Source organism: Pantoea sp. X-Soil-OKNW-713 (genome assembly GCF_059730685.1).
The window spans coordinates 1,324,002-1,439,344 of sequence record NZ_AP035995.1 but is presented as its reverse complement, the minus strand read 5'-3'; the positions used below and the strand labels follow the sequence as shown (position 1 = coordinate 1,439,344).

Sequence of the window (115,343 nt, the reverse complement as noted above, 5' to 3'; positions counted from 1 at the left end):
CGTCGCAGATTTGTTAAGCGGAAATGACGTCCTGTTATTATTTGTGGTTTTAGCCCTCGGTCTCTGTCTGGGTAAATTACGCCTTGGCTCTGTCCAGCTCGGAAATTCCATTGGCGTATTAGTAGTATCGCTTATTTTAGGTGAACAACATTTCGCCATAAATACCGCTGCATTGAGCCTCGGATTTATGCTGTTTATTTTTTGTGTCGGCGTCGAAGCGGGACCCAACTTTTTTTCGATCTTTTTCCGTGACGGTAAAAACTATTTTATTCTCGCCATCGTGATGGTGGGCAGCGCCCTGCTGCTGGCGCTGCTGTTGGGTAAAGTGTTCGGCTGGGATATTGGCCTGACCGCTGGCATGCTGGCAGGAGCCATGACCTCCACACCGGTGCTGGTGGGTGCCGGGGACACGCTCCGGCATAGTATCAGTGATAATCAGCAACTGAACCTGATGCAGGATCATCTCAGCCTCGGCTATGCCATTACCTACCTGGTCGGTCTGGTCAGCCTGATCTTCGGCGCACGCTACCTGCCACGTCTGCAACATCAGGACCTGCCGACCTGCGCCCAGCAAATTGCCCGTGAGCGCGGTCTGGATGCTGACAGTCAGCGTAAAGTTTTCCTTCCGGTGATCCGCGCCTACCGCGTTGGGCCAGAGTTGGTGGCATGGAGTGGCGGCAAAAATCTGCGTGAACTGGGCATTCATCGTCAGACCGGCTGTTATATCGAGCGTCTGCGCCGCAACGGTATCCTTGCCAGCCCGGATGGGGATGCTCAGTTGCAACTTGGCGATGAGATTTCGCTGGTGGGTTATCCCGATGCCCATGCCCGTCTCGATCCCAGCTTCCGTAACGGCAAAGAAGTGTTCGACCGTGACCTGCTGGATATGCGCATCGTGACCGAAGAGATTGTGGTGAAGAACCATAATGCGGTGAATAAACGTCTCAATCATCTGAAGCTGACCGATCATGGCTGTTTCCTCAACCGCGTTATCCGCAGCCAGATTGAAATGCCGATCGATGACAGCATCATGCTGAACAAAGGTGATGTGTTGCAGGTCAGCGGTGAGGCTAAGCGCGTGAAAAGTCTTGCCGATCGTATCGGCTTTATCGCCATCCATAGTCAGATGACCGATCTGCTGGCATTTTGCGCCTTCTTTATTATTGGTTTGATGATCGGCATGATCACTTTCCAGTTCAGCAATTTCAGTTTTGGTATCGGTAACGCGGCCGGGCTCCTGTTTTCCGGAATCATGTTGGGCTTTCTGCGTGCCAACCATCCGACCTTTGGTTACATCCCTCAGGGCGCGTTGACGATGGTAAAAGAGTTCGGCCTGATGGTGTTTATGGCGGGCGTCGGCCTTAGCGCAGGCAGCGGCCTGCAACACGGGCTGGGCAGCGAAGGTGCGCTGATGTTACTGAGTGGCCTGCTGGTCAGTCTGGTGCCGGTGGTGATTTGTTACCTGTTTGGTGCTTATGTACTGCGAATGAACCGCGCACTGCTGTTCGGGGCGATTATGGGGGCACGCACCTGCGCCCCGGCGATGGAGATTATCAGCGACACCGCACGCAGCAATATTCCGGCGCTGGGCTATGCCGGAACCTATGCGATTGCCAACGTGCTGCTGACGCTGGCCGGTACGCTAATCGTCATTATTTGGCCAATTTTGCCCTTATAAAAATTTTTCGACTGAGTCCAGAACTTTTTTTCCGGGGTGCAGTCTGAATTAATGCCACTGCTTTTCTTTGAAATCCCCAAGTTGAGGAGCCCGCCAGTCACTGACTGACGGGTTTTTTTATGCCCGTCGTAAGTGGCTTAAGGTTCTCTTAAGCGCGAATTGCGACCCTGTGCACCTGGTTTCACTATCCGCAAACTTTCATGTCGCTGTCATCAAAACTAAACAATTCAACAACCCGTATCAGGATTCAGAACCCGGCTATTTACCCGCTGTCACGTCGCTTTTACGCTATCAACTTTATTTTGCTGGCATTTTTAGCATCGGTTTTCCTGCTGTGGTCACGCCATGAAAGCCTTGATATCGCCATCAGTCAGTTTTGGTTTGATCCGCTAACCCAGCGTTTCCCGTGGCAACACAACCGCTGGCTGGATCTGATCAACCATCGCTTGCTGAAGGATGCAATCATCATTGGCGGTGTCGTGATGCTGTTGCGTGGCATTCAGATACGTGATGGCAGGCGGGTTCTGGTCGCGTTGCTGCTGGGCTTGGGACCCTTGGTGATCGGCATTCTGAAGGCACACAGCGCGCACTCCTGTCCCTGGGATCTGGCGATGTTCGGTGGTAAAGCCGCGAACTTTACCCTGCTGAGCGCAGTGCCTGAGAACAGCGGTCCCGGTCAATGCTTCCCGGGTGGTCATGCGTCGAGCGGGTTTGCGGTAATGGGATTATTTTTCCTGTGGTGGCCAGAGAAGCCACGCCGTGCCCTGCTGGCATTGCTGACCGGTATTGCCCTCGGATTATTGATGGGATACGGCCAGGTAATGCGTGGCGCGCACTTCTTCTCCCACAATCTGTGGGCGGGATGGTGGGTATGGCTGACCCAGATGCTGATTTTTGCTGGCGTTTCTTTTTGGGTAAACAAGACGAGGAACAGAAGAGCGTAATGGAAGAGATCAACCGCACGCTGTTTTTATGGATTAACGCCACGCCGAATTCACCGGAATGGTTATTGAGCCTGGCCACTTTTATCGCACGCGACTTGATCGCCATTGTCCCGCTGCTGATCGTGATGCTGTGGCTATGGGGACCGCGTGAACAGGTGGCCTCACAGCGCACCCTGGTATTAAAAACCGGTATGGCGCTGATTTATGCCCTGAGTATCTCCTGGTGCATCAGTCAGTTGTTGCCGCATCCGCGCCCGTTTGTGATCGGACTGGGCCATCAGTTCCTGTCGCATGCCGCCGATGACTCCTACCCCAGCGATCACGGCACCACCATTTTCACTTTCGCGCTGGCGTTCATTTGCTGGCACCGTTTATGGTCGGGTGTGATTTTGTTGCTCACCGGCATCGCCATCGCCTGGTCACGCGTTTATCTTGGCGTGCATTGGCCGTTGGATATGCTGGGAGGATTTCTGGTGGGAATGCTTGGCTGCCTGGCCTCAAATCTCGCATGGCAACTCTACGGTTCACGCATGTTAGCGCTGACACATCAGATCTACCGCGCGCTGTTCGCGCTGCCGATTCGTAAGGGATGGGTTCGCGGGTAAAAGGATTCCGTAACGGCGCGATTTGTCGCGCCATTACGGATGACGGTTAGTTAAACCACTTACCAAACAGGCTATCGAATTTCATCACGATGAAATCCCAGATACGGCCGATAAAGCCCCCTTCCTGCACATCTTCCATCACCACCAACGGACGTTGATCAACCGTTTTGCCATCCAGCTGAAAATCGATGGTACCCACCACCTGATTTTTCTTCAGCGGCGCTTCCAGCTGCGGTGACGTCAGGGTGTAACTGGCTTTGAGGTTATTCATCTGCCCTTTCGGCACGGTGATGGAGGCATCTTTCTCCACACCCAGGTTGACCTCCTGGCGATCGCCAAACCAGACACGCTGTTGAGCAAAAGGTTTATCCGCTTTAATCGGGGTCACGGTGTCATAAAAACGGAAACCCCAGGTGAGAAGTTTTTCGCTCTCACGGAAGCGAACGGCATCGGTTTCAGCACCCAACACCACGGAAATCAGACGCATGTCACCGTCAGTCGCCGATGAAACCAGATTGTTGCCCGCGCCCGAAGTATGGCCGGTTTTGATACCGTCAACCTTGAGGTTGCTGCTCCACAGCAGACGGTTACGGTTCATCTGCTTAATGTTATTAAAGGTAAACTCTTTCTCTTTATTCAGCGCATACTCTTCCGGTACATCACGGATCAACCGCTGACCGATAATCGCCATATCGCGCGCAGTGCTGTACTGCCCATCCGCATCAAGGCCGTGCACCGTCATAAAATGGGTGTTTTGCAGGCCGAAGGATTTCGCGTAGTTGTTCATCAGGCCAATAAACGAATCCTGGCTCCCCGCGACATAGTCGGCCATCGCGATACAGGCATCGTTACCAGACTGGATGACAATCCCCTTGTTCAGCTCAGAAACCGGGATGCGGTCACCGGGTTTGAGGAACATCAGCGACGATCCTTTCAGCTTCGGGTTACCCGTAGCCCAGGCATCCTGACCGATTGTCACCATGTCGTCTTCATGAATTTTGCCTGACTTCAGCGCCTGACCGACCACATAACTGGTCATCATTTTGGTCAGGCTGGCGGGGTCCAGACGCTGATCGGCGTTCGACTCGGTAAGCACCTTACCGCTGTTGTAATCCATCAAAATCCAGGCTTTGGCTTCAATTTGTGGCGCGGCAGGGGCCTCTTCAGCCAGGGCGGAAACCGGAAGAAGCACGAACAGAAGGGAGGAGGCAGCAAAAGGCCGCCAGGTAGAAGCATTAAGTAATTTTTTCATGTGTATGACCAGATAATTGTCCTTGTTAAATCGTGGCTCATTCCTGCAAGACGCACGTTGCCTAAAAAACTACCGGTTTGCGCTGCGGAAAAAAACCGTCTGTCGGTAAAGTTTTATAGAAATTATTACAGTAACCCTGGCACCATCACCGTTGCGCTGCCACCTTTGTTCTGTCGCCATCTGTGAAAAATTGCGAGAAATTCCGATTTTTCGCAGATCAGTTAAGCCAGTCACAAATTTCCGCTAACCTGATTTCAGTCAGCCTGAGGAGAATCATGATGGACTTAGCCGTGTTCGATCTCGACGAAACCCTGATTTGTGAAGACAGCACCAGCCTGTGGCTGCGCTGGTTGGTTTCACAGGGTTTTGCCCCCGCCGAACTGATTAGCGCCGAACAGTCGCTAATGACCCAATATCACGCCGGAACGCTCTCAATTGAAGAATATATGAACACCACACTTGCCCCGCTGGCCGGAATGGCAACCATGACGGTATCTGGCTGGGTGCGGCGTTTTATCCACCGCGATATCCTGCCGCGTGTCTTTCCCGCCGCACGCGAACGCATCAACTGGCATCAACAACGTGGCGATACCGTGATGATTATCACCGCCAGCGGTGAGCACCTGGCGGTACCGATTGCCGAGCGCCTTGGCGTGCATGGTGCGCTGGCCATTGGCGTGGAGATTGTCAATAACCGCTACAGCGGCCTGACCTACGGCACCATGACCTACAAAGAGGGCAAAGTGGCACGATTGAGCGACTGGAAAGCGTTGCAGCAGGAGCGACGTTTTGAGCGCACCTGGGCCTACAGCGACTCAATGAACGACCTGCCGTTGCTGGCCCATGCCGATCATGCCTGGGTCATCAACCCGGATCAGCTGCTGCATCAGGAAGCGCAGCAGCGTGGCTGGGAAGTGTGTAACTGGGTACGCTAACTACCCGCGTGGGGCACTGGCGTTCGCGGCCAGCCCCACTTTCAATAATTTACCGTTACGCTCGTCGGTCAGCACATACAGGAAACCGTCCGGCCCCTGACGAACATCGCGAATACGTTCCCCCCGATCAGTCAGCAGGCGCTGCTCCTCTACCACCTTCTCGCCATTGACCATCAGGCGAATCAGACTTTTTTCCTTCAACGCGCCGATAAACAACGAGTTTTTCCACTGCGGGAAACGCGCGCTGTTATAAAACGCCATCCCGCTGATGGCCGGGGAAACCTTCCAGTAAAATACCGGCTGCTCCGTGCCCGCAACTTCGCCGCCCCTGGATTCCGGCACTTTCTGCCCGCTGTAATCAATGCCCCAGGTCGCCAACGGCCAGCCATAATTTTTGCCTTTTTCCGGGATATTGACTTCATCGCCTCCGCGAGGACCGTGCTCACTTTCCCACATCTGCTGCGTCCACGGATTCAACGCCAGCCCCTGTGGATTACGCATGCCATATGACCAGATTTCACCGCGCGCGCCCTGATGATGCACAAAGGGGTTGTCTGCCGGGATCTTACCGTCAGCCGTCAGGCGCACGATCTTGCCAGAGAGCTTGTCCAGATCCTGTGCGCTGCTGCTGGCAAAATTGTCACCGAAGGCAATCCATAAAAATCCTGCCTGGTCGAACGCCAGCCGTGTACCCAGATTAGCCCCGCTGGAGAGTTTTGGCGTTTGCTCCAGCACCACCCGGAAGTCGTTCAACTGACGATTGTCATCACTCAGGCGACCATAGCCGACTACGCCACCCGCACGCCCCGCCGCGTCAGCCGTGGTATAGCTGAGCCATACACGGCGGCTTTGTGCGAAATCCGGTGCCAGCACCACATCCAGCAACCCACCCTGCCGTTGCACCCACACTTTTGGCACGCCGCTAATTGGCGCGGATAAGCCTTTGTCAGGCTGCCAACTGCGTAACTGACCCGAACGTTCAGTGATAAGCAAGGTGTGATTGTCGGGCAGAAATGCCACCGACCAGGGGTGATCCAGATGGTCCTGCAAAACCTGAACCTGAACATCCGCTGCCAGCGCTGGCAGGGAACCACTCAACACGCTGCCAAACAGCAACGCGGCACGCATCAATCGCATGGGTGTCTCCTTTTTAACCGTCTGACGTTAAGGGTAGTCAGCCGGTAAAAAAGGATGTGCAGGATTTACAAAACATTAAGCCCGGTGGCCCGGGCATGGACATTTCAGGGCGCGCTGAAAGAAACCGCGTCACGGACCATTTCATCAATGCCTGGACGCAGATCATTCAGGGTGATGGGCGAGCTATTGTTAGGGAGCGTCTTACCGAAGGCCTTACGCACCACTTTAATCAACGGTTTGCCGGTTTGCGCATCGCTGGCTTCAACTTCGAGGTACAGCGTACTGTTCTGGGTACGATGTCCGGTCGCGGCCATGGTTCCGGCGATCACCGCCGCAACGGGGACCACTTCATAGAATTGCACCCCCTCATTTTCGCTACCCACGGCGGTGATTGCCGCCCTCACCACCATCGTATTGGGTCCCTTCTGGGTCACGAGATTTTTATGCACCGCGATGCCGTCTTTCAGTTTTTGGTCGGCATATTGTCGTATCGCGTCCAGCGTCTGCTGGCTGATACGCTGCGTCGGATGCGCCGCCGGGTAATAAACTATTGGGGTATAAATGACGTTGGGATACTTCGCCGCATGATAATCGGGCGATATCCAGCGCATCGTCGGTTTGCCACTCGCCGATTCCGCCATTTTTAACTGGCTGTAATCACCGAGAAAGCCTGAATATTGTTTGGTATCAGCAACATGGGAGGTACACCCTGCTGTGAGGAAAGCCAGCGTCACCAGGGGAACAACGAGATGTGATCGCATATGAAAGCCCTTATGAGGAGAAATGGCTTTTCAAGCTTAGTTTGAGCAGTAACGAGCAGTAAGAAAAATTGAAGAAATGTGAATAGCAACCGCCTGGGTTACTGGCGCAACACAGGCGGTCTGGGGCTTATTCGAAGCAGGTTTCCGGGTTATCGGACAGGGAAACAAACTCATCGCCGCCTTTAGTCAGCGCCATGATTTTGCCGCTCTCAATATCATAAACCCACCCGTGCAGACGCAGCGAACCTTTACGCAGCGCTACCGCGACAGAAGGATGTGTTTTGATATTGTGGAGCTGGGCGATAACGTTCTCTTTCACCATCTCAGTAAGCTTGGTTTCCGGCGTGTCGTACTTTTTGTTCTCTACGACGGCGCGCGCAGCGTCTGCATAACGCAGCCAGTGTTCCACCGCAGGCATGGTATCCATGCAGGAGCACTCGGCAATGGCTTTCATCGCGCCACAGTTGGAGTGGCCGCAAATGATGATTTCGCTCACGCCCAGCGCCACTACGGCATATTCGATGGTGGCGGATACACCGCCTGGCTCAGGTCCGAATGACGGCACAATGTTGCCCGCATTACGGATAACGAACAGTTGACCCGGCTCCTGCTGTGTCACCAGTTCCGGCACCAGACGGCTGTCTGAGCAGGAGATGAACAGGGCTTTAGGATTTTGGTTGGACGCCAGGCTTTTGAAAAGATCCTTCCTTTCAGGAAACACATTCTGTTGAAAACTCAGAAAACCTTTGATGATCTCTTTCATTTCTCTGCTCTCACATTATCCACTTCTGCCCTGGCAGTGAGCAATTTCACCGTCAGCGCTGCATAATTTTTTTCTTGTATCGATAATAGCTTACAGGCACCAACCGGGCATTTAAGCAAAATCACCCGGTGAAGACAACCCTGAGCATGTTGCGGCTTTAAAACAGACTATACAATTTCCCCGCGGACACCTGTACAATCGCCCCCCTATCCACACTAATGATGATGAATTTTTATTCTTATGAGCCATGTCACCAATCCTCCACGCGTGGGCTTTGTCTCACTCGGCTGCCCAAAAAACCTCGTTGACTCGGAACGTATCCTGACGGAACTGCGTACCGAAGGTTATGACGTGGTACCACGCTATGATGACGCGGAGATCGTCATTGTTAACACCTGTGGATTTATCGACAGCGCCGTGCAGGAATCCCTGGAAGCGATTGGTGAAGCGTTGAACGAGAACGGGAAAGTGATCGTCACCGGCTGCCTTGGTGCCAAAGTGGATCAAATCCGCGAAGTGCACCCGAAGGTGTTGGAAATCACCGGTCCCCACAGCTACGAGCAGGTGCTGTCACACGTTCATCACTACGTGCCGAAGCCAGAGCACAACCCGTTCCTCAGCCTGGTGCCGCAGCAGGGCGTGAAGCTGACGCCGCGCCACTATGCCTACCTGAAGATTTCGGAAGGCTGCAACCATCGCTGTACCTTCTGCATCATCCCGTCAATGCGTGGCGATCTTGATAGCCGCCCGATTGGCGAGGTACTGGACGAAGCCAAACGTCTGGTGGAAGCCGGTGTGAAAGAGCTGCTGGTTATTTCTCAGGACACCTCCGCCTACGGCGTCGATGTGAAGCATCGTACCGGATTCTGGAACGGTTCCCCGGTGAAGACCAGCATGGTCAGCCTGTGTGAACAACTGGCAAAACTTGGCGTCTGGGTGCGCCTGCACTACGTCTACCCTTACCCACATGTGGATGATGTCATTCCGCTGATGGCTGAAGGTAAGATCCTGCCGTACCTCGACATTCCGCTGCAACACGCCAGCCCGCGTATTCTGAAGCTGATGAAGCGTCCGGGTGCGGTAGAACGTACGCTGGAGCGTATTAAGCGCTGGCGTGAAATTTGCCCGGAACTGACGCTGCGTTCCACCTTTATCGTCGGCTTCCCGGGAGAAACCGAGGAAGATTTCCAGATGCTGCTCGACTTCCTGAAAGAAGCGCGTCTGGATCGTGTCGGCTGCTTCCAGTACAGCCCGGTTGAAGGCGCGACCGCCAACCAGCTGCCGGATCAGGTGCCGGAAGAGGTGAAGCAGGAACGTTTCGAACGCTTTATGCAGCTGCAACAGCAGATCTCGGCTGAACGTCTGCAAGAGAAAATTGGCCGCGAAATTCTGGTGATCATCGATGAAGTCGATGAAGAAGGTGCGGTTGGTCGCAGCATGGCCGATGCGCCAGAAATCGATGGTGCGGTCTACCTGAACGGCGATCGTCAGGTGAAAGTCGGTGACGTGGTGCGCGTCAAAGTGGAACACGCCGACGAATACGATCTTTGGGGTTCACGCGTTTAATCCCTCCTCCCCCATGCCAGTCATGGGGGATATCATTTTCCGCCGAAATTATTTTTCCCCGACAGTAAAGCGCCTTTCTTTTACACCGATAACCTCTGTACACGCCCCTTTTGCCCAGAGAGTTCAGGATGCTTAAAAGAATGAAAGTCGTGACCGCCATTATTGTGATTCTGGTGGTCTTTACAGCCATGCAAGTCGTTTCCGGCTCGCTGTTTCTGACCTCGCTCATGGCGGGTCAGCGTAACTTCACCACCAGCGATCAATTATCCCACCAGCAGCGCGAACTGGCCGATGGCTGGCAAACGTTGGTAAAAACCCGCGTCACCATTAACCGCGTCGCCATACGTATCCTGAAAAAGCAGACCGATGCAGCCTCACTGGCGGCGATTGACAAATTGATCACGGCGGCGGGCGTCTCGCTGAATGAAGCGCAGCAGCACTTTGCCCAGTACAAAAGTCTACCACGCATCAAAGGCCAGAGTGACGCTGCTGCGGCCCTGGTCGAAGCCAAGTTCAGCGCAATGGCGGATTTGCTGCAACAATCCGCCACCTTTCTGAAAGCCAATGATTACCCTTCGTATGGCAATCTTGATGCCCAGCAAGCGCAGGATGACCTCGAAGAGGCTTACAAGCAGTGGCGTGCGCAGAACGTCGAGTTGCTGGCACAAGGCAGCGCGGAAAACGAAAGCGCCTGGCAACGTGTGCTGGCTATGGTTGCGGTGATGGCCGTGGTGGTGGTGCTGATGCTGGCAGCAGTCTGGGTGTTGGTACGCCGTATTCTGCTCACCCCGATGAAGCAACTGCAAAAACAGATGGAACGTTTTGCTGAAGGGGATCTTTCCGGCAGTCTGCACGTAGAAGGCCGCAGTGAAATGGCGGCACTGGCTGCCAGCCTGAATCATATGCAACAGGCGCTACTCAGTACCGTCAGCAATGTCCGTGACAGCGCTGATGCGATCTTCAGCAGCGTCAGTGAAATCGCTACCGGGAATAACGATCTCTCCTCACGTACCGAACAACAGGCCGCATCACTGGAGGAGACCGCCGCCAGTATGGAGCAGCTCACCGCCACCGTGAAACAAAACGCCGATAACGCGCGCCAGGCCACGCAGTTGGCAAGAACCGCTTCCGATACCGCCGATAAGGGTGGCAACGTGGTGGCTGGCGTGGTGAAAACCATGCACGATATCGCCGACAGTTCGAAAAAGATCGCGGATATTACCAGCGTGATTGATGGCATTGCCTTCCAGACCAATATCCTCGCCCTTAACGCGGCAGTTGAAGCGGCTCGCGCCGGAGAACAGGGACGCGGTTTTGCGGTGGTGGCAGGTGAAGTACGTAACCTGGCCCAACGCAGTGCCCAGGCAGCGAAAGAGATCAAGCTGTTGATTGAGAACTCGGTTCAGCGTGTCAATCTCGGCTCACAACAGGTTGGCAGCGCGGGCGACACCATGCAGGAAATCGTCAGCGCCGTCACCCGCGTGACCGATATTATGGGTGAGATTGCCTCCGCATCGGATGAGCAGAGCCGTGGTATCGACCAGATCGGCCAGGCGGTGAATGAGATGGATCGCGTTACGCAACAGAACGCCACCCTGGTGCAGGAATCGGCGAATGCGTCGGCATCGCTGGAACAACAGGCCAGCCGTTTGTCTGCGGCGGTAGCGCGTTTTAACACCGGCACACGTCAGGTGGTGGCGGCGCTGGTGCGTCCGTCAGCGCCAGCTGTAGCTCCACGCGCGTTGAAGGCCCCTGCTGCCTCCGGCAATGACAATTGGGAAACGTTTTAAGGTAAAACGGCGCGATAAATCGCGCCGTTGCTCACCTGGTTCAGGTTTTCAATTTCGGATCCAATGCATCACGCAGCCCATCGCCCAGCAAATTAAACGCCAGCACCGTCAGGAAAATGGCGAGGCTGGGGAAAATCGCCACATGGGGGGCAATCACCATATCGGCGCGTGCTTCATTGAGCATCGCGCCCCACTCTGGCGTGGGCGGCTGCGCACCGAGGCCAAGAAACGACAGGCTGGCGGCCGTGATAATCGAGGTGCCGATACGCATGGTGAAGTAGACCACAATCGATGAAACCGTACCCGGCAGGATATGGCGCATAATGATGGTCCAGTCCGATGCGCCAATGCTGCGGGCCGATTCAATATAAGTCTGATGTTTGAGCACCAGGGTGTTACCCCGCACCAAACGCGCAAACGCCGGGATACTGAAAATCGCCACCGCGACAATCACGTTACTCATGCCGCTGCCCATAATCGCCACCACAGCAATCGCCAGCAGAATGCCCGGAAAGGCAAACAACACGTCGCAGACGCGCATGGTGATACGATCCCACCAACCTTCGTAGTAGCCTGCCAGCAAACCCAATAAGGTGCCGATCACCGTCCCTATCGCTACCGAAAAGAAACCGGCAATTAAGGAAATGCGCGTGCCGACCAACACACGGCTAAAAATATCGCGGCCGAGCGAGTCAACCCCAAACCAGTGCATCAGCGACGGGCCTTCATTCAGGCGGTCATAATCAAAATAGTTTTCGGCATCAAAGGGCGCGATCCAGGGGGCGATAAAAGCCACTACGATCAGCAACAACACAAACGCCCCGGCCAGCAGCGCCACATGCTGGCGACGAAAGCGTCGCCAGAACTCGCGCCAGGGGGTGCGCACCCGGTTTTCCGTCATCGTCGGCATGATTTTCAGTGCCGCCTCGCGTCGCCAGTTTTTCATTGCGACTCCTTACCTGTAGCGAATAGCCGGGTTGATCGCCGCGTACAACATATCGACAATCAGGTTAATCAGAATGAACTCCAGCGAGAACAGCAGCACCTCGGCCTGAATCACCGGGTAATCACGCATCTCCACCGAATCCACCAGCAGACGGCCCAGACCGGGCCAGTTAAACACCACTTCCACTACGATCGAACCGCCGAGCAAAAAGCCAAATTGCAGCCCCATCATGGTGACCACTGGAATCATGGCATTGCGTAGCCCGTGTTTGACCACCACCAGCGTTTCCCGCACCCCTTTGGCCCGCGCGGTGCGCATATAATCCTCCTGCATCACCTCCACGAACGATGCACGGGTAAAGCGCGCCATCACCGCCGCAACCGCCGCGCCGAGGGTGATGGAAGGCAGAATGTAATGCTGCCAACTGTCGGCACCCACGGTCGGCAACCAGCCTAAATCCACGGAAAAAATTTGCATCAGCAGCATACCGAGGGCAAACGCCGGAAAAGAGATCCCCGACACCGCCAGCGTCATACCCAGTCGATCCGGCCAGCGATTACGCCATACCGCAGAGACGATGCCAATCACCATGCCAAACAGCACCGCCCAGACCATGCTGCTTAATGTCAGCCACAGTGTCGGAAAAAAACGCGTGGCGATCTCTTCGGAAACCGGACGTTTCGACACCATCGACTGACCAAAATCCCCCTGCACCGCATTCCAGATGAAATGCCAGAACTGCTGGATCAATGGCTGATCCAGGCCCAATTCCTGACGCACCAGCGCGACGACCTGCGCATCGGCATCGGACCCGGCAATCAAGCGTGCCGGATCGCCCGGCAACAGATGTACAAACAGGAACACCAACACCGCCACAATCAGCAGCGTGGGAATCAGTCCCAGTAATCGTTTGAGAAAATAATTCAGCATGCGAAGTCCTGCACGGTGAGGAGCAGCCACGCGGGCTGCCCCTCAGGGTTACTTCAGGTCGGCCTCATCAAAATTAAATGAGGTATCAGGCATGACGTAAAAACCGCTCAGGTTTTTGTTATTGGCAGACAGCAGTTGCTCCACCACCAGCGGGATCCACGGATGGTCGTTCCAGATGCGATCCTGTGCATCTTTATACAGTTTGGCTTTCTGGTCGCGATCGGTGGTTTTCAGCGCATCGGCCAGATCTTTATCAACCTGGGGATTGCTGTAAAACGCGGTATTGAAGATCGCTGGCGGCCATGAGCTGGTGGCAAACAGCGGCGTCAGCGCCCAGTCGGCTTCACCGGTCGAGGCTGACCAGCCGGTATAGAACATGCGCACGCCGCTCTCTTTCTGGCCTTTGCTTTCCACTTCCGCCGCACGCTGGCCGGCATCCATCGCCAACACCTTCACTTTAACTCCAACCTGCGCCAACTGTTGCTGGGTGAACTGCAACACTTTCTGCGCGGTGCTGTGGTTATGTGATGACCACAAGGTGGTTTCAAAACCATTCGGGTAACCCGCCTCTTTCAGCAGTTCACGCGCTTTGGCCGGATTGTAAGCAATGGCGGGATACTTCTGCGCAAAATCGATGGCAGGCGGCACAATGCCCGTAGCAGGCGTGGCATATCCGGCAAACGCCACCTTCGCCAACGCCTGGCGGTTGATGGCATACTCCAGCGCCTCACGCACCTTCGGATTGTCGAACGGCTTTTGTGTCACGTTCAGGCTGATATAGCGCTGCATAATCGACGGGGTCGTGACCACATCGAGCTTGCTGTTTTTCTCCAGCAATTTGGCCTGTTCAAACGGCACCGGGAAAGCAAAAGTGGCTTCGCCGGTCTGCAACATCGCCGCGCGGGTGTTGTTATCCACCACCGGACGCCAGGTAATGCTGTCGAGCTTTGGATAGCCCTTTTTCCAGTAGCCATCCCACTTCTTCACTTTGACGAAGTCAGTCTGGTTCCAGGTGACAAATTCAAACGGCCCGGTTCCCACCGGATGGAAACCAATATCCTTGCCATATTTTTTCAGCGCCGCTGGGGAGATCATCACCGCCGCCGGATGGGCCAGGTTATTGATAAAGGCTGAGAACGGCTGCTTCAGGGTGATTTTGACCGTCAGCGGATCCACCACCTCGGTGCTGGCGACGTATTTAAACAGGTTGTAACGCTTGAGGTGATTATCCGGGTTGCTGGCGCGATCGAGGTTGACCTTCACCGCCTCCGCATTGAAGTCGGTGCCATCCTGAAACTTCACATTGGGACGCAGTTTGATGGTGTAAGTCAGGCCATCGCTGCTGGTTTGATAGCTTTCAGCCAACACGTTAGTCAGCTTCATATCTTTATCGAAGCCGAACAATCCCTGATAGAAGGACTTCGCCACCGCCTGCGACAAGGTGTCGTTAGCATCGTAAGGATCGAGGGTGGTAAATGTTGAAGCCACGGCAATCACCGCATCTTTCGCCGCCCAGGCCGGTAGCGCCAGCGCCGAACTTAACAACCCGGCAGTGATAACCCCTTTACGCATAATATGGTGCATCGTTATCGTTCTCCTGTAGTCCCTGTCTTTGCGCACACCAGCCGGTGACGCGGATGAGTTGCTGCTGTTCAGGTGCCGCTGATGGCATGGCGGGCGACAAAATGCCCTGGTGCCACCTCAATCAATGGCGCGACTTCCGGCTCATCGCCCAACGGACGTATCGGGCTGGGGATTTCATCCACCAGCAACGCCCGTTCACGACGCCGGTGCGCCGGATCGGCCACCGGCACTGCCGCCATCAGTTTTTTGGTATAGGGATGGCGCGGTTGCTCAAACACCGCCTGGCGTGGCCCCATCTCCACGATCTGTCCAAGATACATCACCGCCACACGATGGCTGATGCGTTCCACTACCGCCATATCGTGCGAGATAAACAGAAACGCGATGCCAAATTCGCGCTGCAAATCGAGCATCAGATTGATGATTTGTGCCTGAATCGACACATCCAGCGCCGAGACCGACTCATCCGCAATCACCACTTTGGGGTTCAGCGCCAGCGCGCGCGCAATGCAGATACGCTGACGCTGACCACCGGAAAATTCATGCGGATAACGTTGGGCATGTTCCGGCAACAACCCGACGCGTTCCAGCAGCCAGGCGACACGTTGCTCGGCCTGGCGGCGGTTCATCGTCTGATGCACCAGCAGCGGCTCCATGATGGAGAAGCCCACCGTCAAACGCGGGTCGAGCGAGGCGTAAGGGTCCTGAAAGATAAACTGAATATCACGACGCAAGGCCGCCAGCGCCCGTCCCTCGAGCGCATCAATGCGTTGCCCGTCAAAAGTAATGGTGCCGCCCTGACTGGCGACTAAGCGTAGCAGAGAACGACCGGTGGTCGACTTACCGCAGCCGGACTCCCCGACCAGGGCGAGCGTTTCACCGGCATAAAGATCAAAACTGACCTTCTCCACCGCATGGACGCGACGTTTTACCCGATTGAGCAAACCGCTGCGGATATCGAAACGCGTAACCAGATCGCGTACCTGTAGCACCGGCGGGCGGTCAACACGCACCGTATCCTGCGGCGTCTGGGCTTCTTCGCGACCATCACGGTGGATAAGCGGAAATTTTGCCGGAAGCGGTTGTCCATTCATCGCCCCCAGTTTAGGCACGGCGGAAAGCAGCGCCCGGGTGTAGGGTTGCTGCGGCTGGTTAAACAGTTGCTGCACTGGCGCACGTTCCACCACATCGCCGCGATACATTACCTGCACCCGGTCGGCCATTTCCGCCACCACGCCCATATCGTGGGTGATAAAAATCACCCCCATCTGCATCTCTTTTTGCAGCACGCGGATCAATTGCAGGATTTGTGCCTGAATGGTGACATCCAGCGCGGTCGTGGGTTCGTCGGCGATCAGCAGCGCGGGTTTACAGGAGAGCGCCATAGCGATCATTACGCGCTGACGCATACCACCGGAAAGTTGATGCGGATAGCGCGACAAGACATTTTGCGCTTCGGGGATGCGCACCAGATCGAGCATATGGCGCGCTTCAGCCAACGCCTGTTGATGGCTTTTGCCCTGATGCAGACGGATCGATTCGGCGATTTGCTCACCGACGGTGAACACCGGATTCAGCGAGGTCATCGGTTCCTGGAAGATCATCGCCATATCTGCACCGCGTACGCGTCGCATCTGGCTGGCAGGAGCCCGCATCACATCCAGCAACTCGCCATTACGCCGTCGCAGGGTGATTTCACCGCTGACTTCCCCACCCGCCTGCTGGATCAGCCGCATCAACGCCAGCGAAGTGACCGATTTACCCGAACCGGACTCCCCCACCAGCGCCAGGGTTTCACCACGATGCAGATCAAGCGAGAGCTGGCGCACCGCTTCGGTAATACGTCCTTCATGCTGGAAACGTACGTTCAGATCCCGTACCGCCAGAACCTGGTCTGGCGTTAATTGCCGTTGCCGATCCGTCATGCCTGCTCCTTTAGCTATCGCGGTAAATGGCTACCTCAACTTCGCCGCCCACATAAGCGAATCCGCGGTACATTCCTTCACTGTTAAACGGCAGTGCCACATTGCCATCACGGTCAACGGCAATCAGCCCACCGCTGCCATCCAGTTCCTGGACTTTATCGTGAATCACATTGGCGCTGGCCTGTTGCAGCGTGCGACCGGCATAACGCATTTGTGCCGCCACGTCGTAAGCGGCGAGAGTGCGGATAAACACCTCGCCAGTGCCGGTACAGGAAACCGCGACCGAATCGTTGTTGGCGTAGCACCCGGCACCGACCAACGGTGAATCGCCCACGCGTCCCGCCTGTTTGTTGGTCATACCGCCGGTTGAGGTGGCTGCGGCCAGATTGCCATGTAAATCCAGTGCCACTGCACCGACCGTACCAAATTTACGATCGGGATCGAGTGGGTCATCGCTGTGGCTTTGCGCCGCACCGTCATGATCCAGCACCGCCTGATCGCTGCCGAGCGCGCGTTGCAGCTGCTCCCAGCGTTCAGGGGTGGAGAAAAAGTCTGCCGCAACCATCTCCAGCCCCTGCTGGGTGGCAAAGGCTTCCGCACCGGCACCGATAAACAGCACATGCGGGCTGACCTCCAGCACTGCGCGCGCCGCCAGTACCGGGTTGCGGATATGGTTAACCCCGGCGACCGCGCCCACCTCCAGCGTGCGGCCATCCATAATGCTGGCATCCAGTTCATGCGTACCCTGATGGGTAAACACCGCCCCTTTACCGGCGTTAAACAACGGACACTCCTCCAGCAAGCGCACAGCCTCGGTCACCGCGTCCATCGCGCTGCCGCCATCGGCCAGAATTTGCTGACCAGCGGCGACAATCGCCGCCAGTTGCTGACGATAATATTGCTCTTTTTCGGCGCTCATCGCCGCGCGAGTGATGGCACCCGCGCCGCCGTGAATGGCGATAACTGCTTTAGTCATACCCGTTACCCTGTCAAGGAATCAGAACCAAAAACACTGATTTAGAATGGTTTTCATTATTTTTTGGCAACTTTCGAATATAGAAAGGCCATCCCGCCTTGTAAAGCAGAAACTGTGCTGCCGGGTCATAACCTTTTATTGTGGTTTATGCCTTTAAGTTTGACAAAAGCGTGAGCAGTGCCCGGTTTAGCAGGGGCGAAACACTATACTCACAGCAAAGATCATGCCGGAGCAAGCCATGAACAGTTATAACCATGCCCTGGTGCTGGTTCAGGGAAATCAGGATGGCGCATTGCTGTTGAACCACGCCGTGACGCTGGCTGAAGAACTGGCGATGACAGTCACCCTCGCCCATATCAGCGATGATTACCGGGAAATGAATTATGTGTCGGACAGCCTGATGAACGATGTGGTGTCGGAGGATGTAATTCGGGCGAAGGCGCTGATGAGCAAGCTCTCCGCCAGCGTAAGTCTGCCGGTTAAATGCCATGAGCTGGTTACGTTGCGCCGCTTTAAAGACGTCGAAAAATGCATTGCCGAAAAACATATCGATTTAGTGATTGTCGGACACCATAACCGCTTTATGGGGGTCCTCACCTCCAATTCCATGGAATACATCAACCGGTTAAACATTGATGTGCTGATAAAACATTTGCCGTAATAATGCGGCGGCAGGCATTTGCCTGCCATAATAGGCAGCATCTGACATAACCAGGCTGATATGGACATGGAACCTTTTACTGCGGGCTTAATCTCCCTCGAAGACGCCCAGCAAAAAATGCTGGCGCAACTCACCCCGATTACCGATTCATTGCAGGTATCGTTATTCGAAGCCGCCGGGCGTATCACCGCCCAGCCGGTGTTATCGCCGCTGGATGTCCCCCCCTTCGATAATGCCGCGATGGACGGTTATGCAGTACGCCTCGCCGATGTTGCACCGGATCGCGTGTTGCCTGTCGCGGGCAAAGCCTTTGCCGGTGGACCTTTCAACGGCGAATGGCCGCTAGGAACGGTTATCCGCATCATGACCGGCGCGCCGGTCCCCGCAGGCTGTGAAGCGGTGGTGATGCAGGAAGAAACCGAACAACGTGACGGTGGGATTGTCATCACCGCACCGGTCAACGCCGGGCAGCATATCCGCCGCAGTGGTGAAGATATTCAGGCGGGCAAACAGGTACTGGACGCCGGTGTGCGTCTCGGCGCCGCCGAGCTGCCGCTATTGGCCTCTTTGGGCATCGCCCAGGTCAGCGTGCTGCGTAAATTGCGGGTGGCGATTTTCTCCACTGGCGATGAATTACAGGCGGTGGGACAACCACTGGCAGCAGGACAGATCTACGATACCAATCGCTTCACCGTGTCGTTGATGCTGAACCGCCTTGGTTGCGAAGTGATCGACCTTGGCGTGATTGGCGACGATCCGGTGGCATTGCGCCAGGCATTCAGTGAAGCCGATCGCCAGGCCGATGTGGTGATCAGCACGGGCGGTGTATCGGTCGGTGAAGCCGACTTTACCAAAGCCATGCTGGAGGAGCTGGGGGCCATCACCTTCTGGAAACTGGCGATCAAGCCCGGTAAACCTTTTGCCTTTGGTCGACTCGCCAACAGTTGGTTCTGCGGCCTGCCGGGCAACCCGGTATCGGCGGCAGTGACCTTCTATCAACTGGTTCAGCCGTTGCTCGGTACCCTCACCGGCCAGCAAGCGCCGTTGATACCGGCACGTTTGCGCGCCAGAGCCACCCAGCGTCTGAAAAAATCACCGGGACGCCTCGATTTCCAACGCGGTATCTTCAGCCGTGGCGCAGACGGGATGCTGGAAGTTCGCAGCACCGGATCGCAGGGTTCACATGTGTTCAGTTCCTTTGCGCTGGCGAACTGTTTTATCGTGCTGGAGCGTGAACGCGGTAACGTGGAAGCTGGTGAATGGGTCGACGTTGAACCCTTCAACAGCCTGCTGGAGGGATAAATGCACGCGGAGTTAAGCGATGAAGAGATGCTGCGCTACAACCGGCAAATCGTGTTGCGTGGCTTCGATTTTGACGGGCAGGAAAAACTAAAAGCCGCGCGTGTTCTGGTCGTTGGGCTTGGCGGGCTGGGTTGTGCCGCCGCACCTTATCTGGCCGCAGCGGGCGTGGGGCAACTGACCTTGCTGGATTTCGATACCGTCGCGCTCAGTAACCTGCAACGGCAAATCCTGCATCGTGACAGTACGATTGGTATGGCGAAAGTGGATTCTGCTGCACAGCAGCTGGCAGCGATCAATCCCCATTGCCAGTTAGAAACCCTCAATGCGCAGCTTGAGGATACGGCGCTGGGCACCCTGATTGCCCGTCATGATGCTGTACTGGATTGCACGGATAACGTCCAAACGCGTGAACAGATCAACCGCTGGTGCTGGCAACACAAGGTACCGTTGATTTCTGCTGCCGCGATTCGCATGGAAGGCCAGCTCAGCGTATTTACCTGGCAGCCGGATACGCCCTGCTATCGTTGCATCAGCCGTTTGTTTGGCGAGCAGGCGCTGAGCTGCGTTGAAGCCGGTGTGATGGCTCCGTTAGTTGGGGTTATGGGGGCCATGCAGGCGATGGAAACCCTTAAAGTTTTGACGGCCTTTGGCACCCCAGCCAGCTCACGGTTGCTGATGTACGATGCCTTGAGCGCCGAGTTTCGCACGATGAAAGTGGCGCAGGATGCGCATTGTGAGGTGTGCGGGGGGAAATAAACAACCGTACCAGCTCATTGCGGCGCGATAAATCGCGCCGCTACGCTGTTTTTACACAATCCCCTGGCTACGCAGATAATCTTCGTAGTTGCCGGTGAAGTCCACCACGCGATCACCTTTGATTTCCAGCACACGGGTTGCCAGCGAGCTGACAAACTCACGGTCATGCGAGACGAAAATCAGCGTGCCTTCGTACATCTCCAGCGCCATGTTCAGCGATTCGATGGATTCCATATCGAGGTGGTTGGTCGGTTCGTCCATAATCAGGATGTTCGGTTTCTGCATCATCAGCTTACCAAACAACATACGGCCCTTCTCACCACCGGACAGAACTTTAGCTGGCTTCTTGATATCGTCCTGGCTGAACAGCAGACGACCAAGAATGCTACGCACTGCCTGCTCGTCGTCCCCTTCCTGTTTCCACTGGCTCATCCAGTCGAACACCGTCAGGTCGTCGGCAAAATCTGTCGCGTGATCCTGCGCGTAATAACCAATGCGCGCATTCTCGGACCATTTAACCGTACCATTTTCCGGTGTCAGCTCGCCTACCAGCGTTTTCAGCAAGGTGGTTTTACCAATACCGTTGGCACCCAACACCGCCATTTTTTCTCCGACTTCCAGCAGCAAGTTCAGATTTTTAAATAACGGGCCGTTATCGAAACCTTTGGTGATGGCTTCCACTTCCAGCGCATTGCGGAACAGTTTCTTATCCTGTTCAAAACGAATAAAGGGGTTCTGACGGCTGGAGGCTTTCACTTCATCCAGTTTGATTTTCTCAATCTGTTTAGCACGCGAGGTTGCCTGACGCGATTTTGAGGCGTTAGCGCTAAAACGGCTGACAAAAGATTGCAGGTCGGCAATTTGCGCTTTCTTTTTCGCATTATCTGCTAATAAACGCTCACGCGCCTGGGTGGCTGCGGTCATATATTCGTCATAGTTACCCGGATAAACGCGCAGCTCGCCGTAATCCAAATCCGCCATATGCGTGCAAACCATATTCAGGAAATGACGGTCATGCGAAATGATGATCATGGTGCTGTTACGTTCGTTCAGTACCTGCTCCAGCCAGCGAATGGTGTCAATATCCAGGTTGTTGGTCGGTTCATCGAGTAACAGAATATCCGGGTTGGCAAATAATGCCTGCGCCAGCAACACACGTAATTTCCAGCCGGGCGCAATTTCGCTCATCGGTCCGTAATGTTGTTCTACTGGGATACCTACACCCAGTAATAATTCCCCTGCGCGGGATTCAGCACTGTAACCATCCATTTCACCGTATTGCACTTCGAGGTCAGCAACTTTATAGCCTTCCTCTTCGCTCATTTCCGGCAAGGCATATATGCGGTCACGTTCCTGCTTGACGGCCCATAATTCATGGTGCCCCATAATCACGGTATCGAGCACGCTATATTGCTCAAAAGCAAACTGGTCCTGACGCAACTTACCGATACGTTCATTCGGGTCGAGGGAAACATTTCCCGCGCTCGGCACCAGGTCACCGCCCAGTATTTTCATGAAGGTCGATTTACCGCTGCCGTTTGCACCGATTAAACCGTAACGATTACCGCCGCCAAATTTAACGGAGATATTCTCAAACAGCGGCTTACTGCCGAACTGCATGGTGATATTGCTGGAAACTAACACGGCATTGACCTTTGTTACGCAGTGGAGGAAAAAACAGCGGGCATTATGCCAGAAGCAGGCACCGGGATGCCACCATTGTGCGGGCCAGGTACAACAAGCCGTTGTTTATTAACCCATAAAAAAAGCCGAAGGTGATGTCACCTTCGGCTCCCGCTTACAAGGATTGTGCAGATTATTTGATCAGGAAGCTGTCGAGGCTTTTGCCAGCATCCAGTGCTTTTTTAATCGCAGCAGGAGTACGGCCCTGACCAGTCCATGACTTCTCTTCACCGTTTTCATCAGTGTAAGAATATTTTGCCGGACGCGGCGCACGCTTGGCGCGTTTTTTACCGGTTTCCAGCGCACCCAGTAATTCGTTCGGATCAATACCGTCAGCCAGCAACATTTCGCGGTATTTAGACAGCTTCTCTTCTTTTTCGCGATTCTGCGCTTCTTCCGCTTGTACTTCTTCACGACGCTCGGTGACGACCACGGTTAATTTTTCCAGAATCTCTTCGAGGTCAGTCAGTGGCAGATCGCGTGCCTGTGCACGTAATGTGCGAATGTTGTTCAGAACTTTAAAGAATACGTCACTCATTACAATGTCCTTGCTTAAGGGGGTTTAAATAAACTGTAGTGGCAAGATTACCCAATTCAAATAAAAAAATAAATTAATTTTACATCGCGGATAATTCTTAAGGGATAACGATAATGATCACGCAGTTGATTAAACCAGGCGGGCCGCTTTATTTACCCCAAATTAACACCGACAACTTGTACCCTCAGCGAAATCCTGCATCGATTTTCAGAGGATATTGTCTCTGCGGCAGAAGTGAGCACAAAGGTAAACAAAGATTAATGGACTGATGAAAACATGTTTTTAGCTATGCAATGCTTATTTATAGCATAACCAGGTTAAGTCACATTTTTACGCAAACAAACATAAAAAAGACCGGTATTTCACCGGCCTGTATCACATTTTCATCGGCATGTTCAGCGACTTTTCTTTATGGCTTTCGTCTTGCCGGTTGTTGTTGCTCATCATGACAAACAGCCGGACAAATAATGTTCTGGCCATTGGCGTGTAAAGTCAGAGAGGTCACGGAATTCACGCTCAGGAAAATAAAGAATACGCGGGAGTCAACATCGTGAGCCGCAACTGTACCCGCTGCGGCCCTGACAGATTATTTGACTTCAGTTGCCGGACCAAATACCGCGTAGTCAGGCAGATTGACCGTCTGATACGGTTCCCAGCCACCGCCGAGCGCTTTATACAACGCCACCAGGTCTAAAGCCGTTTGCATCCGCGCCTGAGTGGATTGCGCCTGCGCCTGCGCCAGCTGACGTTGTGCATCCAGCACGTCGAGGAAGGTGGAAATCCCCTGGCGATAGCTGTCAGTCGCGAGATCAAAAGCCCGTTGTAGCGCCCCGGTGGTTTCATCCAGCGCCGTCACCTGCTGTTGGTCAGCGCGATAACTGACCAGCGCGTTTTCCACGTCCTGTAAGGCCGTGAGCACCGTCTGACGATACTCAAGCGCCGCATTGGCCTGCTGCGCGCGCGCCAGTTTCACGCTGGACACCAGTTGCCCGCCCTGAAAGATCGGGATCGAGAGCGACGGGCCGATGCTATAAAAGTGGCTGCTCCAGTTGTCCAGATAGCTGGCGTCGGTGTTACGCACGCCAAGTTGCCCGGTCAGTGACAAGCTGGGGAACAGCTCTGCCACCGACACACCAATATTGGCGGTTTGCGCGTGCAGCGTGGCTTCCGCCTGACGAATGTCCGGTCGACGTCGCGCCAGCGTGGAAGGAATACCCACTGATATCAGTTTCGGTAACGCAGGCAGCGGTTTTACGCTCGCCAGTTCACTGTCCAGCGCGCCAGGGGTTTTCCCCAACAGCACCGCCAGCCCATTCATCGCCTGGCGCTCCTGCGCCTGGTATTGCGGCAACTGCGCGTTAAGGGATGACAACTGCGCACGGGCGTTCTCAACATCAGTCAGCGGTGCCATACCGTTGCGCTGCTGGCTCTGGGTCAGTTCTGAGGTTTGTTGCGCGACGGTAATCTGCTCCTGCAAAGTTTGCAGCACCGCCTGCGCACCGCGCAGTTGCAGATACGCTCGCGCCACTTCAGCTTGCAGCGAAACCAGTGCATCGTTACGCTGCTCAATCGCCGCCTGCTGCTGCGCATTGGCCATCTCGATCTGACGTCGCACTTTGCCCCACAGATCCAGTTCCCAACTGGCATCGAAGCTTCCCTGATACAAATTCACCGAATGCGTCAAACCATTGAGCTGACCCGCCACATCGCTATCGACCTGATTGTATACACCGTTCGATTCCAGCAACCCCTTCAACCCAAGCTGCTGACGGGTCATTTTGGCCGAACCGCTCAGCGTCGGAAACAGCCCGCCACTCGCCTGCGCCAGCTGCTCACGCGCCCCGGCAATGCGCAGCACCGCCTGTTGCAGCGTCAGGTTATCGGCTATCGCACGGGTGATCAGACTGTCGAGTAACGGATCGTTAAAACTTTTCCACCATAGCGGGTTGGTCGCCGCTGACAACGGTTTTGACGCTTCCTGCGAGGGGAGATCACGGTAGCTGGCAGGCGTTTGTGCATGGGGTGGCTGATAATCTGGCCCCACCGCACACCCGGCCAACAATAGCGCGAGCGAGATGACACTGAGTGACGGCGCGCTGCGCACGAACTTGTTCATTTTAATGGGCTCCTGCACTGCCTTCACTCTTAATCGGCGAAAGCAACCAGCAAAAAGGAATCAACAGTACTGCCACAATGCTCAGCCCCATAAAGACATCGATATAGGCAAGGATGCGTGACTGGGCGATCATCTCCTGGTAAAGCTGACCGCTGGCAATTTGCAGCGGATCGCCCACCGCCGTGGTGTAATCACGGATCGCCTGCGCCCAGTGCTGCAACGTGAGGTTAAATGGCTCATTGAGCGGCGTCATGTTGTGCACCATATTGGCCGACTGCGTCTGCATTCGCTCGGTGATCGCCGCCGTTGACAGCGAGATACCGATTGATCCCGCCACGTTACGGAACATGGTAAATAACGCAGCTGCATCAGCGTTTAAGCGCTGCGGTACGGTGATAAACGCAATGGTGGTCAGTGGCACAAACAGGAAGCCAAGGCCAATCGACTGCGCACTGCGCATCAATACCAGGGTGGTGAAATCGACATTCGGCGTCAGGCGGGTGGAATAGCAGAACGCCAGCGCCAGGCAACTGAAACCAAAGGCGATGATGTAACGTGTCTGCACAATGGGCATCAGCTTCAGCACCAGCGGGATGGTCAGCACAATCAGCACCGCGCCGGGCGACAGCACCAGGCCAGACCAGGTGGCGGTATAACCCAGATCCTGCTGCGCTAACTGCGGCAACACCACCGAACTGCCGTACAGAATCATCGCCATACCCGCCATCAGCAACCCGGCGACCCAGAAGTTGCGATCCTTCATCACCGTCAGATCCACCACCGGCTTACGCACGTAGAGCAGCCAGTAAACGGCACCGACAATCCCCACCACCGCCAACCCGGCAAACAGGCGAATAAAGTGGGAGGCGAACCAGTCGGCATCTTCACCACGGTCCAGCATCACCTGCAAACATCCCAGCCCAAGGGTGATCAGCCCGATACCGATGTAATCAATCTTCAGGCGGCCTTTTTCCCATTTGCTTTCCCACGGCGGATCTTCCAGCAACTGGTAAATTGCCAGCACCGTCAGAATCCCGACCGGGATGTTGATAAAGAATACCCAGCGCCAGCTGTAGTTGTCGGTGATCCAACCGCCCAACGTGGGACCAATCACCGGTGCCACAATAATCGCAATCGAGGAGAGGCCAAATGCCTTGCCGCGATCTTCCGGTTTGAAATAGTCGAGCAGCACCGATTGCTGCGTTGGTTGCAGACCACCGCCAAAAAATCCCTGCATCACGCGAAACAGAATGATTTGCCACAGCTCCGTCGCAATGCCGCACAGAAATGAACAGACGGTGAACATCACGATACAGATCAGGAAAAACTGTTTGCGACCAAACAGGCGGGTAAAGAAGGCCGAAATAGGCAGGACGATGCCGTTCGCCACCAGGTATGACGTCAGCACCCAGGTGGATTCGTCATAACTGGAGGAGAGCGATCCGGCGATATGTGGCAGCGCGACGTTCACGATGGTGGTGTCAAGGATCTCCATAAACACCGCCAACGTTACCGTGATCGCCACCAGCCAGGGATTGCTGGCGGGCTTCCAGCTCTGGCTCGCACTCATTCCACAGTCACCTTCGGTTCAACTGACAGTCCCAGCGGCAATGGATGGTTGGCATCAAGACCTTTATCGATGACAATTTTCACCGGCACACGCTGGACGATTTTCACATAGTTACCGGTGGCATTCTCTGCCGGGAAGGTGGAGAAGCGCGAACCGGTCCCCATCTGGATACTGTCTACATGCCCTTCCAGCTTGAGGCTCGGCCAGGCATCAACACTGATTTCCACTTTATCGCCCGGATTCATCCGCTCCAGTTGCGACTCTTTAAAGTTGGCGGTAATCCAGATATCGGGCGAAACCAGCGAGAACAACGCAGTTCCCGCCTGCACCAGTGAACCGATATGGACATTACGTTTGGTGACGAAACCCTCGTATGGCGCACGCACCTGGGTGTAAGACAGATTCAGTTCGGCGGTATTCAGTTGCGCCTGCGCCTGCTCAACCTGCTGTTGACGCGCTTCGACATTGGTTTCCTGGGCACGAAGCTGCAATTGCACCTGCGATGCCACCTCAACCTGCGCCTTCGCGCTAAGCAACTGTGCTTCGGCGGAGCGTAATTGCACCGTCGCGCTGTCAATATTGCGCTGCGAGGTGGCGCGCGGATCAACCGCATGTTGCCGGCGAAAATCGGCCTGGGCATTGAGCAAATTTGCCTGCGCTTTCGCTTGATCGGCTAATGCCTGGTCGCGCTGTGCCGGATATTGTACGCGGGACAACGCCAGTTGCGCCTGCGCCTGATGCAGCTGCGCTTGCGCCAGCCCGAGCTGGGCTTTCGCCTGATCGCGTTGTGCCACGTTATCACGCGGATCAATCTCAACCAGCAAATCGCCTTTCTTCACCCGCTGGTTATCTCGTACCAACAGATTCACCACATAACCTGCGGCTTTCGGTGCGATGGTGACGGCATTGCCTTCGGTAAAGGCATCATCGGTGGTTTCAATGTTGCGATTGCTAAACCAGAACCAGAAAATCACCAGCAGCATGATCACGGCAACAATTACCAGGATAACCAACGGCTTTTTACCTGGTCGTTTACGTTCCGGCTCATTATTATTTGATGAATTGACGTTCGATTCTTCTGGCTGATGTGGGTTTTGTGCCGCGTGTACAGACGGCTGATTTTTGTTATCACTCATAAATTGTCATCTTAATCCTGGCCCCGATCCCCGGGCGTAAGCGGTCAAGTTAACCTTAGATAACAAATTGACAAATTCCAGTGTTTCTTTACAAAACAGTGAAAGCACGCATTTTCAGCTCAAAGGCGCGATAACATACTGAAAAGGCGGTGACTAACCGCCTCAGGTGAAGAGAATTCGCTGGTTTAGCGCAGCCATTGCAACAGCAGCCAGCCACTGAGCATCGACCACGCCAGCATCGGCAGTGAAAAGAGGTGGAAGCGCCACCAGACGCGGCGATCCTGTGCCATTCGCAACGCAATCAGGTTGGCCAGCGACCCCGGCAGCAAGCCAAATCCACCGATATTGACTGCCCAGGCCAGAACATCGGAGGGCGGCACCTTTTGCAACAACAGGATAGTTGAGGGCACATTACTGATGATTTGCGACAGACCAATCGCCAGCAGATACAACCCACCCTCACCTAACTGGCCAATGGCGGCGAAATGCGGCTGTAGCAGCGACAGATGCATCAGTAAAAAGACGTCGATAAACATCGCTACAAATACCAGCAGCAAACTCCAGTCGATGCTGATCAGTACCTGACGGGCCAGCAGTAAAAAAACACCCCGCAACCAACAGCAGCGCCCACCCCGTTAGCTTCAGCTCCAGCGCCACCACAAACAGCAGGTACAACACCACGCTGAGGATAAACAGCGGCTTTTGCCACTGATGTTCCTGCCCGGCGTCATGTTTCTGGATGGCACGCGGCGAAAAACTCCACCAGGTCAACGCCATCAGTGTCAACATCAGCCAGGCCGCAATCGGCAGCATTTGCAGAATAAAGGCGGAGACGCTCAGCGAACCGTGGCTCCATAACAGGATATTTTGTGGGTTCCCCACTGGCGTAAGCAGCGATCCGGCATTGACCGCCAGCGCTTCGAAGATGATCAGGCGCGAAATCGGCAGGCGGGAAAACTTACGCAGCGTCAGGGTCAGCGGCACCAGAATAAACAGCGCAACATCATTGGTGAGAAAAGTAGAAAGCAGCGCAGCGGCACAGACCATAAACAACGCCAGCGCCCGTTCATGCTGAAATCGCTGGATTAGCCGCGCGCCCAGCACATCAAAATAGCCGCTGTTTTCCAGGCCTTTGGTCAACATCAACAACCCGGTGAGCGTCATGATGGTGTGCCAGTCCACGGCTCCCGGCAACTGCTGCCAGCGGAAATCCGCAAATGGCAGCAATATCACACCCAACAGCAACAACAAATGCAAAATGCGATCACGCATGAAAGAACGAAGCACGATGGGCATGATGGCGAAAAGCCTTAACAGTTAGCGACTCTCATAAAACTTCTTAAACACGGCGAGGGTTTCATCACTGACATGATGTTCAATACCTTCCGAATCACGGCGCGCCGTTTCGGGACTGATGCCCAGCGCCAACAGAAAAGTTTCTACAATGTGATGACGCGCACGGCTCTCTTCCGCCAGTTTCTCCCCTTCACGCGTCAGGAAGACCCCGCGATAGGGCACCTGCTCAACCAGTCCGGTGCTGCCGAGGCGCTTCAACATTTTCGCTACGGTCGGTTGGGAAACACCGAGCCGCGCAGCCATATCTACCTGGCGCGCCTCACCAAATTCACGAATCAAATCAGAGATTAACTCAACGTAGTCATCAATTAATTCACGACGATGTGCTTCGCGCACCTGGCGAAATCCTTCGACATGCTCCTCTATATCTTTAAGCGGCCCCTGCGGCGGGGTAATGGCGCTCTTGGCACGACGACTCATTCAGCTTCCTCTTTATTATTTGCCATACCAGAACTGCGGTACGGGCTAGCTGCGCTCATTGTAAACCAGGCACAAATAAGCACAAAATTTTCCTAAATAGCCTTGGCTAAAGGGTATAGCCGGTGCTATATTCGCTGATAATGTAAGCAGCAATGCTCACAAAGGAGGCAAACCATGCATGACCCTTATTTGCTGTTGCTCCTTTTCCTGTTGTTTATCGCAGGTCTGTGCTTACTGTTACGTCGTCAATAATCGGGAGGTGAATATGACCACCATGAAAAGCTGCCTTGACTGTGGCAAATGCTTCCAGGCGGAAAAAAGCGCGCCAGCTTTCGAGCTGAAATCGCTGCTGTGCCTGTTGAGCCGCTCACCGTTCGCGCTGCGTCTGATGTTGATCGAAAAGCTCACCGGCAAAAAACTTGCCGAGCGCCCCTGCCCGAATCTGATCTGGCGCGGCTAAGCGCATCCCCTGACTAATTTTGAATGCGGCGCGATTGATCGCGCTGCTTTTGTTTGTCTGCGAAAAAGACATAAAAAAACGGCCCCATCGGGGCCGTTTCGTTTGCAACTCTGGTCTAAGCAAAAACTTAGAAGCTGTAGCCTACGCCAGCAATCCAGGTGCCTACGTCGACGCTGCGGATGCGGCTCTGCTCGTAGCCCACGTCCAGTGCAACGTTCTGAATCGGGTTGAACTGCAAACCTGCACCGTAAGAGAAACCTACGTCGCTGGTGTCAGATTTCTGACGGTCAGCACCGTTAGACTGGTATTTACCGTAGCCCAGACCTACAACACCGTAGATGCTTGCCCAGTCGTTCAGACGGTAAGCCGGACCACCAGTGATGCCGTAGTACTGGCCTTTGTTGTACACGCCAGCGTCAGTGCGATCTTTCTCGGTGTAGGTGAAAGAACCGATCCAACCCAGCGGGTTAGTACCGTCTTCGTAACGGTATTTCAGGTTGAAACCGTTAGCTTTGTTGGCAACACCCTGGTAATCGCTCTGAGCGTAACCACCGGTAACGGTGCTCTGCGCCATGGCAGAACCTGCTGCGACTGCCAGTACACAAGCCAGTGCTGAAAGACATGCAATTTTTTTCATAACCACCTCAAATGTGATAAAACTTCTCTCCTGACAACGCCTAAAAATATAACAAAAAATAGCGCGAAACTCTGCCGTTAATTTGTTGTCTAACAGATTGTTTGGTGTAACAGAAAGTTAATGAAGTTTCCTATGTCATTCATTTTTCTTATAAAAAGCGTCATCAAACTGCAATGAACTTTCTTCCCGCCATTTACACCTTTAAGTAAATTCCTAATCCTGGCTGACATTTCTTTACGGAAATGGACCTGAAATTGGCTGTTTTTTCAGCTGCCGTTGCGATTATTTTTGCCGAAAGTGCGCCTCCTTATTTGCGCGCAATTCCTTTACACTGCTGGCTGTTACTTCGATGTTAATAACAACAGGGATTGATTCCAGCATGTCTGCACCTCTGACTGCCAAAAAACTGACGCCGGTGGTTTTCCCGATCGCCGTGCTGCTGATTGCCATGCTGTCGCTACAAGGCGGCGCATCGTTGGCGAAATCGTTGTTCCCCACCGTCGGTGCGCCTGGCATCACCGCCCTGCGTCTTGGGTTGGGTACCCTTATCCTCTGCGCCATCTTTAAACCCTGGCGTCTGCGTTTTACCCGTGAACAACGTATGCCACTGCTGATGTATGGCCTGGCGCTCGGTTGCATGAATTATTCCTTCTATCTCTCCATCCGTACCGTGCCGCTGGGTGTCGCGGTTGGACTGGAGTTTACCGGGCCGCTGACGCTGGCGTTGCTGGGTTCCCGACGTCCACTGGACTTTCTCTGGGTGCTGCTGGCAGTAATCGGTTTATGGTTTCTGCTGCCGATCGGTGAAGGAATGAGCCATATCGACCCGCTGGGTGCATTGCTGGCCGTTACGGCTGGTGCCTGCTGGGCGATCTACATTCTGGCGGGTCAGCGCGCGGGGGCTGAACACGGCCCGGCGACGGTAGCGATGGGTTCCTTAATCGCCTCGGTTATTTTTGTCCCTCTCGGTCTGACCTTTGCGCATAGCGGTATCTGGCACTGGGAAATTTTGCCGCTGGCCCTGCTGATTGCCTTACTCTCCAGCGCCATTCCTTATTCGCTGGAGATGATGGCGCTCACCCGCTTACCCGCGCGCATCTTTGGCACGTTGATGAGCCTGGAACCCGCCATGGCCGCGCTCTCCGGCATGTTATTCCTTGGTGAATTACTGACGTTAAAACAAGGGTTTGCCCTACTGGCGATCATTATCGCCTCAGCCGGTTCCACGCTAACGATGAAACCGAAAAGCCCACAAATTAACGAAGTAGATTTAAATCCCCCACAATAAATATCGATATATTCAGCCAGCCCTCTGACTGGCTGAATATATCAACCATTCTCATTATCAATTTTTATTTCCTGCCAGCCTGTTTTGTTATTATTTTGCAACATTCATGAAAGACAATTAACAGATATATTTTATCTGCATGATAAAACTAGTTTTTGTAATTAACTTCCCCTCACAGCATTTAATCTCCCGGCGATGATCAATGGGTGTTTACCTATTCCTGATATTGACTGAATCAATCCTGCAAGCCGGGGAGGTGCTGCTATACTTATTCCCGTGCTTGATTAGGACAACCCATCAACAAGAGGAATTTAATGATGAGTACCGCAAAACTGGTTAAAACAAAATCTTCCGATCTGATTTACACCCGTAACGACGTGGCTGATAGCGAGAAGAAAGCCACCATTGAGGTGCTCAACCGTCTGGTAGTGGAGTTTATTGACCTGTCGCTGATCACCAAACAGGCGCACTGGAACATGCGCGGCGCGAACTTTATTGCGGTGCATGAAATGCTGGACGGCTTCCGTACCGCGATTACCGATCATCAGGACACCATTGCTGAACGTGTGGTACAGCTGGGCGGCGTTGCGCTGGGCACCACTCAGGTGGTCAACGATAAAACGCCACTGAAAAGCTACCCGCTAAATATCCACAGCGTGCAGGATCATCTGAAAGCGCTGGCCGACCGTTATGCCATCGTGGCAAACGATGTCCGTAAAGCCATCAGTGAAGTGAGCGATGAAGATAGCGCGGATATATTCACCGCCGCATCACGCGATCTCGATAAGTTCTTGTGGTTTATCGAATCTAATATCGAATAATCAGTAAATTCTTAATCAGGCGGGTTTAACCCGCCTTTTTTATGCCTGTGTAACATCCTGGTGCTTTTTTTGACACCGTTAACAATTTCTTCATCCCTGCTTTTCCTGCCCTGCGCTCTGGGGCACACTGTGCCCTGCACCACAAAGGCACCGCGCACCATTTTGGTGCTTCATAATGGTGCATTTCGTTTTCTGTAAGCAAAATCGTGTCAGCAACGTTATGCAACCTGCTGATTTCGCGACAAATGAAAAGTTGGCATAGTTTTTTCATATGATCAGCCGCAAATCAGGCCAGCAGGTCTGGAAGGTAATAAGGAAAAATGATGAAGTCACTGATTAAAGTCTCCGTGGCAGCCCTGGCGCTGGCCTTCTCTCTTTCATCCACCGCAGCAGATAAAAAACTGGTTGTCGCCACTGACACCGCTTTCGTTCCGTTCGAATTTAAGCAGGGTGACCAATATGTCGGTTTTGATATCGACCTGTGGGCCGCTATCGCTAAAGAACTGAAACTGGACTACACCCTGAAGCCAATGGATTTCAGCGGCATCATCCCGGCACTGCAAACCCGCAACGTCGATGTGGCGCTGGCAGGTATCACCATTACCGATGAACGTAAAAAAGCCATCGATTTCTCTGACGGCTACTACAAAAGCGGTCTGCTGGTGATGGTGCGTAGCAACGAAAACAACATCAAAAGCATCGATGATCTGAACGGCAAAGTGGTGGCAGTGAAAAGCGGCACCGGTTCTGTTGATTACGCCAAAGCGCACATCAAATCGAAAGATCTGCGTCAGTTCCCGAACATCGACAACGCATACATGGAGTTAGGCACCAACCGTGCTGACGCCGTGCTGCACGATACCCCGAACATCCTGTACTTCATCCACACCGCGGGCAAAGGTCGCTTCAAAGCCGTTGGTGAGTCAATCTCAGCTCAGCAGTACGGTATCGCGTTCCCGAAAGGCAGCGACGACCTGCGTGAAAAAGTGAACGGCGCGCTGAAAACCCTGCGTGACAACGGCACTTACAACACCATCTATAAAAAATGGTTCGGCAGCGAGCCTAAATAATTCGCATCTTGTTCTATTTTTATCTTTGCAGCAGGGCTGATTCAGCCCTGCTTTTTCCATCGCAACAAATTCTGGAGTTCCACCATGGAGTTTGACTGGAGCGTCATTTGGCCTGCCCTGCCGATTTTGCTGGAAGGCGCCAAAATGACCCTGATTATTTCGGTCCTCGGCCTGGTCGGCGGTTTGATTATCGGCCTGGTGGCCGGTTTCGCCCGCGCTTACGGCGGCTGGATCGCTAACAACATCGCACTGGTTTTCATTGAATTGATTCGCGGCACGCCAATTGTGGTGCAGGTGATGTTTATTTACTTCGCCCTGCCGATGGCCTTCCCGGACCTGCGGATTGATCCGTTCACCGCTGCGGTGGTGACCATTATGATCAACTCGGGTGCCTACATCGCGGAAATCACGCGCGGTGCGGTGCTGTCAATCAACAAAGGCTTCCGTGAAGCCGGTCTGGCATTGGGTCTGTCTCGTCGCGAAACGCTGCGTTACGTGATCATGCCGCTGGCGCTGCGTCGTATGCTGCCGCCGCTGGGTAACCAGTGGATTGTCAGCATCAAGGACACCTCGCTGTTTATCGTGATTGGTGTGGCAGAACTGACCCGCCAGGGCCAGGAAATCATCGCCGGTAACTTCCGCGCGCTGGAGATCTGGAGCGCCGTTGCCATCATCTATCTGGTTATTACGCTGGTGTTGAGCTTTGTGCTGCGCCGTATTGAGAAAAGGGTGAAAATCCTGTGATTGAATTTAAAAACGTCTCTAAAAACTTCGGCCAGACCCAGGTTCTGCACGACATCAACCTGAAAATTAATCAGGGTGAAGTGGTGGTGATTATCGGCCCATCCGGTTCCGGTAAATCAACGCTGCTGCGCTGCATTAACAAGCTGGAAGAGATCACCACCGGCGATCTGATTGTCGATGGCATGAAGGTGAACGACCCGAAAGTCGACGAACGCCTGATCCGTCAGGAAGCGGGCATGGTGTTTCAGCAGTTCCACCTGTTTCCGCAGATGAGCGCCCTGGATAACGTGGCCTTCGGTCCGATCCGCGTGCGCGGTGCGAAGAAAGAAGATGCGCAGAAGCTGGCGCGTGAGCTGCTGGGTAAAGTGGGCCTTGCCGAACGCGCGCACCATTTCCCGTCTGAACTTTCCGGTGGTCAGCAACAACGCGTCGCCATTGCGCGCGCACTGGCGGTAAAGCCGAAAATGATGTTGTTCGATGAGCCAACCTCTGCCCTCGACCCTGAACTGCGCCATGAAGTGCTGAAAGTGATGCAGGACCTGGCCGAAGAAGGCATGACGATGGTCATCGTGACGCACGAAGTGGGTTTCGCACAGAAAGTCGCCTCGCGCCTGATCTTTATCGATAAAGGCACCATCGCCGAAGATGGCGACCCGGACGCGTTGATCACCAACCCGCCGAGCGATCGTCTGCGCGAGTTTTTGCAGCACGTATCTTAATCCGCTGTTGTGCCGTAACGGTGCGGTATATCGCGCGCCGTTACGGCATCCCCCTTTCGGACTCATCTCCCTCCCCCACTGTCTATACTTTCCCCTTGTGCGAAGCTGAAGGAGAAAGCCATGTCGTTTGCCCGCCCACAATGGCGTCGTGCCATCTGTTGGAGCCTCAGTCTTATCTGCCTGCTGCTGATCCCGGCCACACAGGCGGCAGTTGCCGCACAGCAATCCTCTCCCCCCGCCAACAGTGACAGCACCCCAACCCTGGAAGAGAAAAAAGCCGCCTATGCCGCACTGGCTAACATACTGGAAAATAACGACTCTCGTCAGGAGTTGATTGATCAGTTACGCCAGGCCGCCAGTACCCCTTCCACCAGCGCAGCACCGGTACTCGAACCGCCAAAAGCGACAGATGAAGATCCTACCGTGCTGGAGAGCGTCACCAGCGTGACCCGAGAATATGGTGGCGAGGTGGCGTCACAATTTGCCCAGTTGCATAACAACATCGCCAATGCCCCGCACAAACCTTTCAACCAGCAAACCTTCTTTAATGCCCTGAAGCATTTTGTGGTGCTGGCAGTGGCGGTGTTTGCCTTTTACTGGCTGGTACGCCGCCTGATGTCACCGTTTTGGCATCGCATGGGACAATGGGGCCGTGATAAAAACCGCGATCACAATAACTGGCTGCATCTGCCCGCGACCATCACGCTGGCGTTTATTATCGATTTGCTGCTGCTGGCGTTAACGCTGTTTATTGGCCAGATCATCAGCGACAACTACCACGGTGATAACCGCACCATTGCTTATCAACAGGGATTGTTTCTCAATGCCTTTGCGTTAATTGAGTTCTTCAAAGCGGTGCTGCGCTTAATCTTTTGCCCCAACTACCCAACGTTACGTTTTTTCCATTTGCCAGACGATCGCGCTCGTTACTGGAATACCCGTCTGAGCTGGTTAAGTGGCATCATCGGCTACGGTTTGCTGGTGGTGGTACCTGTCGTGTCTAATCAGGTGAATATGCAGGTCGCGGCACTGGTTAATGTCCTGGTGATGGGCATTATGACCGTCTGGGCGCTGTGGCTGATTTTTCGCAACAAACGCCGCATCCATGATGCCCTCGCGCGCCTTGCCGATCGCAGCCTGAGTTTTTTTGCGCTGTTTATCCGCGCCTACGCTATGGTGTGGCACTGGCTGGCAAGCGCTTACTTTATCGCCCTGTTTCTGCTTTCCATTTTTAATCCCGGTGACAGCCTGAAGTTTATGATGTCAGCCACGGTGCGCAGCCTGGCGATTATTGGTATCGCCGCGCTGATTTCCGGCATGTTAACGCGCTGGATTGGTAAAACGCTCACGCTCTCCCCTGAGTTGCGCCGTAACTACCCGGAGTTACAAAAACGCGTCAACGACTGGGTAAAAGCGCTGCTCAAACTGGCGCGGGTGATAACCGTGCTGGCGACCCTGTTGTTGTTACTGAATGCGTGGAACCTGTTTGACCTCTGGCACTGGCTGACCTTTGGCACCGGACAGAAGATGGTCGACGTGCTGATCCGCATCGTGATGATTGTGTTGCTGTCGGCGATTGGCTGGACGCTGCTGGCGAGCCTGATTGAGAGCCGTCTGGCATCGGATTCCCACGGTCGTCCAATGCCAAGCGCTCGTACCCGCACGCTGCTGACGCTATTCCGCAACGCGCTGGCAGTGGTGATCAGCACCATCACCATTATGATTTTGTTGTCTGAGGTTGGGGTGAATATCGCCCCATTGCTGGCGGGCGCAGGCGCGCTGGGGCTGGCGGTATCCTTTGGTTCGCAAACGCTGGTGAAAGACATCATCACCGGCGTGTTTATCCAGTTTGAGAACGGGATGAATACCGGCGACCTGGTGACTATCGGCACCATCACCGGCACGGTGGAACGGATGTCGATTCGCTCCGTCGGAGTACGCCAGGATACCGGTGCGTTAAATATTATTCCCTGGTCCTCGATCACCACCTTCGCCAACTTTGTGCGCGGCATCGGCTCGTTCGTCGCCAACTATGATGTTGACCGCAGCGAAGACACGGAAAAAGTGAATGCCACCTTACAAGCGGCGGTGCAAGAATTGCTGGAAAATCCGGAGATTCGCGGCATGGTGATTGGGGAACCCAGCTTTGCCGGACTGGTCGGGCTGACCAACCAATCCTTCACCGTGCGTGTCTCCTTCACCACCCAACCGCTGAAGCAGTGGTCGGTGCGGTTTGCGCTGGATGATAAGGTGAAAAAACACTTCGATGCTGCGGGTATCAAAGCGCCGCATCAGACGGTGGAGGTGATGCAAACCGGCAGCGATGTCGCATCCGCCGCCAGTTTTCAGGCGTTGCCGCCGGGCGCGTGAATTTAGCGCTTCAGTCGCTGAGCGCGCGAGGCTGGTGGCAGGAAGGTCCAGGCGATAAACCGGCTCTGCTTCTGTCCCTGCGCCATCTCGATAATACGTACCTCGTACGCATCAAGATCGCGCAGTTGGTCGCGCAGCGCGGGCAGATTCTCCTTGCGTGACACCAGCGAAGTGAACCACACAATACGGTCAGCAAAAGCAACGCTTTCGGCAATCATCTGACCAACAAACTTGCGCTCGCCGCCGTCGCACCACAACTCGTTATGCTGACCACCAAAGTTGAGCGGCGTGCTTTTCTTCAAGCCGAGGTTACGCACTTTACGTTGACTGCCCGCCGCAGCGTCTTCTGCCGAAGCATGGAACGGCGGATTACACAGGACCGCCTGATAGCGTTCATTTTTGTGCACCACCCCGGCGAAAATCGCTTCGGGTTGCTTCTGACGGCGCAGGCGAATGCCACGCTGTAACCCCGGATTGCTGGCAACAATCTGGTTGGCGGCGGTGATCGCTTCCGCTGTGATATCGGTGCCGGTAAAGCGCCAGCCGTACTCGGCATGACCAATCAACGGATAGATGCAGTTGGCACCGCAACCAATATCCATCACGTCCACATCGCGCGGGATCACCCCGCCGTTGTCCGTCGCCAGCAAATCGGCCAGCGCATGAATATAATCTGCCCGGCCCGGTACCGGCGGTGTCAGATAGCCTTCCGCCAACTGCCAGTTAAGGTTATAAAACAGCTTCAGCAGCGCCTGATTAAGTAACATCACCGCCTGCGGATCGGCAAAATCCACCGACAGCTCGCCGTAGCCGTTCGGGCGCACCTTGTCTGCCAGTGGCGGATGCGCCGCCGTTAAAGCAGCAAAATCATAACGGCCCTGATGGCGGTTACGCGGGTGGAAGGGCGAGGTGGCGGCTGGTTTGTTCATAGGTTCTCCGATCGATAACGCGGCGTAAGATACTCCGTGTTGGGAAAAAAAGAAAATCTCTGCCCATTTGCGTTACGCTGTTAAATTCGGTAGCGGCGCAATTTATTGCGCGTTTTGCCCTATTTCAGCCACGCCAGGAGATGTTATGACGCGTCAGCGCTATACCTACCAACCCCGTGCCGGTCACGGCTTACCGCACGATCCCCTCAACGCCATCATCGGCCCACGTCCCATTGGTTGGATCAGTTCGCAAAGTGCCAACGGGGTGCGCAACCTTGCCCCTTACAGTTTTTTTAACTGCTTCAACTACCATCCGCCCATCATTGGTTTTGCCAGCAGCGGCTGGAAAGACAGCGTGCGTAATATCAGCGAGAGCAACGAATTTGTCTGGAACCTGGCAACGCGTCCACTGGCCGAAGCGATGAACGAAAGCTCCGCATCAATTCCCCCTGAGCAGGATGAGTTTGCGCTGGCTGGCTTAACGCCAATCCCCGCTTCACATGTCAACGTCAGCATGGTGGCGGAAAGCCCGGTTAACTTTGAGTGTCGGCTGACGCAGTGCATCCGTTTACAGGATGTGCAGGGTGCGGAGCTGGACAGTTGGCTGGTACTGGGTGAAGTGGTGGCGATTCATATTGATGAACAACTGCTGGAAAACGGCATCTATCAAACGGCGAAAGCGCAACCCATCCTGCGTGCCGGTGGCCCCTCGGCCTACTACGGCATCAGTGAAGCGTTGCGCTTTGATCTGGTGCGACCGGACGCCCGCCGCGCTTAACCCTGGTGGGTTTTGAGGACCTGCACAGCACGCGCCATTTCCGGTGCCAGCCAGCGATCCTCCTGCCAGTTGGCAACCACCGCACGCAGGCGACGCAACGCCTGCGCCGTGCCGCTTGCCAGTTGGTCTTCACCGTGGAAATCCAGTGCCTGCGCCGCCAGCAGATATTCGATAGCGAGAATCTGCCAGACATTCCCCACCAGCTTCAGCAGCTTCAGCGCCGCGCCGGTGCCAAGACTCAGGTGATCCTCCTGCAAACCGGAAGTCACAAAGTTATCCAGCACCGCCGGTTGCGCCAGTTGACGGTTCTCCGCGCACAGCGCAGCTGCAACATATTGCGCGATCATCATGCCGGAATTCACCCCCGGTTGCGCCACCAGGAACGCCGGTAACCCGCTCACCAGCGGATTCACCAGACGGTCAAGCCGACGCTCCGCAATGCTACCCAGCTCCGCCAGGGCAATTGCCAGCAAATCACAGGCCATCGCCACGGATTCACCGTGTGGATTGGCCTGCGACACCACGCGCCAGTTCTCCGGCGTGCCAAGCACCAGCGGGTTGTCAGTGCAGGCGTTCAGTTCAATATTGACCTGGCGGGCAGCATGATCAAACTGATCGCGACTCGCTCCGTGGACCTGCGGCATGGATCGCAGACTGAGCGCATCCTGAGTGCGTACCCCGACACTGGCCGCCAGCAAGGGGCTGTCGCTCAGTAACTGACGCAGCCGCTCGGCGCTCAGTTGCATGCCCGGACTGGCCTTCAGCGCGATGATTTCCTCGTCGAAAGCCGCCAGTTGCCCACGCAGCGCTTCAAAACTCATTGCCCCGGTGACATCCGCGCAGTCCAGCAGGCGTGCCGCATCGTCCAACGCCAGACACGCCATGCCGGTCATACAGGGCGTGCCGTTCACCAGACTCAGCCCCTCTTTCGCACCCGGACGGAACGGGGTTAAACCGGCCAGCGCCAACGCCTGTTCGGCAGGCATGACTTGTTGCTGATACGTCACCTCCCCCACACCAATCAGCGCCAGACCGATATGCGCCATATGCGTGAGATAACCGACCGACCCCTGTGACGGCACCTGCGGGATAATATGTTGATTCAGTAACGCCAGCAGTTGCTGCACCAGCGCCACCGAGACACCGGATTTACCGTGGCTGTAGTTCGCGATAGCGGCACACATAATCGCCCGCACCTCATCCGCAGGCAGCAGTGGCCCGACACCACAGGCGTGGCTCAGCAGCGTATTGCGCGACAGCTGCCCCAGTTGTTCTTCCGGCAAAGTGATGTTGCACAACGCCCCCAACCCGGTGTTGATGCCATAGGCGATATGGCCGCTGGCGACAATCTCGTCCACGATGGCACGCCCGTCGGCAATGCGCTGCCAGGCGCTGGTGCTCAGGGTTAACTCCGCGCCGTGACGCGCCACTGCGACCACATCCTGCCAGCTTAACGGGCTGTCGCCCCAGGTTACCGTGCCACTCATGCCGGTTGCTCCGTACGTTGATGGCTGGAAATAAATTGTTTAAACCGCTGCGAACCCTGATCACCAAACAGCGCTTCCGGCGCGCCTTCACAATCGATGGTGCCCTGATGCATAAACACCACGCGGTTCGATACGTTGCGCGCAAAGCCCATCTCATGCGTGACCACCAGCATAGTGCGCCCCTCTTCCGCCAGGCTACGCATCACCTTCAGCACTTCGCCGACCAGTTCCGGGTCCAGCGCCGAGGTGGGTTCATCAAACAACATCACTTCCGGGTCCATCGCCAGCGCACGGGCAATCGCCACGCGTTGCTGCTGACCACCCGATAACTGCGCCGGATAAAAATCTTTGCGATTGAGCAGACCAACGCGATCCAGCAGTTGCTCGGCCTGGGCGATGCAGCTTTTTTTGTCGCGCTTCAGCACGTAATGCGGCCCTTCAATCACGTTTTGCAGCACCGTCATGTGTGACCAGAGATTGAAGCTCTGGAACACCATGCCGAGCCGTGAACGCAGACGCTCAATTTGTTTCGGATTGGCCGCCAACTGATGACCACGGGCGTGGCGCTTCATCTCAATGGTTTCGCCACCCACGCTGACCACACCAGCATCCGGCGTCTCCAGCAAGTTGATGCAGCGCAACAAGGTGCTTTTGCCCGATCCGCTGGCACCGAGAATGGAGATCACATCGCCTTTGCGCGCCTGTAAATTAATGCCTTTCAGCACTTCCATCGCGCCGAAGGATTTATGGATGTCGGTGGCCGACAGGGTAATCGGGGGTAAATGGTGCATATCACTCTCCGGCAATCGGTTTAACGGCGGGCAACGGCTTTTTTTCAACGCGATGCACCGGGGTCAGACGGCGCTCAAGCAGCGCGTAAAGCTGGACGATAATAAAATTAAGAATCAAATAGATAGCCGCCGCACACAGGAACACCTCCATAGTGCGGTAGGTACGCTGAATGATCTGCTGTGCCACACCGGTCACGTCCCAGACGGTGACCAGACTGGCCAGGGCGGTGGATTTCACCAGCAAAATCGCCTCGGTGGAGTAAGCCGGTAGCGCGTAACGCAACATAATCGGCGCGATAATGCGCCGCAGCAGCAGGCCACGCGACATGCCGCACGCCAGCCCCGCCTCTACCTGACCTGGTGGCACCGCCAACAGCGCGCCACGCAGGATCTCGGCGGTATAGGCGGCGGTACACAGCGACAACGCCAGCACGGCACAGGTAAAGGGTTCGCGCAGAAACGGCCAGACAAAGCTGTGACGGATCACGCCGAACTGACCAAGACCGTAGTAGATCAAAAACAGTTGAATCAACAGCGGTGAGCCACGAAACACCAGAATATAGCCGCGCGCAAAGCCACTCAGCACCCGCCAGCGGCTCATGCGCAGCGTCAGAATGCCCAACGCCAGCACCCCACCACACAGAAAGGCGCTGATAAACAGGCCGAGCGTGACCGGCAGCGCGGCGCTCAGTTTCAGAAAGGTGTCACTCAGAAAGGCAAAGTCGATCATACTGCTGCTCCTTAATGCTGCGCCGCAGTGCGACTTTGCCAGGCGCGGCCAAGGCGTAATTCCGCCCGGCGAAACGCATGGTTGGAAAGCAGAGTCAGCACCAGATAACAGGCACCGCCCACTAAATAAAAGGTGAAGTAATCACGGGTAGAACCGGCGGCGATCTGACTGGCGCGCATCAATTCAACGATGCCGGTTACCGACACCAGCGCCGAATCTTTCAGGCTCATCTGCCAGACATTTGACATGCCGGGCAACGCATAGCGCACCACTTGGGGCAGCAAAATGCGTTGGGCGATGCGCCATCGCGGCATACCGATGGCGACGGCAGCTTCAATCTCACCTTTCGCCAGCGCCAGCCGCGCTGCCCGGTAGACTTCACCCTGATAAGAACCCGAGATAAGCCCGATCGCCAGAGCACCAATCAGAAACGGCGGCGCTTCGATAAAACCATCCGCACCGAACATCTGACCGATCAGGGTGATCAATCCGGAACCACCGAAGTAGAACAGGTAGATCACCAACAATTCCGGGATACCACGAAACACCGTGGAATAGGCTTCGCCCAGCCAGCGCAGCCAGCGTTGCGTGGAGAGTTTCGCCGCTGCGATGCCGGATCCCACCAGCGCGCCAATCAGCAACGCCGCCAGCGACAGCAGCAAGGTGGTTAGGGCAGCGCTCAGGATCAGACGGCCCCAGCCGTCAGCACCAAAACTCAACAGGCTCATCATGGTTGACCTCACTTACGGGGTTACGTCAGTTTTAAACCACTTCTCACTCAGGGTTTTCACGGTGCCATCGGCCAGCGCCGCATGGATGGCGGCATCCAGTTTGGCTTTCAGATCGCTGTCAGCCATGCGCACGCCCATCGCTTCGCCTTCACCCCAAATCGGGCCACCCAGTTGCGGGCCGCTGAAGGTCAGGTTGCTGTTCTCTTTACGCGCCAGCATCGACTGCGCAAAGGTGACATCGTCGAACACCGCGTCGATACGACCGGCCTGAAGATCAAGGATGGCATCCGCCGAGGTGGTGTATTCGCGTACGTCAGCGACATCTTTGAAGTATTTATCGATAAACGGGGTGTAGACGGTGCCGGAGGCAATGCCGATGGTTTTACCTTTCAGCGCAGCTTTCAGGGGTGCAATCGCCGGCTCGATCTCTTTGGCATCGTCGTGCAGCTTGATGATTTTGCTGTCTGGCGGCAGCAGAGAATCTTTTACGGTGATAAAGGTGGCTGGCGTAGAGGCATACGGCGTGGTGAAGCTGACCACTTTTTTGCGATCCGGGGTGATAACAATCGCATCCATGATCACATCATATTTTCCGGCGTTCAGTCCGGCGATCATCCCGTCCCAGTTCTGCACCACCAGCTTGCACTGAACCCCCATGCGTTTGCACAGATCGGTCATCAGCTCAGGTTCAAAGCCACCCAGTTTGCCGCCCGGCAGGGTCAGGTTCCAGGGTTCATAGCTGCCTTCGGTAGCAATGGTGATCGATTTCCACTCTTTGGCCTGCGCGGCAACACCGCTCAGCAGCAGGCTGGAAAACAGGGTCGTGAGGCAAAAACGGCGAAATGTGGTGCGGTGCGTCATGCGGCTTCTCCTGGTCGATAATCGGTAGGTGCTGTCTTTGCGTTTTTTCGCAAATGACATTTCATGTATATACAAGCTAGCCTGCGCCAGATCATTGTCGGCTTGAGTTTTTTGTGAGCCAGATGCAATAAATCGTGTGAATGGCGATGCGGTCTGTACTTGTACATACAACCTAGCAAACGTTGTGCCAGCTCGTGATGCCAGGTGGAATCAGGGGATATGAAGCAACGGAACGGTGAGTTGCACTATGGAGTGGCAAGACTCGCACCACGCTGGCGCAAGGTTTCACTAACAGACACGTTCCGTAACCGCGCGATAAATCGCGCCGCTACGGTAACGTGCAAACATTTATAGCGGCACGCTTTATCGTGGGGGTTTACGCTTTACCCTGCTGCAAAAACGCCTGCAACAACGGTTTCAACACCTTCTGCAACTGGGCGGCGCGTGCCTGCTGCCACGCGAAAGGCGGGGTTTCATCCATATAATTGATCTGCGCCAGCTCCAGCTGTACCGCCTGCACGCCCTGCTCTGGCTGCCCATAAGCACGGGTGATATAGCCGCCCTTAAAGCGTCCGTTGATCACCCAACTGTAATCCGTTTGCGCGCTGCACACGTCCTGAATCGCTGTCGTCACCGCTGATGAACAACTGGTGCCGTCATTGGTCCCGATATTCAAATCCGGCAGACGACCCTCAAACAGACGGGGGATCACCGAAGCAATTGAGTGCGCATCAAACAGCAACGCGTAGCCGTGCTGCGCCTTGATACGCGCCAGTTCCTGCTGAATCTGCTGATGGTACGGGTGCCAGATATGATCCAGATACCCCTGACGTTGCTCCGCCGTCGGCGTTTTGCCTGGCGCAAAGGTTGGCGTGCCATCAAACAACGTTTCCGGGTACAACCCGGTGGTGGCGGTGCTGTACAACGGTTGATTGTCCGGCGGACGGTTGAGATCGATAACAAAACGCGAGTAGTGGCCAATCAGCACGCTGGCTCCCATATCGCGCACAAAATCATACAGCAGCGGGATATGCCAGTCGGTATCCGGCAAACCACGAGCGGCGTCGCTTAATCCGGCATCGACTTCTGGCGTCAGTTGCGTCCCGGCGTGCGGAATGCTGACCAGCAGCGGCAGCTTCCCTTCAGTAAAATGAAACGGTGTCATTGCGCTTCTCCACGATAGATAACCTGGCACGGCAATTCGCCGCCCAACCAGTAAACCAGCTCCGCCGGACGCGCCAACGGCCAGTGGACGAAGTTCGCCACTTTGCCTGACTCCAGCGAACCATGCGTCTGCTGTAAACCCAGTGCCTGTGCGCCCCACAGGGTCACACCTGCCAACGCCTCTTCCGGCGTCATGCCGAACAGCGTGCAACCCATATTCAGCATCAGACGTAGCGATAATGCCGGTGACGTACCCGGATTGGCATCGCTGGCCAGCGCCATCGGCACCCCATACTGCCGGAACAGCGCTACCGGCGGCTTCTGCGTTTCGCGCAGCAGGTAAAACGCGCCCGGCAGCAGCACCGCGACGGTGCCATGTTGCGCCATCGCCTGCACATCGCTTTCGGTGGCATATTCGAGGTGGTCTGCCGACAGTGCGCCGTAACCTGCGGCCAGCGCCGCACCACCCAGTGAGGAGAGCTGCTCGGCATGCAGTTTCACCGGCATCCCCAGCGCCCTGGCTTTATCGAACACCGCGCTGACCTGCTGTGGCGAGAAGGCCAGATGTTCACAGAACGCGTCCACCGCATCCGCCAACCCTTCCGCCTGCACCTGCGGCAACAGTCGCTCGCAAATAATCTCCACCCAGCCCTGTGGGTTGTCTTTAAACTCGGGCGGGAAGCTATGCGCCGCCAGACAGGTCGCCAGCACATCGGCAGGCACGCTTTGCGCCAGCTCGCGAATGGCACGCAGCATCGTCAGTTCACTGGCTTCATCCAGCCCGTAACCGGACTTGATCTCAACCGTGGTCACCCCTTCCGCCAGCAGGCGATCCAGCCGCCAGCGTGCCGAGGCCACCAGTTCCTGCTGAGTCGCCGCACGCGTCGCACGTACCGTGGAGAGGATGCCGCCGCCCTGCGCGGCGATCTCAGCATAGCTGACACCGTTCAGGCGCTGCTCAAATTCCGCGCTGCGGTCGCCGCCAAATACCAGATGGGTGTGACAATCCACCAAACCCGGCGTGATGATGCCCCCCGCAAACTGGTGCTGCTCACGCGCGTTAAATGCCGGTAGCTCACTGCGCGGGCCTACCCACACCAGTTTTCCCTGATCCACCGCCAGCGCGCCGTCGGCAATCAGGTTGTAGCGGCCCTCGCGCATGGTCACAATATCTGCGCCCAGCCACAGGCTGTCGATCTGCTTCGCTTCTGCCATCCCCCGTGTCCCCTTCGCCTTTGGCGATTTACACTGCTCATCAAAGTATGTATATGTATATACAACCAACCGCCGTGTAGGATCAACCATGACGACTTTTTTTGCCCCCAGGGCATTGCTGGCCGATGGCTGGCATGAGCAAGTGCTGATTTCTGTTAATTCTTCCGGAGTGATTACCGATCTCACCCCCAATAGCGAACCGGGTAACGCCTCGCGCCTCGCGGGATCAGTGATCCCGGCCATTGCCAACCTGCATTCGCATGCGTTTCAACGCGCGATGGCCGGTCTGGCGGAAGTGGCTGGCGATCCGCAGGACAGTTTCTGGACCTGGCGCGATCTGATGTACCGCATGGTGCAGCGCCTCTCGCCAGAACAGGTCGGCGATATCGCCGCGTTGCTGTATATCGAGATGCTGAAAGGCGGCTACAGCCAGGTGGCGGAGTTCCACTACCTGCACCATGACGCTCAGGGCAAAGCCTATCCCGATGATGACATGCTGCAACAACTGATGGCCGCGGCGGCGACCGCCGGGATTGGCCAGACGCTGCTGCCGGTGCTCTACAGCTACAGCGGTTTTGGTTCGCAACCGGCCAGCGACGGGCAGCGCCGCTTTATTCAGCAGACCGACGCGTATCTGCACCAGCAGCAACGGCTGGCAACCTGGGTCGCTGACAAACCGCTGTTTAATCACGGCCTGTGCTTCCATTCGCTGCGCGCGGTGAATGAAGCGCAGATGCGCGACGTCCTGGCCGCCAGCCCGGATCACTTGCCGGTGCATATCCATGTGGCGGAGCAGGAAAAAGAAGTTAACGACAGTCTGGCGTGGAGCGGCGAACGTCCGGTGGCCTGGCTGTTGAATCGCTTTAAGGTCGATCAACGCTGGTGTCTGATTCATGCCACCCATCTCGATGATGACGAAATCGCGCGTCTGGCAGCCAGCGGCGCGGTGGCGGGCTTGTGTCCGACCACGGAGGCTAACCTCGGTGACGGCATCTTCCCGGCGGTGGAGTACATCGCCCGTGGTGGGCGTTGGGGCATTGGCTCCGACAGCCATGTGTCGCTCAGCACGCTCGAAGAATTGCGCTGGCTGGAGTACGGCCAACGGCTACGCGATCGTCGTCGTAACCGCATCACCACCACCGATCAGGCTTCCGTTGGCGATCTGCTGTGGCAACAGGCGGCGCAAGGCGGCGCACAGGCCTGCGGTATCAAGAGCGGTGAGCTGGCGGTCGGTAATCGTGCCGACTGGCTGGTGCTGCATCAGGATGCCTGGCTCGGCAGCGTTGAAAACGCCTCGCTGCTCAATCGTTGGTTGTTTGCCGGACAGCGCGAGCAAATTCGTGATGTGTTTGTCGCGGGCAAGGCGGTGATTGAACAAGGCCAGCACCCGGCGCAGGAAGCCTGTGCGGCACGTTTTGCCGCAGCGATGAGGGCGTTACGATGAGAACCCGTTTCGCTTACGACACCTTACCGGTCAGCCGCTGGCGCAACGGCGGCGGCGAAACTCGTGAGATCATCAGCTATCCGCCCGGTGTGGCGGATTTTGCCTGGCGCGCCAGCATTGCCACTATCGCCGCTGATGGTCCCTTTTCCCCCTTCCCCGGTATCGATCGGGTGATCACCCTGCTGCACGGTGACAGCGTTTTGCTGACCAGCGCGCAGGGCGAGCAACAACTTCAGCCGCATCAACCCTGGCCGTTCCCGGGCGAATGGGCGATCGATGCCCGTATCGGCGCGAGCGCCTGTCAGGATTTCAACATCATGACACGCCGCGACAGTTGGCAGGCACAGGTGACGGTGCAGCAGCAGGCGGTGCGGGCCACGCATGGTGTGGCCTGGGTGCTGTCTGGTCTCTGGCAAAGCGCCGAAGGTGAGGTGCTGGAGGTGAATCAGGGGATGTGGTGGCTGGATGAAGAGACGCAGCTGGCACCATATTCTGCCGATGCCAGCCTGCTGTTTACCGCACTCAGCCGTGTCCTCTGAAACGGCCCAGTAACTTGTAACGCGAGCCGGGGTACAGCAGGCGCGCGTAGGTAACAATTTTGGTGTCGCTCCAGGTCTGACGGCGGATCAGCAAACAGGGTTCGTGCTCATCCAGCGCCAGATGCTTACGCTGGCGCAGATCCGGCAGCACCGCTTCCACGATGTGCTCACCGGCGGTTAACGGCGCGACACGCATCAGATAGGTGTAAGGCGTTAACTGGTGATAATCCTGGCTGAGATAATCCGGTGCCACCAGCGGATTCACCAGACGATCTTCCAGTTGCACCGGCATATCGTTTTCGTAATGCACGATCAACGAGTGGTACAACGTCTGTCCGGTGGATAAACCCAGCACCGCCGCTTGCTCCGGGTCGGCCTTCATCTGCCCAAGCGACAAAATTTTGCAGCTATGGCGATGGCCGCGCTGGGCGATTTCATCGGCGATGTTGTGCACTTCCAGCATCGCGGTGTAGCCCTTCATCTCGGCGACAAAGGTGCCCACGCCCTGCATGCGCACCAGAAAACCTTCGCTGGTCAGTTCGCGCAACGCCCGGTTGATGGTCATACGGCTGACGCCCAGCTCGTTCACCAACTCGCTTTCCGACGGTACACGTTGATTGGCCTTCCAGTGACCTTCACGGATCTGGCTGATGATCGCCTGTTTAACGCGCTGGTAAATCGGCGCAGGCTCATCACCCATGGCCGCGGCCAATTGTGCTATTGCCGTTTGCTCAACCATATCCTGTTCCTTTTCCTGATAGTGCCCAGAGTTTACTGTCTCAGGCGGTAAATGTATATACATCCCGCAGTGCAACCAGCCCACTGCTTGTGCAGCATTTGCCTTATTACAGTGCAAAGCGCCACGCGACCTGGATATCAATCCGCATCACTACGCTATTCACAGAATGTGATCAATCTGGCACAGCGCTTGCTACTTGTATAGACAAGAATAGACACTTATGCTTCACTCGCATTATTCATGGCATCGCCGACAAAACTTCCACAAGCCAATGTTGTCCGTGATTGCCGCTTTACTTGTATAGACAGGAGTAGACTATGTCAGGTTCGGTTCAGAATATTCGCCTCGTTCCCGGTGAAGTGGACCTCGCCACACTGCGCGCGATTTACCAGGGTGGCGTCGCATTAACGCTGGCTGATGAAGCGCGGGCCGCGATCGATCGCGCCAGTGCCACGGTAGATGCCATCGTCGCCTCCGGCAACGTGGTGTACGGCATCAACACCGGCTTTGGCAAACTGGCACAGACGCAAATCCCGGCGGATCGTCTTGCCGAACTACAACGTAACCTGGTGCTGTCGCACAGCGTCGGCCTGGGTGAACTGCTGCCTGATAATGTTACCCGTCTGGTGGTTGCCACCAAGATCATCAGCCTGGCACGCGGCCATTCCGGCGTCCGCATCGCCCTGATCGAAGCGCTGCTGGCGCTGTTTAATGCCGGTGTGATGCCGTGTATCCCGGAAAAAGGTTCAGTGGGTGCCTCTGGTGACCTCGCCCCGCTGGCGCACCTGTCGCTGATGCTGCTGGGTGAAGGTCAGGTGCGTGTTGATGGCGTGCTGATCCCGGCGACCGAAGGTCTGGCGCGTGTCGGCCTGACGCCGTTTGTGCTGGGTCCGAAAGAAGGACTGGCGCTGCTGAACGGTACCCAGGTTTCCACCGCGCTGGCATTGCGTGGCCTGTTTGAAGGGGAAAACCTGTTTGCCGCCGGATTGATGGCCGGTGCGCTGTCGCTGGAAGCCATCAAAGGTTCGATCAAACCTTTCGATGCCCGTATCCACCAGGCTCGCGGTCAACAGGGACAAATCAGTGTCGCCGCCGCCGTAAGCGCGCTGCTGGAAGGCAGTGAAATTCTCAGCTCACACGCCAATTGTGGCCGGGTGCAGGACCCCTACTCCATTCGCTGCGTCCCGCAGGTTATGGGGGCATGCCTGGATAACCTGAGCCACGCTGCGCGCGTCTTGCAGATTGAAGCCAACGCCGCCTCGGATAACCCATTGGTGTTCAGCGACAGCGGCGATGTGATTTCCGGCGGTAACTTCCATGCCGAACCGGTGGCATTTGCCGCTGATATCATCGCGCTGGCAGTGGCCGAAGTAGGTGCGATTTCCGAACGTCGCCTGGCATTGCTGCTGGACACCGGTTTATCCGGCCTGCCGCCGTTCCTGGTGCGTGATGGCGGCGTCAATTCGGGCTTTATGATTGCCCAGGTGACCGCAGCGGCGCTGGCATCGGAAAACAAATCGCTGGCCCATCCGGGTAGCGTTGACAGCCTGCCGACCTCCGCCAATCAGGAAGACCATGTTTCGATGGCGACCTATGCTGCGCGCCGTCTCGGCAGCATGTGCTTCAACACCGCCGCCGTAGTGGGGATTGAAGCGATGGCTGCCGCGCAGGGCATTGATTTCCATCGCCCTCTGCAAAGTTCCACCCTTATCGAGCAAGAGATGAGCCGTATTCGCGCGCAAGTCGCCTTCCTCGATCAGGACCGTTTACTGGCGCCGGATATTGACACCATGCGCCTGTGGGCCAGCAGCAATGCCTGGCCGGAAGCCCTTTCTGCGCTGCTGCCGAGCATGCGCACCACCAATGTTGAATAAAGGAACTGATGATGAGCGAAACTCTGACCCAGGCAGTTGCCCGTGAAATCCGTGCCCCACAGGGGAGTGAACTGCACTGCGCCAACTGGCTGATTGAAGCGGCTTACCGCATGATCCAGAACAACCTTGATCCTGATGTGGCGGAACGCCCGGAAGATCTGGTGGTGTACGGCGGCATCGGTAAAGCAGCGCGCAACTGGGAATGCTTTGAGCAGATTCTGCGTTCGCTGCGCGCGTTACAGCCGGAAGAAACCCTGCTGATCCAGTCGGGTAAACCGGTTGGCGTGTTCCGTACCCATGCTGACGCGCCGCGCGTGTTGCTGGCTAACTCCAACCTGGTACCGCACTGGGCCACCTGGGATCATTTCCATGAGCTGGATAAAGCCGGCCTGATGATGTATGGCCAGATGACCGCCGGTTCGTGGATCTACATCGGTGCTCAGGGCATCGTGCAGGGCACCTACGAAACCTTCGTCGAAGCGGGCCGTCAGCATTACGATAACGACCTGAGCGGCCGCTGGATCCTGACCGCCGGTCTGGGTGGCATGGGCGGCGCACAACCGCTGGCTGGCGTGCTGGCCGGTGCCTGTGTGCTGGCAATTGAATGCCAGGAATCGCGCATCGATTTCCGTCTGCGTACCCGTTATGTCGACCACAAAGCCTATACCCTCGATGAAGCGTTGCAGCTGATCGACGAAGCCACCAAAGCGAAAAAAGCCATTTCGGTTGGCCTGCTGGGCAATGCGGCGGAAATCTTACCAGAGCTGGTAAAACGCGCCAAAGCGGGCGGCATGAAACCGGATATCGTGACCGACCAGACCTCCGCGCACGATCCGGTCAACGGCTACCTGCCGATTGGCTGGGATGTGGATCGCTGGCAGGCTGAGCGTGCCAGCAACCCGAAAGCAGTAGAAAAAGCGGCGCGCGCCTCAATGGCAACCCATGTCCAGGCGATGCTCGACTTCTGCCATATGGGTATCCCGACCGTCGATTACGGCAACAATATCCGTCAGGTTGCGCTGGATGAAGGGGTGAAAAACGCCTTTGATTTTCCTGGCTTTGTTCCGGCCTATATCCGTCCGTTGTTCTGCGAAGGCAAAGGCCCGTTCCGCTGGGTGGCGCTGTCGGGCGATCCGGAAGATATCTATAAAACCGACGCCAAACTGAAAGAACTGTTCCCACACCACAAAACGTTGCACCGCTGGCTGGATATGGCGCAGGAGCGCATCGCGTTCCAGGGTTTACCGGCACGTATCTGCTGGCTGGGACTGGGCGAGCGCCATAAAGCGGCGCTGGCGTTCAACGAGATGGTGCGCAATGGCGAGCTGAAAGCACCGATTGTGATTGGCCGTGACCACCTCGATTGTGGCTCCGTTGCCTCACCGAACCGTGAAACGGAAGCGATGAAAGATGGCTCGGATGCAGTGTCCGACTGGCCACTGCTCAACGCCCTGCTGAACACCGCAGGCGGCGCGACCTGGGTCAGCCTGCATCACGGCGGCGGCGTCGGTATGGGCTTCTCACAACATGCCGGGGTGGTGATTGTCTGCGACGGCAGCGCCGAAGCCGATGTGCGTCTGGCGCGCGTGTTGTGGAACGATCCGGCCACTGGCGTCATGCGTCATGCGGATGCGGGTTACGAGCAGGCACAGGCTTGTGCGAAAGAGCATGGGCTAAATCTGCCGATGCTGAAATAACCTGGATGGCGGGCGTCAGGCCCGCCATTTTTTTGCCTGTCTTTGCGCAATTTATCACTCCACAAGACTCGGCAAAATTTGCGTGGTTCAGGCATTGATCTGCTGTAAGTCTTTCTCGCTCAGACCGGTGAATTTCATGATGGTTTTAATATCTACGTTCTCCCGCAGCATACGCTGCGCCACCTGCAATTTCCCTTCCTGAAGCCCTTGCAGAAGAGACTCCTGCCGCCACTGTTGTTCAATTGTCATAATCTGTTCCTTAAGTTGCGGTTTGGCTTGCATCAGTATCTCAACGACCTTATCCCGGTCATCGGTATCCCCATGTCGCAGCAGATAGAAGATCACGTCGATGGAGAGATTATCATTGTAATCCACCGACAGTAACGTGGCTATCGAGTCGATGTTTTCCATCATATCGCGCAGGCGTATGATCTTGTGCGCCATTTCCATGCGGGCGATACCCCGATGCGCCATGATCTCCTCATCCGGGATCACCGTGACATCGACTAGCGGGAAAGGCTGACAGTAGACCTGCCTTGCCAACGCCGGATCGCGGAATGAATCGAGCCAGTTCATCGGGTAAGGATAGGGACTGATTTTCCCTTGATAAAACAATACAGGCACCACAAGCGGGATTTCGTTATGCCCCTCGTCGAGGTGACGCTGCATGGCGGCAATGGTATAGCGCATCATGCGTAAGGTCATATGCTTATCAGGAGTGCTTTGGTGCTCAATCAGGGTATAGATATACCCTTCACCGCAGTCCGTCCTCATTGAAAACAGCATGTCGGAATAAAACGCGCTGAGATCACGTTCAATAAAGGAGGTCGGCACCACTTGCAGCGTATCCAGATCGCAGTGCTGCCGTATTGCTGACGGCAGATGAATATCCAGAAACTGCCTGGCGAGAGGGGGCTGGCTCATAAATTTTTTGAAAAGGGCATCATGCGGCGTAGCGGTAGCACTCATTAAACTTACCTGCCATGGTGATGTGAGTGCCCGGACGTTATCACAGCAGTTATCTCACTGATATCTAAGGCGTGAAAATATCAGAGAGAGTTAAGAACTTCATAATAAAGTGATAAAACAATCAGATTTAACCCCAGGTTGAGCAAGCACAACAAAGGGGTCCCTGGGGATAAAATTTATCTCGCAGTGGATAAAACCTACTTATTCCATTTGGATATAGTCTATAGCCAAATTATCCCGTTTCGCGATAGACGCTCTCCGCGCTTGCCACTACAGTGGGAACATAATTTCTTGCGGTACCTGCCCACGGACGTACTGCTGATAATGGAGAATCCTGTCCTATGACCCTGCCTGCCACTCTGCTGGAAAACGCCCTGCGCTGGCGTCGCCAGCTCCATCAACATCCTGAACTGGGTTACCAGGAACAACGTACCAGCGAACTGGTGGCGCAGGTGTTGAAGGATGCCGGTTTGCAGGTGTTTCGAGGGCTGGCGGGCACCGGGGTGATTGGTACGCTGGAAAATGGCCCCGGACCGGTGATTGGCCTGCGCGCCGATATGGATGCGCTGCCGATCACCGAAAAAGGCCATCCAGAGTGGAAATCCAGCCAACCGGGCGTAATGCACGCCTGTGGTCATGATGGTCACACCGCCGTGTTACTGGCGGCAGCCTGTCACCTGGCGGCCACGCGTCAGTTCAGCGGCACGGTGCATTTTATCTTTCAGCCCGCCGAGGAGAACCTCGGTGGTGCCCGAAAAATGGTGGAAGAAGGCCTGTTCCAGCGCTTCCCGATGGATGCCGTCTACGCCATGCATAACTGGCCTGGCCTGCCGGTTGGCTCGCTGGCGGTCAATGCCGGTGCCATGATGGCATCGCTCGATTCGTTTGAAATCACTCTGCACGGCAAGAGCTGCCATGCGGCAATGCCGGAAAGCGGTGCCGATCCCATCGTCGTGGCCGCAGAATTGATTCTGGCGCTGCAAACCATTCCGTCACGCCGCCTGTCACCGCTGGCATCGGCGGTGGTCAGCGTGACGCAAATCCACGGCGGCGAAGCGATTAACGTCATTCCCGAGCAAATTGTGTTACGCGGCACGGTACGTTGTCTGCAAACCGATGTGCGTAACCGGGTACGTGGCCTGATTGAGGATTTTGTCAGCACGCTACCGCGCCCGTTTGGCGTCAGCGGCGAGATTCACTGGTATCCAGGTTATCCGGTCACCGCTAACCATGAACAACCGGCTGAACAGGTGCGTCAGGCGGCGGTAAGCTTACTCGGTGAGCAACAGGTGCACTGGCAGGTGAATCCGTCGATGGCGTCGGAAGATTTCGCCTGTATGCTGGAAGCCTGCCCCGGTGCCTACTTCTGGCTGGGTGCCGATGGTGCGACACCCTCTGCACCGCTGCACAACGCCTGTTACGACTTCAATGATGAACTGCTGCCCATCGGCATCACCTTCTGGCAGCAGTTGGTGGAGAGTACGCTGGCGAAAGCCTGATCTTCAGATACCGGCCTGGTTGAGGCGCTGTTCAGCGTCAGCCAGGCTGGCGCTTTCCCCACTGGCGACCAGGCAGCAGGCCAGTTGCAAACGCAGCGCCTGCGGAACCGCACGTTCCCCCGCCAGCACCGCACGGATCCAGGTGGCGGTATCCAGCGCACTTTTTGATTCCGGCAACGCGACCTCCCATTCCGGTTGACGCGCAACCCACTCTTCAGCCTCGGCATTTGCCCCCTGAATATAGCTGATGGCCGGGCAGCGCTGCGGATTGGCATAGACTTCGCCTTCAGTCCCGTTCAGCAGCAACGCGGGCGCATCGATATCCTGAAAGAATTTACCGACACGCGGCACATATTCCGGGTGCGATACGCTGGCAAGACGCAGCGCAGCCTGCTCGGCAAACGGCGTTGCCAGTTTCGCCAGGGTGTGCGCGCTATTGCGCACCCCCATACGCCAGCGCAGCGATAGCTGTTTCGCCATCGGCGGGCACAGATGATCGATGGTGATAAACGCCAGCTCGCCGTTATCCAACCGCGCCTGCGCCTGTTGCGCACTGGTGACCGGGTTGATATCCAGCGCCGCCAGCACCGCTTCACTGGTCACTCGCGTTGGGTCATCACTGACGCCGTGCATCAACACCGGAAAGCCGAGTTTGACCAACAGCAACGCCAGCAACGGCGTCAGGTTGCCCTGACGGCGCGCGCCGTTATAGCTGGGAATGACGATCGGCATCGGACGGCCAACAGGTGCTTGCAGGCGCATCATCTGCTGCTGCATCGCCTGATAAAAGCCGCGCATCTCCGCCTCCCCTTCTCCCTTGATGCGTAACGCGATCAGCACACCGCCCAGTTCAAGATCCGGCACCTCTCCAGCCAGTATCGCGCTATACAACGCCACGGCGGTGTCGAAATCGATATCGCGCGCATGATTTTTCCCGCGCCCAATTTCTTTGATAATTTTATTCAGTTCCATCAGGAGTTTCCGCTTCCAGAGTGCGCCGCATCTCGGCGGCCAAAGAGGTGTTGTGCTGCTGTGCTAAACCGTCGGCCACCTGCTGGCGATCCGTCAGACTGCGGTTTTGATTGAGTTTCCACTTGCCTTCGCGCTGGGTCACGCGAATCTCCACCCCGACAATCGCTTTGATCATACTGTCGATATAAGTGGCCGGGGCATCGCTCACCGCCCACGGCTGCGGCATCCCCTGTTCCTGCTGCGCGGTAAGCCGCTCGACCTGCGCCCGCAGCCAGTCAGCATTATCATGGCGGATCAGTGGACCACGGCAGTGAAGCGTCAGGTAGTTCCAGGTCGGCACCGCTTTGCCGCTGCGCGCTTTTTCTTCATACCACGCCGGGGTGATATAACCCTGTTCCCCCTGGAACACCACCAGCACCGGCATGCCATCCTCCAGCGCTTTCAGATGCGGATTGGCGCGGGACAAATGCCCCTGCAACACCCACTCCCCCTGAGCATCGACCTGCAATAAAAACGGCAACGGCGTTGCCTGCGGGCCATCGTTCCCGTTGGAGATCAACAGCCCCAGCGGATGGCGCAGCACCAGTTGGCGCTGCGCTTCAGCATCCGGCTGGTTAAACGCCCGTGGCGTATACAACATGCTCAACTCCTTCTGCTTGCGCGCCTTCTGCGTGGCGCTGCACTGGATGTGGCCTCGGGCATCGGCGGTTGTTCAATCGGGAACACCGGCAATGCGGCCAGCAGACGACTGCCATACGGCTTGCTGATCAGACGTCGATCGTAAATGACGATCTCGCCAAAGCATTGGTGACTGCGAATCAGACGGCCTACCTGCTGGATCAAGGTAAATGAGGCGCTGGGTAAACTCTGCACTTCAAACGGGTAGCGTCTGAGGCTCTTCAGCCACTCCCCTTCGGTCAAAATTACCGGACTGTCCACCGGGGGAAAAGCAATTTTATGGATATGCACCTGCGACAGCAGATCGCCTTTCAAATCCAGCCCTTCGGCAAAGGATTGCAGGCCAACCAGAATGCTGGTTTTGCCCTGCTCCACGCGCTGGCGATGCAGCTCCACCAGCCGATAACGTGGCTGGTCGCCCTGCACCAGCATCGACAGGCGTAAATCGGTGACGTGGGTGAGAAACTGCTGCATGGCACGACCACTGGCGAATAACACCAGCACCCCTTTATGTTTCTCTTCCGCCATTTGCGCGCGGAAAAAGCGCGCCATCTCGGCGATATGTTCCACCTCACTGCTCATCAGCGGTTCATACTGCATCTGAGGGATTACCAGCTTGCCCTGGTCGATATGCTGAAAAGGCGAGTCAAGCGCCACAAAGCGGTCGCCCGCCTTCTCATTCAGCCCTGACATCTCCTGTAGCCGGTTAAAGCTATTCAGCGAGCGTAGCGTGGCGGAGGTCACCACCACATGGGGGATTTTACGCCACAGCAGTTTCTCCAGCTGATCGCTAACGCGTATCCCGGCACAGTGCAACAGCAGATGCGCCTGGCCGTCGCGCAATTCACGCGTCACCCATTTGGACACCGGTGCATTTGAGGCTTTCTCCATCGCCGCCAGTCGCCACAGCTTGCTGATGGATTCAAACCAGCCAAAGTGGCGATTGAGCTGCAAAATCGCTTTATGCAGCCGCATGATGTCGGCTTTACCGGTTTGATCGCCCAGCTCATTCAATAACCCTTCCGCCAGACCACGCAGCGCATCGCTGAGTTTGAACAAGCGGGCGCACAGCGTCAGCAGTTCTTCCGGCAGTTCCCCCAGCACAAAACGAAACTCACCCGGCTGGTTATGGTCGGGCAGTAGCGGATTCAGGGCGTTGCATAACGTCTGCAACAGCTCGCGCATCTCATCGCAATGGCCTTTCAGCCGCTCCGGATTGGTCAGCGGTGGCGGGGATTTGGGGCGGAACTGCGCCATGATGGTTTCCACCAGGCGCACAAACAGGTCCAGTTGCAGGCTGCTCCAGCCAGGGGTGATCTCTGCGCTCATCTCCAGCGCATCACGCGCGACTTCCGGCAAATGGTGGCCTTCATCCAGCACCAGCATCAGGTGTTTCGCGGGCGGCAGCACCGACTCGTTTTCCATCGCCGCCATCACCAGCGCATGGTTCGCCACCACCACATCCGCCTGCTCGATCTCACGTCGCGCCACAAAGAACGGGCATTCACGATACCAGCGACAATGATGGCCCAGGCAGTTGGCTTTGTCGGTGGAGAGGCGCTGCCACAGGCTGTCATTGATCGCGACATCCGTGTGATCGCGCAGCCCATCCCACTGGTAACGACTGAGCTGCTTTTCCAGTCCGGCGCATAACTTTTTCTCCTCTTTGGAGCCGGTTACCGCCTCTTCATCAAGATACAGCAGCAAATCCCCTTGCTGATCTTCGCTGGCCGCCAGCGCGGCGAGGTTGCGCGGGCAAACGTAGCGCCCACGCCCGAATGCAGCGGTAAAGGTCAGGTCGGGAATGATTTTTTTCAGCAGCGGCAGGTCTTTGCTGAAGATTTGATCCTGCAACGCCACGTTGGCGGTGCTGATCACCAGTCGCTTCTCCTCGGCACGACTGACGGCAATGCCGGGGATCAGATATGACAGGGTTTTACCCACCCCGGTGGGCGCTTCAATCGCCAGGTGACGGCCTTCGTCACCGGCCAGACTTTTCGCCACTTCGGCGATCATCTGGCGCTGTGGCGCACGCGGAATAAAGTCAGGAACCTGCTGTTGCAGCGCCTTATACCATTGCGCAATCTGGCTTTTTATCGCTGCTGTCAGGGCCATTGTCTTAACTGTTTTCGGGAAAATGGCCTGTATTTTTACACAGTATCGCCACAGCGTCAGCTTTCGCTGCTATTTTTTCGCGCTGGATTCAGAATATCTCGCATCGCACGGATCAACGTTTCGCGCGCGCGGCCACGGCGGAACGCAAAGGAGAACGGCGCGCGGAAGTGGAAATCTTGCGGCAGCAGACGACAGAGCGCCCCCTGTTGTTCCCAGCTACGTGCGTAATGCTCCGGCAGATAACCAATAAACCGCCCACTAAGGATCAGCGTCAACTGCGCTTCGATACTCTCCACCGATGCATTCGTCTGACGGAAACCACGTTTGTTCAGTTCCTGCTGGTTCCAGTAGCGTCGCGTCACCATCCCGGTTTGCTGCACGGTGCGCACATCCGGCGTCCCCTGCGCCAGCGCATGCTGCGGGCTGCAATACAACCAATGCTGTTCGTCGTACAGCGGAATCGTCACCAGATTGCTGGCGCGCAGCGGGAAGTGACCAATCGCCAGGTCGAGGCGATCTTCCAGTAGCTGTTGTTGCAGTTCATTGGGATCGCGCACGCTGAGGTTGAAAAATACCGCCGGAAAACGCTGATTAAAGCGGGCGATAGCGGCAGGTAAATCCAGCGTGCTGTCGGTGACGGTGGCATCCACCACCCCGAGGGAAAAGGCACCGCCCTGCGCGCTTTTCAGCGTCTCCACCTGCGCCTGCCAGTCTGCCAGCGTGGTCAGCATCTGTTGGCTGTAACGATAAAACTCTTCCCCTTTGCTGGTCAGGGTAAAGCCACCGCGCCCACGCTGGCACAGAATAAACCCCAGTTGGGTTTCCAGTTCGCTCATATAAGCGCTGATCGCCGGCGTGGTCATGTTCAACGCCTGCTGGGCGCGCGAATAGCCCTGGTTTTCCACCACGCTGGCGAACACCTGGAGCAGTTTAAGATTGGGTAACGGTTGCATAATATCGTGACGTAGCGGCGCGATTTATCGCGCAGGTTTTTCTGACAGAGCGCGAAGGATTGCGCGATAAATCGCGCCGCTACATCAGTGCCTCCCTTTTCCTTCAGTGATTGCTGGTTAAAGTTAAGTAATCTCTGAAGTGATTATCTGCTGTCAAGGATTTTTCCCGCTCGCGCATCGGGTCATGATGTCAGCCTGTTCAGTTAAGGAGCCGGTCATGACCCATTTTCCCCAACCGCAGGGCGGCAATGAAATGCCGCGTTTCGCCGGACGCGGCACCATGATGCGTTTACCGGCCAGTGAGTCCCCCGCCGATCTGGATGTGGCGTTTATCGGTATCCCGCTGGATATCGGCACTTCGCAACGCAGCGGTACCCGTTACGGACCACGCGCCATCCGCGCCGATTCGGTGATGATCCGCCCTTACAATATGGCAACCGGTGCCGCCCCTTTTGACTCGCTGCGCGTGGGCGATCTTGGCGATGTGCCGATCAATACTTACAGCCTGCTGAAGTCGGTCGATATCATTGAAGACTTTTACAGCGCGCTAAACTCGTGGCCGCTGATTCCGCTGACGCTGGGCGGCGACCACACCCTGACGCTGCCGATTCTGCGCGCGCTGGCAAAAAAACACGGTCCGATGGGGCTAATTCACGTTGATGCCCATACCGACACCAATGACGAGATGTTTGGTGAGAAGATTGCCCACGGCACCACCTTCCGTCGCGCGGTGGAAGAGGGTTTGCTGGATTGCCAACGCGTGGTACAGATTGGTCAACGTGCGCAGGGTTATGCAGCGGATGATTTTCAGTGGGGTGTCGATCAGGGTTTCCATCTGATCCCTGCCGAGCAGTGCTGGCATCGTTCGCTGACACCGTTAATGGCGGAGGTGCGTGAACGTATCGGCAGCGGCCCGGTTTATCTTTCTTACGATATCGACAGTTTCGATCCCGCCTGGGCGCCCGGCACCGGTACGCCGGAGGTGGGCGGCCTGACCTCAATGCAGGGGCTGGAGATCGTGCGCGGTTGCCGTGGGTTAAACCTGGTCGGCGGCGATTTGGTTGAGGTTTCGCCTCCCTATGATTTGAGCGGCATGACCTCCCAACTGGCGGCCAATATCCTTTATGAGATGCTGTGCGTGTTGCCTGGCGTCCGTTATACAGAGAAGAAACAATGACACAAATGAATCTGGTGTTCCCGGCCCGCGTGTTACGCGGCGCGGGGGTGATTAATCAATTGGGTGAAATCTGTGCCAGCCTCGGACAACGCGCGCTGCTGATCGGCGGTCATCAGGCGCTGCAAGCGGTGGAAGCGCAGGTACGCGCACAATTGCTGGCGGCGGATGTGACGCTGCTGGCGCAGGAGTGGTTTGGTGGCGAGACGTCGATCAACCAGATCAACCGACTGGCAGCCATCGCCACCGAGTTGCAGGCAGAGGTGATTATCGGTGTTGGCGGCGGCAAATCGCTGGATACCTGTAAAGCCGTGGCGGCGCAGCTTGGCCTGCCGGTGGTGACCATCCCCACCATCGCCGCAACCTGTTCGGCGGTGACGCCGCTGAGTATCCGCTACGACGATAACGGTAACTTCTTTGATATCTTCCCACTGCCACAGGCTCCGGCTGCGGTGGTGATCGACAGCACGCTGCTGGCAAAAGCCCCGCCCCGCTGGCTGGCTGCCGGGCTGGGCGATACGCTGGCGAAATGGTACGAGTTCCGTGCCGTCAGCACCCGCCATCCGGCCAAAGAAGGCAACGCGCTGTCATCCCTGGCGCACAGCAAAATTTGTTATGACGTGATTGCCGAACATGGCCCGGCCGCCTATGCCGCCGTGCTACGCGGTGAGAGCAGCTCCGCACTGGATCAGGTACTGGATGCCATCTTTACCTGGGCGGGTTTAACCTCGCTGATGAGCAACGGAGCACACGCAGCGGCATCTCATGCTATCTACGAAGGCTTTACCTTCTGCGATAAGACGCGCGAGTTTGGTCATGGCCTGCTGGTCGGCTTCGGCAATCTGTGTCTGCTGGCGCTGGAACAGCGCAGCGATGACGAAGTGCTGGCAGAAATGCGTCTGGCACGCGATTGCGGTGTACCGCTGACGTTGACTGAAATTGCCGATCTGGACACAGCCGAGCTGGCGCTGATTGTACGTGAGTCGGTGCATGCGCCGGATATGGCGAATATGGCGGAAACGGTGACGGATGAGCGCTTGCTGGCAGCAATCGCACGCGTTGAGAAGCTGGCAACACAGTAACCGCGCGATAAATCGCGCCGCTACGAGATGTACCAATATGTGTAGCGGCGCGATTCATCGCGCAACGTTAATGTACCAATATGTGTAGCGGCGCGATTCATCGCGCAACGTTAATGTTGTTTGACTGCCAGTAACGCCGCAATCTGACTGACATCGCTAATGTCATCCAGCGTCATGCACATCGCTTCCAACTGCGCCACCTGCTCTTCTGGCAGCACCCGCAACGCAAGGCTACGATACTTCGCCAGCAGTGCCTCCAGGCTCAGCGGATTGGCGGGTGCTCCGGACGGCACCGCCACATGTTGCTGCCACTGCTCACCTTGCACCGTCTCCAGCCGCACCCAGGGTTCAGCGTCGCGGTTCTGCTCAGGATCGATCACCAGCTCCACCCGCGCCATCAAGGCTTCTGCATCAGGATGCTGACGTTTTGCCTCATCATAGCTGGCCAGGTCTGCCGCGCCATACAACGCGCGCGCCGTCAGCGCATAAGGCAAACTCATCTGCGCCGCCGCCAGGCTGGCGACATCACGGGTGCCACACATCTCCAGCAGGAAGGGGTTCAGCCCCACCACAATGCGCGCGATATCTGCGGTCGCCAGCGCTTGTTGCTGCAACAGCATACCCAGCGCATCAATTGCCGAATGGGTGCCACGACAGGCTGCATAGGGTTTGATCGAACAGCGCGCCAGCTTCCACACCACGCCGAGATCGGCCACCAGCGCCTCGGGCTGCTGAGTGTCCAGCGCCAGGGTTTGCAGGAAGCCACCCCAGCGCGGCTCGAAGACCGCCGCAGGACCGCTGATACCACGTTGCGCCAGCAGTGCTGCCTGTACCCCACCTTCCGCCGCACGCGCTGCGTGCAGTTTTTTGGTATGCGAACCGTCGTGAATAAAGCCCCACAATCCCCCACTGAAACTGGCCGCAATACCCAGCGCCGAAGCGCTTTGCGCCGGGGTGAGTTGCAACAGCGAACACACCGCTGCCGCCGCGCCAAACACGCCACAGCTGGCGGTGGAGTGCCAGCCCGCACCGTTATGCGCCGAATAACCGCCGCAAGCCTCCAGCACCCGACGCCCAATGTCATAACCGATCACCATTGCGGTCAGCAGCGCCTGGCCACTCACCGGCTGCGGGGCCAGCGGCAGCACCGCCAGCAACGCCGGGATCACCACCGCACCGGAATGGTCACAGCCACCGGTATCGTCCAGCTCATACATATGCGCCGCCACGCCATTAAGCCATGCTGCCTGACGGGCATTGACCTGTTGCGCGCTGCCCCACACCTGCGCCTGAGCATAACCGCCCTCGGCCTCGACCAGCGTCTGACACTCACGCCAGATCGGGCTATCGCTACCCGCCAGCGAAGCGCCAAGAGTATCGAGGAAGTGACGTTTAGCCTGCTCCACCAGCGCCACAGGCAACTGGTCAAAACGGGTTTCAGCAATAAAACTCGCCAGCTGATTAAGCATTGTTCTCTCCGATGATGCGGGTGAAAACTTCAGCCGGATGATCCGCGCCGTTGTCGGGTTGGGTCTGCCAGTGCGCTGCCACCTGCTGCGCCGTGGCGATCCATACGTTGTGTTGTTGCAGCGTATCGAGCAGCGATCGCAGCAGACCAATGCGTCCGGCCGTGCCGATGATCTCCGGGTGCAAACGCAGCAGATAACACAGGCCAAAACGATGGAAACCGCGGAAATCCTGGGTCAGGTTGTCGAGGGTTTCGCCATAGGGGGCAATACGCGACTGTCCCGGTGGAATCGCCGGACTGAGGTTAAAGGCAAAATAGGGTTCATCTTCCAGCGTGTAGTGCATCGGCAGTTCCACCAGCCGGGTGCCAGGGTGGAAATAGGGCAGATCGTCTCCGCGCCAGCTGGAGGACCAGCGAATTCCCTGCTCAATCAACGCCTGGGCCAGCCCCGGCTTCCACTGCCCTGCCGGAGTGCGGAAACCCTGTATCGGTTGTCCGGTTAATTGCGCCAGTTTGTCGCAACCCCGCGTGATGCTGGCAATTTGTTGTTCCAGGGTCAGCGTGGAGAAATCCTCATGGCGGTCGCCGCTACAGGCGATTTCATGGCCATCAGCGATGATGCGTTGCACCCACTCCGGCTGCTCCTCCGCCACAATCGCTGGCAGACACCAACTGGCTTTGAGCTGTTTTTCCGCCAGCAGACTCAACAGACGATCGACGCCGCGCAGCGTGCCATAGCGCCATACCGACAGGGTTTTGTCGCGCCCTGCCACCGCCGGTGCCTGGGTGAGAATGCCATGAATATCGTTAAAATCGATGGTGATAATCGCCGCCGACTGGAAGCCCAGCGGCCAGCGGGAAGATTCAGTCATGCTGCTGCTCCTGCAAGTACCACTGCGCCACCGCATCGCAACGCGCAAACCACACATCATCGCGCGCCGTCATATGTTCAAACAGCTGCTCCAGCAGCAGCAAGCGCCCTGGCTGACCGGAGATTTTCGGATGGAACAGGGTGGTCAGGCATAAGCCCTCATCCATCGCGCCATCAAATTCGCGCTGCCAGTTGTCGCGGGTGTGGGCATAGCTGGCAATACGATCGCCGCCTTTCGGGAAGTCCGGCTGGCGGGTATAGGCCAGCGAGGCGTAATCATCCATCTCCCATTTGCCGGGGATTTCCACCAGCGGCGTATGTCCGGCTACCGGGATGCTGTAGGGACGATCGTCGCCGCGCATACTGCTGGAGTAGATCACCCCAGCGTCACGCAGGATCTGCGGCGTTTCTGCATGCCAGTCACCTGACGGCGTGCGAAAGCCACAAGCGGTAATGCCGAGATATTGCTTAAAGATCGCCGCCGATTTTGCCATCACCGCCCGTTGTTCTTCCGGCGAAATCGCCCAGAAAGATTCGTGGCGATAGCCGTGATAAGCCACTTCGTGGCCCTGCTCAATAATCGCCTGGCACTGCTGCGGCCACTGCTCCACCACCCACGCGGGAACAAAGAAGGTGGCGGGCAGTTGAAACGCCCGCAGCAGATCGAGCAAACGCCCGAGCGCGCGGTACGGCCCGTAAGCGCCAAAGGTGAAATACTCCGGCGTCGACCACAGGCTGCCATTCAACATGGCATCGCCGGTGGGACCATCAAGGTCAAACGCCAGCGCCATACAGCCGCGCTTGCCCTGTGGCCAGCGCACTGCGCCCGGTTGTTGCATCAGCCGTCTCCTGTTAGCCCTGGTTTACCGTGGCTTTTGCCACACCGTTGTCGCCCAGACCCCATTTGCTGAGGATCTTCTGGTAAGTGCCGTCGGCAATCATCGCATCCAGCGCGCCCTGCACGGCGGTGGTCAGATCCGATGCATCTTTACCGATCGCCATGCCGGTGTACTGGAAGGAGAAGGCTTTATCGAGCGGCTTAAAGGTGCCCTTTTCCAGGTTCATGATGTACGGCAGGGTTTCGCTGCCCTGTACCGCGCCATCCAGACGACGTTGACGCAACTGAGTGCGGGCATCCGCCGTCCCTTCCGCCCCGACCACAATGATGGCGGGCTTACCGGCGGCTTCGCAGTGGGCTTTGCTCCAGTTAGCAATTTCCTGCGGGAAGGTGGTGCGACGGCTGGTGCCTACGCGCTTGCCGCACAAATCCATCGCGCTGTTGATGTCGCTGCGTGCGGATAAGGTGTAGAACTGCGGGCCGGTTTTGAAGTAGTCGATAAAGTTAACCACCTTCTGGCGTTCTTTGGTGTCGGTCATACCGGACATCACCATATCAACGCGTTTGGTCACCACGGCGTTGACCATCTGTTCAAACGCGATCTCCTGCCAGTTGATCTTCACGCCCAGCTTCTGACCAATCGCCATGCCGAGATCGTAATCGACGCCGGTCAACTGGTTGCTGGCCGGATCTTTAAAATCCATCGGCGGATAGTTCGGCATGATCGCCACGGTCAAACCTTTCTCTTTGATCGACGCTGGCACAGCGATATCGGCCCAGGCCGACGATTGCAGCAACAGCGCGGCACTTACGGCGCTCAGTAACAGTTTTTTCATTCAAATCACCCCGGTCAGTTAAAGAAGAATCGCGTTGATAAAGTTTTTCATCCGTGGGTTTTGCGGGTTCAACAGAATGTCTTCCGGTGCGCCCTGCTCGATAATGCGTCCCTCATCCATAAACACCACCTGGTTCGCCACTTCACGGGCAAAGCCCATTTCATGGGTAACGACCAGCATGGTGGTGCCCTCTTTTGCCAGTTGACGCATCACCGCCAGCACTTCGCCGACCATTTCCGGATCGAGTGCCGAGGTAGGTTCATCAAACAGCATTAATTTCGGTTTCATCGCCAGCGCACGGGCAATCGCCACGCGCTGCTGTTGGCCGCCGGACAGCGACTGTGGGTAGTCGTGGGCTTTGTGTGCCAGTCCGACGCGATCCAGCAGCGCCATCGCCTCTTCGCTGGCTTCACGTTTCGGACGCAGCAGCACGCGGCACGGCCCTTCGATGATGTTTTCCAGCGCGGTTTTATGCGGGAACAGATTGAAGCGCTGAAAGACCATGCCGGTTTGCAGGCGCTGGCGGGCGATCTGCTTATCACTCAACGGGTAAAGTTTGTTGCCGTTGATACGGTAGCCCGCCAGTTCGTTATCGACCCAGATCCCCCCCTGGTCGATTTTCTCCAGTTGGTTGATACAGCGCAGAAAGGTGCTTTTACCGGAGCCGGATGGCCCGAGAATGCACATCACCTCGCCGTAATTCACCTCAAGGCTGACATCCTTCAAGGCGTGGAACTGGTCGAAATATTTGTTCACCTTGACGGCGCGCACGATGTTTCTCATCTCTCTCACTCCTTAGTGACGACGGCGATGGCCGCGTGAGAAGTAGCGTTCCAGCTGGCTCTGACCAAACGACAGCACCGTCACCACAATCAGGTACCAGATACCGGCCACAAACAGCAGTTCCATCACGCGCGCGTTGGCGAAGTAGATGTTCTGGGTGTTGTAGAGCAGTTCCGAGTACTGGATCATGCTCGCCAGACTGGTGGTCTTGATCATGCTGATAAATTCGTTGCCTACCGGCGGCAGGATGACGCGCATCGCCTGCGGCAAAATAATGCGCTGCAACGCCTGCAAACGCGGCATACCGATGGCTTTCGCCGCCTCGTACTGACCGGTATCCACCGACAGCAGACCGGCACGTACCACTTCGGAGGTGTACGCCCCCTGGTTGATGCTCAGGCCGAGCAGTGCCGCGAGGAACGGTGTCATGACGGTGACGGTTTGTACGCTGAACACGCCAGGAATGCTGATGGTGGGAAACACCAACGCCAGGTTGAACCACAACAGCAGTTGCAGAATCAGCGGCGTGCCACGGAAGATCCAGGCGTAACCAACCGCGATGTAGTGCAGCACCGGGTTCGGCGACATGTACATGATGGCGGTGATCACCCCGAACAACACGCCGAAGCCCATCGCCAGCACGGACATAATCAGGGTGTTGACCACCCCGTCGAGAATCGCTTTGGCGGTAAAGAACTGGCCGACAAACGACCATTCGATATTGCCGTGCGCAAAGGCGTTAACCAGCAACGCCAGCAGGATTAGGATGACCGCCGAGGCGGTGATACGGCCATAATAACGGCGCGGCACCACCTGATAACGATCGAGATCGTAATGCGGTTGGCTACTGACGTTGTTGGTTGCGGTGGTGGTCGATTGCGACATCAGCGTCTCCTCAGGCGCGCGGGCCAGCGTAGTCGTCAGCCCACTGTTGCTGGGCCTGCATCAGGGTTTGCAGACGCGCCAGTTGCTCGCGTACCCGCACCGGTGCCGTGCCGCCGTAACCGTTACGGACTGCCAGCGCGGATTCGAGCGTCAGTGCGCCACGGACTTCGGCGGTCAGACGGCTATCGACCGCCTGTAACTGCGCATCGCTCAGATCGGACAGGCCACAACCTTGCTGCTCGCACAGCTGTACCAGTTGACCGGTGATTTCGTGTGCTTCACGGAACGGCACGCCGCGCATCGCCAGCCAGTCGGCCACTTCCGTCGCCAGGGTGAAACCATCCGGGGCCTGCTCACGCATCACCTCGGTGTTGAATTTCAGCGTCGCCATCATGCCGGCCATCGCAGGCAGCACCAGCAACAGGGTATCGACCGCGTCAATCACGTTGCGTTTGTCGTCGCTCAGGTCGCGGTTGTAAGACAGCGGCATCGCTTTCATGGTGGTGAGCAGCGCCGTCAGGTTGCCGACCAGGCGGCCCGAACGGCCACGCGTCAACTCGGCGATATCCGGGTTCTTCTTCTGCGGCATGATCGAGCTACCGGTGGCGTAGCTGTCGTGTAGCTCAACCCAGCGGAACTGACGCGAGGCCCACATGCACACCTCTTCACACAGGCGCGACAGGTTGATGCCAATCATGCTGGTGACAAACAGGAATTCGGCAGCGTAGTCACGGCTGGCAACCGCATCAATTGAGTTCTCGCACGGCGCGAGATAGGCCAGGTCGGCGGCGGCTAATTCTGGCTGACGCGCAATGGCGGAACCGGCCATTGCCGCCGCGCCGAGCGGGCAGCGCGCACTACGGCGATCCCAGTCCTGCATACGCTCGATATCACGGGCGAAGGATTGCGCATGCGCCAGCAACTGATGACCAAACACAATCGGCTGCGCCTGTTGCAGATGGGTAAAGCCCGGTGCCACGCTTTCGGTGTGCTGTGCCGCCTGCTCGACCAACGCCTGTTGCAGCCCGAGCAGCGCGGTGACCACCTTACGGCCGTTATCGCGCAGATAGAGGCGCAGGTCGTTGACGGTTTGATCGTTACGTGAACGACCGGCGCGTAATTTGCCGCCCAGCGGCCCTAAGCGTTCAGTCAGTGCGCGCTCAACAAAGGTATGCACATCTTCATCCGCCGCGATGGGATGCAACTGACCGGCGCGGAACTCAGCATCCAACTCATCAATCGCCGCCAGCATGGTGCTCAGTTCCGCGTCGCTCAGCAGTTCGCCACGCGCCAGTTCACGGGCGTGGGCACGGCAGCCAGCAAAATCGTAAGGAGCCAGGGCAAAGTAGTAATCCGGGCTACGCGACAGCGCGGTTAAACTGGCCGCCGGTGCGGCTTTAAAACGCGCACCCCATAACAGTTCTGCTTTCTCAGACATGCAATTTCCCCTTACCAATAATCAATAGCGAGATGAATTAGGCACCAGCGATAATAAAAACTTATTTTATTGCTACGCTGGTAAACGCGGCACATTTCAGGTTCACTACACTTTCACCGCAATAATTCCGGAGTTGAATAGCAAAGATGGAAAGTAAAGTTTCCCAGTCTGGAAACAATGCAATCAATCGCAGCGACAATGCGGTGCTGGCATTAAGTAATATCGATTTAAAATTGCTACGCGTATTTAAATGCGTGGTAGAAGCCGGTGGATTAACTGCCGCTAGCCACGAGCTGAATATTGGTCTGGCAGCAATCAGTAAACAGGTTTCCGATCTGGAAATTCGCCTCGGCATGACGCTGTGCAGCCGTGGGCGCGAAGGCTTTGAACTGACGCAGTACGGTATCAACGTCTATCAGGCGACGCTGGAGTTGTTCGTCTCGCTTAATCTGTTCCGCGAGCGGCTGCACAACAGCCGCAACGAGCTGCTGGGCGACATCGCGATTTGCGTGGTGGATAACACCATCTCCGACCCGCACTCCCCGGTCACCAGCGCGGTGCAACAGCTGCACCAGAATGCACCAAAGGTACAAATCCGTCTGCAAACGGCACAATTAGATGATATTGAACGCGGTATTAGCGAAGGGCGTTTTCATTGCGGTATTGCGCCAGTTTATGAAATGAAAAGTGATTTCGATTACTTCCCGTTATATAAAGAATATTCGAAATTATATTGCTCTGCTGGTCACCCACTTTATTCCGGCAGCGCCGACCATAAAATATCGCTGGCATTATTACGCGAACAAAAAGTCATAAATCATTTATATGTTACGCCGCGCGATGCACGACGACTTATTCCATTACAGGACAGCGGCGTACAGGCTGTTCAGGTTGAATCCGTCGCCATGCTGATTCTGACCGGGCATTTTATTGGCTATTTACCCGAACACTACGCGGCGGCGTTTATTGCACGCGGCCAGTTGTGTGAATTGGGGGATGAATCGATTCGTATGGAGAATCCGTTCTGCCTGATGATGAAGAAGGGCCGCAAAATAAATCCGATTATTAAGCTGTTTATGCAGGCGCTGGCGATCCCGGAGGCGGAAGCAGCGCACTGATTTGGTGCAATGGATGAGGTGCGCGCGGTTGCCCTCACCCCGGCCCTCTCCCGCAAGACGGGAGAGGGAGATGTGCAGTATGCCAATCCGTGCACGATCAGTCCCCTCTCCCGTTGGCGGGAGAGGGTTAGGGTGAGGGAAACACTAAGCTTTTCCCCAGACACTGCGCCGCCGCATTACCCACATAATGTCCAAAGGGTGCAATCGGCCGATACGCCTGGCGGGCATAAAACCTTAACGCGCATTGATTCACCTTGCGCGTCTCCAGCCACATCGCCTGATAGCCTTGCGCCCGCGCCTGCTGCTCCAGATACTGCAAAATCGCTGCGCCAATGCCCTGCCCGGCGTTTAACGCATACATGCGTTTCAGCTCCGCCACCCCCGGTTGCAGCGGGCGAAACGCGCCACAGCCCACCGGCCTGCGTTGCTCATCACGCGCGATCACGAAACAGCTGCCCGGCTGCTGCATTGCGTCGGGATCAAAGCTGGCACGCCCGCTGCTGCCGGTCAACTGTGCCAGGGTAGCTGACAGACGATCCAGCAACCATTCAGCGTCCGGCTGCTGAAGCGACTCCGGCGTCACCACGATCATGCAGGCAGCCGCAAGGTTTTAAACATCACCGTTGTGGCGTCCAGCACCCCGGCGGTGGATTCGGCATAGTGGGGAATGGAGCCGGCAATTTTCCATTCGAGCGACAGGTAGAGATCGGTCGCCACATCGCCGCTGCGCGTGTCCAGCACCAGTAAGGTTTTGCCGTTCTCCACCGCCAACTGTTCCGCCTGCTGCATCAACCGACGTCCAATCCCCATGCGACGCGCGCGCGGGTGCACCAGTAGCTTACTGATCTCAGCGCGGTGGCGACCGTTCGGCATGGCGCTGTACCCCACCATGACCGTCGCCACGATCTCTCCGTGCAGGCGTGCCACCAGCAGTTGATTGTCGCCGCTGGCAAGGCTGAAGATTTTGTCCTGCCAGAAACGTTCCATCACCGCACGATCGTTGGCATCGATAAACCCAACGCTGGCCCCCTCCGCCACACATCCCTGCAACACATCACATAACGCCCCCACCAGAGGCTGCGCCTGGCTGGCGCTAAGCTGTTCGATCTCAATCATGGTTTGCACACCACCAGAATGTAACGTGCGCCACCCTGCGGGTGCGCGGTGAAGGAGGATTTGCCGGTCAGGTGGAAGCGCAGGCAGTCACCCGCCTGCAAGGTCCAGCTTTGCGCGTCCATGCTGATGGTCAACTCGCCGGACTGTAACCAGATATGCTGCTCCAGCCCCTGAATCGGCGGCGCGTCATAATCAATACGCGAACCGGGTTGTAACACCCCTTCCACCATTTCTGCTCTAAAATGAGTGGCAGGCGGCGAAACGTTGCGGCGCTGAAAGCCACTCAGTTCATCGACCCACACCGGCTGCTGTTCGGGTTTAAGTAACAACAGCGCGTCGTCTTCGACCTCACTCAGCAGGCGCGACATGGTGAGGCCATAGGCGACACAAAGTCGATTGAGTAATGCTGCCGTTGGACTGGTCTCGGCGCGCTCAATGCGCGACAATGTGGCCCGACTGATGCCGGTGGCCATCGCCAGTTCATCCAGTGACCAGCCGCGTTGCAGGCGCAATTCAGCCAAACGAGCGGCCAGCCGATCTTCGGTATCCGGTTCAGACATTATCACCTCTCAATTATGGGAAACAATCTCATAATTGAGATAAAACCTGAAAGCACCATCTCCGTCAAGTTGTACACAGAAAAATATGTTGTACAACTTATTCGCCGCGGTTAAGGTGTGGCGATGCAGGTCAGTATATTGAGGAAGATATGGCCTTATACAGTATCGGCGACGTTGCCGAACGCTGTGGAATCAATCCGGTAACACTTCGCGCATGGCAGCGACGTTACGGTCTGTTAAAGCCCCAGCGCACCGAAGGTGGTCACCGTCAGTTTGACGACGAAGATGTTCAGCGCATTGAAGAGATCAAGCGCTGGATAGAAAGCGGCGTGCCCGTTGGCAAGGTCAAGGCCCTGCTGGAAGGGGAAAGCGTCAATGTGCACGACGGCTGGAATACGTTGCAGGAAGAACTGATGAGCGTACTGCGCCATGTCAGACCTTCAAAGTTGCGTGCCAAGATCGCCACGGTCGGACGTGAGCATCCGGTGGATGCGCTGATTGATCATGTGATTGTGCCGGTTCGCCAGCGTCTCGGATTAGATCAAAACACCGCACGCGCCATGTGCAGCCTGCTTGATGGCGCGTTAATAGATTACGTGGCGTTTTGCCTGACCGGATCGCGTAAAAAAGCCGGCAAAGATGCGCTGATGATTGGCTGGGGCGTTGACGATCGCACCCGCATCTGGCTGGAAGCCTGGCGTCTCTCGCAACAGGGATGGCGTATGGATGTGCTGGCGGAACCGCTGGAACTGCCGCGCCCGGAGTTATTCCCCGGTCAGAATCTGTTTGTCTGGACCGGCAAAAAGCTCACCCGTCGTCAGCATGAACAACTGGAGCACTGGCAGGCCCAGGGCTTTAACGTTCACCTCCACGACCCCAACGCGTAAAAACGCACACATCGGCCTTTGCCTCGGCTGATGTGCGCGTTATCATGCCGCCCTCAATGACATTTCTCAGGTTTTGACATGAACTGGCAAAAAATCTTCATCTCTACCCTGTTTGCCGTGATGGCGCTGGGCGGCATGGGCGGCCTGATGCTGGTAGGCTACAGCCTTATTCTGCACGCCAACTAAGCCAGCGCTGCACGCGTTCAAGCAGACGATCGCACACCAACGCCAGCAGCGCCACCAGCAGTGCCCCCTGAATGACATAGGCGGTGTTAAAGCCGCTCAGGCCAATAATCACCGGCGATCCCAGACTCTCCGCGCCGACGGTTGAGGCGATTGCTGCGGTGCCGATATTGATCATCACCGAGGTGCGCACCCCGGCCATAATGACCGGTGCCGCCAGCGCCAGTTCGATCTGCCATAAACGCCGCCACGGCCCCATGCCCAGACCGGTGGCAATCTCGCGATTGCTGGCCGGTACGCTATCAAGACCAGCCAGCGTACCCTGCAAAATCGGCAGCAAACCATACAGAAACAACGCCATCACCGCCGGGGTCGCGCCGAACCCCATTACCGGCACCGCAATCGCCAGCACGGCTACCGGCGGAAAGGTCTGCCCGGCGGCGGCGAGGGTTTCCAGCAGCGGCCGAAACGCCCTCCCCTTACGCCGGGTGGCAAACACCGCACAACTCACCCCAACGACAATCGCCAGCGCGCTGGCGCTGACCACCAGCCACAGATGCGCCAGCGCCAGCCGCCAAAAACTATCCTGTTGATATAAAGGCCGTTCCAGTTGTGGAAACCAGTGGGCAAACAGCGGCGTGCTGTGCGGCAGTCCCCACAGCAGCAGCAGAAACAACGCCAGCAGCCAGTACAGCGGATCTTTCAGCCAGCTCATCAACTCGCCTCGCGCTGACGCAACAAATCGCTGAAGTGCAGCACGCCGAGCGGTTGCTGGTGTTGATCCACCACCGGCAGCTTGTCAGTGCGCCGGGCGATAAACTGCGACAATGCCTCACGCAGGGTTAACCCGGCGGCGATCGGTTCGGCCTCCAGCCACTCACCGCGGCGGACCGCGCTCCCTGCCCGTCCCAGAGCCAGCAAGCGTACGCCAAGTTCGCTGTGACCAAAAAATTCACGCGCAAAATCGCTGGCGGGTTGCGTCAGCAATTCAATCGGTTTGCCCTGCTGGACAATTTCGCCGCCATCCATTAACACCAACTGGTCGGCCAGGGTCAGCGCCTCATCGATATCATGGGTCACCAACACGATGGTGCGCCCGGACAGGCGGTGAATGCGCAGCATCTCCTGTTGCAGCGCCTGACGGTTGACCGGATCGAGCGCGCCAAAGGGTTCGTCCATCAGCAGCAACTCAGGGTCCGCCGCCAGCGCCCGCGCCACGCCCACACGCTGCTGTTGACCGCCGGAAAGCTGATGCGGATAACGTGTCGCCAACTCGCTGTCCAGATTGAGGAGCGTCAATAGCTCCGCCACGCGCTCACGAATACGCGCCGGTGACCAGCCCAGTAGCGATGGTACGGTGGCAATATTTTTCGCGACGTTCCAGTGCGGAAATAGCCCGATGGACTGAATCGCATAACCAATGCGGCGACGCAAGGCACGGGCATCCATCCGTTCAATGGCTTCTCCGGCAAAGCGGATCTCCCCGCTGTCATGCTCCACCAGTCGATTAATCATTTTCAGGGTGGTGGATTTACCGGAACCCGAAGTGCCAATCAGCACCGTGAAACTGCCTTTCTCAATATGCAGCGACAAATTGCGCACCGCTGCTTTGCCGTTGAAAACTTTATTTACCTGATGAAATTCAATCATATTGTCTCTCCAGCAGCGCAGCCAGTAAGCGCAGCAGCGCATCGGCGATCACCGCCAGCGCCACCACCGGGATCACCCCAAGCAGCACCAGATCCAGTGCGCTACTTAATAATCCCTGAAACAAAATGGCCCCGAATCCTCCGGCACCAATCAACGCCGCCACCACCGCCAGCCCCAGCGTCTGAACCACCACCACACGCAAACCGGAGAGCCACACCGGGAGCGCCAGCGGCAGTTCGGCAAAACAGAACTGCTGCCAACGGCTCATCCCCATGCCACGCGCGGTTTCCCGTACCTCCGCAGGCACCTGCTGCAAACCGGCCACCACACTACGCACCAGCGGCAGCAACGCGTACAACACCAGCGCTATCAGCGCCGGAGCCATACCGATACCCGCAATCCCCCAACTCGCCAGCAACGGAAACGTTGCTGCCAGCCCGGCCAGGGGGGCAATTAACAGGCCAAACAACGCTACCGAAGGGACGGTCTGGATCAGGTTTAATACGCTGAACGCGGTTTGCTGCCAGCTCGTACGCCGGGCAATAACAATGCCGAGCGGCAGACCGATCAGTATGGCTGGCAACAAGGTCCCGCCGAGCAGTGTCAGATGCTGGATGAACGCGGCATCAAATACCGTGCTGCGATTGGCGTACTCTTTTAACAGGGAAAGCTGGTTAAGATGGCCGCTCAGTAACAGGGCGAGCGGGAGCAACCACATTTGCAGGTTGAGTAAGATGCGCCACGTTGTCTGGCGATGGCGCTGACGAATCGCCTCTGCCGCCAGCAGCAACGTCAGCGCTGCAGCACTCCAGAAACCGCTGCCAAACGCGGTACGCGCCAGCCGACTGCCGCTTTGCGCCAGCAGTGTCGCCTGATGCCCACTCAGCCAGACCAGCAGCACAAACAGGCATTCGCAGCTGAGCAACAGCAGCAACGCGCTGCGCCGGGTTGGCAAGAAGACCAACAGCCACAACGCCAGCAACGGCAGCAACAGATATCCGCCCAAGGGTATCTGCCACAGCATCAGCGGCTGACCTGAAACCAGCCGGTTCGCCGCATAGGTCAGGATTGGCAGCGCGGCAAGCGCCACGCTGATCAACACCACCAGTACCAGCAAAACCGGCTGCGGTCGCCCGAATAATCGCGCCACCCGTTACAGCAACTTATTCTGCTGTAACCACTGCTGCGCCACCTGGCTGGCATCCTGGCCATCCACCGCGATCTGCGCATTGAGTTGTTGCAGCGTCTTCTCATCAAGTTTGCTGAACACCGGCTGCAACCACTTGCCAATGTCAGGATACTGCTTCAGCACCACGTCGCGGATCACCGGTGTCGGTGCGTAAATCGGTTGTACGCCTTTGGGATCGGTTAAGGTTTGTAGCCCAAGCGCCGCCACCGGGCCGTCGGTGCCGTAAGCCATCGCCGCATTCACCCCGGAAGTCTGCTGGGCGGCGGCTTTGATGGTGACCGCCGTATCACCGCCCGCCAGCGACAGCAGCTGTGATTGATCGAGTTTGAAATCGTAGGCTTTTTCAAACGCCGGTAACGCATCGCTGCGTTCGATAAATTCTGCCGAGGCCGCCAGTTTGAAGGTGCCGCCTTTTTTCAGGTACTGGCTGAGATCCGCCAGCGAGGTGAGTTTGTTTTTCTCGGCGACATCGCTACGTACCGCGATGGTCCAGGTATTGTTGGCTGGCGCTGGGGTGAGCCACACCAGATGGTTTTTCTCCGCGTCCAGGGTTTTCACTTTCTCATAACCCTGCTGTGCATTCTTCCACGCCGGGTCTTTCTCATCATTGAAGAAAAACGCCCCGTTGCCGGTGTATTCAGGATAGATATCCAGCGCGCCGGCGGTGATGGCACCGCGCACCACCTGCGTGGTACCGAGCTGAATTTTATTTACCGTCGGCACTCCATGTTTATTCAGCACTTGCAGGATGATATTGCCGAGCAGCGAACCTTCGGTATCAATCTTCGACCCCACCCGCACCGGGTCGGCGGCCTGTGCTGCGGTGGCGCTCAATGCTAATGCGATCAGTCCCAGTAAACCCTGCTTAATCATGGCGTTCGCCCTCAGTATTGTTATCGTGTGGTGAGTTACAAGCGTAGCCTGGCGAACCGGGATGGGCGCGGTCAAGCAGCGGTTAGGGTTTCACTTCGGTCAATTTCTGCTAGCCATTTCAAATCAGTTATAACCATTTCGTTGCTCATATAACCAAATGGAATTTTTCAGCCGCCAACTGAGGATTATTCTCATAGGCCCAAATTTACAAAAATACAGACAACAACATCATGTCCGACTTAACTTCTCCCGCCCATGTGGCGCTGGCAGGGAATCAACCTCAGGGTGAGACACAATGGATCCGCAGTGCGTCCGATGTATCAAACCTGATTAATAACAGCGAGCAGTCGCGCAGTAACGCACGCATCGTCATCGCTATCGCCCTGGGCGGGGTGTTTCTCGATGCCTATGACTTGGGTGCGCTGGCGTTTGGTATCAAAGATGTGGCCCGCGAGTTCCAGCTGACACCGACCGGCACCGGTATGGTGGCAGCGGCGATCACCTTTGGCGCTATCGTCGGCGCGCTGATTGGCGGCTATCTGACGGATAAAATTGGCCGCTACCGGGTGTTTATGGCCGATATGTTCTTCTTTGTGGTGGCAGCGCTGGCCTGTGCCTTTGCCCCCAACGAATATGTGCTCGGCGGTGCGCGCTTTGTAATGGGGTTGGGCGTCGGGATCGATCTACCGGTGGCGATGGCCTTCCTTGCCGAGTTTTCCAAACTGCGCGGCCAGGGCAATAAAGCCGCCAGCGTGGCGATGTGGTGCCCCACCTGGTACGCGGCCATCAGTATCTCCTACCTGCTGGTGCTGCTGCTGTATGCGGTGTTGCCGGAAAGCCATACCGACTGGTTGTGGCGCTTGATTCTCGGCTTTGGTGCGGTCCCGGCGATCGTGATTATCGCCATCCGCAGCCGTTATATGAGCGAGTCTCCGGTGTGGGCCGCTAACCAGGGCAACCTGCACGGCGCGGCAGAGATTTTGCGCCGTTCGTACAATATCAATGCCCGGGTGGCAGACGATGCCGATCTGAGCCAACAACCCCGCGTACGTAAAGCCAGCTGGCGTAACTATGGCGCGCTGTTGCAGGGGGTTTATCGCCGCCGCACCATTCTGGCGACCGTCACCTCCATCGCCTCTTCCTTTGCGTATAACGCCGTGGCTTTTGGTCTGCCGGTGATTATCTCCAGCTTCTTTGCACAGTCGATGCTGACCACCATTCTGGTGTCGCTGGCGCTCAACCTGCTGTTTGCTTTTGTTGGCGGTTTGCTGGCGGTACGGCTGGTGCCTCGTCTCGGTGCGTGGAAAATGTCGGTGACCGGCTACGCCTGTCAGTGCGTGGCGCTGCTGGGGCTGGCGCTGATTGGTCGTCCTGAAGGGGGCGAACAGGCGGCGGTGGCGATTGCCATGCTGGCGTTGTTCCTGTTCGGCCAGGGCTTCGGTCCCGGTTCACATACCATGACCTTTGCGTCGCTGAGCTATCCGACCTCGCTGCGCGGCGTGGGCGTTGGTTTTAACCAGACGCTGATGCGTGGCAGTTCTACCGTGTCGCTGTTTGTGTTCCCGCTGCTGGTCGCCGCGTTCGGCACCGGAGTGTTCTGGGTGATTTTCCTCGCACCGCTGGCTGGTCTGCTGGCGCTGCTGGCGATTCGCTGGGAGCCATCGGGTTACGATGTGGATGCCGAGGATTTTAACGTCAGATAATAATCATCCGTGGCGGCGCGATTATGCAGTGAGCTGAAACGCATCCAGCGTGGCAGGAATGCGGGCAAAGGTGAACAGAAACCACGGCGTGAACTGTTCCGGGTGCTGCGCAATCTCCTGCTGAATCTGCGCCACCGACCGATAGCACCAGGCATCGGCCTCTTCCGGGTTCAGTTCCGGTTGTACATCGCTGATGGCAAAAAACACATGACCGTATTCATGTTCCGTCAGGCCATTGCTGAGCGGCAGGTTGTAGCTCAGCTCGAATACCGGCGTCAGCGTCAGCGATAGCCCCATCTCTTCACGCAGGCGACGTTCAGCGGCAGCCTGGGTGGATTCCTGCGGATAAGGATGACCACAACAGGTGTTACTCCACAAACCGCCGCAGTGGTATTTACCACTGGCACGACGTTGCAGCAGCAGTTCATGCCGCGAGTTAAACACGTAAACCGTTACCGCACGGTGCAGTAATCCCTTTTCATGAACTTCCAGCTTTTCCATCTTGCCAGTGGGACGATCGAGGTGGTCGACGAGGATAACTTCTATGGCGGACATGACAACTCCTTCAGAAAAATCTCAACCATTGTACACAATCACCGCGCCGGGGGCCGGAAAAATTGCGTACATTCCGTGCGTTTGCGTAACGGAAAATTAATTTTAGCAGCTGGATTATGAAGCAGCATAAAAAACGGGGAATAGTTAATAAGAAAGGAGAAACGGTGGCACACCCGGCACCACCGTGGAAAAGCGCTTAAAGTTTAAAGCTTTGCACCACCAACTCCAGCTGGACGCTCTGCTCCTCCATCGCGCGCGCGGCGGCAGAAACCTGTTCCACCAGAGCGGCATTCTGTTGGGTGCTGCCGTCAAGCTGGGTGATAGCCACGTTCACCTGATCGATGCCGAGGCTTTGCTCACGGCTGGCAGACATAATCTCCCCCATCAGCGTGGTGACGCTGCTGACGCCGTGCATCAATTCATCCATAGTTTGTCCGGCTTGCTCCACCAACTGGCTGCCAGCATCAATATTGGTGACCGACTCCTCAATCAGCTTCTTGATCTCCCGCGCCGAGTTGGCCGAGCGCTGGGCGAGGTTACGCACTTCCGACGCCACCACCGCAAAACCGCGCCCCTGCTCGCCCGCGCGCGCGGCTTCTACCGCCGCGTTCAAGGCCAGGATATTGGTCTGGAAAGCAATGCTGTCGATGACGCTGATGATATCCACCACTTTGCGCGATGAATGATGGATTTCGCCCATAGTGCTGACCACCTGACGCACCACCTCGGTGCCACGCGCCGCCACCTGCGAAGCGCCATCAGCCAGTTGATTGGCATGGGTGGCGTTATCCGCGTTCTGACGCACCGTACCGGTCAGTTGCTCCATAGAAGCCGCCGTTTCAACAATCGAGCTGGCCTGTGATTCGGTACGCGCCGACAGATCAGCGTTGCCGCTGGCGATCTCCCGCGAGGCAGCGGTAATCGCCAGCGCGCTGTCACCCACCTGACGCATCAGCCCCTGAAGGTAAGCAATAAACTGGTTGAAGCTCTGCGCCACGGCGTTAAATTCCGGGCTGTTGCTGGCAGGCAGACGCTGGGTCAAATCCGCACCGCCGGTTGATAACGCCTCAATGTTACGGTTGAGCTGGCTTAAGCGCTTCATCATGGCACGCACAAAGCCGAGCAAGACCAGCAGCAGGATCACCGCCAGCGGGATCTGCACCAGGCCCAATCGGGTCAGCATGCTATGGGTTTGCGCATCCAACAGGCTGGAGGGCACGTCGCTGGCGAGATACCACGGACTGCCGGGAATGGCTTGCAGGAACAGCGTATGCTCGCCATCTTCCGCATCATAGCTCGCCTGCGTCGGCTGACTGCCCGCCTGCGCCAGCAACGTTTTCAGCGTTGGAGCCAGCGGCAGTTGGGTATCGGACAGGTTTTCCAGTTTCGCCGCAGCATCAACCAGCGCGGCGTTACCGACCACTTTGCCATCGGCTTCGACGATCAAGACGCGACCATGAATCGCCTCTCCCATCTGTTTCGCCAGTTGGTTGAAGAATCCCAGGGTCACGTCGATGGTCGCCACGCCCCAGGCAGTACCATTACGGTAAATCGCCATCGCGCAGTTGGTACGCGGTTGCGGGCTGGCCGCATCCTGATAGGCCTTCGCCCAGGCGCACTGGCCTTTCGCGGCCGCCATACCGTCTTTGTACCAGGGTTGCTCCCAGTATTTGTCGGCAGCGTCAGAGTTCCAGTAAGTATTCACCTGTAACTGGTTGTTGGCGTTGCGCGCAAAGAATGAACTGTCTTTCTCTTTAGCCGGATCGCGACGGTTTGGCAGGGGCCAGATACCGCCGCCGAACACGTTGCTGTCCTGATATTGGTTAACCAGCGCAGGCAGCAAAGTATCGATGCTGGCGCTATCCATTACCCCGGCAGCTTCGGTAATAGCACGCTGCTGCGCCTGAACGCGGTTCATCTGTTCGACGATACGTCCGGCCAGGCCATCGACTTCATAACGCACCAGGCGGCTCTCATTGTTGCTGAGTTGGGGTGCAATAAACTGATTGATCACCAGCACGGTGACCAGCATCAGCACAGCGAAAAACGCGATGAGGGTCGCGGTGAAACGGGATTGTGTGGTTTTTAACATGAGAGTGCCCTTACCCTGGAGTGGCGAGATGCCTGATCCGGGTTAACGGCGTGTTAAGAAGGAACTTGAGGTGCGCACGATCACAAAGCAATAAAATAATTGATCAAGGTGATGATGTAGCGGCGCGATGTGTTTGGCGCGTATAGCAAAACCTGCGCGATAAATCGCGCCGCTACGTTTCAGGCAACCGGAGGCTCCACCACCTCTTGCCTTGGACGAAAAATATGGTTGTTGCCATCAGCCAGCAGACGCTGCAACAACTGCTGTCCACCGCGTTCATCAGCCTGCGCAAACTGGCGTTCCGCCTCGGTGATCGGCGTTGACCACAGCAAATTCACCCGATCGCCCCCCCGCTTTGGCAGCCGGAACTGCGCCGCTTCCGGGGCCAGGCCATTCGCCAGCAGGAAACTTTCAAACCCCACCGGTGCCACTTCTGACGCCAGCGTATGCCCCTCACCCAGCCAGGTAAGGCGCGCCCACGGCAGATGGGCAAACTCCGCCAGTGCGCTGGCCATCTGCACCGCATTGGCTTCGTTCATCACTTCGCCATCCACTGCCATCGCCAGTTCGATGCGGCGATACTGCGGGGCCAGCTCATCAAACAGATAATCGACCTGCGGCATCGGTCGGATCCCCATGCCGAGGGTGAGGAAATACCACACGCCCTGATGCCAGTGCTGCGAAATCGCCATCGGCGGCCAGTTGCCCTGGTCGATGGCGTAATACTTCACCGATTCACCGAACTGCGCCTGGTAGCACTGCATCAACTCACGCTGCACCACTTCCCATAAATGTCCATCATGCCAGTCACGCCAGAAATGGCGTTGCTGCTCGGCACGCGCGTAATAGTCATTGGTTGAGGCCGATCCGAGCGGTGCCGTCAGGCGATTCTTTTTAATACATCCGGCCGAGAAGCTCACCTGTTTGTCCTGGTACAGGCTCCAGCCAGGGATCACCGCCAACAACTGACCGTAGTACCACAACGCCGCACCATCATCGCTCGGCTCCCAGAGTATCTGTAACCCGGCCGGATCGAGCGGCGGTTCCGCTTCCAGCGTGCGGCAAAATTCGGCACTGAGCAGCGGCGCGATACCCTGCTCCAGAGCATCGCGATCTTCACGCGCCGGTGCGGGCAGCAGGTTGCGTAACCAGCAACCGCGTACCGCATACTGGCTGCGGAACAGGTCGTTTGGCCAGATATAAAAATAGGCCGTGCGCGCGTCCTGCTCGACGATGGCCGTAAGTGTATTTTGCTGATTCGGCACCTCAGCAATCAGAGGTTGGTGTGTCATAACGCCTCGACAATGCCTGGAGGGATCCATTTTCCCCGAGAATAGAGCAGGATCGACACTCGTGCCATGTGGCACAAGGGTAAAACTCTCAAAGTGCGCAGGAGAAAGATGAGGATTACTGAAGTTTCATGCCGTATGCGTCGGCAAGCTTCAAATAAATTCGCGATTCTTTTGCCGTTGCGCGTGCTATTGTCGCGCCATTCGCATCGAAGGAGTTGACGCAATGGTGCTGCAAAATGTGGATTTTAACCTGCGAGATGTGGTGATTTTCGCCCTGCTGGTGTGGCTGTTTATTCGCTACAGCTGGGTGATGTCGGCACTGACGTTGCTGGTGGCGGGCATCGCCCTGCTGATTCTGTTACCGGTTGATATTTATTACTGCCTGTTACCTTTGGCGCTGATGGGGCTTGGGCTTGGCATGCTGATCCACCATTACCAGTTACGGCAGCTGACGCTGCGTCGGGAAGCCAAAACACCGCGCACCTACACCAAGGCCAGAGACGAGTTACACCTGTAACCCTTATCGGCCCATGCGTTTCATCGCCCGGGCATAAGCACCACGCTGAATTGACCAGCGCAACAAACCAGCAATCAGATGTATTTGCCCATCCACCAACCGTTGCTGCAACGGATTGATGGGCAAGGCTGCCAGTTGTTGCGCCCAGTCTGGCAACAAGCCAATCCCTGCTTTCATCATGATGTGCATCACCGGTTTCGCCTGCCAGCTGGGAGCCGGGGCGTTCATCAACAGCTGCGTGACCTCCCGGGTACGTGCATCGCAAACCAGCTGTGGACGCATTGCCTGCAAATAGTTTTCCACCGCCGCAACGCTTTTCGGCACCTGCTCTGCCCCAAGCGATTCCGCGATCAGCGCCGCTTCCTGATAGTAGCGATCCCTCTCCATCAGGCTCAGGTGAGGATTTTTATAGCGCAGATGCGCTGCGAGAAAGCGACTGGTTTCCGCCACATGCACCCAGGTCAGCAGATGCGGATCGCTGGCCGCATAGGGTTGCCCCGCATTGTCGACGCCGGTGACACGCAGATGGATGCGTTTAACCCGCTCGATCAAGGTGTGCGCATCCTGCTGATTGCCGAAGGTAGTGACAGCGATAAATTGGCTGGTACGCCGTAGCCGTCCCAGCATGTCATCGCGGAAGTTGGAGTGATCCCATACGCCCGCCAGCGCCGCCGGATGCAGCATCTGCAACAACAAGGCGCTGATACCGCCACACATCATGGCGGCGAAATCGCCGTGTACACGCCAGATGACGCTGTCGGGGCCAAACAGACCAGGATCGCCAGGGGGTTGCGAGATGTCGAATTCATTAAGTGACAGGCCATTCAGGCGGAAGACTTGTTGTTCGATGCGTTTGCGGATGTTCATGATTTTCGGGTAATTGCCCGGTCGACCACAAGGGTGACCGGGTTGCTAACATTTCTGCGAATTGTAGCGGCACGTTATATCGTGCCATTAGGCATCTGCTGCCATTGCTACGTTTGCGCGATAAATCGCGCCGCTACGTTGGGTTTAGAGATAATCAAATGATGCGTCCTGAGTGCGCACCGAATCCAGCCCAATCATCACATTGATCTTACCCGGCTCGGCCACATGCTGCATTTTCTGATTCCAGAATTTGAGCGCATCAACGTTAATCTCAAAGCTCACCGTCTGGGACTCGCCCGCTTTCAGCATGATGCGCTTAAAGCCGCGCAGCTCCTGCACCGGACGGCTGATGCTGGCAACCGGATCGTTCAGGTACATCTGCACCACCGTTGCGCCATCGCGATTGCCGGTGTTGGTGACCTTGACGCTGGCTGCCACCGTGCCATTACGGGGCATAAATTTCGCTGACATCTTCACCGGCGAAACGCTAAAGGTGGTGTAGCTCTGACCATAACCAAACGGATAAAGCGGTCCGTTGATAGCATCGTAGTAGTGCGACGTGTACTTGTTCGGCTTCTCGAAGTTGTACGGACGACCGGTTGGCAAATGGTTGTAGTAAATCGGGATCTGCCCTACCGAACGTGGGAAGGATACCGGCAGCTTGCCTGACGGGTTGTAGTCGCCAAACAGCACATCAGCGATAGCGTTACCGCCTTCGGTGCCGCTGAACCAGGTTTCCAGCATCGCATCTGCGATCTGATCTTCATGCACCACATTCAGTGGGCGACCGTTCATCAGCACAATCACCAACGGTTTGCCGGTGGCTTTCAGCGCCGTCAGCAACTTCTGTTGGCTTTCCGGGATGGTCAGTTCGCTGCGACTGGAGGCCTCATGCGCCATTCCCTGCGCTTCGCCCACCGCCGCCACGATGACATCGGCTTTCTTCGCATTGGCAACGGCTTCATCAATCATCTGCTGCGGTGAACGCGCATCAACAGTGACTGCCTGTTCATACAAATTGAGGAATTTCTGGATGCCTTGGTTATCGGTGATATTCGCGCCTTTGGTGTACAGCAGCGTGCCCTTACCGGCCATCGCCGCGCGCATCCCCTGATACAGGGTGATGGACTGCTTCGCCACCCCGGCGGCTGACCAACTGCCCATAATGTCGCGTTGGCTATCGGCCAGAGGGCCAACCAGCGCCACGGTGGCGTTCTTTTTCAGCGGTAAGGTTTCGCGCCAGTTTTTCAGCAGCACGATGCTCTTACGCGCCACATCACGCGCTTCGGCACGATGCAGACGGCTCTCCGCGTTGGTGTCCTGCGGATCGCTGCCTTTTGGCCCCAGATGACTGTAAGGATCGTTAAACAGCCCCATATCATATTTGACGTTCAACACATGGCGCGCAGCATCATCAATTTCCGCCATGCTTACCGCTCCGCTTTTCACCAGCCCCGGCAGGTATTTGCTGTAATACTCGTCGCTCATACTCATATCGATGCCGGATTTCAGCGCAATACGCACCGCATCGCGGGGATCGCTGGCGACCCCGTGTTTCATCAGCTCTTTAATCGCACCGTGATCGCTGATGGTGATGCCTTTGAATTTCCACTCATCACGCAACAGGTCTTTCAACAGCCAGCTATCGGCGGTGGCCGGTGTGCCGTTTATCGAGTTGAGCGCCACCATCACACCACCGCTGCCAGCATCCAGCGAGGCTTTGTACGGCGGCATATAATCCTGGAACATTCGCTGTGGGCTCATATCGACGGTGTTGTAATCACGTCCCCCTTCCACCGCACCGTACAACGCAAAATGCTTCACGCTGGTCATGATGGAGTAACGATCCGCCGGACTTTTTCCCTGCATCGCTTTCACCAGGGTGCTGCCCATTTGTGAGGTGAGGAAGGTATCTTCACCAAAGCCTTCCGACACACGTCCCCAGCGCGGCTCACGGCTGACGTCCACCATCGGTGCCCAGGTCATGTTCAAACCGTCGTCTGCCGCTTCATAAGCGGAAACGCGCCCCACTTCGGCGACCGCGTCCAGATCCCAACTGGCCGCCATGCCGAGTGGGATCGGAAACACGGTGCGCTGGCCGTGCACCACGTCATAAGCAAAGAACAAAGGAATTTTCAGGCGGCTGAGTTGCATCACCTGATCCTGCATGGCGCGAATGTCCGGGCGCGTCACGGTATTAAAAATTGCCCCAACCTGTCCGTGTTGAATCATGTCACGGATGGCTTCCTTTGGGTTATCCGGCCCAACGCTGATCAGACGCAGCTGACCAATTTTCTCATCCAGCGTCATCTTGCTAAGCAGTTGGTTTACAAAGGCATCACGCGCTTGTTCGGTCATCGGATGGTTGCCAAACATCTCATCCGCCAGCGCGGGTTGCATGGCAAGGGATACAGCGAGGCTTACAGAGCAAATCCATTTCATCAGGTCGGGTTCTCTTAAGTGACTGCACAATATAAAAATAACCGGCAAAGTGTGCCATAAGTTGAGGATAGCAGGTAGCCGACGATGTCACATCGCGGCTGCTTCGTGCAACGCGTGCTACAGTTGTTTCGCTACCGTTTATGACAAGGATAAGCCAATGAAAAACGCCTCCTCTGACTCTGCCCTGTTGGGTGAACTGCGCCGCCTCGTCGGTCCTGCGCAACTGCTGACCGATGCCGAACACACCGCCCGTTATCGTAAAGGCTTTCGCTCCGGTGAAGGCGAAGCGCTGGCGGTGGTGTTTCCCGGCTCGCTGCTCGAATTGTGGCGTGTGTTGCAGGCGCTGGTCACTGCCGATGCCATCATTCTGATGCAGGCTGCCAACACCGGGCTGACGGAAGGCTCCACCCCACAGGGGAATGATTATGATCGCCCGGTGGTGATCATCAGCACGCTTCGGCTGGATAAACTGCAACTGATTGATGGCGGTAAACAGATTCTGGCGTTCCCTGGCAGCACGCTTTACCAGTTAGAAAAAGCCCTCAAACCGTTGGGACGTGAACCCCATTCGGTGATCGGTTCGTCCTGTATTGGCGCATCGGTGATGGGCGGTATTTGCAACAACTCCGGCGGGTCGCTGATTAAGCGCGGCCCGGCCTATAGCGAGATGGCGCTCTACGCGCAAATTGATGCGGATGGCAAGCTGCGGCTGGTCAACCACCTTGGTATCGAACTGGGCCATTCGCCGGAAGAGATACTGGGACGACTGGATGATGATCGCTGGCAACAAAGCGATGTGATCTGGGATGATCGTCATGCCTCAGATCATGAATACGCCGAGCGTGTACGCGATATCCACGCCGCGACCCCGGCGCGTTTCAATGCCGATGCCCGCCGCCTGTTCGAAGCCTCCGGTTGTGCCGGTAAGCTGGCGGTGTTTGCCGTGCGCCTGGATACCTTTGTCAGTGAACCGCAGCAGCAGGTGTTTTATATCGGCAGCAACGATCCGGCGGAATTGGCTGAGATTCGCCGACATATTCTGGCGAACTTTACCCACTTACCGGTGGCGGGTGAGTATATGCATCGCGCTATTTTTGATATCGCCGAGGTGTATGGCAAAGATACCTTCCTGATGATCGACCGGCTGGGCACCGACAAAATGCCGTTGTTTTTCACTCTTAAGGGCAGGATCGATGCCTGGCTGGCGAAGCGCAAATGGGTCAAACCACATTTAACTGATCGCCTGTTGCAGCGGCTCAGCGGATGGTTCCCGGCCCATCTGCCGAAACGCCTGAAGCAGTACCGCGACAAATATGAACATCATCTGATGCTGAAAATGTCCGGTGACGGTGTGGCGGAAGCGCAGGAGTATCTGCACGCCTTTTTCCGCGAAGGTGGCGGTGAGTTTTTTGCCTGTGACGCCAAAGAGGGTGCTCACGCGTTTTTGCACCGTTTTGCGGCTGCCGGGGCCGCCGTGCGTTATCACGCCATCCATGCTGATGAAGTCGAGGATATTCTGGCGCTGGATATCGCGCTGCGCCGCAACGACAACGACTGGTTTGAACGGCTACCGCCGGAATTCGACCAGGATCTGAGCCATCGGCTCTACTACGGTCACTTTTTCTGCCATGTGTTCCATCAGGACTACATCGTGAAGAAAGGGGTGGATGTTCATGCGCTGAAAGAGAAGATGCTGGCGATTCTCAGCCAACGTGGCGCGGAGTACCCGGCAGAGCACAATGTTGGCCATTTGTACGCCGCGAAGCCGCAACTTCAGGCGTTTTATCGTCGGTTAGATCCCACCAACAGTTTTAATCCGGGCATTGGCAAAACCAGTAAGCAGAAAGGATGGGCGGTGAAGGTTTAATGATACGTAGCGGCGCGATTTATCGCGCCGCTACGTTAGTGCGATCTTTATGGTAATTGCTGGCTGTCGTCCGTCAGCCCCTGCTGGGTGCGACGTTCGATAATCATGGTCTGCGGCGTCGACAACACGATGCCTTCTTTACGCAACCGCGTCAGGATATCAAACAGCAAATCGCTTTTGGCGCTTGAAATCTGGCGCTGGCTGGCAACGTTGCCGGTCACGCTGAGAACAATGCCAGCCGGTGTCAGATCCTTAAATGAGACGGACGGCGCAGGCATTTCGAGGATACGTTCGTTCTCCTCATACACCTCCAGCAGGATCTCGCGCACGCGTACCGGATCGATATTGAGTGGGAAGGTCAGCAGAATCGTCACCACCCCTTGCGCATTGCCCATGGTCGCGTTACGCACGTTCTGCGAGATCAGCTGCGAGTTCGGCACAATTACGGTGGATTTATCGCTGAGTTGGATCTCCGTAGCGCGCACGTTGATACGGCGGATATCCCCTTCGATGCCGCTGATGCTCACCAGATCGCCAACTTTAACCGGACGCTCGGTGAGCAGGATCAGACCGGAGATAAAGTTCTTAACGATCTCCTGTAAACCAAAACCGATACCGACCGACAGGGCGCTGACGATCCACGCCAGTTTGTTCCACTGCAAGCCCATGATCGACAGCGTCAGCAGGATAATCAGCACGTAACCAATGTTGCTGAACAGCGTCACCAGCGACACGCGCATCCCCGCGTCCATAGTGGTTTTCGGCAGGAACTCTTTATCCAGCCAGCGGCGCACCGAGCGCAGCACATAAATCCCCACCACCAGGCAGATAATGGCGTTGACCATATGCGCCGGAACAATATTCAGCGACTCCAGCCCTTTGCCGCCCCAGAATTCAATCACCTTCTGGATCAGGCCAATCGGTGTGGTGGAGGCAAAAGTGCCGTTCAGTAGCGCCAGGGCAACGATACCGATCAACAAGGTTTTGCCCAGCGCACCTAACAACGTGGCAGCCTGTTGCAGGTGGCGCTCATCAATATTCAGTGAACTCTGGATGCGTCTCCCGCTGCGGGTTTGTATTGAGAACAGGCTTTCACAACCGTCCGTCACCAGCTGGCTGAGGAAATAGAACGAACCGAACAGAATGCCACACCAAATCACTTCATAACTGAGGAAGCGCGCCAGCGAGATGTAACCGATCACCAGCGAAATCAGGATGGCAAGCGCCGTCAGCGTCAGGCCCATTTGGATCAGACCGACCAACGTTGAACGCGCTTCCGGTGGATTGCCCTTCTGCGCCATTCGGCGACGCACCCGGTTGGTACGCATGCTGATCGCCAACCCGGTGCTACCAATCAGAAGTGCCGTCAGGCCGTTCGCCATAATGGTGGTATTCAGGCTGGTGCCGACGCTGTAGTTAAAGGACTCCACCGTCTGGAAGATAAACACCAGCGCGGCGGTGATCGGCGGAAAAGGCTTCAACGCCAGCGCCACTTCATTGGAAATGGCCGGCAGACGCCAGCTCGGGCGACGGGTGGAGAGGAACGCGCGTCCCAGGCCCGCAATCAGGCCGCAGTAAACGCTAAGTTGCACCAGGCGCAGGATAAAGTCCTGCACATCGGACGACACCTCATCGCGGCGGGCAAAGGCCAGCGCAAAGAAATTGAAGGTCAGGACCACGGCTGCGAGGGTGGTGAGGGCAATCGCCGAGGCGAGGAAGCTGCGGCGCAGTCGTCCTTCCGGCATTTTGTGAATGCTGACCCAGGCGAGAAACTCCTCACCGTAGCGACGGCCCAGCGTCATCACCAGCATCGCGGCGATCAACCAGCCAATGGTGCCAAAGCGCCAGCCCGGTTCCCATGACAGCGCGGCGGTGTCCTGCAATTCACTCAGGAAGTCGCTGATCTTCTCGCCATCGAGATCCTGGGTGCTGGCCAGCGGTGCCCAGAAGCGTGGGCCAAGGATACTGCCGGCATTCAGCGCCAACTGGCTTTTCAACTGATCGCGACGCAGGTTGACGATTTGCGACGACAGCGTCAGCGCGCCGTTTTTAATCCCTTCGGCTTGCTTGATTTGATCGTCCAGCTTGGTTTTCTGGTTCTCCAGCGAGCTACGCTTGCGCGCCACTTCCAGCGTTTCGGTCATGCCGCTGTCAGGTTTGGGTGCCGGTCCGAGCACTGCCAACTGCGCATCCAGCTGCTGGCGCTGCGGCACTAACGCCTGGCCGAGGGTATCGGCATTGCCCGACAGTTCCAGCGCCATTTCATTCAGCTGACCCAGCTTGCTTTCATTATTTTCTCCCGACACCTGACTTTTAATCTTGTCGAGAATCTTCTGCATTTTTGGCAGTTCCACCGATGCATTGATTTTGGGTGCCGCATCTTCGCCCTGCGGAGCCGGAGCATTATTGTCTGCCGCCTGGCTGAATGTCGGGGCCAGCAGCGCCAACATCAGCAAAAAAGGCGCAAAAAGAGTTCGAAACGTAAACATAAGAGTGAGATTCCAGCGCATTAACCGTCCACAGACGCGTCTTAGTGACCCTAAGTGGCGGCTAGTGTAGGCCTTTGGCAACGGCGAAACTATAGGAATGAGGGTGTAAAACATTGGTGCTAACGATAAGGCTTTTTGCAGATGCCGCCCCGCTGGCCGCATCTGCAACATCAATATTATTCGACGTTCTGTCCCTGAGCGCCGGTGCTCGCTGTTTGCGAGGCTTTCTGCTTTTTATACGCCAGTGCCGCCGCCGGGACCGGCGCCGCTTTGCCGGTTTCCAGCCAGTCACGCAGACGGTTAGCATCCGCAAAGTGGGTGTATTTACCGAACGCATCCAGCACCACCAGCGCCACCGGACGGTTGTTAATCACCGTGCGCATCACCAGGCAGTGACCAGCCTCATCGGTGTAACCGGTTTTGGTCAGCTGGATACGCCAGTCGTTTTTGTACACCAGATGGTTGGTGTTACGGAACGGTAAGGCATAGTTCGGATGTTTAAACACCGCCGTGTCTTCTTTGGTGGTGCTTAACTCACCAATCAACGGATACTGACGGGTGGCTTTCACCAGCTTGATCAGGTCTTCCGCGTTGGAGACGTTATGAATCGACAGCCCGGTCGGCTCCACATAATGGGTGTGGGTCATGCCCAGCGCCCGCGCTTTGGCGTTCATGGCGCGAATAAAGGCGTCATAACCGCCCGGATAGTGATGGGCCAGGCTGGCAGCCGCACGGTTTTCCGAAGACATCAGCGCCAGCAGCAACATATTCCGGCGACTGATTTCACTGTTGAGCTTCACGCGGGAGAACACGCCGCGCATTTCCGGGGTATGGCTGATATCCACCGACAGCATTTCATCCAGCGGCAGCTTCGCATCCAGCACCACCATCGCCGTCATCAACTTGGTGAGCGAGGCGATCGGGCGCACACGATCGGGATGGCTGGAGAACAGCACTTTGCCATTATCCAGGTCGACAATCATCGCACTGCCGGACGCTATTTGTGGCTGTGCGACAGGAGCCAGATTGGACAGCGCAGCAGCAGGTGCCGCCTGAACAGGTGTAGTCACTGCCGGTGCGCCGATCATCAGCGCCAGCGACAGTAAAGAAATACGCATTTTTACAGACATCGTGTCAAAAAAATCCGGTAAGGAGTTTTGTGCTGTGCTATCGCACAGGCCGCACGCATCAAGCCAGACGGGATGCGGGCTGGCGACAGCATGATACGTGGTTCTCTACGAAATATCCTGGAGAGATTGTTTCCGGGCGTTAAAAACCCAAGGCGGGCAGATGCACGGAAATAATTCGCGCCACAATGTGTGGCGCGAATTAGTCCATCAGAACCGGTTGCAACTAGAACAACTTCGGTCCATAGCCCCACAGAATTACCGTCAGCGCCAGCAGCACCTCAAACACCAGCACACCAATCGCCAGCGTCGAGCCGGAAAAGCGCAGACTCTCTTCTTTATCGATATTGAGGAACACCGGAATACCGACAAACAGCAGATAACCGGTGTAGACCAGTGCCAGCGTACCCACCAGCAGGCACAGCCACACCAGAGGATAGAGCGCGACCAATCCGCTAATAAACAGCGGCGTCGCCACATAACCGGCAAACACGGTACAACGTTGAATGCTGGGACGCTGCGGATAGTTACGCGCCATCCAGTGAATAACGCGGCCCATCACGGCCACGCCACCTAAGATGATGAGATAAAACAGAATGCCTAGCCCGATACCGGTCAGCATGTTGAGTTGGACAAATTGCCCTTCGCCCAGATTCCAGCCCAACTGTGTGGTGCCGATAAAGGCGCAGATCACCGGGATCGCCGCCATCAGCAGAACATGGTGGGTGTAATGGTGCGAAACGCTCTCGTTTTCCTGCTTGATATCGCGCATTTCTTGGTTAGGATGCGCGAGAAGTCCCCAGACATGATTCATAAAATCACTCCTCTGATGCGACGGGCTGCCCCGAAACGCAACGCCTCGCAGCGCGGGCAGCTTCACTTCAAGTATAATCGGCGCGGCGGTTTTTGCGGCAAGCGGCACAAAAAATCGCCGTCAGGTGTAAACTGTTACCAGGTTTGCTTACAACAGGGAGGAGGATTTTGCATCTTGATATCAACGGATTAATTAGCCAGTACGGCTACCTGGCGCTGCTGATTGGCTGTATCGCCGAAGGGGAAACCTTCACCCTGCTGGGGGGCGTGGCGGCGCATGAGGGATTGCTGCACTTCGGCGGCGTGGTGCTGGCAGCGATGGCGGGCGGGATTATTGGCGATCAGTTGCTGTTCTGGCTGGGACGGCGTTTCGGCACCCGCATTCTGCGCCGCTTTCGCAAGCATCAGGATACCATCCGCAAGGCAAACCACCTGATCCAACGCCATCCCAGCCTGTTTGTGATTGGCGTGCGTTTCATGTACGGCTTTCGCATCGTCGGGCCAATTATCATCGGCACCAGTCGCCTGAAACCCCTGCGTTTTTTCCTGCTGAATGTGATTGGTGCCGCGCTCTGGGCGCTGATCTTTGTCACCCTGGGGTATTTTGCCGGTGAGATCGTCGCCCCCTGGCTGCACCAGCTTGATCAACATTTAAAACATTTGCTGTGGCTGGTGGCGGCGGTGGGATTTGCCATCCTGCTACGTTTTATTATCCGTCGCTGGAACCGCCGCCGCGCCAATTAGTCGTGGTGATATCCCTTAAACTGCGGATTTGCCAGCATAAACCCACCATCGACAATAAAGGATTGCCCGGTGGTGTAAGTCGCCCATTCTGAGCACAACCAGGCCACCAGGCTGGCAACCTCACGCGTATCGCCCGGTCGCCCGATGGGGATTTCCGGCATCCGTGTGCTGCGCGCATCCTCGTTACGCAGATTATTCATCGGCGTGGCAATCGCTCCCGGCGCCACGGCATTGACCAGGATTTGATGCGGCAGCAGGCTGAGCGCCATCGATTTGGTTAACCCGCCTAACGCATGTTTTGCCGCGGTATAGGCCGCCGCATCGGGCAGCGGCGTATGTTCATGCACCGAGGTGATATTGATAATTCGCCCGCCGTTGCCCTGATCCACCATGTGGCGTGCGGCGATCTGGCCGCAGACGAAAGCACCGTCCACATCGACATTAAACACCTTGCGCCAATCCTCAAAGCTGAGTTCGAGAAAATCCGCTTTGGTCATCACGCCGGCATTGTTGACCAGTACATCAATTCTCCCCAATGACGCAATCAACTGCGCCAACTGTTGACCTCCAGCCTGCGGGTCGGAGAGATCCAGTTGCCGCACATGCGCCTGCTGACCCCGGCTCTCCACCAGGCGCGCCGTTTCGTGCGCCCCCTCCTCGTCTGAACGCCAGGTGATGCCGAGGGTATATCCCGCCTCTGCCAGCATCAGCGCACAACTGCGCCCGATACCCGAGTCGGACGCGGTGACCACCGCCACTTTCTGTTTGACCAGCGCCATAACCTTCTCCTGTGTGTAGGGTGTCTCCACAGTATAGAAGTTATCGTTCTGTGCCCCGCCGCGGCCGCACATACCGTTTCGGCTATAGTTAACAACGGACTGGCGTAACGGAGGCAGGATGAGCGCAATCAAACGCAAGATTGAGGATCACGGGGTGATTGGCGATTTACGCACCTGCGCGCTGATCGCCAGTGACGGTACCATCGATTATCTGTGCTGGCCCGAGCTCGACAGCCCCTCGGTGTTTAGCGCCCTGCTCGACAGCGACGAAGCCGGGCTGTTCTCACTGGCCCCACAATGGAAAAATGCGCGCCAGCAGCAACTTTACCTGCCTGATACCAATATTCTGCAAACCCGCTGGCTGGGCGAAGAAGGGGTCGCGGAAATCACCGATTACATGCCGATTTGCGATGAAAGCGGCAAGCTGCCACGCCTGGTACGCCGGGTGAAGATGGTGCGCGGTTCTGCGCGTTTTAACCTGCTCTGCGCCCCTCGCCATGATTATGCGCGCGCTGAAACGTATACCGAAGCGCGGCCTGGCGGCATCGCCTTTCATGCCGAGGGCCAGCCCTCGTTACGTCTCAGCGCCAGCGTGGTGATGACGCGGGAAAATCATAGCGCCACCGCCAATTTCACTTTGCAGGCGGGCGAGCATGCCGAATTTGTGTTTGGCAGCGACGACGATCCCCATCTGGACACACTGGCGACTGAACGCTGTTTTCGCGACACCCTGCACTACTGGCGGCGCTGGAGCCGACACAGTTCTTACCGTGGCCGCTGGCAGGAGATGGTGACGCGATCGGCGCTGGCACTGAAACTGCTGACCTCCCATCAACACGGTTCGATCGCTGCCGCCGCTACCTTTGGCCTGCCGGAGGAGTTGGGCGGGGAGCGCAACTGGGACTATCGCGCCTCGTGGATTCGTGACGCCTCGTTCAGCATGTATGCGCTGATGCGCCTCGGTTATGTGGAAGAAGCGAAAAGTTTTACCCATTGGGTGGGACGCTGTGTTGAGCACAGCCACGATGACACGCCGCATTTGCAGGTGATGTATCGTCTGGATAGCGGCACCGAGCTGCATGAAACCGAACTGCTTAACCTTTCCGGCTACGCCAATTCCCGCCCGGTGCGCATTGGCAATGACGCCTGGCGGCAGACGCAACTGGATATTTACGGTGAGCTGATGGACGCCATCTATCTTGCCAACAAATATGGCGAGGCGATCTCCCAACGCGGCTGGAAGCACGTTGCCAACATGATCGATTACGTATGCGATAACTGGCAGCAGCCCGATGCCGGAATTTGGGAGATGCGTGGCGAGCCGCAACACTTTCTCCATTCGCGCCTGATGTGCTGGGTGGCGCTGGATCGCGCCCTGCGCCTCGGCCTGAAACGTTCATTACCGATGCCCTATGAACGCTGGGATCGGGTGCGTAGCGCCATCCGCGATGATATCTGGCAAAACTTCTGGAACCCGGAGCTGGGGCATTTTACCGCGACACGCAATGGCCGCTTTCTCGATGCCTCGATGCTGTTGATGCCGCTGGTGCGTTTTGTCGGTGCCACCGATCCAGACTGGCTGGCGACGCTGGACGCGATCAAAACCCATCTGGTGAGTGACGGCCTGGTACGTCGCTACAACATCAACGAAACCCCTGCCGATGCGCTGAAAGGCGGTGAAGGATCATTTGCCGCCTGTTCGTTCTGGTATGTTGAGTGCCTGGCACGCGCCGGTCGGGTGCATGAGGCGCACTTCGAATTTGAAAAATTGTTGAGTTACGCCAATCCGCTGGGGCTGTATGCCGAAGAATTTACCCCGCATGGTCATGCGTTGGGTAATATGCCCCAGGCGCTGACCCATCTGGCGTTAATCAGTGCGGCGTTCTTTCTGAACCGCAAGCTGAGTGGTGAAGTCACCCTGTGGCAACCCTGAAATCAGGCCCGTGGCAATCTGAATAAACGGCTTATTACAGCTATTTACGTAAAGTATGTTCAACCTGTTAAAATCGTGATTCCCATCACCGCTTCAATGCACATATAATGCGCAGCGGGTCACTAAGACCAAGATGGATTCGACACACTGACAAGCCTGAAATACGGCTATAACGACTTGTAAAAACATGAAAAAGAGCATTCGCGCGTTCGCTTCACTCGCCCTCGTACTGGCGGCGTTCAGCCAGTCGGCCTTTGCGGTGGTTTATCCGCTACCGCCCGCTAACAGTCGTCTGATTGGCGAAAATATTCAGGTTACCGTACCTGAAGACAGCAAACTTCCGTTGGAAGCCTTTGCCGCTCAGTTCCAGATGGGCCTCAGCAACATGCTGGAAGCCAATCCGGGCGTTGACGTCTATCTGCCGAAAGCAGGCACCAACCTGGTGATCCCACAGCAGCTGATTCTGCCTGACGCTCCGCGTGAAGGCATTGTGATCAACAGCGCTGAAATGCGTCTTTACTACTACCCGAAAGGCACCAAAACCGTCGTGGTGCTGCCGATTGGTATCGGTGAGCTGGGTAAAGATACCCCGATCAACTGGACCACCAGCGTTCAGCGTAAGAAAGATGGCCCGACCTGGACCCCGACCAAAGCGATGCACGCTGAATACGCGGCACGCGGCGAATCCATCCCGGAAGTATTCCCGGCTGGCCCGGATAACCCGATGGGCCTGTACGCACTGTACATTGGTCGTCTGTATGCCATTCACGGCACCAACGCCAACTTCGGTATCGGTCTGCGCGTGAGTCATGGTTGCGTGCGTCTGCGTGCTGACGACATCAAATGGTTGTTCAAAAACGTGCCGGTTGGTACGCGCGTCCAGTTTATCGATCAGCCGGTGAAAGCCACTGTCGAGCCGGACGGTTCACGCTACGTGGAAGTTCACAACCCGCTGTCCACCACCGAAGAGCAATTCAACTCACGCGAAATCGTACCGATTACGCTGACGGCGGCGGTGACCAAAGTGATTGCGGATGCCAGCACCAACCAGGATGCGGTCAACAACGCTATCCAGGCGCGTACGGGTATGCCAACCAAAATCAATGGCCCGGCGGGTGAAGCTATGCCTGCGCCAATCCCGGTACAGGAAACCCCGAACGCCATGCCGAAAGAAGAGCCGATGACCCCACAGGGTGCCAGCATCCCGGCTCCGGCAGCAGCCAACAGCACCACGGCGAATAACAACTCGTAATCCCTGCGCGGATAATGAGATAAAGCCAGCCCTCGGGCTGGCTTTTTGTTGCCTGACATAAGACATCGCGCGATAAATCGCGCCGCTACAACGGGTGCACGAAACGTAACGGCGCGATTTATCGCACAACCAATTAACTCCGTGGCCGTCGCAACGCCAGCCAGCCCGCCACCAGGGTAAACGCCAGCACCAGCAATACCAGCAATAAAAAGCCGTGCGGGTTGCTCGCCAACGGAATGCCGCCCACGTTCATACCAAAAAATCCCGCCACGATGTTGATCGGCAATGCCAGCACGGTGATCACCGTGAGTAAAAACAGCGTGCGGTTGCTCTGCTCCATCAGGCGGGCGGCAATCTCTTCCTGCAATAACCGAATCCGCTCCATCAGGCTGGCGAGATCGTTCAGCGCCACGCTGAACTCTTCGGTAAAAATTCGTAGCTCACTCAGCGGTTCCCGCTTCAGCCAGCCGGGTGGACGGTTCAACAGGCGAAATAATGCCGCCGGTTCGGGTGCCAGCAGACGCTGGATGCGCAATAACATACGCCGCAGACGCCCCAGTTCGCTGCGATTGGCTTTGATCGCCTGGCTCAGCAGGCGCTCCTCAATCGCGTCCACCGCCGCGCTGGAACGCCGTACCACCTGTTCCAGTTGCGCTTCCTGCTCGCCCAGCAGCCACAGTAGCAGCGCATCGGGTTGCGCAAACGACAAGCGACCCAGTTGCTGATGCATACGCTCAATCATCCCGACCGGACGGTAGCGCGCACTGACGATGATCTGCGGGCGGCACCACATCCACAGCGTCGCATTCTGGGCACTGTGCTCCTCGCGACTGAAGGTGACATCGTTCAGCACCGCCAACAGCGCGTCGTTTTGTTGTGCCAGACGGGTGCGCGGTGAAGCGGAGTGAATCTCATCGAAGAAGTCACTGTCGACATCAAAATGGACCTGCACCCAACGTTCGGCGCGGGCATGGTTCAGGTTGATGTGGAGCCAGAGGAAATGTGCTTCCGGCAAGGTCTGCCGGGCCAGTTGGGACGCTTCGCGCGCGCTGAGCCGCTGAGGAGGAGAATCGGGCGAGAACAGATAACCGTGGATCAGCCCGGCCACTTCATTATTGAAGTCGGGCAGCGTGGTAAGCGGCAGAACAGGCTGGAGCATAGCAATCAGGAGATCCGGCAGCGGTCAGACACTCAGCCTGCGTCAGCAAGATGACAGAGAGATGACAGGCCACCGGCAATATCATCATTCTGTCATACAAAACCGGTATCACACTGCGGGTAACGGATGCTATCCGGCATCATCATCCACCACCGGGGTGTGCCATGAGCGAAAATAGTTTACCTGCGTCAGCGTCGTCATCGATCGGCGGACGTCCTGATTTACACCCGCGCGGCGGCCGCTTTTCCCGTGCACTCTTTCTGCTGCTGGTGCTGGCCGGGCTGGCCTTCACCGCCCTCAACCTGTTTAACGATGTCGCCGATACCGGCGCGCCCGTCACCAGCTATACCCCCTTTCTTCTGCTGGGGTTGGCGTTGCTGATTGCCCTCGGTTTTGAATTCGTTAATGGCTTCCACGATACCGCCAACGCGGTCGCCACGGTGATCTATACCCACTCACTGACGCCCGGCGTGGCGGTGGTGTGGTCCGGCATTTGTAACTTTCTCGGCGTACTGCTCTCGAGCGGCGTGGTGGCGTTTGGCATTATCTCGCTGCTGCCGGTGGAGTTGATTCTCCAGGCAGGCAGCGGCAATGGCTTTGCCATGGTGTATGCCCTGCTGTTCTCGGCAATTATCTGGAACCTGGGTACCTGGTATTTTGGCCTGCCGTCATCATCGTCCCATACGTTGATCGGTTCGATTATCGGTGTCGGGGTGGCGAACGCCCTGCTGCATGGTCGCAGCGGCACCAGTGGCGTGGACTGGGATCAGGCGCTGAAAGTCGGCTATTCGCTGCTGCTGTCGCCGATGGTCGGTTTTATCTGTGCCGCCTTGCTGCTGTTGGCGATGAAAGCCTTGATCCGCAACCGTCAGTTGTATGAAGCGCCGAAAAACGACCAGCCACCGCCGGTGTGGATCCGGGGTCTGCTGATCCTGACCTGTACCGGGGTCTCCTTTGCGCATGGTTCCAATGACGGTCAGAAAGGGATGGGGCTGATTATGCTGATTCTCGTCGGCACCATGCCGATTGCCTATGCCCTCAACCGTTCACTGCCGCCAGACCAGATTCCACGCGTCGCCGCGCTAACGCAGATCACGGAACAGCAGTTGCTGACGTTACGTTCGTCTACCTCAGAAATCGCGGCACCACGCGAGGTGTTAACCGAGTTTGTGCGCACCGGCCAGCCTCGCCCCCAGGTACTGCCTGCGCTGGGGATGATGCTCGGCGCTATCGGCGATCAGATTCGCCGCTACGGTTCTATGGAGAACATTCCGGCGCAGTCAGTCACCAATACCCGTAATGATATGTATCTCGCTTCGGAATCGATTAAGCATCTGCAAAGCGCTAAAGTGGCGCTGCCGGAAGAGACGGAACGCAACCTGGTGGCGCTGAAACGCGAGCTGGACAGCGCCACCCGTTTTATCCCGATGTGGGTAAAAGTGGTGGTCGCCATCGCGCTGGGCCTCGGCACCCTGGTCGGCTGGCGGCGTATTGTGGTGACGGTGGGAGAACGCATCGGGAAAACCCATCTGAATTATGCCCAGGGGGCCAGCGCCGAGTTGGTGGCGATGGCGACCATCGGCGCCGCCGACGGCTTTGGTCTGCCGGTGTCCACCACCCATGTCCTCTCTTCCGGGGTCGCCGGATCGATGGCCGCCAACCGTTCCGGTTTGCAGCTCGCGACCTTACGTAATCTGGCCGTCGCCTGGGTGTTGACGCTGCCGGTATCCGTGCTTCTTGCCGGGCTGCTTTACGCCCTGTTTATCCATCTTTAACGGTGATTCGCCATGTCTGCGCACCCGTGCCGGATAGCAGAAAAGTATTAACCCGCGGTCGGCACGGCCGAACGACGGCCACGCTGTTGTTGCAGGCGCAGCGTAATCAGGAACGCGCCCAACACCATCAGCGCGGCCGCCAGATACACCGACTGCATCCCCCAGTGACTGATCAGCAATCCCGCTACCGGGCCAGTCAAGCCCAGCCCCAAATCCAGAAAGGCTGAATAGGTGCCAAGCGCCGATCCCTGATCCTGCTGCTGCACCTGCTTCACCGCTTCCACGCCGAGCGCCGGGAAAATCAACGAGAAACCTGCACCGGTCAGGAACGCCCCAACATCCACCAGCCAGGCACTGTCGGCCTGCCAGATCAGCACCAGCCCGGCGCACTCCAGCACGAAGGAGACCAGCGAAACTTTCAGGCCGCCGAAACGCGTGATGTAGCGACCAAAGCCGAGGCGCACAATGACAAAACCGAGGCTGAATACCGTCAACGCGAAGGCCGCGCCGGTCCAGTCACGGCTGGCAAAATAAAGTGTGATAAAGGTGGAGATCACCCCGAAACCGATGGTGCCAAAGCCAAGCGCCAGACCAAACAACCAGACGCGGCTGACCACGCGATGAAACGGGATACGCACCCCCGCCGTAACGCTGACCGGCGGCTTTTGATACGCCAGCACAAATCCCACAAGACCCATCAACGCCACCAGCCCGGCAAAGCCACTGATGCCGAACCACTGATTCAGCAACACGCCGAGCGGTGCGCCAATCGCCATCGCGAAATAGGTTGCCACACCGTTCCATGAGATGACGCGCGCGGTTTGCAGCGGTCCGACAATATTCATGCCCCACAGGGTAGAACCGGTGCTGCTGAAACTCTCACCGACACCAAGAAAGACGCGCCCCAACGCCAGCAACAGCAGGCTGAGAAGCGGTATGTCACGGCAAAGTGCAGCGACAATCGACAACACGCCGCTCATGCCACAGCAGATCAGGCCGAGCATCACCACGCGTTTGGGACCAAAGCGATCTGCCAGACGACCGGAGTGTGGACGGCTCATTAAGGTCGCGAAATATTGAACGCTGATAATCAGACCCGCCACAAACGAGCTAAAACCGAGCTGGTTATGCACGAATCCCGGCAGCACCGCCAACGGCAGACCTACGGAGAGATAGCAAAAAAAGGTGAAAATCAGGACGGAAACAATGCGTTTATTTAACTGAGCATTACTCAGTACAGCGGCGTCAGACATGTGCGGTGGCGTTGCGTAACTGGGTGAAGTTGAAGCACTACTATACCCTTAGCCTGCTAACGGGTCGCGGATTTTTTTATGTCTGGTTAATGCAACGTTGGGCGTGGCGTTCAATTGCCGCCGCGATGTCAGCCGAGACTTTTAAGGTGCGGATTTCACTGAACAGCCCATCCGCCTGGTGATATGCCTTGCGCAGATAACCCAGCCACTGCTTGATTCGCGCCACATGATACAAACCGGTATCACCCTGCTTTTCCAGCCGGGTGTACTTCTGCAACAACGCGACCACATCGGTCCACGCCATCGGAGCTTCGTTGTACTTCACTACGCGACTCAGATTGGGCACATTGAGCGCGCCGCGTCCCAGCATCACCGCATCGCAACCGGTGATACGCAGGCAATCCTGCGCATCCTGCCAGTTCCAGATTTCGCCATTGGCAATCACCGGAATCCGCAGCCGCTGACGGATTTCACCAATCGCCTGCCAGTTAATGCTTTCGGCGCGGTAGCCTTCTTCTTTGGTGCGACCGTGCACCACCAGCTCGCTGGCCCCCGCCTGCTGCACCGCATCGGCAATCTCAAAACGCCGTTCGCTGGAATCCCAGCCGAGACGCACTTTGACCGTGACGGGCAGGTGATCCGGTACCGCTTCCCGCATCGCTTTCGCGCCGCGATAAATCAGTTCAGGATCTTTCAGCAACGTCGCCCCGCCGCCGCTGCCGTTAACCAGCTTCGATGGGCAACCGCAGTTGAGGTCAACACCCCAGGAGCCCAGCTCCACCGCGCGCGCGGCGTTTTCTGCCAGCCACTCAGGATATTGCCCCAACAATTGCAGCCGCACACGCGTACCGGACGGCGTGCGGCTTTGATGTTGCAGTTCCGGGCAGAGACGATGGAAAGATTTTACCGGCAGCAGTTGATCGACCACGCGCAAAAATTCGGTGATGCACAGATCGTAATCATTCACTTCGGAGAGCAGCTCGCGCACCAGCGAATCGAGCACGCCCTCCATCGGCGCCAGTAAAACCCGCATCGCCTTAGTGATTACCGCTTTTGCTGGCCGCCGGACGGCGTGAGCGCGCCGGTTTGCCATCCTGACCCTGACGGCGCGGCGCACGGTTTTCGCCCTGTGGACGTGGCGCACGGCCTTCACCCTGAGGACGCGGATTACCGCCCGCTGCCGGACCACGGCCACGACCACCGCGCTGCTGTTGCTGCTGGCGGCCATTCTGGATCGGCTCCGCTTTGATGCTCGGATCCGGATCGAACCCCGGCAGCGCAATGCGGGGAATTTCACGCTTCAGCAGACGTTCGATATCACGCAACAGCTTGTGCTCGTCAACGCACACCAGCGACAGTGCAGCACCGGTCGCGGCGGCACGACCGGTACGGCCGATACGGTGTACATAATCTTCCGCCACGTTCGGCAGTTCATAGTTCACCACATGCGGCAGCTCTTCGATATCAAGGCCACGCGCAGCGATGTCGGTCGCCACCAGCACACGGATGCCGCCGGTTTTGAAATCAGCCAGCGCACGGGTACGCGCCCCCTGGCTTTTGTTGCCGTGGATCGCCGCAGCGGTGATGCCATCTTTATTCAGCTGTTCAGCCAGATGGTTGGCGCCGTGTTTAGTACGGGTAAACACCAGCACCTGCTGCCAGTTGTCGCGACCGATCATCAGCGACAGCAGCTCACGTTTACGTTTTTTATCAACGAAATGCACCTGCTGTGAAACCTGCTCAGATGCGGTGTTGCGGCGAGCCACTTCCACCTGCTCCGGGTTATTCAACAGCTTTTCCGCCAGCGACTTGATCTCGTCGGAGAAGGTGGCAGAGAGCAGCAGGTTCTGACGTTTGGCAGGCAGTTTCGCCAGCACACGGCGGATATCGTGGATAAAGCCCATGTCCAGCATGCGGTCTGCTTCATCCAGCACCAGGATTTCCACATGGGACAGATCGACGGCATTCTGATGCGCCAGGTCGAGCAGACGGCCCGGTGTTGCCACCAGCACATCTACGCCGCCGCGCAGTTTCATCATTTGCGGGTTAATGCTGACGCCACCAAATACCACCAGCGAACGCAGATTAAGGTATTGGCTGTAATCACGTACGTTTTCACCGACCTGAGCGGCCAGTTCACGGGTTGGCGTGAGGATCAGCGCACGCACCGGGCGACGTCCGCGCGCGGGTGCATCTTTTGCTGACAGACGCTGCAACAAGGGCAGCGTAAAACCGGCGGTTTTGCCGGTGCCGGTCTGGGCGCTCGCCAGCAGGTCACGACCAGCCAACACCACGGGAATAGCCTGACGCTGGATTGGCGTCGGTTCACGATAGCCCTGTTCCGCTACCGCACGCAAAATATCGGCATTCAAGCCGAGAGAGTCAAAAGACATGCAGGTGTATTACTCCGAACCGCCCTGACCGCAGTTTGCGATGTAGTTTTCAGGGGGGATATGACGCAAGCCTAAAGCCTACGTGTGAAAAGGGCACAAACTACCATGCGTAAGCGCGGCAGTGTAGCAGCTTTCAGCCAGCATTGCGCGATAATCGACTGTAAAAAAAAACAGCGCGATAAATCGCGCCGCTACCATCAGTTAACTGCGTTTCTTCTGCACGCGCTGCGCAGGTTCTTTCGCCAGCAGGGAAACCAGCGCCGGTCCCACCAACATGACCACGCCAAGGCAGCCCAGCAGCAGGTTGTTATGGATGATGCGTGACACCAGGAACAGCGTCAGCATTGCCGCTCCAAAGTAGTAGGTGGTGGTCACTTCTTCCAGAGAGTCGCCTAGCATACGCAAACGGGCACTACGCTGTGTGACCAGCATGGTGATAAACACCACAACGTAGGCCGCCACCAGGGTACTGCTCACTTCAACCAGCGCCTTATGTTTCCAGCCCCAGACCAGCGCGGCAATCACCAGCAGGTGCATCGCAATATGAACGCAGGTTTGTCCGGTAACAATCTGAACACGATTAGACCATTTCATTCTCTTCTCCTGGCAGACCCAACAGATCGCCCAAGTGTATCTGGCCGCGGCCAGACAGATTTCCTCAATGTAAGGCAAATTTCGGATAACACCCTAATTTTCTGCTCCCTTCGCCTTCCATTTGTGACAAAGACTACACTTTATCCGGTTGATGATGAAAAGGAGCGCGTCGCAGTATGACACAAAATGCACAAGGATTTTCGATAAAAGTCCTGACCATCAATACCCACAAAGGGTTCACCAGCTTCAACCGCCGCTTTATCCTGCCGGAATTGCGCGATGCTGCACGGGCGACTTCGGCCGATATTGTCTTCCTGCAAGAGGTGATGGGCACCCACGCCATCCACGCCTTACACATTGAAAACTGGCCGGAAACTTCACATTACGAGTTTATCGCCGACACCATGTGGCACGATTATGCCTATGGCCGCAACGCGGTGTACCCTGAAGGACATCACGGGAACGCGATATTGTCACGTTTTCCGATCGTTGAGTATGAAAATCGCGATATTTCTGTTGCCGGAGGTGAAAAGCGCGGCATGTTGCACTGCAAAATCAGCCTGCCGGGGCAAAGGCAGCCGCTGCATGTGATTTGCGTGCATCTCGGTCTGCGCGAGCCGCATCGTCGCGCTCAGTTGCGCATGATGTGCGAGATGATCGCCTCGCTACCACCCGATGCGCCGCTGGTAGTAGCAGGTGATTTTAATGACTGGCAGGTTCGGGCCAACAAATACCTTAAACGCCATGCCGGACTGGATGAAGTGTTCAGCATAAAGAATGGTCGCCCGGCGCGCACCTTCCCGGCACGTTTTCCGTTGCTGCGCCTGGATCGCATCTATATCCGCAATGCCACCATCAGCCAGCCGTGGGCGCTGCCGGTAAAACCCTGGTCGCATTTGTCAGACCATGCGCCACTGGCAGTCGAGGTGGTGTTATGAATTTTAGCTGGCGTGACGGTAACCAACTCCACCTGCTGGAAAATGGCGAGGCCTTCTTTCCACGCGTCTTTGGTGCCATCCAGCGCGCCGAACGCACCTTGCTACTGGAAACCTTTATCCTGTTTGAGGATCAGGTCGGTAATGCGTTACATCGCGAATTGTTGGCGGCGGCGCAGCGCGGCGTCAGGGTTGAAGTGATGGTGGACGGCTACGGCTCACCGGACCTGTCAGACAGCTACGTCAATAGCCTGACCGCTGCGGGCGTGCGTTTTATCTATTTTGATCCGCGCCCGCTGGTGCTGGGGATGCGCACCAACCTGTTCCGGCGCCTGCACCGCAAGATCGTGGTCATTGATGAGGTGATCGCCTTCGTGGGCGGCATCAATTTCTCGGCCGAACATAACACCGACTTTGGCCCGGAGGCCAAACAGGACTACGCCGTTGAAGTCAAAGGTCCGGTGGTGTTGGATATTGCGCGTTACGTGCAACAAGCCACCGGCAGCGAACAAGTGACCCGCCGCTGGTGGGGCCATCGTTCGCATCGTCCGGCGCTGAATGCCCTGCCGGGTGATGCGCAGGTGTTGTTCGTCTTTCGCGACAACGACGGCCATCGTGATGATATCGAACAGCACTACCTCGACATGCTGCGCAAAGCCAAACAGGATGTGATCATCGCCAACGCCTATTTCTTCCCCGGTTATCGTCTGCTGCGTGCGATGCGCCATGCCGCGCGTCGTGGCGTGCGGGTACGGTTGATCGTCCAGGGCGAGCCGGATATGCCGATTGTCAAAGTTGGCGCTGAGATGCTGTACAACTATCTGGTCGATGGCGGTGTCGAGGTGTACGAATATTGCCGTCGTCCATTGCATGGCAAGATCGCGGTGCAGGATCAGCAGTGGTCAACCGTCGGTTCCAGTAATCTCGACCCGCTCAGCTTGTCACTCAATCTGGAAGCCAACCTGATGGTGCATGACCGCGCCTTTAACCAAACGCTGCGGGAAAACCTTGAGCAGTTGCTACGCGAGGATTGCGAACGGGTTGAGGGCGATAAGCTGCCACCGCGCACCTGGTGGCACCTGACCAAAAGCGTGCTGGTCTTCCACTTCTTACGTCACTTCCCGGCGATTGCCGGATGGTTACCCGCCCATACGCCCCGGCTGGCGCAGGTTGTTCCCCCGGTACAACCGGAGATGGAGACCCAGGATCGGGTTGAGGCCGAAAACAAAGGAGCCAGACCCTGATGAGTAAAAAACATTCGCGCTGGCAGCGCGTGAAGAAAATCCTTACCGGGTTATTTTTTATCGCCGTGCTGGTGCTGCTGGTGGTGTACGCCCGCCAGGTAAACTGGGATGACGTTTATCAGGTGATCGTCAACTACAACCGCACGCTGGTGTTCAGCGCGGTGGCGCTGGTTGTTATCAGCTACCTGACCTATGGCCTGTATGATTTGATTGGCCGCGCTTACTGCGGCCATAAACTGGCTAAACGTCAGGTGATGCTGGTGTCGTTTATCTGTTACGCCTTCAATCTGACGCTCAGTACCTGGGTTGGTGGCGTAGCTATGCGCTATCGCCTTTATTCGCGACTGGGTTTACCCGGCGGCACCATCACCCGCATTTTCTCGCTGAGCATCGCCACCAACTGGCTGGGCTACATTTTGCTGGCGGGCGTGGTATTTGTGGCGGGCATGGTTCCCCTTCCCGCGGGTTGGTTTATCGGCGAAAACACCCTGCGACTGATCGGCGGCGCGTTGTTGGTGTTGGTCGCGATCTATCTGTGGGCCTGCGCCTTTGCCAAACGACGTCACTGGACGATAAAAGGCCAGCACCTGCAACTCCCCTCGCTGCGCATGGCGCTGTTTCAATTCGCAGTGTCCTGCGCCAACTGGATGGTGATGGGGGCGATTATCTGGTTGCTGCTGGCACAACAGGTGGATTATCCGCAGGTGCTGGGGGTGTTGCTGATCAGCAGTATCGCCGGGGTGATTATTCATATTCCCGCCGGGATCGGCGTGCTGGAAGCGGTATTTCTGGCGCTACTGAGTGGTCAGGGTACGTCACACGGCACCATTATTGCCGCGCTGCTGGCCTATCGCGTGCTGTATTTTATTTTGCCGCTGCTGCTGGCGCTGGTGTTGTACCTGTGGCTGGAGAGCCGCGCCCGGCATTTACGGCAGAAGAATGAACGGAAGATGGCAAAACCGACACCGTCAGAAAACGGTACATCATCGTAGCGGCACGATTTATCGCACAGGCGTAAAAACGCACGATAAATCGCGCCGCTACCGGTGGGGGTTAACGGCGGTTACCGAAAATACGCAGCAGCATCAGGAACAGGTTGATAAAGTCGAGATACAGCGTCAACGCGCCCATAATGGAGAGACGACGCAGATTCTCTTTGTCATTCACATCCACCGTCTCGCCAATGGCTTTCAGTTTCTGAGTGTCATATGCCGTCAGGCCAACAAACACCACGACGCCGATATAGGTAATCGCCCACATCAACGCCGGGCTTTTCAGCCAGAAGTTCACCAGCGACGCCAGCAAAATTCCAATCAACGCCATAAACAGCAGGCTCCCGAAACGGCTGAGATCGCGTTTGGTGGTGTAGCCATAAAAACTCATGGCACCAAACATCCCGGCGGTGACAAAGAAGGTGCTGGCGATTGACGAATAGGTGTAGACCAGAAAAATACTGGCGAGCGTCAGGCCGGTCAGCGCCGAATAGAGCATAAATAACGCCGTCGCCAGCGCCCCACTCAGACGATGCACCATCCCGGACAGCACAAACACTACCGCCAGCTGGGCGATGATCAGACCGAAGAAGGTGATGCGGTTAGCAAACACCAACTCCATCACCGCAGGCGTGCGCGCCGCGAACCAGGAGACGAACGCGGTCAGCAGCAAACCACAGGTCATCCAGCCATACACCTGCGCCATATAGGTTTGCAGCCCGGCGGAGGCCTGCTGCACGATTGAATCGTTACGTGGATATCGGTCCATGATGCACCTCTCAATGGGTTCATGTTGCGGCGCGATTTATCGCGCGGGTTTAGTTGTTAAACAAACTCTGTAAGTTTGGAGCCTATAACTTGCCGCGTCAACGGCGCGTCAAACACTGTTGATAACGGCCATCCACGCGCTGGGCAAACCATGCGGTGGTCAGGTTACGGGTGATTTTCGGGCTTTCCAGCTTAATACCCGGCAACATTTCGCGCGGCAGACGTTTACCCGCCATTTTATCCGCCAGCGTGAACACCTGTTTCCATAATACGCTAGTGCTGAACTCAGGCTTTTCGCCCTTCTCCAGATCGCGACGGATTTCGCGTTGGCTCATGTCCAGCTGCTTACTCAGGCTGCGCACCGCGAGTTCTGTCGCCCCGGCGGCATCGCTGCCGTATTGAATCAGATCGCCATCGAGCGCCAGTTTGATCCCGCTGGCACGCGCCACCGCCGCCTGAAAAGCGGCATTGCGACTGGCATACCAACCGGCGTTAAAGTCAGCGAAGCGGTACAGCGGCTGTGAGTAATCCGCCGGGTATCCCAGCAAATGCATGATGCCAAAATACATACCACCGTGGCGGGTAAAGACTTCACGGCGAATCGAACCCTCCACCGGCCACGGATAGCCTTTGGCGTGCGCTTCGGCGAAAGCGATGCTGACCTGCATCGTACCGCCGGTATGAATCGGGTTAAGGTTGCCAAACAGTTTTTGTCCCAGCGGCACCATATCGATGAAGTCATCAAAAATGGCGCTCAGCTCTTTCTCGCTGCGCACTTTGTCGAGGCGCGCCGCGTAGCTTTCACCGGTGGGAGAGTTGATCTGCAACGCCGTGCGTACCGCGAAGGCCGGGATAAAAAGCTTGCCCGCACGCCGGTTGATCTCAGCCCAGGCGATTTTTGGCAGGCCCGGCACCACCGCATCGGCGCTGAAGTTCGATTCCTGATCGGCCACCGCGATCACCGCGCACAGGTTGCTGACGCTGGGATCGATTTGCTGAGTACGGAAGGCGGTATAAATATCATCAGCCCAGTCCGCTTTCTGCGTAACGTGGCTGGGCAATAACTGACGGATTTGTGCTTTCACATCCCCAGGTTGGCGAACCGGTGCCTCGGGTTGCTTTTTGCTGCTGGTACATCCCGCCAGCACCAGTACCGCCAACAGCGCTGCACGCTTGAGTATTACAGTCGCTTCCATCGGGTTCCTTTACGTTATTTCCAGCGTTCTGCCGCCTGATGGTCGCTATCGCGCGCATCCACCCAGCGATCGCCCTGTGCCGTCGCCTCACGTTTCCAGAACGGCGCACGGGTTTTCAGGTAATCCATAATAAATTCCGCTGCGGCAAACGCGCTGCTGCGATGCGCGCTGCTGACGCCGACAAATACAATTTCCTCGCCAGGAAACAGTTCACCAATACGGTGGATCACCGAAACCTGTTGCAGCGCCCAGCGTTGACGTGCTTCATCGACAATTTCCGTCAGCGCTTTTTCCGTCATGCCGGGATAATGTTCCAGCGTCAAGGCCGCCACGCTGTCACCAAGATTATGATTGCGCACCTTCCCGGTGAAGGTCACCACGGCGCCATCGCTGTCATGGGCAGACAACCAGGCATACTCCTCGGCCACGCTAAAGGCTGCGTTGCCGACGCGAATACGGGTTTCCATCATCAACCCCCGGTCACAGGCGGGAAAAAGGCCACTTCATCACCGGCGCGCAACGGATGACTCATCGGTACCAGGGTTTGATTGACCGCAGCCAGCAATTTCCCGGATTCCAGCGCCAACGCCCAACGATCATTTTTCGTCGCCAGCGCACTGCGCAGGGCCGCCACATCGGCATATTCCGGCGATAACTCCAGCGCGCTGGTGCCGGTCAGTTCACGCACCTGAGCAAAAAACAGCACCTTAATCATGGGACACCGCCTGAAAATCACCGGATTTGCCGCCGCTTTTGCTCAGCAAACGTACCTGGTCGATAACGATGTCTTTTTGCACCGCTTTGCACATGTCATAGATCGTCAGCGCCGCCACTGAAGCCGCCGTCAGGGCTTCCATCTCGACACCGGTTTTGCCGGTCAGGCGGCAGCGTGAAGTGACGCGCACCCGGCTGTGCTCGGGTTCAGCAACCAGCGTCACCTCAACTTTGCTCAGCATCAGCGGATGACACAGCGGGATCAGTTCCCAAGTGCGTTTTGCCGCCTGAATCCCCGCGATGCGGGCAGTGGCAAAGACATCACCTTTGTGATGGCTGCCATCGATGATCATTTGCAGCGTTGCCGGTTGCATCAGCACCAGCGCTTCTGCCTGGGCTTCGCGTACCGTTTCGGTTTTGCCGGAGACATCAACCATATGGGCTTCACCGGCGGCATTGATATGGGTTAACGAGGACATACTTACAACTTCTTCAAATGTGAGACAAAATTACACGGGCGAGTGCGTGCATCCAGTTGATCGGCGATGATGCGTTCCCACGCGCTGCGGCAGGCATTACCGGATCCGGGTACGGCAAAAATCAGCGTCTCATTCGCCATACCCGCGACTGCACGCGACTGCAACGTGGCACTGCCGATCTCTTCGTACGAGATCATGCGGAACAGCTCGCCAAATCCCTCAATCTCCCGGTCAAACAGCGGCAGCAGCGCTTCAGGCGTGCTGTTTTTGCTGTTAAAACCGGTACCACCATTGATGATCACCACCTGGACATCTTCACTGGCTATCCAGCGCGATACCGTGGCGCGGATGCGATAAAGGTTATCCGCGACAATCGCGTGATCCACCACCTGATGCCCGGCTTCGCTCAGTGCTTCACGCAGGTAATCACCAGAGGTGTCATTGGCGGCATCACGGTTGTCAGACACCGTCATCACCGCCACATTAAGGGCAACAAAGTCGCCGGAAAGTTTGCTCATGGCCATAACTCCTTTGTCAGCCACCAATGAAGGAAAGATTTTGGGTAATACCGGTGTTGCCCTGATGCAGAAAATGCGTCTGCTTTTTCTGCCCGAGGCTTAAGCCGATACGCGCCTGTAACTCATCCTGCTGTTGATCGGAAGCCAGCAGATCGCGCAACGGAATGCCCCCCTCGCCAAACAGGCACAGATGCAGGTTGCCGATCGCCGAAACACGCAGGCGATTGCAGCTGGCACAGAAATCTTTTTCATAAGGCATGATCAGACCGACTTCGCCGAGATAGTCCGGATGGCGAAACACCTGCGCCGGACCGTCGCTGCGCCCGCGCGGCTGACGTTGCCAGCCTTGCATCAGCAGTTGATCGCGGATCACCTCGCCGGAAATGTGCTGGCGACGGAACAGATCGCTGCCCTCGCCGGTTTCCATCAGCTCGATAAAACGTAACTGAATCGGACGCGTGCGGATCCACTGTAAAAAGGTATCGAGACTGTGGCTGTTGACATCACGCATCAGCACGCTGTTGACTTTGACCTTGCTGAAACCCGCCTCAAACGCGGCATCAATCCCGGCCATGACCTGATGAAATTTGTCCTGACCGGTGATGGCATGAAACTGGCGGGCATCAAGGCTATCGACGCTGACATTGATTGAGGTCAGCCCGGCAGCACGCCAGTCACGCACATCACGCGCCAGCCGATAGCCGTTGGTGGTCACCGCGATTTGGCGGATAGCAGCATTTTCCCGCACCGCAGCGATAATTTCGGTGAAATCACGACGTAAAGAGGGCTCACCACCGGTCAGACGCACTTTTTCAGTGCCCGCGGCCGCAAAGGCACGCGTCACGCGGCGGATCTCATCCAGCGAGAGAAAACTTTTATTGCGCGTACCCTGCGGTTTGTAGCCATCGGGCAGGCAATAGGTACAACGGAAGTTACACACGTCCGTGACCGACAGGCGCAGATAATAAAAGCTGCGCGCATATGCATCAGTAAATTGTGACACCTGAACACCTTTCCAAATACGGGAGATGCAGGCATTTCTTTCTGCACCCTGGCAGCTCGGGGCTGCGGCCTGAACACCCTATCCGGAGGACTTAGGCAATCAGGCTTTGAGTGTATGTTGTCCATTCGAACAACAGGGTTGCCCGAATGTTAGCGCGATTTGTTGTTCGCTTCCATCGCGGATTTTCGCTATATATATTGATACATAACGTTTTTTCACCGCATTTTCGCGACAGGATACGTTAAAATAACCGACAGATTTTGATACATATCAGTTTAACTGATGCTCAACGGGTGAGCGTCAGCGATAAGGAGCAACATGAATCGTACCCTGGCAGATTTGGATCGCGTGGTGGCGCTGGGCGGTGGACACGGCCTTGGTCGCGTGATGTCCTCGCTGGCTCCGCTCGGCTCACGCCTGACCGGTATTGTGACCACCACCGACAACGGTGGGTCCACCGGACGCATCCGCCGTTCAGAAGGCGGCATCGCCTGGGGCGATATGCGCAACTGTATCAACCAGTTGATCACGGAACCGAGCGTCGGTTCCGCCATGTTCGAATATCGCTTCACCGGCAACGGCGAACTGGCCGGCCATAATCTTGGCAACCTGATCCTGAAAGCGCTCGACCATCTCAGCGTGCGGCCACTGGAAGCGATCAATATCATTCGTAATCTGCTGAAAGTAGATGCGTTCTTGATTCCGATGTCAGAGCAGCCCGTGGATTTGGTGGCGCAGGATAGCGAAGGCAATATGGTTTACGGCGAAACCGCCGTCGATGAGATGCAACAAGCACCGCAGGAATTGATGCTACATCCGAATGTGGTGCCCACCCGGGAAGCACTCGACGCGATTGCTGAAGCCGATTTGATTCTGATCGGTCCCGGCAGTTTTTATACCAGTCTGATGCCAATTCTGCTGATGGAAGAGATGGCGCGTGCGCTGCGTCGTACCCCCGCCACCATGGTGTTTATCGGTAATCTTGGGCGCGAACTCAGTCCGGCAGCCGCTCGCCTGACCGTCGCGGATAAGCTGGTAATTATGGAAAAAGCGATAGGCAAACGGGTGATTGATGCGGTGGTGGTCAGCCCGGCAGCGGATATTCGTGGTGTGGAAGGACGCTTAATTGTCCGTGAACCGCTGGAAGCGGCGGATATCAAATATCGCCATGACCGCCAGTTGTTACGCCTGGCGCTGGAGCATGCCATCCAGGCATTTTGAAACAAGGCGTGATAAACACGCCGCCACGACTCACCCGCGCTGAGAGTCGTAGCGGCGCGATTTATCGCGCATTAGGACGCAGCGATAAACAGCTCGCGCAGTTCGTGCAATTGATCACGCACCCGTGCCGCTTCTTCAAACTCCAGATTCTGCGCGTGTTGTTGCATCTGTCCTTCCAACTCGTGAATCTTCTTCTGCATCGCCTGCGGGGTGAGCGCCAGATAGCTGGCTTCGGCTTCAGCGGCGCTACGCGTGGCGGTTTTGCCCTTGCCACGGGTTTTGACCACGTTTTTGCCCAGCTCCAGAATATCGGTGATTTTTTTGTTCAGTCCCTGCGGCACGATGCCGTTGGCTTCGTTATACCGCTCCTGCTTCTCACGACGTCGCTCGGTCTCCTCGATGGCGCGTGCCATTGAGTTGGTGATCTTGTCTGCGTAAAGAATCGCTTTACCGTTAATGTTACGTGCGGCGCGGCCAATGGTCTGAATCAGAGAACGCTCCGAACGCAGGAAGCCCTCTTTATCGGCATCGAGAATCGCCACCAGCGACACTTCCGGCATATCCAGCCCTTCACGCAACAGGTTGATCCCCACCAGCACATCAAATTCCCCCAGACGCAGGTCGCGGATGATCTCCATACGCTCCACCGTATCGATGTCTGAGTGCAGATAACGCACCTTCTCGCCGTGCTCCTCCAGATATTCGGTGAGATCTTCCGCCATGCGTTTAGTCAGGGTGGTCACCAGCACACGTTCGTTGACCTCGACGCGTTTGCGGATCTCCGACAGCAGGTCATCCACCTGGGTGGTCACCGGACGTACTTCGAGGATCGGATCGAGCAACCCGGTCGGACGCACCACCTGATCAATCACCTCACCACCGGATTTCTCCAGCTCGTAATTACCCGGCGTTGCCGAAACATAAATGGTTTGCGGTGCCAGCGCTTCAAACTCTTCGAAGCGGAGCGGGCGGTTGTCCAGCGCCGACGGCAGACGGAAACCATACTCCACCAGCGTCTCTTTACGTGCGCGGTCACCGCGATACATCCCGCCAATCTGCGGGATGGTCACATGGGACTCATCCACCACCAGCAGACCATCTGCCGGTAAGTAGTCGAACAGCGTCGGAGGCGGCTCGCCTGGCCCACGTCCGGACAGGTAGCGTGAATAGTTTTCGATACCCGAGCAGTAGCCGAGTTCGTTCATCATTTCGAGGTCAAACTGGGTACGCTGGGTAATGCGCTGCTCTTCCAGCAGCTTATTATTCTCCAGCAGGACCTGACGGCGCACCACCAGTTCCTTTTTGATCTCTTCCATTGATTGCAGGATGCGTTCGCGCGGCGTGACATAGTGAGTTTTCGGATAGACGGTAAAACGCGGCACCACCGAAACCACCTGACCGGTCAGCGGGTCAAACAATGACAACCGCTCCACTTCTTCATCAAACAGCTCCACACGCAGCGCAATCTCATCGGACTCCGCCGGGAAGATATCGATCACTTCACCGCGCACGCGGAAGGTGCCGCGCTGGAACACCTGATCATTACGGGTATATTGCAGCTCGGCCAGACGACGCAGAATGCTGCGCTGATCGATGATCATGCCACGCGTCAGGTGCAGCATCATTTTCAGGTAGAGATCAGGGTCACCCAGACCGTAGATGGCCGACACCGACGCCACCACGATAACGTCACGTCGCTCCAGCAACGCCTTGGTGGCAGACAGACGCATCTGCTCGATGTGCTCATTCACCGAGGCATCCTTTTCGATAAAGGTATCGGAGCTGGGCACATAGGCTTCAGGCTGATAGTAGTCGTAGTAGGAGACGAAGAACTCCACCGCGTTGTCCGGGAAGAACTCCTTCATCTCTCCGTAGAGCTGTGCCGCAAGGGTCTTGTTAGGCGCCAGCACCATAGTTGGCCGGTTGAGATCGGCGATCACATTGGCGATGGTAAAGGTTTTACCCGAACCGGTTACCCCCAACAGCGTCTGGTGTGCCAGACCGTCTTCCAGCCCCTCTTCCAGACGACGAATCGCCTCAGGCTGATCCCCTGAGGGTTTAAATTCGGAGTT

104 protein-coding genes, 1 pseudogene and 1 riboswitch (2 of these 106 cut by a window edge) are annotated in these 115,343 nt (G+C 56.6%); of the genes and pseudogenes, 38 read left to right on the top strand and 67 right to left on the bottom strand.

All coding sequences use genetic code 11. The features are described from left to right. The 3 genes from AC6I8R_RS06605 to ybjG form a co-directional block, all read left to right on the top strand. A protein-coding gene (locus AC6I8R_RS06605) for an aspartate:alanine antiporter (protein ID WP_036624566.1) crosses the window boundary here: on the top strand, positions 1-1,678 show its 3' portion. 11 nt of this gene lie to the left of the window's left edge; the window shows 1,678 of its 1,689 coding nt (coding positions 12-1,689); its start codon lies off the left edge, out of view; it ends in the stop codon at positions 1,676-1,678. Positions 1,679-1,878: 200 nt separating this feature from the next. Continuing rightward, positions 1,879-2,622 (top strand): phosphatase PAP2 family protein, encoded by a 744-nt coding sequence (locus AC6I8R_RS06600; protein ID WP_497832038.1) that lies wholly within the window; start codon positions 1,879-1,881, stop codon positions 2,620-2,622. Continuing rightward, on the top strand, positions 2,622-3,227 hold the full coding sequence (ybjG, locus tag AC6I8R_RS06595) for an undecaprenyl-diphosphate phosphatase (protein ID WP_021182560.1): 606 nt from the start codon (positions 2,622-2,624) through the stop codon (positions 3,225-3,227). The genes AC6I8R_RS06600 and ybjG overlap by 1 nt, the downstream gene beginning before the upstream one ends. Positions 3,228-3,273: 46 nt before the next feature. On the opposite strand, the gene AC6I8R_RS06590 is transcribed toward ybjG, so the two are convergent. Then, on the bottom strand, positions 3,274-4,479 hold the full coding sequence (locus AC6I8R_RS06590; protein ID WP_021182559.1) for a serine hydrolase: 1,206 nt from the start codon (positions 4,477-4,479) through the stop codon (positions 3,274-3,276). A gap of 278 nt (positions 4,480-4,757) precedes the next feature. Between AC6I8R_RS06590 and AC6I8R_RS06585 the strand changes: the two genes are divergently transcribed. Further along, the gene (locus AC6I8R_RS06585) at positions 4,758-5,414 is read left to right on the top strand and encodes an HAD family hydrolase (RefSeq protein ID WP_497832740.1); all 657 of its coding nucleotides are present in this window, start codon (positions 4,758-4,760) and stop codon (positions 5,412-5,414) included. Here AC6I8R_RS06585 and AC6I8R_RS06580 read toward each other — a convergent pair whose 3' ends face one another. The 3 genes from AC6I8R_RS06580 to AC6I8R_RS06570 form a co-directional block, all read right to left on the bottom strand. Next, complete coding sequence (locus AC6I8R_RS06580) at positions 5,415-6,551, bottom strand: PQQ-dependent sugar dehydrogenase (protein WP_497832037.1); 1,137 nt, start codon at positions 6,549-6,551, stop codon at positions 5,415-5,417. A gap of 104 nt (positions 6,552-6,655) precedes the next feature. Next, positions 6,656-7,312 (bottom strand): DUF3313 domain-containing protein, encoded by a 657-nt coding sequence (locus AC6I8R_RS06575; RefSeq protein WP_021182555.1) that lies wholly within the window; start codon positions 7,310-7,312, stop codon positions 6,656-6,658. A gap of 127 nt (positions 7,313-7,439) precedes the next feature. Further along, positions 7,440-8,075, bottom strand: a complete 636-nt coding sequence (locus AC6I8R_RS06570) for a carbonic anhydrase (RefSeq protein ID WP_021182554.1) — start codon at positions 8,073-8,075, stop codon at positions 7,440-7,442. Between the two features lie 240 nt (positions 8,076-8,315). Here AC6I8R_RS06570 and rimO point away from each other — a divergent pair, with 240 nt between their 5' ends. Both rimO and AC6I8R_RS06560 read left to right on the top strand, forming a co-directional pair. Continuing rightward, positions 8,316-9,641, top strand: a complete 1,326-nt coding sequence (gene rimO / locus AC6I8R_RS06565; protein WP_021182553.1) for a 30S ribosomal protein S12 methylthiotransferase RimO — start codon at positions 8,316-8,318, stop codon at positions 9,639-9,641. 128 nt (positions 9,642-9,769) lie between these two features. After that, positions 9,770-11,431, top strand: coding sequence for a methyl-accepting chemotaxis protein (locus AC6I8R_RS06560; protein WP_497832036.1), 1,662 nt, complete (start codon positions 9,770-9,772; stop codon positions 11,429-11,431). A 40-nt stretch (positions 11,432-11,471) separates the two neighbouring features. On the opposite strand, the gene gsiD is transcribed toward AC6I8R_RS06560, so the two are convergent. From gsiD to AC6I8R_RS06535, 5 genes are all read right to left on the bottom strand, one after another. Next, entirely contained in the window at positions 11,472-12,377 is a 906-nt protein-coding gene (gsiD, locus tag AC6I8R_RS06555; RefSeq protein WP_021182551.1) for a glutathione ABC transporter permease GsiD, read from the bottom strand. A 9-nt stretch (positions 12,378-12,386) separates the two neighbouring features. Then, positions 12,387-13,307 (bottom strand): glutathione ABC transporter permease GsiC, encoded by a 921-nt coding sequence (gene gsiC / locus AC6I8R_RS06550; protein ID WP_497832035.1) that lies wholly within the window; start codon positions 13,305-13,307, stop codon positions 12,387-12,389. A 48-nt stretch (positions 13,308-13,355) separates the two neighbouring features. Then, entirely contained in the window at positions 13,356-14,891 is a 1,536-nt protein-coding gene (gsiB, locus tag AC6I8R_RS06545) for a glutathione ABC transporter substrate-binding protein GsiB (RefSeq protein ID WP_415173804.1), read from the bottom strand. 68 nt (positions 14,892-14,959) lie between these two features. Continuing rightward, on the bottom strand, positions 14,960-16,816 hold the full coding sequence (gene gsiA / locus AC6I8R_RS06540) for a glutathione ABC transporter ATP-binding protein GsiA (RefSeq protein WP_208725103.1): 1,857 nt from the start codon (positions 16,814-16,816) through the stop codon (positions 14,960-14,962). A gap of 10 nt (positions 16,817-16,826) precedes the next feature. After that, entirely contained in the window at positions 16,827-17,792 is a 966-nt protein-coding gene (locus tag AC6I8R_RS06535; RefSeq protein ID WP_021182547.1) for an isoaspartyl peptidase/L-asparaginase family protein, read from the bottom strand. 238 nt (positions 17,793-18,030) lie between these two features. Between AC6I8R_RS06535 and AC6I8R_RS06530 the strand changes: the two genes are divergently transcribed. The 3 genes from AC6I8R_RS06530 (at position 18,031) to moeB (ending at position 20,511) form a co-directional block, all read left to right on the top strand. After that, the gene (locus tag AC6I8R_RS06530; protein WP_021182546.1) at positions 18,031-18,453 is read left to right on the top strand and encodes a universal stress protein; all 423 of its coding nucleotides are present in this window, start codon (positions 18,031-18,033) and stop codon (positions 18,451-18,453) included. 66 nt (positions 18,454-18,519) lie between these two features. Further along, the gene (gene moeA, locus AC6I8R_RS06525; protein ID WP_497832034.1) at positions 18,520-19,755 is read left to right on the top strand and encodes a molybdopterin molybdotransferase MoeA; all 1,236 of its coding nucleotides are present in this window, start codon (positions 18,520-18,522) and stop codon (positions 19,753-19,755) included. Further along, the gene (gene moeB, locus AC6I8R_RS06520; protein ID WP_415173802.1) at positions 19,756-20,511 is read left to right on the top strand and encodes a molybdopterin-synthase adenylyltransferase MoeB; all 756 of its coding nucleotides are present in this window, start codon (positions 19,756-19,758) and stop codon (positions 20,509-20,511) included. It abuts the gene before it with no gap. Positions 20,512-20,562: 51 nt separating this feature from the next. On the opposite strand, the gene AC6I8R_RS06515 is transcribed toward moeB, so the two are convergent. The 7 genes and pseudogenes from AC6I8R_RS06515 to mntR form a co-directional block, all read right to left on the bottom strand. Then, a complete protein-coding gene (locus tag AC6I8R_RS06515) occupies positions 20,563-22,155 on the bottom strand; it encodes an ABC-F family ATPase (RefSeq protein WP_021182543.1) in 1,593 nt (530 codons plus the stop codon). A gap of 172 nt (positions 22,156-22,327) precedes the next feature. Next, positions 22,328-22,732: an H-NS family histone-like protein gene (locus tag AC6I8R_RS06510; protein WP_021182542.1), complete on the bottom strand. Its 405-nt coding sequence runs from the start codon at positions 22,730-22,732 to the stop codon at positions 22,328-22,330. A gap of 586 nt (positions 22,733-23,318) precedes the next feature. Continuing rightward, positions 23,319-24,848 carry an efflux transporter outer membrane subunit gene (locus tag AC6I8R_RS06505; protein WP_415173801.1) on the bottom strand — a complete coding sequence of 510 codons (1,530 nt, stop codon included), beginning with the start codon at positions 24,846-24,848 and terminating at the stop codon, positions 23,319-23,321. 1 nt (position 24,849) lies between these two features. After that, positions 24,850-26,418 (bottom strand): DHA2 family efflux MFS transporter permease subunit, encoded by a 1,569-nt coding sequence (locus tag AC6I8R_RS06500; protein ID WP_208725098.1) that lies wholly within the window; start codon positions 26,416-26,418, stop codon positions 24,850-24,852. Next, positions 26,415-27,554 carry an HlyD family secretion protein gene (locus AC6I8R_RS06495; RefSeq protein WP_497832033.1) on the bottom strand — a complete coding sequence of 380 codons (1,140 nt, stop codon included), beginning with the start codon at positions 27,552-27,554 and terminating at the stop codon, positions 26,415-26,417. Before AC6I8R_RS06495 ends, AC6I8R_RS06500 begins: the two co-directional genes overlap by 4 nt. Before the next feature lie 185 nt (positions 27,555-27,739). Next, positions 27,740-28,850 (bottom strand): annotated as a pseudogene (locus AC6I8R_RS06490) (SLC13 family permease). Between the two features lie 21 nt (positions 28,851-28,871). Further along, positions 28,872-29,330, bottom strand: coding sequence for a manganese-binding transcriptional regulator MntR (mntR, locus tag AC6I8R_RS06485; protein ID WP_013508441.1), 459 nt, complete (start codon positions 29,328-29,330; stop codon positions 28,872-28,874). A gap of 265 nt (positions 29,331-29,595) precedes the next feature. Between mntR and AC6I8R_RS06480 the strand changes: the two genes are divergently transcribed. Next, the gene (locus AC6I8R_RS06480; RefSeq protein ID WP_021182537.1) at positions 29,596-29,790 is read left to right on the top strand and encodes a hypothetical protein; all 195 of its coding nucleotides are present in this window, start codon (positions 29,596-29,598) and stop codon (positions 29,788-29,790) included. Between the two features lie 127 nt (positions 29,791-29,917). Here AC6I8R_RS06480 and ompX read toward each other — a convergent pair whose 3' ends face one another. Further along, positions 29,918-30,427, bottom strand: a complete 510-nt coding sequence (ompX, locus tag AC6I8R_RS06475; RefSeq protein WP_021182536.1) for an outer membrane protein OmpX — start codon at positions 30,425-30,427, stop codon at positions 29,918-29,920. A 379-nt stretch (positions 30,428-30,806) separates the two neighbouring features. Here ompX and rhtA point away from each other — a divergent pair, with 379 nt between their 5' ends. From rhtA to ybiO, 6 genes are all read left to right on the top strand, one after another. After that, entirely contained in the window at positions 30,807-31,715 is a 909-nt protein-coding gene (gene rhtA, locus AC6I8R_RS06470; RefSeq protein WP_415173798.1) for a threonine/homoserine exporter RhtA, read from the top strand. 317 nt (positions 31,716-32,032) lie between these two features. After that, entirely contained in the window at positions 32,033-32,536 is a 504-nt protein-coding gene (gene dps / locus AC6I8R_RS06465) for a DNA starvation/stationary phase protection protein Dps (RefSeq protein WP_036624544.1), read from the top strand. Positions 32,537-32,859: 323 nt separating this feature from the next. Next, a complete protein-coding gene (gene glnH / locus AC6I8R_RS06460) occupies positions 32,860-33,606 on the top strand; it encodes a glutamine ABC transporter substrate-binding protein GlnH (protein WP_013508436.1) in 747 nt (248 codons plus the stop codon). 84 nt (positions 33,607-33,690) lie between these two features. Then, positions 33,691-34,350: a glutamine ABC transporter permease GlnP gene (glnP, locus tag AC6I8R_RS06455; RefSeq protein ID WP_013508435.1), complete on the top strand. Its 660-nt coding sequence runs from the start codon at positions 33,691-33,693 to the stop codon at positions 34,348-34,350. Next, the gene (gene glnQ / locus AC6I8R_RS06450; RefSeq protein WP_013508434.1) at positions 34,347-35,069 is read left to right on the top strand and encodes a glutamine ABC transporter ATP-binding protein GlnQ; all 723 of its coding nucleotides are present in this window, start codon (positions 34,347-34,349) and stop codon (positions 35,067-35,069) included. The genes glnP and glnQ overlap by 4 nt, the downstream gene beginning before the upstream one ends. Positions 35,070-35,189: 120 nt before the next feature. Further along, positions 35,190-37,439, top strand: a complete 2,250-nt coding sequence (ybiO, locus tag AC6I8R_RS06445) for a mechanosensitive channel protein (RefSeq protein WP_497832032.1) — start codon at positions 35,190-35,192, stop codon at positions 37,437-37,439. 2 nt (positions 37,440-37,441) lie between these two features. Here the strand turns inward: ybiO and rlmF are convergent, their stop codons facing one another. Further along, on the bottom strand, positions 37,442-38,368 hold the full coding sequence (gene rlmF / locus AC6I8R_RS06440; RefSeq protein WP_208725094.1) for a 23S rRNA (adenine(1618)-N(6))-methyltransferase RlmF: 927 nt from the start codon (positions 38,366-38,368) through the stop codon (positions 37,442-37,444). A gap of 145 nt (positions 38,369-38,513) precedes the next feature. Between rlmF and AC6I8R_RS06435 the strand changes: the two genes are divergently transcribed. Then, positions 38,514-39,146: a flavin reductase family protein gene (locus AC6I8R_RS06435; protein ID WP_415173796.1), complete on the top strand. Its 633-nt coding sequence runs from the start codon at positions 38,514-38,516 to the stop codon at positions 39,144-39,146. Here the strand turns inward: AC6I8R_RS06435 and AC6I8R_RS06430 are convergent. The 7 genes from AC6I8R_RS06430 to hutI form a co-directional block, all read right to left on the bottom strand. Continuing rightward, on the bottom strand, positions 39,143-40,633 hold the full coding sequence (locus tag AC6I8R_RS06430; RefSeq protein ID WP_415173795.1) for an HAL/PAL/TAL family ammonia-lyase: 1,491 nt from the start codon (positions 40,631-40,633) through the stop codon (positions 39,143-39,145). The genes AC6I8R_RS06435 and AC6I8R_RS06430 overlap by 4 nt on opposite strands. Beyond that, positions 40,630-41,424, bottom strand: a complete 795-nt coding sequence (locus AC6I8R_RS06425) for an ABC transporter ATP-binding protein (RefSeq protein WP_021182529.1) — start codon at positions 41,422-41,424, stop codon at positions 40,630-40,632. Before AC6I8R_RS06425 ends, AC6I8R_RS06430 begins: the two co-directional genes overlap by 4 nt. Before the next feature lies 1 nt (position 41,425). Further along, a complete protein-coding gene (locus AC6I8R_RS06420; protein WP_208725091.1) occupies positions 41,426-42,154 on the bottom strand; it encodes an ABC transporter permease in 729 nt (242 codons plus the stop codon). A gap of 11 nt (positions 42,155-42,165) precedes the next feature. Beyond that, positions 42,166-42,885: an ABC transporter permease gene (locus AC6I8R_RS06415; RefSeq protein WP_021182527.1), complete on the bottom strand. Its 720-nt coding sequence runs from the start codon at positions 42,883-42,885 to the stop codon at positions 42,166-42,168. Positions 42,886-42,897: 12 nt separating this feature from the next. After that, positions 42,898-43,746 carry a transporter substrate-binding domain-containing protein gene (locus AC6I8R_RS06410; RefSeq protein WP_021182526.1) on the bottom strand — a complete coding sequence of 283 codons (849 nt, stop codon included), beginning with the start codon at positions 43,744-43,746 and terminating at the stop codon, positions 42,898-42,900. 376 nt (positions 43,747-44,122) lie between these two features. After that, positions 44,123-44,911, bottom strand: coding sequence for an N-formylglutamate deformylase (hutG, locus tag AC6I8R_RS06405; protein ID WP_497832031.1), 789 nt, complete (start codon positions 44,909-44,911; stop codon positions 44,123-44,125). Beyond that, entirely contained in the window at positions 44,908-46,125 is a 1,218-nt protein-coding gene (hutI, locus tag AC6I8R_RS06400; RefSeq protein WP_021182524.1) for an imidazolonepropionase, read from the bottom strand. The genes hutG and hutI overlap by 4 nt, the downstream gene beginning before the upstream one ends. A gap of 88 nt (positions 46,126-46,213) precedes the next feature. Between hutI and AC6I8R_RS06395 the strand changes: the two genes are divergently transcribed. Further along, positions 46,214-47,569, top strand: coding sequence for a formimidoylglutamate deiminase (locus tag AC6I8R_RS06395; RefSeq protein WP_497832030.1), 1,356 nt, complete (start codon positions 46,214-46,216; stop codon positions 47,567-47,569). Beyond that, a complete protein-coding gene (locus AC6I8R_RS06390; protein ID WP_415173791.1) occupies positions 47,566-48,108 on the top strand; it encodes a HutD/Ves family protein in 543 nt (180 codons plus the stop codon). The genes AC6I8R_RS06395 and AC6I8R_RS06390 overlap by 4 nt, the downstream gene beginning before the upstream one ends. On the opposite strand, the gene hutC is transcribed toward AC6I8R_RS06390, so the two are convergent. Next, positions 48,092-48,847 carry a histidine utilization transcriptional repressor HutC gene (hutC, locus tag AC6I8R_RS06385; protein WP_013508421.1) on the bottom strand — a complete coding sequence of 252 codons (756 nt, stop codon included), beginning with the start codon at positions 48,845-48,847 and terminating at the stop codon, positions 48,092-48,094. The two genes, AC6I8R_RS06390 and hutC, sit on opposite strands and share 17 nt — an antisense overlap. Positions 48,848-49,164: 317 nt before the next feature. Between hutC and hutH the strand changes: the two genes are divergently transcribed. Beyond that, the gene (hutH, locus tag AC6I8R_RS06380) at positions 49,165-50,721 is read left to right on the top strand and encodes a histidine ammonia-lyase (RefSeq protein WP_415173790.1); all 1,557 of its coding nucleotides are present in this window, start codon (positions 49,165-49,167) and stop codon (positions 50,719-50,721) included. A gap of 11 nt (positions 50,722-50,732) precedes the next feature. After that, the gene (hutU, locus tag AC6I8R_RS06375; RefSeq protein WP_497832739.1) at positions 50,733-52,418 is read left to right on the top strand and encodes a urocanate hydratase; all 1,686 of its coding nucleotides are present in this window, start codon (positions 50,733-50,735) and stop codon (positions 52,416-52,418) included. Positions 52,419-52,505: 87 nt separating this feature from the next. On the opposite strand, the gene AC6I8R_RS06370 is transcribed toward hutU, so the two are convergent. Continuing rightward, complete coding sequence (locus tag AC6I8R_RS06370) at positions 52,506-53,387, bottom strand: Rpn family recombination-promoting nuclease/putative transposase (protein WP_497832029.1); 882 nt, start codon at positions 53,385-53,387, stop codon at positions 52,506-52,508. Positions 53,388-53,728: 341 nt separating this feature from the next. Here AC6I8R_RS06370 and AC6I8R_RS06365 point away from each other — a divergent pair, with 341 nt between their 5' ends. Continuing rightward, on the top strand, positions 53,729-54,886 hold the full coding sequence (locus AC6I8R_RS06365; protein ID WP_021182518.1) for a M20 aminoacylase family protein: 1,158 nt from the start codon (positions 53,729-53,731) through the stop codon (positions 54,884-54,886). Between the two features lie 3 nt (positions 54,887-54,889). Here the strand turns inward: AC6I8R_RS06365 and ybiB are convergent, their stop codons facing one another. From ybiB to AC6I8R_RS06345, 4 genes are read right to left on the bottom strand one after another with little or no spacing between them, the layout of a single operon-like run. Next, positions 54,890-55,858: a DNA-binding protein YbiB gene (ybiB, locus tag AC6I8R_RS06360; protein WP_497832028.1), complete on the bottom strand. Its 969-nt coding sequence runs from the start codon at positions 55,856-55,858 to the stop codon at positions 54,890-54,892. Further along, complete coding sequence (locus AC6I8R_RS06355; RefSeq protein ID WP_021182516.1) at positions 55,845-56,498, bottom strand: FMN-binding negative transcriptional regulator; 654 nt, start codon at positions 56,496-56,498, stop codon at positions 55,845-55,847. Before AC6I8R_RS06355 ends, ybiB begins: the two co-directional genes overlap by 14 nt. A 2-nt stretch (positions 56,499-56,500) precedes the next feature. Further along, a complete protein-coding gene (gene dinG, locus AC6I8R_RS06350; protein ID WP_497832027.1) occupies positions 56,501-58,651 on the bottom strand; it encodes an ATP-dependent DNA helicase DinG in 2,151 nt (716 codons plus the stop codon). A gap of 56 nt (positions 58,652-58,707) precedes the next feature. Further along, positions 58,708-59,604 (bottom strand): LysR family transcriptional regulator, encoded by an 897-nt coding sequence (locus AC6I8R_RS06345; protein ID WP_021182514.1) that lies wholly within the window; start codon positions 59,602-59,604, stop codon positions 58,708-58,710. Positions 59,605-59,821: 217 nt separating this feature from the next. Between AC6I8R_RS06345 and speB the strand changes: the two genes are divergently transcribed. Both speB and AC6I8R_RS06335 read left to right on the top strand, forming a co-directional pair. Then, positions 59,822-60,781 (top strand): agmatinase, encoded by a 960-nt coding sequence (speB, locus tag AC6I8R_RS06340; RefSeq protein WP_497832026.1) that lies wholly within the window; start codon positions 59,822-59,824, stop codon positions 60,779-60,781. After that, positions 60,778-61,860, top strand: coding sequence for an iron-containing alcohol dehydrogenase family protein (locus AC6I8R_RS06335; protein WP_036624519.1), 1,083 nt, complete (start codon positions 60,778-60,780; stop codon positions 61,858-61,860). The genes speB and AC6I8R_RS06335 overlap by 4 nt, the downstream gene beginning before the upstream one ends. 110 nt (positions 61,861-61,970) lie before the next feature. Here the strand turns inward: AC6I8R_RS06335 and AC6I8R_RS06330 are convergent, their stop codons facing one another. Genes AC6I8R_RS06330 through argH form a run of 7 tightly spaced genes read right to left on the bottom strand, consistent with a single transcriptional unit; the run spans position 61,971 to position 68,979 of the window. Beyond that, complete coding sequence (locus AC6I8R_RS06330; protein ID WP_415173785.1) at positions 61,971-63,329, bottom strand: MmgE/PrpD family protein; 1,359 nt, start codon at positions 63,327-63,329, stop codon at positions 61,971-61,973. Next, a complete protein-coding gene (locus AC6I8R_RS06325) occupies positions 63,322-64,200 on the bottom strand; it encodes a polysaccharide deacetylase family protein (RefSeq protein ID WP_497832025.1) in 879 nt (292 codons plus the stop codon). Before AC6I8R_RS06325 ends, AC6I8R_RS06330 begins: the two co-directional genes overlap by 8 nt. Next, positions 64,193-65,038 carry a polysaccharide deacetylase family protein gene (locus AC6I8R_RS06320; RefSeq protein ID WP_497830323.1) on the bottom strand — a complete coding sequence of 282 codons (846 nt, stop codon included), beginning with the start codon at positions 65,036-65,038 and terminating at the stop codon, positions 64,193-64,195. The genes AC6I8R_RS06325 and AC6I8R_RS06320 overlap by 8 nt, the downstream gene beginning before the upstream one ends. Before the next feature lie 13 nt (positions 65,039-65,051). Further along, a complete protein-coding gene (locus tag AC6I8R_RS06315; protein ID WP_021182508.1) occupies positions 65,052-65,873 on the bottom strand; it encodes an ABC transporter substrate-binding protein in 822 nt (273 codons plus the stop codon). Between the two features lie 18 nt (positions 65,874-65,891). After that, positions 65,892-66,656 carry an amino acid ABC transporter ATP-binding protein gene (locus AC6I8R_RS06310; RefSeq protein WP_021182507.1) on the bottom strand — a complete coding sequence of 255 codons (765 nt, stop codon included), beginning with the start codon at positions 66,654-66,656 and terminating at the stop codon, positions 65,892-65,894. A gap of 12 nt (positions 66,657-66,668) precedes the next feature. Further along, entirely contained in the window at positions 66,669-67,541 is an 873-nt protein-coding gene (locus tag AC6I8R_RS06305) for an amino acid ABC transporter permease (protein WP_021182506.1), read from the bottom strand. A 10-nt stretch (positions 67,542-67,551) separates the two neighbouring features. Further along, positions 67,552-68,979 carry an argininosuccinate lyase gene (gene argH, locus AC6I8R_RS06300; RefSeq protein WP_021182505.1) on the bottom strand — a complete coding sequence of 476 codons (1,428 nt, stop codon included), beginning with the start codon at positions 68,977-68,979 and terminating at the stop codon, positions 67,552-67,554. A gap of 146 nt (positions 68,980-69,125) precedes the next feature. On the opposite strand from argH, the gene AC6I8R_RS06295 reads away from it, so the two are divergent. Further along, complete coding sequence (locus AC6I8R_RS06295; protein WP_021182504.1) at positions 69,126-70,097, top strand: LysR family transcriptional regulator; 972 nt, start codon at positions 69,126-69,128, stop codon at positions 70,095-70,097. A 127-nt stretch (positions 70,098-70,224) separates the two neighbouring features. Here the strand turns inward: AC6I8R_RS06295 and AC6I8R_RS06290 are convergent, their stop codons facing one another. From AC6I8R_RS06290 to AC6I8R_RS06280, 3 genes are read right to left on the bottom strand one after another with little or no spacing between them, the layout of a single operon-like run. Further along, positions 70,225-70,689: a GNAT family N-acetyltransferase gene (locus AC6I8R_RS06290; protein ID WP_497832024.1), complete on the bottom strand. Its 465-nt coding sequence runs from the start codon at positions 70,687-70,689 to the stop codon at positions 70,225-70,227. After that, the gene (locus AC6I8R_RS06285) at positions 70,686-71,213 is read right to left on the bottom strand and encodes a GNAT family N-acetyltransferase (protein ID WP_497832023.1); all 528 of its coding nucleotides are present in this window, start codon (positions 71,211-71,213) and stop codon (positions 70,686-70,688) included. Before AC6I8R_RS06285 ends, AC6I8R_RS06290 begins: the two co-directional genes overlap by 4 nt. Then, the gene (locus AC6I8R_RS06280; RefSeq protein ID WP_021182501.1) at positions 71,210-71,773 is read right to left on the bottom strand and encodes a helix-turn-helix domain-containing protein; all 564 of its coding nucleotides are present in this window, start codon (positions 71,771-71,773) and stop codon (positions 71,210-71,212) included. The genes AC6I8R_RS06285 and AC6I8R_RS06280 overlap by 4 nt, the downstream gene beginning before the upstream one ends. A gap of 149 nt (positions 71,774-71,922) precedes the next feature. Between AC6I8R_RS06280 and AC6I8R_RS06275 the strand changes: the two genes are divergently transcribed. Beyond that, positions 71,923-72,660 (top strand): MerR family transcriptional regulator, encoded by a 738-nt coding sequence (locus AC6I8R_RS06275; RefSeq protein WP_021182500.1) that lies wholly within the window; start codon positions 71,923-71,925, stop codon positions 72,658-72,660. A gap of 78 nt (positions 72,661-72,738) precedes the next feature. Beyond that, complete coding sequence (locus tag AC6I8R_RS06270) at positions 72,739-72,846, top strand: YohO family small membrane protein (RefSeq protein WP_013508398.1); 108 nt, start codon at positions 72,739-72,741, stop codon at positions 72,844-72,846. Here the strand turns inward: AC6I8R_RS06270 and AC6I8R_RS06265 are convergent. Genes AC6I8R_RS06265 through osmF form a run of 4 tightly spaced genes read right to left on the bottom strand, consistent with a single transcriptional unit; the run spans position 72,827 to position 76,555 of the window. After that, on the bottom strand, positions 72,827-73,558 hold the full coding sequence (locus AC6I8R_RS06265; RefSeq protein ID WP_497832022.1) for an ABC transporter permease: 732 nt from the start codon (positions 73,556-73,558) through the stop codon (positions 72,827-72,829). The two genes, AC6I8R_RS06270 and AC6I8R_RS06265, sit on opposite strands and share 20 nt — an antisense overlap. Continuing rightward, on the bottom strand, positions 73,558-74,493 hold the full coding sequence (locus AC6I8R_RS06260; protein ID WP_415173780.1) for an ABC transporter ATP-binding protein: 936 nt from the start codon (positions 74,491-74,493) through the stop codon (positions 73,558-73,560). Before AC6I8R_RS06260 ends, AC6I8R_RS06265 begins: the two co-directional genes overlap by 1 nt. Further along, positions 74,486-75,643 carry an ABC transporter permease gene (locus AC6I8R_RS06255; protein ID WP_497832021.1) on the bottom strand — a complete coding sequence of 386 codons (1,158 nt, stop codon included), beginning with the start codon at positions 75,641-75,643 and terminating at the stop codon, positions 74,486-74,488. The genes AC6I8R_RS06260 and AC6I8R_RS06255 overlap by 8 nt, the downstream gene beginning before the upstream one ends. Before the next feature lie 3 nt (positions 75,644-75,646). After that, the gene (osmF, locus tag AC6I8R_RS06250; RefSeq protein WP_415173778.1) at positions 75,647-76,555 is read right to left on the bottom strand and encodes a glycine betaine ABC transporter substrate-binding protein OsmF; all 909 of its coding nucleotides are present in this window, start codon (positions 76,553-76,555) and stop codon (positions 75,647-75,649) included. Between the two features lie 230 nt (positions 76,556-76,785). Here osmF and AC6I8R_RS06245 point away from each other — a divergent pair, with 230 nt between their 5' ends. Further along, entirely contained in the window at positions 76,786-78,258 is a 1,473-nt protein-coding gene (locus AC6I8R_RS06245; RefSeq protein WP_415173777.1) for an MFS transporter, read from the top strand. Between the two features lie 21 nt (positions 78,259-78,279). On the opposite strand, the gene idi is transcribed toward AC6I8R_RS06245, so the two are convergent. From idi to AC6I8R_RS06230, 3 genes are all read right to left on the bottom strand, one after another. Further along, entirely contained in the window at positions 78,280-78,813 is a 534-nt protein-coding gene (gene idi, locus AC6I8R_RS06240) for an isopentenyl-diphosphate Delta-isomerase (RefSeq protein WP_415173776.1), read from the bottom strand. Positions 78,814-79,009: 196 nt separating this feature from the next. Further along, positions 79,010-80,905: a methyl-accepting chemotaxis protein gene (locus tag AC6I8R_RS06235; protein ID WP_415173775.1), complete on the bottom strand. Its 1,896-nt coding sequence runs from the start codon at positions 80,903-80,905 to the stop codon at positions 79,010-79,012. A gap of 179 nt (positions 80,906-81,084) precedes the next feature. Next, positions 81,085-82,197, bottom strand: a complete 1,113-nt coding sequence (locus AC6I8R_RS06230) for a suppressor of fused domain protein (RefSeq protein WP_021182483.1) — start codon at positions 82,195-82,197, stop codon at positions 81,085-81,087. Between the two features lie 223 nt (positions 82,198-82,420). On the opposite strand from AC6I8R_RS06230, the gene AC6I8R_RS06225 reads away from it, so the two are divergent. Then, the gene (locus AC6I8R_RS06225; RefSeq protein WP_208725061.1) at positions 82,421-82,714 is read left to right on the top strand and encodes a hypothetical protein; all 294 of its coding nucleotides are present in this window, start codon (positions 82,421-82,423) and stop codon (positions 82,712-82,714) included. A 3-nt stretch (positions 82,715-82,717) separates the two neighbouring features. On the opposite strand, the gene AC6I8R_RS06220 is transcribed toward AC6I8R_RS06225, so the two are convergent. Further along, the gene (locus AC6I8R_RS06220) at positions 82,718-83,584 is read right to left on the bottom strand and encodes an oxygenase MpaB family protein (RefSeq protein ID WP_415173810.1); all 867 of its coding nucleotides are present in this window, start codon (positions 83,582-83,584) and stop codon (positions 82,718-82,720) included. A 141-nt stretch (positions 83,585-83,725) separates the two neighbouring features. Next, complete coding sequence (gene bglX / locus AC6I8R_RS06215) at positions 83,726-86,023, bottom strand: beta-glucosidase BglX (protein ID WP_497832020.1); 2,298 nt, start codon at positions 86,021-86,023, stop codon at positions 83,726-83,728. 157 nt (positions 86,024-86,180) lie between these two features. Here bglX and dld point away from each other — a divergent pair, with 157 nt between their 5' ends. Further along, positions 86,181-87,890: a D-lactate dehydrogenase gene (gene dld, locus AC6I8R_RS06210; protein WP_497830313.1), complete on the top strand. Its 1,710-nt coding sequence runs from the start codon at positions 86,181-86,183 to the stop codon at positions 87,888-87,890. 47 nt (positions 87,891-87,937) lie between these two features. On the opposite strand, the gene AC6I8R_RS06205 is transcribed toward dld, so the two are convergent. The 3 genes from AC6I8R_RS06205 to AC6I8R_RS06195 all read right to left on the bottom strand — a co-directional run bounded on the left by AC6I8R_RS06205 (position 87,938) and on the right by AC6I8R_RS06195 (position 92,320). Continuing rightward, positions 87,938-90,379, bottom strand: a complete 2,442-nt coding sequence (locus AC6I8R_RS06205) for a DUF3772 domain-containing protein (RefSeq protein ID WP_497832019.1) — start codon at positions 90,377-90,379, stop codon at positions 87,938-87,940. 176 nt (positions 90,380-90,555) lie between these two features. Beyond that, the gene (gene pbpG / locus AC6I8R_RS06200; protein WP_021182477.1) at positions 90,556-91,509 is read right to left on the bottom strand and encodes a D-alanyl-D-alanine endopeptidase; all 954 of its coding nucleotides are present in this window, start codon (positions 91,507-91,509) and stop codon (positions 90,556-90,558) included. Between the two features lie 223 nt (positions 91,510-91,732). Next, positions 91,733-92,320, bottom strand: coding sequence for a Yip1 family protein (locus AC6I8R_RS06195; RefSeq protein ID WP_036624497.1), 588 nt, complete (start codon positions 92,318-92,320; stop codon positions 91,733-91,735). A 167-nt stretch (positions 92,321-92,487) separates the two neighbouring features. Between AC6I8R_RS06195 and AC6I8R_RS06190 the strand changes: the two genes are divergently transcribed. Further along, entirely contained in the window at positions 92,488-93,063 is a 576-nt protein-coding gene (locus tag AC6I8R_RS06190; RefSeq protein WP_021182475.1) for a DedA family protein, read from the top strand. Here the strand turns inward: AC6I8R_RS06190 and AC6I8R_RS06185 are convergent. After that, a complete protein-coding gene (locus AC6I8R_RS06185; RefSeq protein ID WP_497832018.1) occupies positions 93,060-93,842 on the bottom strand; it encodes an SDR family oxidoreductase in 783 nt (260 codons plus the stop codon). The two genes, AC6I8R_RS06190 and AC6I8R_RS06185, sit on opposite strands and share 4 nt — an antisense overlap. A gap of 118 nt (positions 93,843-93,960) precedes the next feature. Between AC6I8R_RS06185 and AC6I8R_RS06180 the strand changes: the two genes are divergently transcribed. Together AC6I8R_RS06180 and AC6I8R_RS06175 are read left to right on the top strand one after the other, a co-directional pair. Further along, the gene (locus AC6I8R_RS06180; protein WP_497832017.1) at positions 93,961-95,775 is read left to right on the top strand and encodes a glycoside hydrolase family 15 protein; all 1,815 of its coding nucleotides are present in this window, start codon (positions 93,961-93,963) and stop codon (positions 95,773-95,775) included. A 187-nt stretch (positions 95,776-95,962) separates the two neighbouring features. Further along, the gene (locus AC6I8R_RS06175) at positions 95,963-97,027 is read left to right on the top strand and encodes a L,D-transpeptidase family protein (RefSeq protein ID WP_497830310.1); all 1,065 of its coding nucleotides are present in this window, start codon (positions 95,963-95,965) and stop codon (positions 97,025-97,027) included. Positions 97,028-97,160: 133 nt separating this feature from the next. Here AC6I8R_RS06175 and AC6I8R_RS06170 read toward each other — a convergent pair whose 3' ends face one another. Then, positions 97,161-98,186 carry a CorA family divalent cation transporter gene (locus AC6I8R_RS06170; protein ID WP_497830309.1) on the bottom strand — a complete coding sequence of 342 codons (1,026 nt, stop codon included), beginning with the start codon at positions 98,184-98,186 and terminating at the stop codon, positions 97,161-97,163. 164 nt (positions 98,187-98,350) lie between these two features. Here AC6I8R_RS06170 and AC6I8R_RS06165 point away from each other — a divergent pair, with 164 nt between their 5' ends. Continuing rightward, entirely contained in the window at positions 98,351-99,961 is a 1,611-nt protein-coding gene (locus AC6I8R_RS06165) for an inorganic phosphate transporter (RefSeq protein ID WP_497832016.1), read from the top strand. Positions 99,962-100,008: 47 nt separating this feature from the next. On the opposite strand, the gene AC6I8R_RS06160 is transcribed toward AC6I8R_RS06165, so the two are convergent. The 4 genes from AC6I8R_RS06160 to AC6I8R_RS06145 all read right to left on the bottom strand — a co-directional run bounded on the left by AC6I8R_RS06160 (position 100,009) and on the right by AC6I8R_RS06145 (position 104,201). Continuing rightward, positions 100,009-101,214, bottom strand: coding sequence for an MFS transporter (locus tag AC6I8R_RS06160; RefSeq protein WP_021182468.1), 1,206 nt, complete (start codon positions 101,212-101,214; stop codon positions 100,009-100,011). Positions 101,215-101,290: 76 nt separating this feature from the next. Continuing rightward, the gene (gene dusC, locus AC6I8R_RS06155; RefSeq protein WP_036624493.1) at positions 101,291-102,247 is read right to left on the bottom strand and encodes a tRNA dihydrouridine(16) synthase DusC; all 957 of its coding nucleotides are present in this window, start codon (positions 102,245-102,247) and stop codon (positions 101,291-101,293) included. 4 nt (positions 102,248-102,251) lie between these two features. Continuing rightward, a complete protein-coding gene (rhlE, locus tag AC6I8R_RS06150) occupies positions 102,252-103,607 on the bottom strand; it encodes an ATP-dependent RNA helicase RhlE (protein ID WP_497832015.1) in 1,356 nt (451 codons plus the stop codon). 201 nt (positions 103,608-103,808) lie between these two features. Then, positions 103,809-104,201, bottom strand: a complete 393-nt coding sequence (locus tag AC6I8R_RS06145; protein ID WP_013508363.1) for a YbhQ family protein — start codon at positions 104,199-104,201, stop codon at positions 103,809-103,811. A 176-nt stretch (positions 104,202-104,377) separates the two neighbouring features. On the opposite strand from AC6I8R_RS06145, the gene AC6I8R_RS06140 reads away from it, so the two are divergent. From AC6I8R_RS06140 to AC6I8R_RS06130, 3 genes are read left to right on the top strand one after another with little or no spacing between them, the layout of a single operon-like run. Next, complete coding sequence (locus AC6I8R_RS06140; RefSeq protein WP_415173766.1) at positions 104,378-105,139, top strand: endonuclease/exonuclease/phosphatase family protein; 762 nt, start codon at positions 104,378-104,380, stop codon at positions 105,137-105,139. Beyond that, on the top strand, positions 105,136-106,380 hold the full coding sequence (clsB, locus tag AC6I8R_RS06135; RefSeq protein ID WP_415173765.1) for a cardiolipin synthase ClsB: 1,245 nt from the start codon (positions 105,136-105,138) through the stop codon (positions 106,378-106,380). The genes AC6I8R_RS06140 and clsB overlap by 4 nt, the downstream gene beginning before the upstream one ends. After that, a complete protein-coding gene (locus tag AC6I8R_RS06130) occupies positions 106,380-107,372 on the top strand; it encodes a lysylphosphatidylglycerol synthase domain-containing protein (protein ID WP_415173764.1) in 993 nt (330 codons plus the stop codon). Before clsB ends, AC6I8R_RS06130 begins: the two co-directional genes overlap by 1 nt. Before the next feature lie 61 nt (positions 107,373-107,433). Here AC6I8R_RS06130 and AC6I8R_RS06125 read toward each other — a convergent pair whose 3' ends face one another. The 7 genes from AC6I8R_RS06125 to moaA all read right to left on the bottom strand — a co-directional run bounded on the left by AC6I8R_RS06125 (position 107,434) and on the right by moaA (position 112,050). Next, positions 107,434-108,141, bottom strand: a complete 708-nt coding sequence (locus tag AC6I8R_RS06125) for a Bax inhibitor-1/YccA family protein (RefSeq protein ID WP_013508359.1) — start codon at positions 108,139-108,141, stop codon at positions 107,434-107,436. 97 nt (positions 108,142-108,238) lie between these two features. After that, on the bottom strand, positions 108,239-109,336 hold the full coding sequence (locus AC6I8R_RS06120) for a DUF1615 domain-containing protein (RefSeq protein ID WP_497832014.1): 1,098 nt from the start codon (positions 109,334-109,336) through the stop codon (positions 108,239-108,241). Positions 109,337-109,350: 14 nt separating this feature from the next. Next, complete coding sequence (gene moaE, locus AC6I8R_RS06115; RefSeq protein WP_415173809.1) at positions 109,351-109,803, bottom strand: molybdopterin synthase catalytic subunit MoaE; 453 nt, start codon at positions 109,801-109,803, stop codon at positions 109,351-109,353. A 2-nt stretch (positions 109,804-109,805) separates the two neighbouring features. Next, entirely contained in the window at positions 109,806-110,051 is a 246-nt protein-coding gene (gene moaD, locus AC6I8R_RS06110) for a molybdopterin synthase sulfur carrier subunit (protein WP_021182460.1), read from the bottom strand. Then, complete coding sequence (moaC, locus tag AC6I8R_RS06105) at positions 110,044-110,529, bottom strand: cyclic pyranopterin monophosphate synthase MoaC (RefSeq protein ID WP_021182459.1); 486 nt, start codon at positions 110,527-110,529, stop codon at positions 110,044-110,046. The genes moaD and moaC overlap by 8 nt, the downstream gene beginning before the upstream one ends. A gap of 2 nt (positions 110,530-110,531) precedes the next feature. After that, complete coding sequence (moaB, locus tag AC6I8R_RS06100; RefSeq protein WP_497832013.1) at positions 110,532-111,047, bottom strand: molybdenum cofactor biosynthesis protein B; 516 nt, start codon at positions 111,045-111,047, stop codon at positions 110,532-110,534. Positions 111,048-111,063: 16 nt separating this feature from the next. Next, positions 111,064-112,050, bottom strand: coding sequence for a GTP 3',8-cyclase MoaA (moaA, locus tag AC6I8R_RS06095; protein ID WP_497832012.1), 987 nt, complete (start codon positions 112,048-112,050; stop codon positions 111,064-111,066). Next, a riboswitch (molybdenum cofactor riboswitch) is annotated at positions 112,040-112,175 on the bottom strand. Its footprint overlaps the gene before it by 11 nt. A gap of 193 nt (positions 112,176-112,368) precedes the next feature. Here moaA and AC6I8R_RS06090 point away from each other — a divergent pair. Continuing rightward, entirely contained in the window at positions 112,369-113,271 is a 903-nt protein-coding gene (locus AC6I8R_RS06090; RefSeq protein ID WP_021182456.1) for a gluconeogenesis factor YvcK family protein, read from the top strand. Between the two features lie 71 nt (positions 113,272-113,342). Here AC6I8R_RS06090 and uvrB read toward each other — a convergent pair whose 3' ends face one another. Further along, on the bottom strand, positions 113,343-115,343 hold the 3' portion of the coding sequence (gene uvrB, locus AC6I8R_RS06085; RefSeq protein WP_021182455.1) for an excinuclease ABC subunit UvrB. It continues 21 nt past the right edge of the window; 2,001 of the gene's 2,022 nt are visible here — the last part of the coding sequence; the start codon falls outside the window, past its right edge; the stop codon is at positions 113,343-113,345.

Bases quoted from the DNA above. Each gene is read 5' to 3' on its own strand.
- AC6I8R_RS06600 (WP_497832038.1), top strand. From the start codon at position 1,879: ATGTCGCTGTCATCAAAACTAAACAATTCAACAACCCGTATCAGGATT.
- ybjG (WP_021182560.1), top strand. From the start codon at position 2,622: ATGGAAGAGATCAACCGCACGCTGTTTTTATGGATTAACGCCACGCCG.
- AC6I8R_RS06590 (WP_021182559.1), bottom strand. From the start codon at position 4,479: ATGAAAAAATTACTTAATGCTTCTACCTGGCGGCCTTTTGCTGCCTCC.
- AC6I8R_RS06585 (WP_497832740.1), top strand. From the start codon at position 4,758: ATGGACTTAGCCGTGTTCGATCTCGACGAAACCCTGATTTGTGAAGAC.
- AC6I8R_RS06580 (WP_497832037.1), bottom strand. From the start codon at position 6,551: ATGCGATTGATGCGTGCCGCGTTGCTGTTTGGCAGCGTGTTGAGTGGT.
- AC6I8R_RS06575 (WP_021182555.1), bottom strand. From the start codon at position 7,312: ATGCGATCACATCTCGTTGTTCCCCTGGTGACGCTGGCTTTCCTCACA.
- AC6I8R_RS06570 (WP_021182554.1), bottom strand. From the start codon at position 8,075: ATGAAAGAGATCATCAAAGGTTTTCTGAGTTTTCAACAGAATGTGTTT.
- rimO (WP_021182553.1), top strand. From the start codon at position 8,316: ATGAGCCATGTCACCAATCCTCCACGCGTGGGCTTTGTCTCACTCGGC.
- AC6I8R_RS06560 (WP_497832036.1), top strand. From the start codon at position 9,770: ATGCTTAAAAGAATGAAAGTCGTGACCGCCATTATTGTGATTCTGGTG.
- gsiD (WP_021182551.1), bottom strand. From the start codon at position 12,377: ATGAAAAACTGGCGACGCGAGGCGGCACTGAAAATCATGCCGACGATG.
- gsiC (WP_497832035.1), bottom strand. From the start codon at position 13,307: ATGCTGAATTATTTTCTCAAACGATTACTGGGACTGATTCCCACGCTG.
- gsiB (WP_415173804.1), bottom strand. From the start codon at position 14,891: ATGCACCATATTATGCGTAAAGGGGTTATCACTGCCGGGTTGTTAAGT.
- gsiA (WP_208725103.1), bottom strand. From the start codon at position 16,816: ATGACGGATCGGCAACGGCAATTAACGCCAGACCAGGTTCTGGCGGTA.
- AC6I8R_RS06535 (WP_021182547.1), bottom strand. From the start codon at position 17,792: ATGACTAAAGCAGTTATCGCCATTCACGGCGGCGCGGGTGCCATCACT.
- AC6I8R_RS06530 (WP_021182546.1), top strand. From the start codon at position 18,031: ATGAACAGTTATAACCATGCCCTGGTGCTGGTTCAGGGAAATCAGGAT.
- moeA (WP_497832034.1), top strand. From the start codon at position 18,520: ATGGAACCTTTTACTGCGGGCTTAATCTCCCTCGAAGACGCCCAGCAA.
- moeB (WP_415173802.1), top strand. From the start codon at position 19,756: ATGCACGCGGAGTTAAGCGATGAAGAGATGCTGCGCTACAACCGGCAA.
- AC6I8R_RS06510 (WP_021182542.1), bottom strand. From the start codon at position 22,732: ATGAGTGACGTATTCTTTAAAGTTCTGAACAACATTCGCACATTACGT.
- AC6I8R_RS06505 (WP_415173801.1), bottom strand. From the start codon at position 24,848: ATGAACAAGTTCGTGCGCAGCGCGCCGTCACTCAGTGTCATCTCGCTC.
- AC6I8R_RS06500 (WP_208725098.1), bottom strand. From the start codon at position 26,418: ATGAGTGCGAGCCAGAGCTGGAAGCCCGCCAGCAATCCCTGGCTGGTG.
- AC6I8R_RS06495 (WP_497832033.1), bottom strand. From the start codon at position 27,554: ATGAGTGATAACAAAAATCAGCCGTCTGTACACGCGGCACAAAACCCA.
- mntR (WP_013508441.1), bottom strand. From the start codon at position 29,330: ATGAGTCGTCGTGCCAAGAGCGCCATTACCCCGCCGCAGGGGCCGCTT.
- AC6I8R_RS06480 (WP_021182537.1), top strand. From the start codon at position 29,596: ATGACCACCATGAAAAGCTGCCTTGACTGTGGCAAATGCTTCCAGGCG.
- ompX (WP_021182536.1), bottom strand. From the start codon at position 30,427: ATGAAAAAAATTGCATGTCTTTCAGCACTGGCTTGTGTACTGGCAGTC.
- rhtA (WP_415173798.1), top strand. From the start codon at position 30,807: ATGTCTGCACCTCTGACTGCCAAAAAACTGACGCCGGTGGTTTTCCCG.
- dps (WP_036624544.1), top strand. From the start codon at position 32,033: ATGAGTACCGCAAAACTGGTTAAAACAAAATCTTCCGATCTGATTTAC.
- glnH (WP_013508436.1), top strand. From the start codon at position 32,860: ATGAAGTCACTGATTAAAGTCTCCGTGGCAGCCCTGGCGCTGGCCTTC.
- glnP (WP_013508435.1), top strand. From the start codon at position 33,691: ATGGAGTTTGACTGGAGCGTCATTTGGCCTGCCCTGCCGATTTTGCTG.
- ybiO (WP_497832032.1), top strand. From the start codon at position 35,190: ATGTCGTTTGCCCGCCCACAATGGCGTCGTGCCATCTGTTGGAGCCTC.
- rlmF (WP_208725094.1), bottom strand. From the start codon at position 38,368: ATGAACAAACCAGCCGCCACCTCGCCCTTCCACCCGCGTAACCGCCAT.
- AC6I8R_RS06435 (WP_415173796.1), top strand. From the start codon at position 38,514: ATGACGCGTCAGCGCTATACCTACCAACCCCGTGCCGGTCACGGCTTA.
- AC6I8R_RS06430 (WP_415173795.1), bottom strand. From the start codon at position 40,633: ATGAGTGGCACGGTAACCTGGGGCGACAGCCCGTTAAGCTGGCAGGAT.
- AC6I8R_RS06425 (WP_021182529.1), bottom strand. From the start codon at position 41,424: ATGCACCATTTACCCCCGATTACCCTGTCGGCCACCGACATCCATAAA.
- AC6I8R_RS06420 (WP_208725091.1), bottom strand. From the start codon at position 42,154: ATGATCGACTTTGCCTTTCTGAGTGACACCTTTCTGAAACTGAGCGCC.
- AC6I8R_RS06415 (WP_021182527.1), bottom strand. From the start codon at position 42,885: ATGATGAGCCTGTTGAGTTTTGGTGCTGACGGCTGGGGCCGTCTGATC.
- AC6I8R_RS06410 (WP_021182526.1), bottom strand. From the start codon at position 43,746: ATGACGCACCGCACCACATTTCGCCGTTTTTGCCTCACGACCCTGTTT.
- hutG (WP_497832031.1), bottom strand. From the start codon at position 44,911: ATGACACCGTTTCATTTTACTGAAGGGAAGCTGCCGCTGCTGGTCAGC.
- hutI (WP_021182524.1), bottom strand. From the start codon at position 46,125: ATGGCAGAAGCGAAGCAGATCGACAGCCTGTGGCTGGGCGCAGATATT.
- AC6I8R_RS06395 (WP_497832030.1), top strand. From the start codon at position 46,214: ATGACGACTTTTTTTGCCCCCAGGGCATTGCTGGCCGATGGCTGGCAT.
- AC6I8R_RS06390 (WP_415173791.1), top strand. From the start codon at position 47,566: ATGAGAACCCGTTTCGCTTACGACACCTTACCGGTCAGCCGCTGGCGC.
- hutC (WP_013508421.1), bottom strand. From the start codon at position 48,847: ATGGTTGAGCAAACGGCAATAGCACAATTGGCCGCGGCCATGGGTGAT.
- hutH (WP_415173790.1), top strand. From the start codon at position 49,165: ATGTCAGGTTCGGTTCAGAATATTCGCCTCGTTCCCGGTGAAGTGGAC.
- hutU (WP_497832739.1), top strand. From the start codon at position 50,733: ATGAGCGAAACTCTGACCCAGGCAGTTGCCCGTGAAATCCGTGCCCCA.
- AC6I8R_RS06370 (WP_497832029.1), bottom strand. From the start codon at position 53,387: ATGAGTGCTACCGCTACGCCGCATGATGCCCTTTTCAAAAAATTTATG.
- AC6I8R_RS06365 (WP_021182518.1), top strand. From the start codon at position 53,729: ATGACCCTGCCTGCCACTCTGCTGGAAAACGCCCTGCGCTGGCGTCGC.
- ybiB (WP_497832028.1), bottom strand. From the start codon at position 55,858: ATGGAACTGAATAAAATTATCAAAGAAATTGGGCGCGGGAAAAATCAT.
- AC6I8R_RS06355 (WP_021182516.1), bottom strand. From the start codon at position 56,498: ATGTTGTATACGCCACGGGCGTTTAACCAGCCGGATGCTGAAGCGCAG.
- dinG (WP_497832027.1), bottom strand. From the start codon at position 58,651: ATGGCCCTGACAGCAGCGATAAAAAGCCAGATTGCGCAATGGTATAAG.
- AC6I8R_RS06345 (WP_021182514.1), bottom strand. From the start codon at position 59,604: ATGCAACCGTTACCCAATCTTAAACTGCTCCAGGTGTTCGCCAGCGTG.
- speB (WP_497832026.1), top strand. From the start codon at position 59,822: ATGACCCATTTTCCCCAACCGCAGGGCGGCAATGAAATGCCGCGTTTC.
- AC6I8R_RS06335 (WP_036624519.1), top strand. From the start codon at position 60,778: ATGACACAAATGAATCTGGTGTTCCCGGCCCGCGTGTTACGCGGCGCG.
- AC6I8R_RS06330 (WP_415173785.1), bottom strand. From the start codon at position 63,329: ATGCTTAATCAGCTGGCGAGTTTTATTGCTGAAACCCGTTTTGACCAG.
- AC6I8R_RS06325 (WP_497832025.1), bottom strand. From the start codon at position 64,200: ATGACTGAATCTTCCCGCTGGCCGCTGGGCTTCCAGTCGGCGGCGATT.
- AC6I8R_RS06320 (WP_497830323.1), bottom strand. From the start codon at position 65,038: ATGCAACAACCGGGCGCAGTGCGCTGGCCACAGGGCAAGCGCGGCTGT.
- AC6I8R_RS06315 (WP_021182508.1), bottom strand. From the start codon at position 65,873: ATGAAAAAACTGTTACTGAGCGCCGTAAGTGCCGCGCTGTTGCTGCAA.
- AC6I8R_RS06310 (WP_021182507.1), bottom strand. From the start codon at position 66,656: ATGAGAAACATCGTGCGCGCCGTCAAGGTGAACAAATATTTCGACCAG.
- AC6I8R_RS06305 (WP_021182506.1), bottom strand. From the start codon at position 67,541: ATGTCGCAATCGACCACCACCGCAACCAACAACGTCAGTAGCCAACCG.
- argH (WP_021182505.1), bottom strand. From the start codon at position 68,979: ATGTCTGAGAAAGCAGAACTGTTATGGGGTGCGCGTTTTAAAGCCGCA.
- AC6I8R_RS06295 (WP_021182504.1), top strand. From the start codon at position 69,126: ATGGAAAGTAAAGTTTCCCAGTCTGGAAACAATGCAATCAATCGCAGC.
- AC6I8R_RS06290 (WP_497832024.1), bottom strand. From the start codon at position 70,689: ATGATCGTGGTGACGCCGGAGTCGCTTCAGCAGCCGGACGCTGAATGG.
- AC6I8R_RS06285 (WP_497832023.1), bottom strand. From the start codon at position 71,213: ATGATTGAGATCGAACAGCTTAGCGCCAGCCAGGCGCAGCCTCTGGTG.
- AC6I8R_RS06280 (WP_021182501.1), bottom strand. From the start codon at position 71,773: ATGTCTGAACCGGATACCGAAGATCGGCTGGCCGCTCGTTTGGCTGAA.
- AC6I8R_RS06275 (WP_021182500.1), top strand. From the start codon at position 71,923: ATGGCCTTATACAGTATCGGCGACGTTGCCGAACGCTGTGGAATCAAT.
- AC6I8R_RS06270 (WP_013508398.1), top strand. From the start codon at position 72,739: ATGAACTGGCAAAAAATCTTCATCTCTACCCTGTTTGCCGTGATGGCG.
- AC6I8R_RS06265 (WP_497832022.1), bottom strand. From the start codon at position 73,558: ATGAGCTGGCTGAAAGATCCGCTGTACTGGCTGCTGGCGTTGTTTCTG.
- AC6I8R_RS06260 (WP_415173780.1), bottom strand. From the start codon at position 74,493: ATGATTGAATTTCATCAGGTAAATAAAGTTTTCAACGGCAAAGCAGCG.
- osmF (WP_415173778.1), bottom strand. From the start codon at position 76,555: ATGATTAAGCAGGGTTTACTGGGACTGATCGCATTAGCATTGAGCGCC.
- AC6I8R_RS06245 (WP_415173777.1), top strand. From the start codon at position 76,786: ATGTCCGACTTAACTTCTCCCGCCCATGTGGCGCTGGCAGGGAATCAA.
- idi (WP_415173776.1), bottom strand. From the start codon at position 78,813: ATGTCCGCCATAGAAGTTATCCTCGTCGACCACCTCGATCGTCCCACT.
- AC6I8R_RS06235 (WP_415173775.1), bottom strand. From the start codon at position 80,905: ATGTTAAAAACCACACAATCCCGTTTCACCGCGACCCTCATCGCGTTT.
- AC6I8R_RS06230 (WP_021182483.1), bottom strand. From the start codon at position 82,197: ATGACACACCAACCTCTGATTGCTGAGGTGCCGAATCAGCAAAATACA.
- AC6I8R_RS06225 (WP_208725061.1), top strand. From the start codon at position 82,421: ATGGTGCTGCAAAATGTGGATTTTAACCTGCGAGATGTGGTGATTTTC.
- bglX (WP_497832020.1), bottom strand. From the start codon at position 86,023: ATGAAATGGATTTGCTCTGTAAGCCTCGCTGTATCCCTTGCCATGCAA.
- dld (WP_497830313.1), top strand. From the start codon at position 86,181: ATGAAAAACGCCTCCTCTGACTCTGCCCTGTTGGGTGAACTGCGCCGC.
- AC6I8R_RS06205 (WP_497832019.1), bottom strand. From the start codon at position 90,379: ATGTTTACGTTTCGAACTCTTTTTGCGCCTTTTTTGCTGATGTTGGCG.
- pbpG (WP_021182477.1), bottom strand. From the start codon at position 91,509: ATGTCTGTAAAAATGCGTATTTCTTTACTGTCGCTGGCGCTGATGATC.
- AC6I8R_RS06195 (WP_036624497.1), bottom strand. From the start codon at position 92,320: ATGAATCATGTCTGGGGACTTCTCGCGCATCCTAACCAAGAAATGCGC.
- AC6I8R_RS06185 (WP_497832018.1), bottom strand. From the start codon at position 93,842: ATGGCGCTGGTCAAACAGAAAGTGGCGGTGGTCACCGCGTCCGACTCG.
- AC6I8R_RS06180 (WP_497832017.1), top strand. From the start codon at position 93,961: ATGAGCGCAATCAAACGCAAGATTGAGGATCACGGGGTGATTGGCGAT.
- AC6I8R_RS06175 (WP_497830310.1), top strand. From the start codon at position 95,963: ATGAAAAAGAGCATTCGCGCGTTCGCTTCACTCGCCCTCGTACTGGCG.
- AC6I8R_RS06170 (WP_497830309.1), bottom strand. From the start codon at position 98,186: ATGCTCCAGCCTGTTCTGCCGCTTACCACGCTGCCCGACTTCAATAAT.
- AC6I8R_RS06165 (WP_497832016.1), top strand. From the start codon at position 98,351: ATGAGCGAAAATAGTTTACCTGCGTCAGCGTCGTCATCGATCGGCGGA.
- AC6I8R_RS06160 (WP_021182468.1), bottom strand. From the start codon at position 101,214: ATGTCTGACGCCGCTGTACTGAGTAATGCTCAGTTAAATAAACGCATT.
- dusC (WP_036624493.1), bottom strand. From the start codon at position 102,247: ATGCGGGTTTTACTGGCGCCGATGGAGGGCGTGCTCGATTCGCTGGTG.
- rhlE (WP_497832015.1), bottom strand. From the start codon at position 103,607: ATGTCTTTTGACTCTCTCGGCTTGAATGCCGATATTTTGCGTGCGGTA.
- AC6I8R_RS06145 (WP_013508363.1), bottom strand. From the start codon at position 104,201: ATGAAATGGTCTAATCGTGTTCAGATTGTTACCGGACAAACCTGCGTT.
- AC6I8R_RS06140 (WP_415173766.1), top strand. From the start codon at position 104,378: ATGACACAAAATGCACAAGGATTTTCGATAAAAGTCCTGACCATCAAT.
- clsB (WP_415173765.1), top strand. From the start codon at position 105,136: ATGAATTTTAGCTGGCGTGACGGTAACCAACTCCACCTGCTGGAAAAT.
- AC6I8R_RS06130 (WP_415173764.1), top strand. From the start codon at position 106,380: ATGAGTAAAAAACATTCGCGCTGGCAGCGCGTGAAGAAAATCCTTACC.
- AC6I8R_RS06125 (WP_013508359.1), bottom strand. From the start codon at position 108,141: ATGGACCGATATCCACGTAACGATTCAATCGTGCAGCAGGCCTCCGCC.
- AC6I8R_RS06120 (WP_497832014.1), bottom strand. From the start codon at position 109,336: ATGGAAGCGACTGTAATACTCAAGCGTGCAGCGCTGTTGGCGGTACTG.
- moaE (WP_415173809.1), bottom strand. From the start codon at position 109,803: ATGGAAACCCGTATTCGCGTCGGCAACGCAGCCTTTAGCGTGGCCGAG.
- moaD (WP_021182460.1), bottom strand. From the start codon at position 110,051: ATGATTAAGGTGCTGTTTTTTGCTCAGGTGCGTGAACTGACCGGCACC.
- moaC (WP_021182459.1), bottom strand. From the start codon at position 110,529: ATGTCCTCGTTAACCCATATCAATGCCGCCGGTGAAGCCCATATGGTT.
- moaB (WP_497832013.1), bottom strand. From the start codon at position 111,047: ATGAGCAAACTTTCCGGCGACTTTGTTGCCCTTAATGTGGCGGTGATG.
- AC6I8R_RS06090 (WP_021182456.1), top strand. From the start codon at position 112,369: ATGAATCGTACCCTGGCAGATTTGGATCGCGTGGTGGCGCTGGGCGGT.